Below are 115,343 nucleotides of genomic sequence, written 5' to 3'. Positions count from 1 at the left end.
CGATGGAGCCTTTGCGATGCTCCTCGAAGTGGAGCCGGGCATTGTTGATTGTGTAGAACCGGATCGCCTCGGCACGTGTCAGTTTTTGGTCGGGGTTGAAGACGCCGATTCCCTCAGCCTGGCGGGTGACGGCGATCCAGATTCCGAGCCAAGGGTCCCAGGGGTTGGTGGCTCCTAGGGCATCAAGGCGGATCATATGATCGCTGCCGCCGCCGATTGTCAGGCCGGCGTCGAGCCACTTGCGGTATGGGTGGAACCAGGCCATGCGCTTGGGCCCGAGGACCTCGAGCAGGGTGCGAGTGTCGAGGCCGAGCCAGGCGGGCTGGATGTCGGCACCGACACCGAGGTCGACGCAGCGTTGCAGGTTCTCGGCCGTTGTGAAATTGGCGTGTGTGATCAGCCAGCGGCGGCCGCGGATTCCGACCGTTCGGTCGGCCCGGTCGTAGGCCAGCAGCAGTTCATCCATGGCCGCCTCGCCGGCCGCGTGCGCGGTCATTTGCCAATCCCGCCGCGCCGCTTCCTCGGCGATGATCGCCAGCATTTTCGGTTCGACGAACAACTGGCCGCGGTAGTCGGGTTCGGTAATCTGGTAAGTGGGCCCCACGCCCCATGGTTCGCGCATCGCAGCGGTACCGTTGAGCATTCCACCATCAAGGAATACTTTCATCGGGCCGATCCGGACCCAATCGTCGCCGACACCGCTCGGCCCGTTGGGCTCGTTCTCGGTGGCGTACCCCGCCAGGTCGTTGAGCTTCTTGACGATCTTGTCGCGATCTTCGAAGGGGGGTGTGAGGATCCGGGTGGCATTGACCCGGACGGTCAATTCCCCATCGTCGCGGAGCCGTCGGTAGAGCCGGAGCGCGGGGCCGCTCGCCCCTCGGTCGGCGATACTGGTCAGGCCCCGCGTGTTGTAGCGGCGGAACAGGTCCTTGACGCGTGCGCTGTCCGGCTCACCGTCGTCGGAATAGGCGTCGCGCGGCAGCCCTTTGAGGACCGAGTAGGCATTGCGGAGCATGCCCGTCGGTTCGTTCGTTTCGGGGTCCTTGACGATCGTTCCCGCCGGTGGGTCGGGCGTGTCCTGGGTGATCCCCGAGAGCGTCAGCGCCTTGGAATTCACGACCCCCGCGGGGCCCCCTTGGTGGAGCACCGGATGGTCGGGAGCGATTGCGTCGAGCTCGGCCCGGGTCGGGAACCGGCGCTCGCGGAGCCGCGTCGGGAACGCGTAGCGCACGACGATCCATGTGCCCTTTTTTTGGGTGTTGACTCTTTCGGTAATATAAGTCTTGATATCGTTGAGTGAAGCGAATGAAGGGATCGGGTGATCCTTCTCGCTCGACGCCGCGCCGAGCGGGTGGACGTGGCTGTCGTAGAGACCGGGCAAGAGCGCCTTGCCTCCCGCGTCGATCTTTCGCGTCATCGGCCCCGCCAAGGCGTCGACCTCGGCGTTGGTGCCGACCGCCACGATCCGGTTTCCCTTGAGCGCCACGGCCTCGGCGATTCGGTCATCACGATCGACGGTGATGACCTTGGCATTGCGGATGATCGCGTCCGGCTTGCCGTTGTCTGCCGCTGCCGCCCTCGCCTCCGCTCCCGCGGTGTGAACCAGGGCTGAGCTGAGAAGAAGTCCCTGCGCCACCGCAAGGATCGGTCGGTGTCCGGAAAAGGAAAGGTTCATGAAATCCTCGTGGAACGGGCCTTGTGCCCGACGGTCATCGGATGCGAAGAGGCGCGTGCGACTCCGTCTCAGTCTTCGACCGCCTCCGCCAAGATCGCCTTGTAGGCGCGACGCGCCTTGTCATAAGCCGCGGTGGCCGCCTCGCGTTCGTTGGCCCGGATCGCTCGCTCTTTCCGCGACCAGCACTGATCGACGCTTTTGAGGCACCATTCGGCCGATTTCTTCGATGCGCGGATGGGCTTGCCGCCGACCGGGACGAACACTGGGTTCGTGTGCGAGGTCGGATAAATCCGCAGCGCAATCCAACTCGATCGTTCGATCGCGACGTCGAATGAGACGTCCCGGAACGATCCGTCGGCCACGATTTCCGTCCGGGCGACGGGAAGGCCGTTGACGACGACCTCCACGGGGACGGTTCGCCCCGCCCCGATCCGGGCGCGTTCGACGTCCCAGTACGGTTGCACGTCGAGCGGCTTGCTCCGCAGGGCCTCGAGCGCGGGGGTGAGCGTGGGCTCGAGGTAGGCGGCCACCCGGGCCGACACCTTGACCGTCCCTGGTTTTGTCAGCGGTCGCTCACTTCCCGACTCGCCCACGGCGACGTCATCCACCCGGAAGTCGACCAGGTGGCTCTTGCCGTCCGAGACGTAGGAGCGGCCGAGCTTGATCCCGTCAACCCAGCGGTCGAAGTCGAGTTTGCCGTCGGCGAGCTTGACGTAAGCGCGACCGAGGCCGACACGCGCGTCGTAGATGCAGGGGAAGTCGGTCTCGCCGCTGATCGGGACTCGGTAGCCGCAGTTGAGCGTGTGGTACCAGATATTGAGCTCCCAGGGGGCGGGCGTGTCGACGGCGGAAAGGAAGTCGACTGCGTCGTGGACGACATCCACGATGTATTCGTTCGCCCCGATGCCGTCGAACGGAGGGACGTCGTAGGAGGGAAGTTTGCCGTCGGCCGTCCGCAAGCCCCAGCCCGAGTGGGAGAAGCCGACGACACCCCCTTGAGTCTTTCCCCAGATCAGCACCGGTAGGTCCCAGCTCGGCCACTCTTCGATTCGGGTGGTGTTGGGATAGTCGTCCTCCTTCAGTCGCAACAGACAGAGATGGCCGGCGTGCGACGAAGGGAACCCAGAGACTTCGATATCATAGCGCATCAGGTGGTCGGGGGTCGAGAGCGGGTGGAGTTTGCCATCGAAGTTTGCCTTCTGAGCGTACCAGCACGGCCCCCAGCTCAAGACGCATCCGACGTTGAGGTCTTCACCCAGGATCTGCCGCATCATCGACTCGGGGCCGACCCCCTCGGTTGGGCTCTCGTAGTGGCTGCAACCGGCCGCATGAATGTGGTGGTCTCCCGAGAACCAGTTCAATTTGGCGAGGTGCGCCCACCGCTTGAGTGGAAACGACTCGCGGTGCGACTCCGCGTGAGGGACTGTGATCGACTTTTTGAGCGTCAGGTACTCGGGACCGCGGCTGACTTCGACCGAATAGGTCCCCGGCGCCAGCAGGACGGTTTCGCCCGACTGGCGGTAGACTTGCGGGTGGAAGAAGAAGTCAGGTGCCAGCCGGCGGGTCTGTGACGGATAGACGCGTCCCTGCGCGTCGCGGAACAGGAACGAGGCAGTGACCGGCCGGCCGTCATCGCTGTCGTGATCGTCCTGGACGTCCAGGGTCACCGGCACCGCAGGCGCGCACTGGAAAAGGATGTCGAGGTCGCTACGAAGGCCGAGATCCTGCGACCCCTGCCCGACGTCGAACCGGAGCTTGGCCTCGCGGCGGCCGGAGTCGCGACTCGCGATCTGGAGCACACGATACTCCAGCGCCAAGCCCGAGAGGGGCCGGAGCATTGGCCGATCCTCGAACATGGCGAAATCGAGCCAGCGCTGAACGACGTCGGCCGGAGCGACCGAGGGCTTCGGGTCGGGTTTGCCCGACGATCGCCGGTACACGGGGGCGGCGTTCGGGCTCTGCGCCTTGAGGGGAGCGGTCACGCCCGCCTCGTTCTGGACCTTGACCAGGAAAACGCGCCAGCCGTGCTGGACCAGGTTGGCGGTGGCGGGACCTCGCGTGGCCTTGACTCGGCTCTCCGGGTTGATGGTGACGCCGAGCAGGCAGAGTGGGTCAAGGATCTCCTGGATCTCGCGAATCGCCTGGGCCTGGTCGGAACCATTGAGCACGCGTTCCAACTGGGCTTTAAGCCCGGGAGGGAGCGGCTGCCCCAACAGGTCAAAAGCTTCAACGATCCGGCGGACTTGCGCGGAGAGGGGCTGGAATTCGACCTCGTCCACCCGGGGCAACGGGTCGGCGCGGGTCGGCGCGACCGTTCCGGCGAGGAGGATCAGGAGCGAACCCAGGGGGCGGGAGCGACGCCAAACGGAGAGAAGCGACATCGTCGAACTCCGTTGATCCAAAGAAGAAAAGCGAAAGAACCGCCGCGGATTGGGAGCGAGGGCATCCGCCTGGCCGATTCTCTTGGTCTAACCGGTCGGTCCTCACCATACAATGGCCGACTCGCGCTTCCCCTCGAAGCGGCAAACTGCGATTGCCGGGTTCCCCCACTTGGGTTATGGTCCCTCGCCTGTCGGCCTGAGAATCGGAGTGGTGCGGAGAACCCTGGCCGTTGGGTCGGGAGCGTTCCGGAACTATCATTCCGCCCGGCACGAACACTCCGGGAGATCAAGGGAGGATTGCCCCATGAAGCGCAGTCGCGTCCGCCTGCGGAGGCTGGTCCCGCTGGCCTTTCTCTTGATTCCCCCGCTGTTTTGGGCCACCGTCCTGGCGGTCACGCCCACCGAATGGGCCCGGACGCGAATCCTGGCTCTGATCGAGGAAGAGACCGGTCGGCCGATCCGCCTGGGTGGCCTGAAGCTGGGCGTGTGTGGAGGGGTCTATCTCCGTGACCTGGAGATTGGCACCACCGGATCCACCACGGACCCATGGTTCAAGGCGGCCTCGGCCCGGATCGACGTCAGCGTGCTTCAGCTCCTGGCCGGGCATCTGGAACCGAGCAAGATCGAGGTGAGCGGCCTCGCCTTGCGGGTGCTCCGCCGCGACGACGGCACGTTGGAGCTGGCGGACCTGCTGATGCGGGCACCGACCAAGCCACGGTCCTCGGCGGTCGACTCCACCGAAGCCCCCGCGGCGCTCGACATCCTGCTTTGCGATGGGCAGATCACGATTATCGACGAACCGAGCCGGACCCATCTGAACCTGACCAAGATTCAGGGGCATGTCGCCTGGCAAGGGCGACAGTTGAACATTCAGCACCTCCAAGGCAGTCTCAACGGCGGGATCCTCGAGTTGGCCCTCGCGCTCGACCGCACCACGAAGGAGCCTGTCTTCGAATCGCGGATTCGCGCCCATAACGTCGAGCTCGACCAGGGGTCGAATACCCTGGTTTACTTGCTCCCGATCCTCGCCGGCACGACCGATGTCGGCGCCATGGACGGTCGGCTCGACGCCAACCTCTATGTGAAGGGGCAAGGGGCAACCCATGAATCCCTGCAACGTTCATTGACGGGGCAGGGGAGCATCCTCGTCGATTCGATCGCCCTCGAACGGTCGCGCTTCTTTGTGGAACTCAAAAATTTGATCGACCTGCCGGACACGGTGCAAGTCGGTTCCGTAAAGAGCGACTTCACGATTCAACGGGGCCGCGTCGCGACGGACAACCTGACCCTCGAGATTGCGAATCTGCCGATCGTTATGGCTGGTTGGACCGACTTCGACGGTAAACTCGACTACCAGGTTCGCTCCGATAGTCTCACCGACCGACTTCCCGATCAGGCCCGTGAGCTGCTCGGCGAACTGTCGATCGATACCCGCGACCTCTCCGCACTCCGGGTCCGCGGCACCTTGCAGGCGATGCAACTCTCCGTCGCTCCCGGGTTACTGGGCCAATCGGGAGCCTCCGGCGGTCGAGGGGCCGAACGCGAGCGACTGCGTGACCTTGGCCGCCGCATGCGCGAGCGGATTCTGCGCTGAGCCGCACCTCCTCACCGCTCCGGCTTCGAGCGAGTCGCTCAAGGGGTTGCCTCGGCTCTTTTTTTCGGATGATCGAGCAGGATGGCGAAACTGCGATGAGTACGCCGTTCGGGTGTGCTGCCGCTGGGTCGTCAATCCTCGTAAGCTTGATTCCCCCCGGAGCGTTGATTACAATCCGGAGTGTGGAATAAGGACATTCGCCTGATCGTTTTGGAAGGAGCCAAACGTTGCCCAGGCGTCTTTGGATCGCGGCTCTGAGCGTTTGGCCGGGAATGCCCCAAGTGTGGTCAGGACAAGAAGTTCTGGGGCTGATCCTGGGCATTACGTTTGCGGCGATCTTGAACTTCGCGATGGTGGCCCGGTTCATTTGGACCGAGTCGTTCGCGTCGGGTTGGCCCGATTTCTTCGCGGCCTTGGCGATTTGCCACTGGCTGACGAGTTTAGGATACACGCTTTGGTGGGTCTGGCTGTGCCATCCGGAACGGCATCGTGCCGAGATCGACCATCTGTTTCGCGAAGCGATGGAATACTATCTGCAGGGACATTGGAATGAGGCGCGGAGACGTTACGAGCGGATCTTGTCCATGGATGAGACGGACGCCGACACGTTCATGCAGCTCGGAACGCTCTACGTCCGGGTGGAGCAGCCCGTCTTGGCCCGGCGGGCATTCCGTCAGTGTCTCGAGCTCGAGGGGGGGGCCAAATGGCGTTGGGAAATTCAGCAGTCCTTGACCCGAATCGGCGAGGGATCCTCCTCGTGAGTTCGGGGCCTTGTTGACGGCATGGTCTCGCTCATGGTTCCTTGGTCAACGGTAGGCGGAGAACGGGATTCGTGATCGGAGCCCGAGTCGTCGATCCCGGCTCTTTGTGCCTTTTTTTTCGGAGTCGATGCCCAGGCCATCTATAATGGAGTGAGCCACCGGCGGAGTTCGGAGGTAAAGCGCGGCGCTAACGGGTGGTCAGACCACCCCTCGGAACCGTTGCGAGACGGGCCGGGATGGAATGGCGTCGCGTGGATTGGGCTGACCTGCTTGATGAACGTTTGACACCCTTGGTCCGTATTATTGCTCGGGACGTTTTGAGCAGGCCCTGAACCGGGGTGTCCCGGTAGAACCGTCGGAGTCGACCGCATGTATGAACGCTTCACCGATCGTGCCCGCAAGGTGATGCAGCTTGCGAACCAGGAGGCGCAGCGCTTTAACCACGAGTACGTCGGCACAGAACACGTCCTGCTCGGCCTGATCAAGGAGGGCAGCGGCGTTGCCGCGAATGTCCTGAAAAACCTGGATGTCGACCTCAGAAAGATTCGCAATGAGGTCGAGAAAATCGTTCAGGCTGGACCGGACATGGTCACGATGGGCAAGCTGCCCCAGACGCCTCGGGCCAAGAAGGTCATCGAGTACGCGATCGAAGAAGCTCGCAACCTGAATCATAATTACGTGGGGACCGAACACTTACTGCTTGGCCTGTTGCGCGAGCAGGAGGGTGTGGCCGCTCAAGTTCTGATGAACTTGAACCTGAAGCTGGACGAAGTGCGCGAGGAGGTGCTCAACTTGCTCGGTCACGGGATGGACGCTGGCGGCGGTGAAGGGGAACGCGCCGCAGGCGCAAAAGGCAGTAAATCCAAGACTCCGGCCTTGGATTCGTTTGGCCGCGACCTGACCGATCTAGCCCGGCAAGGGAAGCTGGATCCGGTCATCGGTCGCCAAAATGAAATCGAGCGGGTGGTCCAGATCCTCTCGCGACGCCAGAAGAACAACCCCGTCCTCCTTGGTGAGGCCGGTGTTGGCAAGACGGCGATCGTCGAAGGCCTCGCGCAGATGATCATCGACGGCAACGTCCCCGAGTTGCTGCGTGATCGACGGATCGTGGTCCTCGACCTGGCCATGATGGTGGCCGGTACCAAGTACCGCGGCCAGTTCGAAGAGCGCATCAAGGCGGTCATGAACGAGGTCCGTCGCGCCAAGAATACGATCTTGTTCATCGACGAGTTGCACACCCTGGTCGGTGCCGGCGGCGCCGAGGGGGCCATCGACGCGTCCAACGTCCTGAAACCGGCGCTGGCCCGCGGCGAGGTCCAGTGCATCGGCGCGACGACGCTCGACGAGTACCGCAAGTACATCGAGAAGGACGGTGCGCTGGAGCGCCGCTTCCAGACGATCATCGTCGAGCCGCCGTCCAAGAGCGAGGCGTTGGAGATCCTCCGCGGTCTCCGCGACCGCTACGAGGCGCACCACCGCGTCCAGATCACCGACGAGGCCCTCGAGGCGTCGATCGAGCTCTCCGACCGGTACATCACCGGCCGTTGCCTGCCGGATAAGGCCATCGACGTCGTCGACGAGGCCGGTGCCCGCGTCCGCCTCAAGGCGATGACCCGGCCCCCGGACCTCAAGGAGCTCGACGACCAGATCGAACGGCTCAACCAGGACAAGGAAGAGGCGGTCGCCAACCAAGACTTCGAGCGCGCCGCCGCCCTCCGCGACCAGGCCGACAAGCTCAAGAAGAAGAAAGAGACGATCAATCGCGAGTGGCGCGAGCGCTCCAAGGAAGTGGACGGGACGGTCGACGAAGAAGTCGTCGCCGAGGTCATCAGCAAGATGACCGGGATCCCGCTCACGCGGCTTGAGGCCGAGGAAACCGGCCGGCTCCTCCGCATGGAAGAGGAGATCCAGAAGAAGGTCATCTCCCAGACCGAGGCGATCAAGCGGATCAGCCAGGCGGTGCGCCGCAGCCGGTCCGGCTTGAAGGATCCGAAACGGCCGATCGGCTGCTTCATCTTCGCCGGGCCGACCGGTGTCGGTAAGACCTTGCTCGCCAAGGCGCTTGCCGAGTTCATGTTCGGTGATTCCGACGCCTTGATTCAGATCGACATGTCGGAATACATGGAGAAGCACAACGTTTCGCGGCTGATCGGCGCCCCTCCGGGCTACGTCGGCTACGAAGAGGGGGGCCAGCTCACCGAGAAGATCCGCCGCCGCCCCTACGCGGTGGTCTTGCTCGACGAGATCGAGAAGGCGCACCCCGACGTTTACAACATGCTCCTCCAGATCATGGAAGAGGGCCGGCTGACCGACAGCTTTGGCCGCAACGTCGACTTCAAGAACACGATCATCATCATGACCACCAACGCCGGGGCCGAAGCGACCTCGACGACCAATATCTTCGGGTTCGACCGTGGCCGCGACGACGCCGCCACCTACGAGACCATGAAGGATCGGCTCAAGGTGGCCATCGAGAAGTACTTCCGTCCCGAGTTCCTCAACCGACTCGACGACGTCATCGTGTTCCACTCGCTGAACAAGGACAACCTCAAGCAGATCGTCGACATCGAGCTGGCCAAGGTCCGCAGCCGGCTGGCCGATCGCGGTCTGGCGCTCGTGCTCACCGACGAGGCCAAGGACTACTTGATCGTCAAGGGATACAACCCCGACTACGGGGCGCGTCCGTTGCGGCGGTCGATCGAGAACTACATCGAGGATCCGCTCAGCGAAGAGATCCTTCGCGGTACGTTCAAGGGCAAGGACACGATCACCGTCATCCTCGAGGGTGACGATGAGTCGAAGAAGCTCAAGTTCGATGCCACGACCAAAAACGAGTCGAAGGACCTGGCCGGCGTGGGCGGCGGCTCGCCGCCCGCGACCGAGTCGAAAGGATCCTGACCGGTTCGTCTCCGCTTGAACGGAACGACCAAGCTCACAACGGGGTGGAAACGGTGCAACACCGTTTCCACCCCGTTTTTTTTCAACGATCCGCCAATGGGCTAAAAACCAGTAGGATTTGGGTGTTTCTGCAAAAGGTTTACCCGAAAAGAGTTGCGTCGCTGCGTCGACTGCAAACCATGACAGGATAACGACTTGCTGCGTCCGCTCTTTTCAGTTGGTTTTTAGCCCATTGGCGGATCGTTGTTTTTTTTTCGACCCCTCCCCAGTTGATACGCCGATTGAGCGATCGATCGGCATGGCGTATCGGGCTGGAACTGATCGTTTCGGCAGCCTCCGAACACGACGCCACCATTGCCCGGTCGTTGTCACTCTCGACCTGCGTTCCACCCATCCGAAAGTCGCAACCAGGTCGTGAGTTCGAACCGGAGCAGCGACAACTCGGGCAACTCCCGAGGAAGTCGCACTTCGACCGATCCCGAATTTGTTTTTGCAATCCCGAAGCGGCGATCGTCAAACGCGTAGGCCGGTTCTGACGGTCGCTCTTTCAGCGTTGAATTATTTAGAAGTGTGGAATATTCGCTGTTGACTTGTGTTCATAGTTGTCGGCAGGTCGGGGATCGATGTGTCGGAATGTGAACAAGGACTACATCGTCTGGATGTGGGGGGCATCACGGCCTGCCGCCGTGGCGGAAACTCGGTCATCGACCTGAGCCGCAACGACCTGATCTCCAATGCCCGCGACAGGTTTGAGTCGAGACGATTTTCATCGATGCCGACGTGGGGTCCGAACCGGGTCGGATCACCGTAGCGCTTGCCGCGCCTCGGTGACCATTCGGATCAAGGCCCCGTTTTCGGACCGGTTCGCGAGGCTCTGGGCTTCCTCGAGTAAGGTCGCGCTTCGCTCGACCTGTTTCGCTCGGCGTTCGAGGTCGGCGGCGAGGAGCAGGAGGCGGACCTGGTCGGGCGGTTCGCCGTGCTGGCGAACCAGGGCGAGGGCGCGGGTGAGCGTGGAGGCGGCCGTGGTCCAGTCCTTGGCGAGGCTGTGGCCGCGGGCCAGGACTACCAGGGCATCGATCTCGCCGGTCGGCTCCTCGGCGGTCTGGAATGCGGCCGCGGCGCGGCGGGCCAGATCGCGGGCGGCGGGCAAGTCGCCCAGGTCGGTCCGGATTCCGGCGAGGAACTGGAGATCATCCCCGACGAGGGCGTGCGCTTCGAGTCGCTGGTGGGCTTCGGCCGCCCGCTCCACGCGGGCGATGGCGACGTCAGGCAGGTCGAGGTCCATCAGAGCGTCGCCCAGGAGCCGGTCCAGGGCCGCGGCCTCACGATCGTCGCCCAGGGCCAGGTACAACTCACGGGCCTCACTGAGCCACTCGGCGGCCGGCCCTGGTGTGTCGCGGAGCAGGTCGCCCCGCCCCATCTGGGCGAGAGCGGCGGCCTTGCGCTTGGGGTCGTCCAGGAGTTGCGCCAACTCCAGGGAACGCTCGAGGTGTTTCGAGGCGGGTTCGACTTCCCCCTGTTCGATCAGCGCGTACGCCAGGAGCAATCGCGCGTCGGCCTCATGGTCGCGATCGATCGCCTGGGAGAGCAGGGGGAGGGACCGCGTCAGCGACTCGACCCCGGCCTTCGCCTGGTCGAGATGGAGTTGGGCCTGCCCGATCAGGAGCCAGTCATAGCCCTCGAATCCGCGATCGTCACGCTTGCTGTCGAGGGTGCGGGCGGCGTTCCAGGCGTGGATGGCCGCTTCGAGGTCGCCAAGCCGTTCGTGACAGCAGCCGATCGCCCGCGCGGCGTAGGCCTCGTAGCGGAGGTCGCCAAGCTTGGCCCGCGAGCTGCGCTCCGCCTCGTAGAGGGGGAGCGCGGCCGCGAAGTCCCCCTCCTTGAAGAGCCGGTCGGCCTCGGCGGCCTGACCCCTCGCCTCCGCTTCCACTTGATCCCGGGCCGGCTCGTCGCCTCGCGCGGTGGCCCCGAGGAGCCCGGTCAGAAGCACCACGGTCCACACGGTGAGGGACGTGTTCGATCGCATGGAGCGGAGGCCCTTGGTCTCAACGTTTCGTCTTGATCCCGTAGTCGACCTTGTAGATCGGCGGCGCGGGCTCGCCTTGAGTCACGGATTGACCGAGCGGGGAGGGAGTTCGCCCCTTCCGCTTGAATCGATAGCGATCGAGGATGACGACGAAGGCGGGTACCAAGATCGGACGGACCAAAAACGTGTCGAGCAGAACGCCGAGACCGAGTGCAAACCCGAGTTCTCGAAGTGCGGTCAGGCTCCCCGTGAGCATCGAACCGAAGGTGCCGGCCATGATCAGACCGCAGGAACTGATGATTCCGCCCGTATGGGCGATCGCCAACCGCGTTCCCTCGACGATCCCGTGCCGTTTCTCTTCCTCGATCACCCGTGACATCAGGAAGATGTTGTAATCTTCGCCCACGGCCACCAAAATCACGAAGAGGAAGAAGCCGACCTTCCAGTCGAGCCCGACCCATGGGTCGGGGCCATGGTGCAACGCCTTGAAGACAAGTTCCGTGATACCGAGCGAGGCGAGGTAGCCGAGGATGACGGTCACGATCAGGTAGAGGCAGATTCCAGGACGTCGCAGCAAGAGAACCAAGATGACGTAGACGCCCAAGGTGACCAGCACGTACATCCGGCGCTCGTCGTTGGTCGTCACCTTCTTGAGGTCGTTAACGGCGGCCGAAGCCCCGGCCAATCCCACGGCAGATGCCCCTTCAAGGGTTCCGCCCGTCTTGATTTCCCGATGCACCATCGCGTAGGCCGTCTCGAGAGCTCGCAGGGCATGCTCGGAGAACGGGTCGGTATCGAAGACGACGTCGATCTTGGTGGTCTGGTTGCGGTCAGCCTTTGTCATCGGGTTCATGCTGACGTAGCGCGCATCCACGGCTGGCTTGATCGCGCGTTCCATGTAACGCTCGATCACGCTCTTCTCGGAGTCGGGGACCGGGGGTGTCCCTAACGGCTGAGTGATCGAGCGGACCTCGGCGACGTTGGGAATCCGCACGAGTTTCTGGGTGAGCTCGCCGACCTTGGCACGGCCGGCGTCGGACCGGAAGTCCAGTTTCGGATGGTGGATGAGGAGCGTCGTGGGACTCAACTCGCCGACAGCGAAGTAGCGCTGGACGATCTTGGCGCCGACGACGCTGTCTTGATCGGGGTTGAGGTCGGCCAACTGGCTGTAGTTGGGCTTGGTTCGTGCCCCGACGACGGCCAGGGGGGTCAACGCGATCACGCAGAGGGCGAGGATCCGAACCGGGTACTTCACCACCAGGTCGGCCACGGTCATCCAGAAGCCGGCGAGCGGAACCTGTTCGAGACTCTCTTGCTCGCGGTCGGCCCCCCGGGTGTGGTGCGGCTGCCGGAACGGCCAGAAGACCGCGGCCCGGAGCCAGTGGAGCAGGACCGGCGCAAGCGTGAGTGCGGCGAACAAGGCGATCGCCAGGCTGAGCGCGATCGCCGGGCCGGTGTATTGGATCTTCGCGAACGAGGAGTACCAGAGCATGCCGAGGCCGACGATGACCGTCCCGGCGCTTGCCACCAGGGCGCCGCCGACCTGACTGATCGCCTCGCGTAAGGCGTCGTCACGTGACCGCCCCTTGACCAGTTCTTCACGGTAGCGGGCGATCAGGAAGAGGCAGTAGTCGGTCCCCGCTCCAAAGAGAACGACAATCACGAACACGTTTGTGATGTTGATCACCTGGAAGTTCAAGCCAGGCAGCTTGGTCAGCAGTGCGATCGACATCATCGACGCCCAGACCGACAGCGCAATCGTCAGGAGCGGAATGAACGCAAGCAAGGGAGAGCGATAGACGATCAACAAGATCACGACCACCAAGGCGATCGTGGCGTGGGTTGTGTTTGCGATGCTTTCGTTCGAGGCGTTGTTCATGTCATGACCGACCACGGCCGACCCGGTGAGGGCCAGGGTGAGGCCGGTCGGTGGTGGCGGGAGGGTCTTCAGGTCGTCCTTGATTTTCTCGACGGCCACCCGGGTCGACTTTGCCAGGTAGGTTCCGTTGAGCGACGCGATCGTCAGCGCGGCTTGCCCGGTTCCGTCTTTGCTGGTACCGACGAGTCGCTTGCCGATGACCGGGCTGCGGTAGGTCTCAACCTTTTTGATCCCCGTCGTCGGTTCGTTTTCACGAATCCGGTTCATGGTGGTGATCAACTGGTCGACGAACGCATAGTCTTCCTTATTGAGGTGCCCCTGCCTGCGCTCGGAGATGATGACCACCTGCGAACTCGAAGCGTCGCGGGGGAAACCCCGTTCGAGCAATTCCTGCCCGACCACGCTGGGATAGCCGGGCGGAAAGAAGCGAACATCGTCGTCCTTGCTGACCTGGTCCCACGATGGGGCGACGGTCCGCAGCAGGGCGAGGAACGCCACCCAGCCCAGAACGACGATCCAACCTCGCCGAATGACCAGGTTCGCGATCGATTCAAACATAGAGAAATTTCACATTCATAAAGCGGAAACGGATGGCGATTCCGGCGACGCGTCGAGCCGTTGGCTCATCCCTGCGCCCAGCCGCCGATCGCTCCTAACTTCCAACCACGGAACATAATGAAACGATCCCCCCCTGTCAAAGCCATTTACCGGGGGGAAGTGTGCCGGCTGGCGGGGTGGCCCACCGTTGTGGTAAATGGGGGGGACTTGCCTTGCGCCCTAAGATAAATTATTCCAGGCCGAGCGGAAGTCCGCCGGTGTGTTCGATCGGTTTTGTGAGGATCGCATTTTCCGTGCCCGCATCATCTGTTCGCAACCTGTCTCGCCAGTGGGTTGATCGTCTGGCCATCTACCGTCGCCACCGGAACGACGAACATCTCGAAGCTCTGGTCGAAGAAGCGCTCCGCTTCACTGGTTTCCACTTGGAAAATGATCTTTCCGGTTCCGAGTATTGGTCGAAGGCGCCGCTGGCGCGACGAGTCGCTGTGCTTTTGTTCTTGGTCGATCGCGGCGTGGCGGTTCGGACCATGTCGCAGGGTCGCCGGGTGTTCGAGTTGATCGAGACTGCGGAAGCGTGGGTTGCCTGCCAGGAAGAGTTGGCTCCCTACCGGGTCGCGACCCTCGAGTTGATCGCCGCACTTCGCCGTGAGCAATCGCGCCGCTCACGCCCCTCTTTCTCCTGATCCCGTTCCATTACGCTTGTCGTGCAACAAACTCCTCGGAATCTGCCGAGCACCGTCCGTCGCGTTGAGCTGCCGCTTGAGTTGGCTCGACGCGCGGTTTAGGATGCCGAAGCGGTCCGGGGAGCGTTCCGTTTCCGCGCCCCGAACTTGGCCAATTTCTCGTGCCACGAGCTCGGTGGGGATGAATGACGATGCGCAACGCCCGATGCCTAGCCCTGGCGGTTCCGGTCCTGGCCACCCTCGCGGTCATCTCGGCCGTGGCCCGGGGCGCCTCGGATTCGACGCGCCAAGAGAAAGCGATCACGCTGTTTAATGGAAAAGACCTGGCGGGCTGGCATACGTTCATCAGGCATCCCAAGGCGAAGGGCGAGGTCGACCCGCGCACCGATCCCAACGGCGTCTTCAAGGTCGAGGACGGGGTCATCCACGTCTCGGGCGAGGAGTTCGGCTGCCTGACGACCGACAACGAATACGAAAACTACCGGCTGACGGTCGAATTCAAGTGGGGTGCCAAGAAGTGGCCGCCCCGCGAAAATGTGGTTCGTGACTCGGGAATTTTGGTCCACTGCGTCGGGCCCGATAAGGTCTGGAACAAGTCAATCGAGTGCCAGATCCAGGAACACGACTGCGGCGACTTCTGGATGGTGGACGGCACGACGCTCGTCGTGGATGGCAAGACCGAGACCCGATTCAAGAAGAAGAAACAAGACGGCGAGAAGCCGACCGGTGAATGGAACACCGTCGAGGTGATCTGCGACGGCAACAAGGTGACCAACATCGTCAACGGCCTGGTCGTCAACGAAGGGACCGAAGCCAGCGTCACCAAGGGAAAGATTCTGCTCCAGTCCGAAGGCGCAGAGGTCTATTACCGCAATCTCACGCTCACCCCACTCACGAAGTAGCACGGGCGGCCCGGCTTGGCGAACTTGCCAACGGAACCTGTCTTCATTTCGATGACGTCTTCCCTGGGACCTCTGGCGCCCCGCCCGCATTCTAATTTCATCGGAAAACCAGCAATGTGATCGCATGCAAATGTGGCAGAAATGCTTTGTGTTTGATGTTGTTGGTGAATAAAGTGGAATTGTGTTGTGGAATCATGTTTCGCTAGCTGTACGGGGCCCTCTGGAACAAAAGCCTCGGCCTCGTCGTCGATCCTCGGGCTTTGCCCTTTCGATGCCGGTACCGAATCGAGTTTCGGGGGCTCAACTCTGCCAGGTGGTCGATGACATCGGCGAGTCAGGCACTTCCGTTGGGAGGTCTGGGGAAATGGTTGCTTGGCCGCCGACCCCGAGGGATTAAGGTCGGTCAGGCTGTCGACCGTCTCACGAATTATCGTGATTGTTTGAGTTGAATGTTGTAAGATTTGTGTGCGAATTGATTATTGGATGTCTGTGGGGTTTTCGGCCCTTGGCGCCGTCGGTGCCCCAGCTTCCCTGTTCGGAGCATCAAGCGGAGGCCTCACCGCTGGTCGCATTTGAAACGGTTATCGGACCGCATCACCTGGGCGAGATTTTTCCGGCGGTTTTGGCGAGAATGAATGGAGATAGTAGGATAAGAACAGGGAAGAGTAGCTATGAGATGGTTAGAGTGGTGACCCGGCCAAGCGACCGAATCAGGTCGACCGTCTCCGTGATGCCCTGTCGGACCAACAACGTCGGATCCGAATGTGTGGGGTCGCTCTCCTGAGCTGACCAGGATGGCGAACGTGATCGGCAGCGACCGGGAGTTGGCCCAGCAGCCCGCAGGTCGTTCCCGGTGTTTGAATAAACCGGCCGTGCCCCTCGTTGGATCGTGGCCGCTCCGTTCCTACGCCGCCCACCCAGCTTGACGGTTTTCTCCAGGGTTTGCTAAGGCCCGGGCGTGCCCATTCTCCTAGACGCGATGCGTTCAGAGTGCACGTTGGGCCGATTCCGGTTCAAGGTTGGCGGAGTATGTTGGCGGCGAGCGGCCTCGAGTTTCGATAGATCTGTGACCCGGGGCTTTCGGGTGACCGATCGGGAGCCCTTTGAGTGGGCAATTCCTTATCCGGGCCGGTCTCTCGGTGCCGGGATTTTGAATGGATGGAAACGAAGCCGTGGGCAGAGCAGCGGACGCGGGCCGACTCGATGACGAGTGGGACCTGGAGGCGTCGGCCGTTCCCGGTTGCCTCGAAGTCTTGGAGTTTTGTTGATGGTCATGGACGAAACGAAGGTGTTGCCGACGGCTCCGACGAAGCGGTCGGGGCGGTTCCGGACACTCTTGCGAGCGACCCTGGTCGTGGTCGGTCTGCTGATCGCAGCTGTGGGAGGCGGAGTCTTCTATGCGTTGGCGTTCCCACCTCGGTATCCGGTGCGAGATGTGGAGCTCCGGGTTGAGTCGTCCCCCGAGCGTGTGGCGCGTGGGAAAGCGCTTGCCTCGACGTTGGAATGCGTCATCTGTCACTCCAACCCGGCGACGGGTCGGCTGACCGGTCGCCGGCTCGCGGAGATTCCCAGCGCATTGAGCCCGGCCGCCTATACCGCGAACATCACCCGGGACGTCAAGACGGGGATCGGGGCCTGGAGCGACGGGGAGCTCGTCGCCTTCCTGCGGACCGGCGTCAATCGCCAAGGGCGGCTGGCTCCTCCCTGGATGCCTCGCCTCCCTCGGCTGGCGGATGAGGATTTGTTCGACCTCTTGGCCTACCTCCGGTCCGACGATCCCGCGGTCGAGGCCACCACGGCGAGCCCGCAGACAGGTTCGCTCTCGATCCTTGGGAAAATCTTGATGCGTTACGCTTGGCGGCCGATGGCGTATCCCGCGGCCCCGATCGTGGCGCCTGCGCTCTCGGACCGCGTGGCGTATGGTCGCTATGTGGTCCAGGCCAAGGGGAGTTGCTTTGGCTGCCACTCGGCCAACTTCATGAAACTCGACGAACAGCAGCCGGAGCGCTCGGACGGGTATCTCGGCGGTGGGAACGAAGTTTACGACGCGGCGGGGTCGATCGTGATTTCGGCCAACCTGACCCCCGACCGTGAGACCGGGATCGGCCGCTGGAGCGAGGCGGAATTTGTCCGGGCCGTTCGCGAGGGGCTTCGACCCGACGGCACGCCAGTCCGAGGGCCGATGCAACTCTACAAGGAGCTGTCCGAAGCGGAGGTGGGAGCCGTCTACGCCTATTTGCAGACGGTCCCGCCGCTCCACAGACCGCGGCCCACCACGGACGCTCCGAAGGCGATCACGGCGTCAGCCGAGGCCAGTTCTGATCGCGCCGCCACTCTTAAGGGCCGTGCGCTCTACGAACGCTACGGATGCCGGTCGTGTCACGGTGATACCGGGGTCGATATCGGCGACTTGCGCCAGGCGGACAACAAGTATGCAACCGATGCCGAGATCGAGGCCTGGATCCGCCACCCCGAAGCATTCAAGCCTGGGACGAAGATGCCCGCGTTCGGCAACGTCATCGCCTCCGATGATTTCCCACCCTTGATCGCTTACGTTCGCCAACTCGGCCGGCGTTCGAAGCCGTAAATGATCGACTTGCTGCCGGTCCCCACTCCTTCTCACCTCACCCGACCAGGGAGCCGTCGTTCGCTCCTTGGGACCACATGACGGGGGCCGGCTGTTCTGCTTCATCCGGAAAGCGATGGGGTCTCCGAATGACCTGAGACCAGAAATTCAGAGGCTGTAGGTCGGGGTCGGGCTCGATTCATTGAGGACTCCGGCCAAGGTGCCGCACGCCGCCTGGATGTCGGCTCCGCCGGAGTAGCGTCGTGCGACCGGTTGACCGACGTACTGCGTCAGGCTGTCGCGAAACGCCGCCATCTCGGCCGCGGTGGGGGGAGGAAGCGACCGGTCGGGTCGGTCACGTCGATCAGGTCGAGACGCACGGGCGTGTCGCCGATCAACGCTCCGAGTGCTTTCGCATCGTCTTGCCCGACGTTCTCGCCCGAGATGCAGACATAGGAGAGCATGACCCGGTCTCGTCGCGACTGGGCGTGGCGGCGGGCCGCCGCCATCAGTTCGGCCACAGGTGTCCGCGCCGCGATCGGAACGAGGCGGGCCCGTTTCTCGTCGGTGGCGGCTCCCAGGCTGATCGAGAGCCGGAACTTGTGCCCCTCGGCTGTGAATCGGTCGATCTCGGGAACGAGGCCGACGGTGCTGATCGTGATCGCCTTGGCGGAGACCTGGCCGCCATGAGGACAGCGCAGGAGCTCGGCCGCGGTGATGACCCGGTCATAGTTGAGGAAGGGCTCGCCCATCCCCATGAAAACGACCCCGGTCACCCGCCGCCCTTGGGAACGCGCTCGATCGCGGGCCTGAACCCACTGGTCGAGGATCTCCCAGCTCGCGAGATTGCGTCGTTTCTCCATCTTTGCGGTGGCGCAGAAGACGCAGCCCATGGCGCAGCCGACCTGGGAGGAGAGGCAGAGGCTGACGGCCCCCGGGCGATGGAGCGGAATCAGGACGGTTTCCAGGGCCAGGCCGTCGTGGGTCAGAAAGCGGATCTTCTCGAAGCCATCGTGAGTTGAGGTGACGACTCGATCTTGGATAAGGCGGGGTAACGTACCGATGGCGTCGCTCAGGCGGCGCGGGACCTGGAACGAGCGACCCCAGACGGCCGGGTCGTGGATTCCCTGACCGAGCACGGCCGAGAGCAGGCGGCGTGCGGCCAAATCGTTGGCGCCGAGCCGCTGCGCGTGGTCTCGAAGTGCTTCCGGTCGGAGTTCGCGTGGGTCGAGCACGTTTGTCCTTCAAAATCTCGGAAAAATGTGGTCGACGTCCGTTTGCTTCCTTTTACACTAGCGAGCAGACGGACCTTTCGCCAAGTGAAAGACGGACCCGTGACGTTCTGCTGATGGGAGGCCCCGGGGTTGAAAAAAATGCGGGCCGATCGATTTCTGGAGCCAACCTTCTGGCTTGTTGGTTCGTAACAAGGGAAACCACGAGCTGAGACCTCTTCTTAAGACTTAGGGAACGGCTCGGATTTCGTTTGTTTTATTGCATCCAAAGTGAATCGATTCGAAGGAGATGAATCCAGCATGAAACGCAATGTGATTGCGTGGGCGGCACTTGCCGTTTCGACCGCGGCTTTGGTGAACTCGCAGAATCTCACCCGACAGGTCCCGGCCGCACCGAAGATGCCTGCTGAGAGTCAGAAGACGGCTCGTGCGCTTTCCGAGGCATTCGCTTCGGTCGCGGAGTATACCAAGCCGTCCGTCGTGCAGATCAGTGTGCAACGCAAGGTGGCAAGTTCGCCTCGCGCCTTGGGTAACGGACGTGGACTCCCCCCGGTATGCGAGGCACGACCCCCAAGGATCTGGAGGACCTCCTCCGGGAAATGCAGAAGCGATTCGGTCCTGAAGGGGGCCTTGAACCCCAGCAGTTCGGTGGCATTGCTCAGGGGACCGGATCTGGATTCGTTTATGACGACCAGGGCCACATCTTGACCAACAACCACGTGGTCGCGGACGCCGGTAAGATTGTCGTCAAGTTCCATGACGGCGTCGAGGCACCCGCTCGGGTCATCGGCACCGACCCCAAGTCGGACCTCGCCGTGATCAAGGTGGAAAACACGAGCTACCCCGCGCTGGCCAAGGGCGATAGCTCCAAGGTTCGCGTCGGCGAGATGGTGATGGCGGTCGGTTCTCCGTTCGGCCTGAGCCAGACCGTGACCACAGGGATCGTCTCGGCCACCGAGCGTGATAACCTCGGCATTAACGCCACGAACGACGCTTACGAGTCATTCCTCCAGACCGACGCTTCGATCAATCCGGGGAACTCGGGTGGACCGCTCGTTGACATGGACGGACGGGTGATCGGCATCAACTCGGCGATCATGAGCGGAGGCCGAGGGGGATTCGGAGGCGGTGGAGGCGGCAACGACGGTGTCGGCTTCGCGATTCCGATCGACCTGGCCTCAAACGTGGCCGACAAGCTCATCAAGGACGGCAAGGTGAGCCGGGCCCGAATCGGGGTCGCAATCGGTAACTTGTCGCCCGCCGAAGCCAAGATCTTGGGGATCGATCCCAAGACGAAGGGGGCCTTGGTCCAGCAAGTCGTTCCCGGCGGCCCTGGCGATAAGGCGGGGCTGAAGCAAGGCGACGTGATCGTCGGCTTCAACAATCACCCGGTTGTCAGCGTTCCTAACTTCCGGCTGAACGTGGCGGCCAGCGAGATTGGCAAGCCCTACGCCTTGACCTATTTCCGCGACGGAAAAGAACACTCCGCCAACGTCGTTCTCGGCTCGGCTGACGCCGTTCTCTTCGATGTGGAGAAGGAAACCGCGGCCCCCGAGAAGCCGGCGGTCGAAGAGGCACCGAAGACCGCTATCAAAGACTTTGGCCTTGAGGTTCAGCCCTTGACGGAGGAACTGGCCAAGGGGCTTGGTCTGAAAGAGGCCGACGGCTTGCTCATCACGTCCGTCAAAGAAGACTCCCCGGCCTCGGCCAAGGGCCTGGAAGCAGGGATGGTCATCACCCAGGTGATTCGTGACAAGAAGATCCAGCCGGTGAAGGGGGTCAAGGAGTTCCAGGAACTCTCCGAGAAGTCGGACGACCTGATGATCTTCATCAAGTCGGAGAAGATTCCGGGGGCGTTCGTCACCTTGAGCAAGCTCAAGAAAGACTGACCTGATCCGGAGCGACCGGACTCCAGGGATGGGATCGCTCCCTCCTTGACCGGTAACACCTGGTGAAAAATCGGAGGGGCCGGCGCGGGAGAGTGAATCTCTCACGCCGGCCCCGCGATGTTTATCGATCATCCGGACGGGCCCGTGATCGGGCGGTAAGTCGGGGTGCATGTCACGGGAATCGGCGGGGCGTCCTGGTGGCAAGACTGAGTATCGACCAAAACCCCCTTGAGGTTGCGGAAAAAAAAGACCGAGGTTCGGTCGCCGAGGGATTCGGCGAGCAAATCAAGGTTGCGCCGGGATGCGTCGAAGGCGTCAGTTCGTTATAGTTAAAGTCGGGACAACATACACGTCGAGCGCGGATCACGACCCCGGGTCGGATCCGCAAGGGCCGCCCCTGGACCGCGGCGCGGGCGGCCCTTTACGGACTCGCGAGGAAGCCTGGCGCGATGAGCGATCCTACGACCAATCCTGACTCGGTCGAATTTGAAGATATCGAATTTGCACCGCGTGTCCGCGGCCTGCCGCCCTACCTGTTCGGCAAGATCAACGAACTGAAGTACCGCAAGCGCCGCGATGGCATCGACGTCATCGACCTTGGGATGGGAAATCCAACCGATCCCCCCGAGGAATGGGTCGTCGACAAGCTCTGCGAAGCGGCTCGAGACTCGAGAAACCACCGGTACAGCGTCGCGTCGGGGGTCTACAACCTTCGCCGCGAGGTGGCCGTGAGGTACGAGTCTCGGTTCGGAGTCAGTCTCGACCCGGATCACGAAGTGGTGGCGACGATCGGTTCGAAAGAAGGGTTCAGCCACATGTGCTTGGCCCTGCTCGGGCCAGGCGACACGGCGTTGGTGCCGGCGCCGAGCTTCCCGATTCACGTCCATGCGATTGCCTTGGCGTCGGCGAATGTCATCGCCCTGGACGTCCGTGATTCGCAGGCCTTCCTGGCGAATGTGGCGCGGGTCTGCGAGAGCCTGTTCCCCAGGCCGAAGATCCTCGTCCTCAACTATCCCCACAACCCGACCGCCACGGTTGTGGATCGCGCCTTCTTCGAGGAGATCGTGGCGCTGGCCAAGAAGTATCACTTCTTCGTGATCAGCGACTTCGCCTACGGCGATATCAGCTTTGACGGCTGGCAGGCCCCCAGCTTCCTCTCCGTCCCGGGCGCCAAGGACGTGGGTTGTGAATTCACGACCATGTCCAAGGGCTACAACATGGCGGGTTGGCGGGTTGGGTTTGCTGCGGGCAACCGCCAGATGCTCAATGCCTTGAAGGCGATCAAGGGTTACTACGACTACGGCATTTTTCAGGCGGTGCAGATCGCGGCGATCGTGGCCCTCAGGCACGGCGAACCCGGCCGCCTGGCCCAGGTGGCCGAGTATCAGATGCGCCGGGACGTGTTGGTCGACAGTTTGAACCGGCTCGGTTGGCAGGTCGAACGCCCGAAGGCCAGCATGTTCGTCTGGGCGGCCATCCCCGAGCCCTGGCGGTCGAAAATGGGCTCGATCGACTTCGCGATGAAGCTCTTGGAGGAAGCGGAGGTTGCCGTCAGCCCAGGACGTGGGTTCGGCGAGGCGGGCGAAGGATACCTCCGACTTGCCCTGATCGAAAATGAACAGCGACTTCGGCAAGCCGTCCGACAGATCGGTCGCTGCCTGAAGCCGGAGAAGGCCGTCAGCTAGGCCGGTCCCCGGATCGGTTGCAAGGCCCTGGGGCCGCGGGCGCTTTTGCCCGCTGCTTCTTGCTCTCTCAAAGGCAAGAAGGGTCCCAGGCCTCCGAACTCTGCGCCAGTCCGGTCACCGGTCGCGACGCGAGTGTCGTAACGAACGTTCGCGGAGCCGTCTCCGCCTTGTGCGTCTTGCTCTCAAGCGAAGCCGGCACGAACGCGACGTCTCGGGAGGTGTTTCATGATCGACTGCGCCTATTGCCAACGCCCCTTGATTTGCGACGGTTGTCAAACGCCGTACCTGCCGCCTTCGCAGGAATACTACGAGGCGCTGTCCCGCCCCGAGATCCCGCTCCACTGCCCCAATTGCGAGCAGATTGTGGTCTGCCACTGGTGCAAGACCCCCTACGATGGGCAGGGGGACGAGGTGGACGAGGAGTCGGAAGCGTGAGGACAGCCCAAGTCGCTGGACCTGGGCTTCCTTGAAATTCAATGATGTGCAAGCCTTGGGTGCTACGGGTTGGGTCCAACCCGTGGCACCCAGCGGCCGTTGCATATTGCTGCGGTTGCCCATCAGAAAATCAAAAATCGCCGAGACCAACGGCCTAGGCGTTCGTTCGGTTCTGCGGATCCTGGGACGGGGTCACGTTCAGATTTCGTGAGGGGGGCGCGGGATCGATGCGTCCGAAGATCATCCGCCCCGCGCTGGTCTGGAGGACGCTGGTGACGGTGAGACGGATGGTCTCACCCAGGTGATAACCGCCTTGCTCGGCGACGATCATCGTGCCGTCGTCGAGGTATCCAATTCCCTGCCCGGGCTCTTCACCGCGTTTGAGCAGTTTGACGGTGAGTGCCTCTCCCGGCAGGACGATTGGCTTGAGCGCGTTCGCCAGGTCGTTGAGGTTGATCACTTCAACCCCTTGGAGCTTGGCGATTTTGTTCAGGTTATAGTCGTTGGTGACCACCTTGCCACCAAGATGTTTGGCGAGCACGACGAGTCGTTGATCGACTTCGCGGATTCCGGCGAGTTCGGGGATCTCGGAGTCGTGGATCTTGACCTCGACTCCGGTGGATTTCTGGAGCCGATTGAGAATGTCCAGGCCGCGCCGGCCTCGGTTTCGTCGTAGCTTGTCCGAACTGTCGGCGATGCCCTGCAACTCTTGGAGCACGAACCGAGGGACGATCAAGGGCTGGTCGATCACCTTCGTCTCGGCCACGTCGGCGATCCGTCCATCGATCACCACGGAGGTATCGAGGACGAGGGGACGCGATCCCTTGACTTCCTTCGAGAATTCCACATAAGGAATAATGAACCGGAAATCATCTTTGGTCTGGAGCAAGGTACTGACGCAGATGTAGCAGATGCAGATCATCATGAACCCGGTCACGCTGTTGCGCACCAGGGGCATGAGGTAGAGGTCCAGCGACGGCTGCAACGCGTTCTGAATGAGGTCGCTGAGCAAGACCCCGACGATGATGCCAAAGTAAATGGCGGAAATCGTCTGGATCCGCTTGCGCGGCGTCAGGATGTCGATGACCATGATGACGATCGCCCCGACCAACAGCCCCACGAAGACCAGGTAGGGGTTGGCCATCTGGTTTTCACCGACGGTCCGTGCGATACGGACGGCCATTCCGGCAACGACCAGGACGAACAGGGCACGGATCATATATAAAAGCATGGCCAATTACCTTTCCCAACATGGCCTGAAATACTTGCTTAAGACGAATGAATCACGAGCGAGATCGGAACCTGCCCAGTTGGCTCAAGGCTCGAGGACGTCCGCCAGTTCCGCCGCCAATCGATCGTAGAATTCCAACAGGCTTTCGACGATCACTTTGGCATGACCCAGGACCGGCATGAAATTCGTATCACCGTCCCACCGCGGCACCACATGCCAGTGGAGGTGGCCCGGAAGGCCTGCGCCGGCCGACTTTCCCTGATTCAACCCCACGTTATAACCGTGCGGCCGCAGCATCCGGTCGAGGATGCTGATCATCGTGCGAACCGTTTCGATCGGTTCGGTGAGGTCGGGCCCCGACAACTCGCCCAGCGTCCCGCGATGGACCAAGGGCGCCACGAGCAGATGGCCGTTGTTATAGGGGAACCGATTCAGGACCACGACCGAATGCGCTCCCCGCCAGACCAGCAGGTTCTCGCGATCGTCGCGGCTGGAAATCCCCCGGCAGAGAAAACAACCGGGATCGGTATCGACCTCGGTCGAAGCCGAAGCCTCGCGGATATACTGAGCGCGCCAGGGAGCCCAGAGCCGATCCATAACGCCACCACGTCCCGCCCTTGGCACCAGGAGACCCACAACCGTCCCCACGCCAAACCAGACGGCGCACAACGACCGTCACGCGGCACGGGACACCCCAGAGTGGAATGATGATACCACTCCGGAGATCGTTTGTCGCGACCCCAGTCTCCATTTCCCAGAGCTTTTGTGGACGGATTTCGCCAAAGTAGACCAGTGTCGCCGGTGGGATCGTCCGGTACGGCCGATTTGCGAACCACTCCACTGGTAACAACTTGGGTCGGTCTTCCCCCTCCCTCCTTACCCCCGGTCACGCTCGAACCTACGATCAGCGCCTGGTCGGAACGTCTCTCCGAATTCATTCAGCGAAGGGTTTGCCGCTCCCAAAGTGGGTACATCCGCGCCCAGGCACGGCCGGCAACTTGCTCGTTGGGGACGAGAACCAATCCCCCGGTACCGGGACGCCGATGCGAGCCGGCATTGGGAGTCATCAGAACATGTCCCGACGGCACGACAAAAGCAAGTTCGTCGGGCGTTGATGTGAACCGGAGCGATGCGACATCCCGCACCTGTTTGCCGGCGACTCGCAGCCGATTGCGGGACCATTCCACTTCCTCGCCGGCGCGTGCCACCACACGCCCCACGTGGGTATCGCCCCAGGGAGAGAACCGGAGCCAAACCCAGTCGCCGTCACGCGGCGCTTGTGCCCGAAACGCCCAGTAATTGACCAGATAACCGTCCACCCCCGAGACCCCGTCCATCGCCGGCCAGGCCACCAGGGTCGCCAGCAAAACGGTCGGGGTGTAGACCCCCAACGCCAGCCCCCCCGAGGCTGACAGCAGGGGCATCCAACGCCCGAACCCGGGGAACGCGCTCTGCCGGAGGACATCCACGGCCGAGACCACATGCGTTCCAAACGCAAAGGCCAACAGCGCCAGGCCCATCCGCGTGCCCCACGAAAAAACCCCCACCCCCATCGCCATCGCGAACGAACCGAAGAAAACCGCCGCCCGCTCCCGCTGCCGCCACGTCCACTGAACATATCCCGGAATCAAAATCTTCAGCCCGGCGCGCGACGTCCCCCGCGGCTCGTGAGCCCCAGGCCGTACCTCCCGTACTCCCGTTCGACCCCCCGAGCCCATCACACTTCGCTCCTTGAACTCGAATGATCAGGGATGACAACGCCAAATCGTGCCGATTTGGAATCGTGAGACGCGGCCGCTCGATTTAGTCTGACATCCGTCAGAGAGTTCTGCAAGGGCCTGAAAATCAGGTTCTTGATTTAGGGAACTCCGCACCGCTGTCGTGATATCAGCGATGTCGGAGTTTGATTTGGCCCATCAATGAGTGGTTCGCTTTGGTTTTCGAAAAATTGAGCGGGAAGTGACCCGCTCTTGGGGAAATCTAGAGGATCCCATGGTCGCGAAAGACTTGCGCCAGGGGGATGCCGGCGCGGAGCGCTTCGCGGGTGGTGTTTTCACCGGAGAGCTTGGTCCAAGCTCGCTCCAAAACTTCGTTCTCGACCTGTTTCGGGACGATCACCACGCCGTCCGCGTCTCCGAAGACGAGGTCGCCCGGATGGATCGGGATCCCGTCGATCATCACGGGAACATCATAGTCGACGACGATTCCCCGCCCGCAGGAATCATAGGGACGTCGGCCAGTGCAGAAGACCGGAAATCCCATCGCCTGGATTTGCCGGGAGTCGCGCACCAGGCCGTCGATCAGAGCGCCTCGGCCCCCGCGGGCCAAGCTGGCCGTCGAGAGCAGTTCGCCCCATGGCACGATCGCGTGCGAGCGGTCGACCGCCATAATGAAGACATCGCCGGCCTGGAGCGAGTCGACGGCCGCGATCTCCTTGTCGTAAGGGCGGGGCGGAACATGAAACATCGGCGCCCAGACGGTCGTTTTGGCGCGGCCGACAAGGACCAGCGACTCGTCGAGCGGCCGGATATCGGCCCCGAGTGCCCGATCGCGGAACCCCGCGGCATCGCAGGCATCACTCAGTAAACCGGAGTAGAGAGACCGTGCGACCCAGTCGAGTCGCGCCTTGTCGTCGGCGAAGTGGGGGAGTGTCATGGCAAGCTCGGACCATTGGGGTTGAAACCGGGCGATTGGCGAGATTCGGGGCGAATTCGCCCCCTCCGCGGGAAAAGCGTACGCCAGGCGGCTTGAAAAATCGATGACCGAGTGCGTCCCCGACTCGCCGGGCGGAGCGGCCCTCCCCAATGAACAAGACTTGCCGCGCTACGTATGATCGATGTACAATGGTAGGATGAGTCGTGTGGGATCGGACTTGATTGTTTCTCCGAACCTGATACGATATTCTGCCTTTGACCTTGGGTTCTCCTCGGGCTCTGCTTGTGCTCCACACCGATTCGGATTGAAATCCTCGGCCGGTCCACTTGGTGTGCCTCCCAGTCAGAAATTCCGGCCACCCCTTCGACTCGTCCTGGAACGGCGGGTTGAGCCATCCCCGGCCTCATTTAAGACCGGTTTCTCTCAGGCCAAAGGGCGTTCCACCCTTTGCGACGCGATCGCGACAACAACTACTATGGAAAACCTTCGCAACGTCCGGAACATCGGGATTTCGGCCCACATCGACTCTGGTAAAACAACGCTCACCGAGCGAGTCTTGTACTACGCCGGCCGGATCCACGTCATCAAGGAAGTGCGTGGCGAAGGTGCGGTCATGGACCACATGGAGTTGGAGAAGGAACGAGGGATCACGATCACCTCGGCCGCCACGACCGTGCACTGGGGCGACAAAAAGGTCAATATTATTGACACGCCCGGCCACGTCGATTTCACGGTCGAGGTCGAGCGGTCGCTCCGCGTTCTCGACGGCGCTGTGCTCGTTCTCTGCGCCGTCGCCGGGGTGCAGTCCCAGTCGATCACCGTTGACCGCCAGATGAAGCGGTACGCCGTTCCCCGGCTGGCGTTCATCAACAAGATGGACCGCACCGGCGCCAACGCGCCCAATGTCATCGCGCAGCTCGAGAGCAAGCTTGGTTTGACGGTTGTACCCCTGCAAATCCAGATCGGCTCGGAATCGAACTTCCAAGGGATCGTCGACCTGATCAACCGTCAGGCCGTCTACTTCGACGGCGAGAAGGGGGACACGGTTCGTCGTGAGCCCGTTCCGGCGGAATTGGTCGACGCCACCGAGCGTGCCCGCCAGGTGATGCTCGAAGCCCTCTCGCTCGTCTCCGACGAGCTTATGGAACTGCTGCTCGAAGAGCAGGAAGTTCCCATCGACTTGATCCACAAGACGATCCGCGAAGGGACGATCGCGCAGCGGATTTGCCCCGTGCTCATCGGCACCGCTTATAAGAACAAGGGGGTCCAGCTCCTGCTTGACGCGGTCAGTGAGTACCTCCCGAGCCCGCTCGATCGCGAGATCCACGCCAAGGACAATAACGACGGGATGGCCGAGGTGGCGCTCGCCCCCGACGCCGAACTTCCCCTCGTCGCGATGGCGTTCAAGCTCGTCGAAGAGGCGTTCGGCCAGGTCACCTACATGCGGATCTATCAGGGCACCCTCCGCAAGGGGGAGTTCTACCTCAACGCGCGTCAGCGCAAGAAAGCCCGGATCAGCCGAATCCTTCGCGTCCATGCCGACCAGAAGGAAGACATCGACGCGGCCGGTGCCGGCGATATCGTCGCGGTCATGGGGCTCGAGTGCGCGACTGGCGACACGTACTGCGCCGAGGGGACGAACGTCTCGCTCGAAAGCATCTACGCTGCCGAACCGGTCATCGACCTGTCGATCATCCCGACCAAGCGGGCCGACTACGACAAGCTGTCGAAGGCCTTGAATCGGTTCATGCGTGAAGACCCGACGTTCCGGGTCCACGTCGACCCCGAGACGAGCGAGACGATCATCTCGGGCATGGGTGAGTTGCACCTGGAAATCTATGTCGAGCGGATCCGCCGCGAGTACAAGGTGGACTGCACCGTCGGCGCGCCCAAGGTCAGCTACCGCGAGTCGCCGACCCAGTCGACTCCGTACAACTACAAGCACCGCAAGCAGACCGGTGGTTCGGGTCAGTTCGCCCACATCGTCGGCGTCTTGGAGCCGCTGGGGGCCGAGTCGGCCGAATCGTTCGTCTTCGAGAACAAGGTCACCGGCGGGCGCATTCCGAGCGAGTACATCCCGTCGGTCGAGAAGGGCTTCCGCGACTCGTTGAGCAAGGGGCCGGTCGCCGGCTTCGAGGTCATCGGCGTCAAGATGGTGCTCAACGACGGCTCCTATCACGACGTCGACTCGTCGGACATGGCGTTCCAGATCTGTGCTCGCGACTGCTTCCGCGAGACGTTCCGCAAGTCGGCCCCGGTGTTGCTGGAGCCGATCATGAAGGTTGAGGTGGAGACGCCGACCGAGTTCCAGGGACCGGTCACCGGCCAGGTCTCCTCGAAGCGTGGCGTGATTCTCGGAACCGAGAGCCGCCAAGGGTTCGCGGTGATCTTGGCCGAAGTTCCCCTCTCCGAAATGTTCGGCTACTCCAACGACCTGCGGAGCATGACCCAAGGCAAGGGGAGCTTCAGCATGGAGTTCCTCAAATACCAGAAGGTCCCCGCCCGGCTCCAGGAAGACATCGTCAAGAAGGCCGCGCTCGAGAAGGCATCCGCCTAATCGGCCCGAGCCGAGCCTTCCTCGCGACGCTCCGATCACGTGATCGACGACTCAAGACGCCCGGGTCCCTTTTTTTCTACCAAAGAAAAGGGGCTCGGGCGTTCTGTATGATCCGGGTGAACGCAACGCGAGAGCGGCGCCGGGTCCATCGCGTGAGACATTCGGGCTTGAGCCAAGTCGGTTTCGGTGCAATGATTTGAGGACGCTGGTTCTGGATCATCCAACCGTCGTTGCTTGACCCCTCGGTTCCCCGTTGTTTGGGGATTTGATCGCCACCGCTCGCTCGCCGCATCCCTTCGCTCATGAGTTTTGTCCATCAGGCTGAGTTCGATGGAGCGCGGATGGCGAGGCATGCTTCGATTGGAATCCGTCGTCGAAAGGACACCGAGGGATGCGAGTCTTGATCACGGGGGGGCCGGCTTCATCGGCTCCCATCTCTGCGAGGCCTACCTTGAACGCGGCGACGAGGTCCTCGTTCTCGACGACCTTTCCACCGGCAGCATCGAAAACATTCGCCATCTCCGTAGCCATCCGCACTTCCACTACACGGTCGATAGCGTTCACAACCATCCGATCGTGGCGGAGCTCGTCGACCAGTGCGACGTGATCGTCCACCTGGCCGCGGCGGTCGGGGTCAAGCTGATCGTGGAGAGTCCGGTCCGGACGATCGAGACCAACGTCCACGGCACCGAGGTCGTGCTCGCCCACGCGAACAAGAAGAAGAAGAAGGTGCTGATCGCGTCGACCTCCGAGGTCTACGGGCTGAGCACCCAGGTTCCGTTCCGCGAGGACGGCAACCTCGTGATGGGGGCCACGAACAAAGGACGCTGGAGTTACGCCTGCTCGAAGGCGATCGACGAGTTTCTCGCCCTCGCCTACTGGCGTGAAAAGCAGTTACCCACGGTGGTCGTCCGCCTCTTCAACACGGTTGGGCCCCGTCAGGTCGGGCAATACGGCATGGTGATCCCGTCGTTCGTCAAGCAGGCGCTCGCGGGCCGGCCGATCACCGTCTTCGGCGACGGCACCCAGACTCGCTGTTTTGCTCATGTTGCCGACGTTGTTGCCGCCTTGGTGAAGCTTGTCGACCATCCCTCGGCCGTCGGCCAGGTGTACAACATCGGTTCCAGTGAAGAGATCTCGATCGGAGCGCTGGCGAACCTGGTCAAAACGCTGAGCGGCTCGAACTCGGAGATCGTGCACATCCCGTATGGGGAAGCCTACGAAGCGGGGTTCGAGGACATGCCTCGTCGTGTCCCCGACGTCTCCAAACTCAGCGCACTCATCGACTTCCGCCCGGAGCGGTCGCTCGAGTCGATCCTCGAGGCGGTTATCGCCTTCCACCGTGGCCTGTCCGCGAGCACCATCCCCCCTCAGGTCCGTTCAACCCAGAGCCAGGCCTAAACCGTTCCCTCCCTCTCACTCCCCCCCTCTGGGACGCCTTCGGTCCCAGGGGAGGAAGCCAAGCCAATGGAAGGGCAGGTGGGTGGCCGCGGCCCAGGACGGCCCCATTTCGCCGCTGGGAGCCGGGGCCTCTCGTGACGCTGTCCGCCGGCCACGAGGGCTGGGCTGGTCGCGTCTTGACGCTCAGATCTGGAATCGTTAATCTGTGTCGTTTCATGAGTTTACGAACAATCACGGTGCATCGCGCGGGCCTGGGAACGCACGTGGCGGTCACCGGGGGAATGTCGCAGCGACCGAGGAGCTTGTAAAACCGATGTCCGATTCGCAGAAGTTTGTTTATTCGTTTGGTGGTGGCAAGGCCGACGGCAAGGCAGAAATGAAGACCCTGCTCGGCGGCAAAGGGGCCAACCTGGCCGAGATGAGCGTGCTTGGAATTCCCGTCCCCCCGGGCTTCACGATCACCACCGAGGTCTGCGCTGCCTACTACGAGGGCGACAAGAAGCTGCCCGAAGCGGTGAAGCCGCAGGTTCAGGCCGCGATCGCGGAAATGGAGAAGCTGGTTGGCACCAAACTGGGTGATCCGGCCAACCCGCTGCTGGTCAGCGTTCGCTCGGGTGCCGCGCTGTCGATGCCCGGAATGATGAACACGATTTTGAACCTTGGCTTGTCCGACGCCGTCGTTGAGGGCATGGCCAAGAAGACGGGCAACCCCCGGTTCGCCTACGACGGCTATCGCCGCCTGATCGACATGTTCGGCTCGACCGCCATGGGCGTCGATCATGAGCACTTCGAGCACGAGCTCGAGGCGTTGAAGCAGGCCAAGGGGGTCAAGAACGACACCGACCTCAGCGCCGACGACTTGAAGGTCCTCGTCGAGAAGTACAAGGCCGTCTACAAGGCCCACACCGGCTCCGACTTCCCCCAAGACCCGATCGAGCAGCTCTGGGCGTCCATCATGGCCGTCTTCAATAGCTGGATGGGCAAGAAGGCCGTCGAGTACCGCCGGATCGAGCGGATCAGCGGACTGAAGGGGACCGCCGTCAACGTCCAGGCGATGGTCTTCGGCAACATGGGCAGCAACTCGGGCACCGGCGTCGCCTTCACCCGCGACCCGAACACAGGCGCCGACGAGTTCTACGGCGACTACCTGATCAACGCCCAGGGCGAAGACGTCGTCGCCGGCATCCGGACCCCCGAGCCGATCGCTCAGCTCGACCAGGAGATGCCCAAGGTCTACGAGCAACTGCTCGGGATCCGCAAGACGCTCGAGTCGCACTACAAGGAAATGCAGGACATCGAGTTCACCGTCCAGGACGGTACGCTCTACATGCTCCAGACCCGCTCCGGCAAGCGAACCGGCTCGGCGGCGGTCCGGATCGCGGTCGAAATGGTCAAGGAAGGTCTGATCGACCAGAAGACGGCCCTCCAGCGCGTCAACCCGGAGAGCCTGAACCACCTGCTCTTGCCTCAGCTCGACCCCAAGGCCAAGGATAAGCCGGTCGCGCAAGGCATTGCCGCCAGCCCGGGTGCGGCGTCCGGCAAGGTGGTCCTCTCGGCCGAGGCGGCCGTCGCCCATGCCGAAGCTCACCCCGACGTGAAGATCCTCCTCGTCCGCAAAGAGACGAGCCCCGAAGACGTCGCCGGCATGCACCTGGCGTCCGGGATCCTCACCTCGACCGGCGGCAAGGCGAGCCACGCCGCGGTCGTCGCCCGAGGCTGGGGCAAGCCCTGCGTCGTCGGCTGCGAAGCGGTCCGCATCGACGAGAAGACCGGAACCGTCCGGATCGGCGAGCACACGGTCAAGGCCGGTGACTACCTCACGATCAACGGCACGACCGGCGACGTCATGATCGGCCAGGTCGCCACGGTCGCCCCCTCGATCTCGGGACACTTCGCCGAATTGATGGAGTGGGCCGACAAGATCCGGACCTTGAAGGTCCGCACCAACGCCGATACGCCCATCGACTCGGCCAAGGCCCGCGAGTTCGGCGCTGAGGGGATTGGCCTCTGCCGGACCGAGCACATGTTCTTCGGCGATCAGCGGATCACCGCGATGCGGAAGATGATCGTCGCCGACGACGTCGAAGGGCGCAAGGCCGCCCTGGCCGAGCTCGAGCCGTTCCAGAAGGCGGACTTCGTCGGCATCTTCGAGGCGATGGACGGTCTCCCCGTGACCATCCGCCTCCTGGACCCGCCCTTGCACGAGTTCCTCCCCCACGACGACAAGGGGCAGGCCGAGGTCGCCAAGCAACTCGGCGTGACCGCCCAGAAGGTCAAGGACCGGGTCGAGCAGCTCCACGAGTTCAACCCGATGCTCGGGTTCCGCGGCTGCCGCCTGCCGATCGTCTACCCCGAGATCGGCGACATGCAGGTCCGCGCGATCATCGAGGCCGCCATCGAGGTCAAGAAGAAGGGGAAATCGGTCCTCCCCGAAATCATGATCCCCTTGGTCGGCACGGTCGAAGAGCTCGTCTTTGTCAAGACGCGCGCCATCGCCGAGGCCGAAGCGGTCATGAAGCAGGAGGGGACCAAGGTCGACTATCTGATCGGCACCATGATCGAGGTCCCTCGGGCCGCCCTGACCGCCGACAAGATCGCCGAGGAGGCCGAGTTCTTCTCGTTCGGCACCAACGACCTGACCCAGATGACGTTCGGCTTCAGCCGGGACGACATCAAGGGATTCATGCCGACCTACCTCCGCGAGAAGATCCTCCCGGTCGACCCGTTCCAGACCCTCGACGCCAACGGCGTGGGCCAGCTCATCGAGATCGGCGTCGCCAAGGGCCGCAAGGCGCGCAAGGAAAAGGCCGGCGAGCACCTCAAGGTCGGGATCTGCGGCGAGCACGGCGGCGACCCCGAGAGCGTCGCCTTCTGTCACGTTGTGGGCATGGACTACGTTTCCTGCTCCCCCTACCGCGTCCCCATCGCCCGGCTCGCGGCCGCCCAGGCCGTCCTGGCGGAAGGCAAGACGATTAGCCGCGATCGTTGATCACGTTTGAGCCTTCTCCACTTTTGTAATCCTCAAGGCCGTCCGAGCCCCGCTCGGCCGGCCTTTTTTTTCTCTGCCGCAAGGAAATCGGGCCGTCTGGCTGCCCCGGGGGCCGAAATTCGCGGGAGAAACTCGTTCCCACGGTCCCCCATGGGAATGCAGTCTTGGACGCTCTGCGTCCTCGGCTTGCGAGGGCCAGACGACGCTGAGCGTCGGGGATGGCATTCCCACGGGGGACCGCTATGCCTTACCCACAAGTTGAATCCGTCTAAAGGCTAAGCCAGAAGTAACATCGGGCAGAATTTGCTGATTTTTCCGAATTAAACGATTAATGATTTGACCGATCTGCGGCTGAATTCCTCGGCGTTTTTTGCCGTTCGCTACTGACGACTCCTCCCGGGCGACTCCGAAAGTCTTCGGTTTTAGAGACGCAATGCCTTGTCGGTTAGAAGATTGCGACTTGTGGGTAAGGCATAGCGGGGGACCGTGGGAACGAGGATGATTCCTCGCTCGATGGCGGGTCGTTGATTCACTTTGCCTTACCGGCTTGCCCCGACGTGGTCTAAATGCACGCGCCATGCCAATTGTCGGGATTGACGGGGTTTTACTTATTGGTGGCAGGCGGTCATGGCTCCATGATACGAGGCCTTCTTTTTCTCTCGGGGTTGCTTGTCGTCGTCGCAGGGCTGTGGTAACGTTGAATTTATCGATTTCGTCATCTCTTTCATGCGATCGACTTATGCTGGGTGCCGCCCGTACGTGACCCTCGACTTTTGACTGTTTGCGGATCCGACGTTCCCCCACACACAGACTTTCGCACGAACCCCCAAAGGTCAGGATCGCACGCCCTGGTCGCCCCTCCCAAAAGGGGCTGACTTCGGACATGCTCCCGACACGCTCGCTGGTTTTCCGGAGCCTCACTCCCATGGCGAAGCAAGGCCGAGAATGGACCGACATCCTGGTCAAGCGCGGTGTCATCGGACCCGATCAGATGCGGGAAGCGCAAGCGATGAATCACCTTCCCGTGGAGGAGGCGCTGGTCAAACTCGGCTATGCCGGGGTTGACGAGATCATGAAGGCCAAGGCCGAACAGCACGGCATGGCGTTCATCGAACTCCGCGAAATCGAGATCCCCCCGTCCGTGATCGAGTTGGTGCCCGAGTCGCTCGCCCGCGAAAACATCGTGATGCCCTTGTCGCAAGAAAGTGGCGCGATCAAGGTCATCATGCACGACCCCAACGCCTTCGAGACGATCGACAAGCTCCGCTTCGTCTTGAACCGCGAGATCGAGGTCGCCCTCGCCCCCAAAGAAGCGATCGTCGAGGCCATCAACCGCTACTACGGCGGCTCGTCGACCGAAACCGAGTCGGTCGACTCCATGCTCCAAGAGTTCACCGACACCGCCATCGACTTCTCCGAAGACGTCGGTAGCGGCAAGACGGGCAGCGGCACCATCGGCCTGGAAGAAGGCGACGCCCCGGTCATCCGGCTCGTCCACCTGATCATCCAGGAAGCCGTGAACATGCGCGCTTCGGATATCCACATCGAGCCGTTCGCCGACCGCGTCCGGATCCGCTACCGGATCGACGGCGTCTGCATGGAACGTGACTCTCCGCCCAAGCGACTCCACGGCTCGATCGTCAGCCGTATCAAGATCATGGGCTCGATGGACATCGCCGAGAAGCGCCGGCCCCAGGACGGCCGAATCAAAATGCACGCCGCCGGCAAGGACATCGACTTGCGGGTCAGCGTCCTCCCCACCAGCCACGGCCAGTCCGTCGTCATGCGGATCCTCGACCGCGAAAACATCAAGGTCGGCCTCCGCGACCTCGGGTTCGGCGAAGAGGACTGGAAACGGTTCTCAGGGATGATCAAACGCCCCAACGGGATTTTGCTCGTCACCGGACCCACCGGCTCCGGCAAGACCACCACCCTCTACGCCGCACTCAACGAACTGAACCGACCGGACGTGAAAATCATCACGGCCGAAGACCCGGTCGAATACTACCTGCCAGGCGTCAACCAGTGCGAGGTCCGCGCCAAGATCGGGATGACGTTTGCACGCATCATTCGAGCCATGCTCCGACAGAACCCGAACATCCTCCTGGTCGGCGAAATCCGCGACGAAGAGACCGCCAACACCGCGATTCAGGCCTCGCTGACGGGACACTTGGTTTTTAGTACATTACACACGAACGATGCGCCCAGCGCTGTAACGAGACTGGTCGATATCGGGGTGCAGCCGTTCCTCGTGGCCAGTTCGGTCATGGCGATCATGGCGCAACGTTTGGTCCGCAAAGTCTGTCCCAAATGTCGGGTTCGCTACGAGCCCCCCGCGCACGTTTTGCAGGGGATCGGGCTCAAGCCCGAGATCGCCAAGAAGGCCAACTTCATGAAGGGCAAGGGGTGCACCCACTGCAATAAATCGGGGTACCGCGGCCGCATGGGGATCTACGAGCTGTTGACCATGACCAGCCAGATCCGCGACATGACGTTCAAGGGCGATTCCACCCAGAATCTCCGCAGAATGGCCCGAAAACAGGGGATGCGCACCCTCTTCGAGGACGGTATGGTCAAGGCCCTCAAGGGGCTCACCACCATCGACGAGATCATGCGGATCACCCAGCACGACAGCGCGGCCGCTCCCACGAAATGACCCCGCGCGCCCTCCCTCCGGGGAAGGCGCGAGCGTTGTGGGGACGACCGGAAACGGGGGGGACCGCGGCGGCGTTGGACGTCGCCGCCGACCGCGTTTTCGGTCCCCCAAACGACCCTTTTTCGCGCAACGCGGCGGGTCGGACCGACGCCCTTCCCTTGATTCGGGCGCCGGAATACTGGAATAATGACCGTGGCGGAAGGGTGAGTTGCGATCGCCGTAAAGCCCTGAACCCTGGCTCTTATTTCGGTGGACACCTGGTTGTTGAGACTTAGTCAAGACCCCCTGGATTGCGGACGGGCCACCTGGCCCGAGCCGGGGGCGAGCTCCACCGAGGCGATTCGGGAGGGTTGATACGGCGATGGGTACGCTGCTCATTGATAAGCTGTTGCAGACGGTGGTCCAGCAGAAGGCCAGCGACTTGCACTTGACCGTGGGGAGCCAGCCGATGCTCCGACTCCATGGTCACATGCGCCCGCTGGCGACCAAGGTCCTCGAGTCGGCCGACACCTCCGCGCTCATGAAGAGCATCACCCCTGAACGCTGCCAGCAGGAGCTTCAGGAAGTGGGTGGGTGCGACTTCGGGTTCGCCTTCGGTGAGATGGCCCGGTTCCGCGTCGCCGTCTTCAAACAGCGCGGCAATATCGGGCTGGTGCTCCGGCGGATCCCGAACGAGTTCCTCACGTTCCAGCAGCTCGGTCTGCCGGCGGTGATGGAAGACCTGATCACCCGGCCGCGTGGCCTGATCCTCGTGACCGGGCCGACCGGCTCGGGCAAGACGACCAGCCTCGCGAGCATGATCAACTGGATCAACGATAACCTCGACCGCCACATCATCACGATCGAAGACCCGATCGAGTACTTCCACAAGCACAAGAAGTCGCTGGTCAATCAGCGCGAGATCGGCATCGACGTCCCCGACTTCCCCGAGGCGATCCGACGCGCCTTGCGGATGGACCCCGACTGTATCCTCGTCGGCGAAATGCGTGACCTGGCGACGATCTCGGCCGCCGTCACCGCCGCCGAAACCGGCCACATCGTCTTCGGCACCCTGCACACCAACTCGGCCGAAGGTACGGTGAACCGAATCATCGACGTGTTCCCCAAGGAGCAGCAGGACCAGATCCGCACCCAACTCTCGGTCGCGATCATCGGCGTGCTCGCCCAGGCCCTCGTGCCTCGCAAACCCAAGGGACTGGTCGCCGCCTACGAGATGCTCGTCGTCACGCCGGCAATCTCCAACCTGATCCGCGAAAACAAGACGTACCGCATCGACTCGTCGATCCAGACCGGGCGCAAGCACGGCATGATCTTGCTCGACGACAGCCTCTTCAACCTCTGGCGCCAAGGGCTGGTTGAAGAAGAGGAACTGTACGTCAAGGCTCGCAAGGTCAACGAGCTCCGCGAACGGGTCGAAAACGCCAAGAAGGGAGTCTTCGACGACGAAGAAGACGCCGACGAAGACACCGATCCCAAGAAATAATCAAAAAAATCCGAGGGCGTGTCACGTCGCTCGGACTGATCCGTATGTTGTTGGGTTGTTGTGGGTTGCGGCGGACCGACGTCCTTCCTCCCAGGGGAGCCTCGCTCCCGACCGTGGTCCGTCGCCGTCTCGCTCGCGATTTGCTGGCTCGGCCCGTTCTGGGCCGGGCCTTCGTCCGAACGTTTCTTAACGCATCAAAACAATCCGGTCCGAATTCGTTTTCGGGGCGTGGCCCATCGGGGCTGCTTCGGAGAGGGTGGGATTGATTCATGGCACGCCGACTCGGTCAGATCCTGGTGGACATGGGCTACCTCGACGAGGAGAAGCTCTGGTCGTTGCTTGAAGAGCAGAAACGTTCGAGCAATGAGCTGATCGGCAAGGTGGCGATCCGGCTTGGCTTGGTCAAGGAAGAACATGTCCTCAAAGCGCTCGGTGAACAACTGGGCATGAAGGTCATGAAGCTCGCCGAGGCGACGATCCCGTCGGAGCTCACCGAGCTGGTCAACGAGACCATGGCCACGGCGTTCAAGGTGGTGCCGGTCTCGCAGAACAAGAAGGACAAGAGCGTCACCGTCGCGATGGCGGAACCGCAGAACCCGTCGACGCTCGACAGCATTCGCCAGTTCCTCGGGGTCGAGGTCAAGGGGGCGATCGCCACCGAGGCCGACGTGATGGCCGCCATCGAACGGCTCTACGCCGGCCACCAAGAGTCGATCGAGGACGTCGTCAAGCAGATCGAGTCGGACAAGGGCCTGTCGCAGTATTCCAACCGGAACCAGAACACGATCGACCTCGAGGCGATCGAGGAGATGGCCGACGCCGCGCCGGTGCGGAAACTGTTGAACATGGTTTTGCTCCTGTCGATCAAGGACAAGGCGTCCGACATCCACTTCGAGCCGTTCGAGGAAGAGTACAAGATGCGTTATCGGGTGGACGGCGTGCTCTACGAGCTCGTGCCGCCCCCGCGCCACCTTGCGCCCGCGATCGCGAGCCGCATCAAAGTCATGGCGAACCTCGATATCGCCGAACGGCGCCTCCCCCAGGACGGTCGAATTGAGCTCGCCATCGGCGGCAACTCGGTCGACATCCGGGTCTCCACCTTGCCGACGCTCTTCGGTGAAAGCGTGGTCCTCCGGATCCTCGACCGGACGGTCGTGCAGCTCGACCTGAACAAGATCGGCATGCCGGCCGACACGCTCGTCCAGTGGCGCGAGCTCTGCCACCGTCCCAACGGGATCGTCCTGGTGACCGGGCCGACCTCGTCGGGCAAGACGACCACGCTCTACGCTACGCTCAACGAGCTCAACGAGGTGACCGAGAAGATCATCACCACGGAAGAGCCGGTCGAGTACGACATCGACGGCCTGATCCAGGTGCCGATCAACAGCGAAATCGGCGTGACCTTCGCCGCCTGCCTGCGGGCGATCCTCCGCCAGGACCCGGATAAGATCCTGGTCGGCGAGACCCGCGACCTCGAGACCGCCGAGATCGCGATTCAGGCCTCGCTCACCGGGCACGTCGTGTTCACGACCTTGCACACCAACGACGCCCCGTCGGCGATCACCCGGCTCCGCGACATGGGGCTGCCGACCTTCTTGATCACGGCGACGATTCAAGGCGTGCTGGCGCAACGGCTCGTCCGGAAGATCTGCACCAACTGCCGGACCGAGTTCCAGCCCAGCCAGGAGGTCGCCATGGAGCTGGGGATGACCACCTCGGAGGCGACGACCAAGAAGTTCTTCTACGGCAAAGGGTGCGACCGGTGCAACAACACCGGCTACAAGGGCCGCATGGGGGTCTACGAGCTGCTCATCATGAATGACGTGCTCCGGGAGATGGTCGTGGCCGAGACCTCGCTCGACGACTTCCGAGGCGCCTGTCGCAAGTACGGCATGCGGACGCTCCGCGAGTCGGGCCTGTACGCGATCCATTCCGGCCTGACTTCGGTCGAGGAAATTCTTCGCGAAACCATGCTCGACGAGGTCTGACCGCGGGCGAACCCCTCGCGTCCGGCGAACCGGTCGAAATCCCGCGGGGCGAGGGAACGAAACCGGGCGCGGCGGAGTCGAAGTAGGGCGGCCTTCGGGGCCGCCGGATCCGCGAGCAAGAATAGGTATGTGAACGTGTCCGGCCTTCATCGCCTTCGAGATCTTTCCTCCGCGAGACACGAGAGCCACTCTTCGAGACAGGGGAACGACGATGCCAACCTATTCGTATGAGGCGATGGATCACACGGGGCGCGAGGTCAAGGATACGATCAATGCCTCGACCCAGGAAGAAGCGCAGCAACTGATCCGCCAAAAGGGCTTCTTCGTCACCAAGATCTCGGAGCGCTCGGAAAAGAAGGCGAAGAAGACGGCCGCCAAGAAGAAGGGCGGCAAGAAGGGCAAGAAGAAGTCGTTCACGATCGGCAAGATCAGCACCAAGCAGCTCTGTACGTTCACCCGTCAGCTCTCGACCCTGCAGGACGCCGGTCTGCCGATCTTGCGGAGCTTGCGGATCCTGGAAGGTCAGTGCAAGCCGGGCGTGCTCAAGAACGCGCTCAGCGAGGTGGTCGAGGATATCGAGAGCGGCCAGACCCTCTCCGAAGCGTTCGCCAAGCACCCCAAGGCGTTCGACAAGCTCTACTGCAACATGATCAAGGCCGGTGAGGCGGGCGGTGCCCTCGAGGCGATCCTGCAGCGTCTGGCGGACTTCAAGGAAAAGAGCCAGACGCTCAAACGTCGAATCAAGTCGGCGATGGTCTATCCGATCGTCGTCATCTTCGTCGCGTGCGTGATCGTCGGCTTCATTCTTTACTTCATCATCCCCAAGTTTGAAGCGATCTTCGACGACTTCGGCGTGCCCCTGCCGGCGATGACCGTGTTCCTGATCGAGGCCAGCCACTTCCTCATCAAGTACTTCTATATCGTCTTCCTCACGCCCCTCTTTATCTGGATCTTCTTGAAGCTGCTCTACCGCAACAAGACGGGGGCGTACGTCTGCGACCGGATCTTGCTGATGATTCCGGTCATGGGCCAGATCGTCGAGAAGTCGACCGTGGCGCGGACGATGCGGACCCTGGGCACCCTGGTCCAGTCGGGCGTACCGATCCTCGAGTCGCTGAGCATCGTGAAGGAAACGGCGGGCAACGCCGTGTTCGAGCGGGCGTTCACCCGAATTTATGACAGCATTCGTGAAGGTGAATCGATTTCCCAGCCGCTCCGCGAGTCACGAGTGGTCGACGACATCGTTGTCAATATGATCGACGTCGGTGAAGAGACCGGCGACCTTGACACGATGCTCAACAAGATCGCCGACAACTACGAGGAAGAGGTTGAGGCCCTGGTCGACAGCCTCGTGAGCCTGCTCGAGCCGATCATGATCGTGACCTTGGGCGGCATCGTCGGCTTCATCGTCATCGCCTTGTTCTTGCCCTTGGTGACCCTGATTACCAAACTCTCGGGCTGAGCCGCGACTCTGGCCCGATCGCGAAAACAACGAGAACGCACGCCGGTCGGATCGACCGCACCCACCGGCCCGCGCTCTCGGTGCAGCCCGACCGGCGGAATGATGGCAAGTTATCTAGTGATGTCGAAGTGAGAAACGACGGCACGACCTTGAGATCAACAGCGACCCCGTGACCCGGAGACTGACCCGATGAGAAGACGGACGCGCTCGAACGCCCCCAACCCCCGGCTCGGCTTCACCATGATCGAGCTCCTCGTCGTCATCGTGATTCTCGGCATGCTGGTCGGCCTGCTGGTTCCGGCTGTGATGCGTGCCGTGAGCACCGCCAAGGATGCGGCGGTCGCCGCCGAAATCCGGGCCATGGGGCAGGCCCTTGCTGATTTTAAATCAAAGTATGGCGAGTACCCGCCGAGTCGAATTATCGTGAGTGAGAATGGTGACTATTCCTCGGTCACGTTTCCCGTCACTTCTCCTCCCACTCCCGCGACTCAACTCGTTCCGCGGACGCTGAGCTATTTTCGAAGATTTTGGCCGCGAATGCAATTCAACACATCGGGGGCGGCGGGGGCAGCGTCTGGTCTCACCGCGACCAACTTCTATGATATCAACGGTAATGGAAACATCGATTCTCCCTATGTTTTGACCGGTCCTGAGTGTCTCGTGCTGTTTCTTGGGGGAGTAGCCCAATCGGCCAGTGGTGGCCAAGGATGGTCGGTCATCGGATTCTCTAAGAATCCCACCAACCCGTTCCAAAATTCCGTGATGTCTTCGAATCGAACGGTTCCGCTGTTCGAGTTCACCGGCTCCCGGCTGGTTGGCAATACGCGGAATCCTTCAACGTCGGGTTCGTTCCCCGGTTATGTTGATACGATGGGATCGCCCCGTGAACTCCGGTTGTATTGCTACTTCTCTGCGTATGGCGGGGCTGGCTACGATCCTGATGACGTCAATTTTGATGAGAGTAACTCGTCTGAAAATTTCAGCCCGATCAAAGGCGGATTCAAGGCGTCGAACGCAGCAACGCCATCGACTTACCCCCCCGTCGGGAACCTCATTTCCTCGCCAGCCCCGAATCCGTACACGACCGACCCGCCGGTGCCCACGAATGGGACGGGAAACTCGTCGGGCGCTGCGAAATCTCCCGCCTGGCAAAACGCATTGACGTACCAGATCATCTCTGCGGGAAACGATGGCCTCTTTGGGATCGGCGGTCAGTACTTGGCCAATGGGAATGAACGGCTGCCTTTCGTCGACGGGTCAGGCGCCTACACCGCGAACTCGTTGCAGACCTGGCAGGCCAATGTGGATGTCACTTCCCAGCCGATTGCTAGTATTGGGACAGATGTGCGGGCGCGAGAGAAGGATAACGTGACCAATTTCTCGCCTGGCAAGCTCGACTAATCGGGAGTAGAGGCGTTACCTGTCACGTTGCGAATGGGTTGGGGAAGAGGAGGGCTGCATGCGAATTCAGGAACGGCAACATCCGAGGTCAGGCTTCACACTGGTCGAGATCCTCGTCGTTTTGGCCATCATCCTCCTGGCGTCGCTCGTGGCGATTCCCACGCTCGTGACGACTCTCAATGGTCGCCAGATCACCGATGCGGCCCGGATTTTCACGGGATCGCTCGTTGGGATTCGGGATTCCGCGGCCAGGTATAACTCCCCCCGGGGGATGCGACTGCTGCCCGATCCTACGCTGACGATTCCGGCACCGGGCCAGCCAGGAGCCGGTTCGCTGCAACTCTGCTACAACCGGATGATTCCGATCGAGCCAGCGGGAGACTTCTCCCAAGGCATGGTCTCGATCGGGCCCCAATTGCAAAACGCAATATCTCAGACTGGCTTTCCTCCAGCCTATGCGTTTCCCGATCAGGCGAATATCGCCGGGGGAACGTATCTGTTCCCGAACTCTCCTACTCCGCCCTACGTGCTCATGATCGAGGAGTCGCCGTTTGCTGGAGGTTTCGTCACTCCACTCGGTCAGCCGAATTCCCCAACAAACTGGTACTGGACAATCCGGGTGGGAGACAAGATCAAGATCGGCGGGTCGGGTCGAGCCTACACGATCGTCGGTCCTTGCACGATCAACCCGTGGGCGTCGGCCGCGAGCGGCTTTCAGGGCAATCCCGAATTGTTCGTGAACGTCGGGCCGCCAGGCACAACGACCCCACTTGAGCGGACCTACTACACGCCAACGGTTGGTCCTCCGGCTGGATTCGCAATTGCGACGAAGGCCCGTCCTGAATTCCTGTTCCTCGTCAACGGCGAAGATGACGACAAAGACGGGTACGTTGACGAGGGGTTCGACGGCCAAAACAACAACAAAATTTCGCCGCCGAACAAACCTGTCGGCACAATCGACGGCAGGTTGCCCACGGATAACTTGTTCACGGACGAGCCATTCGAGTGGGAACCGGAAGCGTGGAGTGGCTCCCTTGCGGCGAACATTCTCATTGATGCACCGGCAATCGCGTCAACGAATTCTCCGTCCGTCGATTGGGTAACCAGCAAGTTCCAGCAGGGAACGCATGATGTTCCCTACATCATCCAGCGACGCCCCGTCCCGAGTTCAGGCGCACGAGAGATTGTGCTTCCGGCCGGCATGGTAATTGACGCGACAACCTGGAACACCACGCAGGAGCGGTCTCGGATTCCAATTGAGCCTGGTTCGCTCTATTGCGATGTGATGGTGGATACGAGTGGCCATTACATTCCAACGACTCAGTATTCTGCACCGACGTCGGCCGATCCTCTCCCGTTCCTTCACTTCTGGCTTACGGATCGGAACGATGTTTATCCTCGAGGCTCCATCTGGGGAAGGACCGGGAGCACCCCTAATCAAAACCCCAGCGATCCCACGACGGGAGTTTACACCTACTACGAGCTCCCGATGACTACGGATGCGCTCGCAGCCGATACCACGAACGCGGGTTTTGACGTGGCGGGACCTGGGAATTACCCGCCGTCCGGTACGCCGACAGCCCCGGTGCTCAAGTACGATCGTCGTCTTGTGACAATGTTCACGACAAACGGCCTAGTCGTCACAAACACGATCGAGTCAGTCCCCCGCCTATTCATTACTGGTGCGACTCAACAGCCTCTCGTGTTTGGTGAAGGGTTCAAGACGTCTGACGTTGGCTATCCCTTTCTGAAGGCTCAACAGGGACTGAGGGAGGCTCGATAATGATCCTGCGCAAGCCGCGAGAGCGGACGGGCATCACGTTGACCGAGATCTTGATCTCGATCCTGATCCTGGGCATTGGGATGGTCTCCTTGGCCACCCTTTTCCCACTCGGCATGCTCAGGCTTCGCGACGCCAACCGACTCTCTCGCTCGGGTACTCTGACCGAGTCGGCCACGGGCGACCTGGAAGCGCGTGATCTTCTGAACAAGCAATCGTTCCTGAACTCGAACCACAGCCCTTGGTATACGCTACCGGCCTATACGCCTTGGCCCTACGATCCGTGGGTCCAGGACACGTCGAGTTTCAGGGCCGACCCGATCACTACGGGCGGGGCATACCGTGGGAACGGATCATATGACCCGCTCCTGCAAAACGCGCCACCCCACAACGTGAAGCCACCGAACGGATTCGTGCCCGGCCCCGGACTTCCCGTTGCCTACGATCCGCTCTACCGGCAACAGACTGGCGTCTATCCCGGTGTGGCGGGTGGTCCGGAGGCCCGGTTCGCGTCCGGCATTGGCGTCGTTCGGAATGATCCCAACGGCGTCAACAGTACCAATCCGAGTGCCCACGGGCTCCAACGGCTCACGAACTTCAGCCCGTTCCTACCCGTGTGGAACCCCTACTCGAATGCCGTTCCCGACATTTTCGTGTCGCCTGAAGATATCGTTCTTCAGTCGGAGAAGGGAACGTCGACGAGCGCGGGAGTCTTCAGCCCGATCGTCCCTGACCTCTCGATGGGGACCAATGCCGTCACCGGCATGTTGGCTCCGCAGAACGATTGGAAGTATTCGTGGATGTTCACTGGTCAGCAGGCCGACTGTACGAATGGCTCGGTCTTCGTCGGTGACATCGTCATCTTCGAGAACCGGCCCTTCGGGGTCGACTCCGGGGTTGTAGCGGGCGAGACTGTTGTCGAAGCGATCTTTGGCTACACAAGCAACGTGAAAGGTGCCACGGCCACCGCAACGCGAGGGTATGGGCTGACTGCGAACCGCGCCGTGCTCCTCCGCTGGCCTGTTTCGATGGTGGACCCTGAGATTCGTGTCGGGAACTGGATCGCGGACGTTACATACGAGCGAAGTGCGGCTGAGGACCTCCAGCGAAGGTATACGAGTCCGTCGGGCGGGAGTGCGGGGAACTACTACCCCTACCAACGGTGCTTCTGGTATCAGATCGCCAAACGGACCCAGGCAGCATCGGCCGTGAATTCCTTTGCCGGCGATGCGGCTGCGGGCATGCGAGAGATGACGGTTTGGGTAAGCACTCCGTTGCGGGCATTCACCCTCCTTAACACGTCCGATGGCTCTCCTTATCACGTCAATGCAGCCTTGGTGTCGCCCTACGTTATCAACGTATTTCCAAGGACGATCTACACGCGCTGAGCACCGGCTGGCGCCGCCGCCAGTGAGTCCGCTTCGAGGGAGAGTTCCGTCATGCGTAACCGATTCCCGCGCCCATGTTCGCCGCGTCGAGGCGTGACCCTCATCGAGATGCTCGTCGCCGTGATGTTGCTGGTCCTGATGATGACCGTGATCGTCACGATCTTCACCTCGGCGACAGGTGCGGTCTCGGGGCTGCAAGTATTCCACCAACTCGACGGCGATCTCCGTCAGCTCGACATCACGATCCGCACCGATCTCAATGGGCTTACTGCAAAGGTAACCCCGCCGATCAATCCCAACGACAACCTTGGCTATCTCGAGATCGGCGAGAACGCTTTCGCCGACCTCCAGAACGAGGACACCGACGACTACATTCGGTTCACCGCCAAGGCTCCTGATGGACAGCCATTCAAGGGTCGGATCTGGTTGGGCGCGACCAACACCACGGCAAATCAGCCTGTGTTGATGACGAGCCAGTATGCCGAGATCATCTACTTTCTCCGAAACGGCAACCTCTATCGCCGCGTTTTCCTCGTTGCCCCTGAGAAGCAGGATGCGGTGAATACCGCGTGGAAGAACGCGACGTCCGGCGGGACCTTGCCGCTCGCGTTTTATCCGTCCATTTTCGGCGGCACCCTCAGCACGAGTTGGCTGGGGGTGAACGACCTTTCGGCCCGCCCCTCGGCTACGGGCGTCCCAGGCAGCATGTCGACTCTCTATCCGATCCAGCTTAACACGCTTGGCGATTTGACAAACCGTCAGAACCGCGCCTTCTATCAACGTTATGGGAACGACTTTACCAACAATCTGGGAGTGGCGGGGGGCGACGGCATTGCGGACGATAATAACCCTGACGCGGTCCCGAACATCGTCGGTGACGGGGTCACCGACTATCCTCCGACGCTCTACTACGGCATGCCCGCCTCCTCACTGCTGTTTGAAGCCACGACGGCGGCTCGGGTTGCCTCGACCGAAACTCTGGCGTTCCCTTACTTGTTTCCAGGAGCCTATTCAGTCCCCGACTCCTCGGCTTACTCCGGTTCGCTGACTGGCTCGGGATGGATTCATTCCACTGACCCCAGTCCCAATCCAGCGTTCGCCAACGCGCTAGACCAACTCTCCCGGATCAATCACTCGCCACTCGCGAGCGGTGATAGCCTGAATCCACCTGCATCGACGAGTACTCAGACCTGGTGGGGGTTTCCGACTTGGCGTGAGACGATGCTACCCCGCTGGACTGACCCGAGTGTCCAGGTGAGCTCCGGCAGTCAACCCGATGGTCTTCATCCATTCGTTGCCACTGCTAATCCAGCGGCCGGCGCCAATGCTACGAACATGGGTTTGAATTTTCTACCGCCGATGACCTCTGCCTATCGTGTTACACCTCAGGATTATACCGACGGTCTTGGAACAGCATTGACCGGCACATCAAGTTCTCTCTGGCTCTCATGCTGGGATGACGACTTGATTATGACAGGTGTGCGAAGCTTTGACATCAAGGTCTTCGATAATTCCTTTCCTGGCTATGTCGACCTGGGGTGGGGAGACGACCTGAGGCTCCAACCTATCACGTCACCCACCGGGGCTGCGAAGACCTTCCTTAGCCAGGCGAACGGAGCCCAGTTCACTACTCAGACCTTGCCTGTGACTTACTGGAATACCGGAGCGTTCGATACTCTGACGCAAACCTTCGCTCATGAAGGCCGCATGCCGCCGCTCTACAATGATCTCCGGATTGATGCCCAGTTTCCGAATCCGTTCTATCCAGCGATTACTTATCCGCTTGTCTCAAGTACCTACAACGGAAACGTGGGCGACGCCAACGCGGCCGTGATGCGGTTGAGGCGAGTTTGGGATAGCTGGTCGACCGACTACACCCGGGTTCCTGCCACGGGGTTCGATCCGACGACGAAGTTGCCGGTGGGTCCTCCCTGGTCACCGCCGATTTACCCGTCCTATCCGGCACCCTATCCGGCGCCGATGCGTGGAATCCAGATCCAGATCCGGGTGGTTGACCCCCGGAACGAACGAGTCAAGACGTTGACAATCCGTCAAGATTTCAGCGAAAAGCTGTGATCGAATCGAGAGGGAAAGGGGATCTCCTCCCATGTTTGCTACCTTCCCACGGACTCGCATCCAGCGCCGGGGTGTTGTCCTGATCTTGGTTCTCGGCATGCTTGGCCTACTGGCGCTGATCGGCGTGACGTTCGCGACGTTCAGCGGCCAGGTCAAGGTCAACTCCCGGAACTTCTCGCAGGCCCAGAACTGGCCCGAGTCCTCAGAGATGATGGACTATGCGCTGGCTCAACTGATCGATGATACCGACAACCCTCAGTCGGCAATCCGGGGGCATAGCCTCAAGAATGACATGTACGGCAATGATGCGAGATACAACTCGGCGTTGTCGAGCAATCCGGCGAACGGGGTACCCTTCCAGATCACTGCGGTCACTCCGATACCTACCACGGTTCCTCCATCTACGTTCGTTAATGTTCTTGATGTTGATGGGACATCTCATCAAGTCGCTGTGGATGGGTTGATCCAGATCGCCACGAACATCGCCGCACCTGAACCCGCGCTTTATGGGTATAACTTCACGCGATGGATCATGAAGTTCCCTCCCGTGGTGGACAACGCCGCGACCCCTGTCGCCGCCTACTACGTCGGAGAGACTCATGAGATTTTGGCTGATGTCAATATATCTGGACTTCGAGTTTTCTACGTCGCCCCGCACGACAATTCCTATGGATCGACCACTGACGTGATGCCCACGCCAGTGGTGCCGACGGAAGCACCGGTGGCGCCCACTTATTTCTCTCAAGCACCGACAATTCCGTACCCCCTTCCCGTCTCGTTCCCGGCTGGCTCGTATACGCCGGACGGCACACCTACGAATCCTCCGATCCAGAACTATAATTATTACAACTACAACTATGTAAGTAATGCCGTGACTACGGGGCCTGGGCAAAGCACGCTGATCGGGCTCAACTGGCGATATACGAATAGGAATGCGGCTAGTCTGCCGGCCAATTTCACGCTCGACGGCCGTTTTCTCCATGCGTTCAACGGGCCGGGAGTTTCGGCTCTCAACCCTGTGCTGAGCGATCTCACGCTCAATCTTGCCGCGGCCGATGCCGCGGCCCTGTCCAACCGAGGAATGGCTCAGTTCGGGAATTTTCGGACCAACGGGAACATCCTCGCGGGCAACTTTGCGACGAACCCATTCCAGACGTCGTCGGCTTACGGCTCGCCCACCAACCTTGGTTGCGGGATGGATGAGGACTACGACGCTTGCGATCTCGAGAACTGGTTCCTCGCCATGCAGAGCGGCGACAGCCAGATCATGATCCCGTCGTTCCACCGCCCTGGGATTCTTGTTTACGACTCCATAGTAAAGGATCCGATCACAGGCGTGGCTCCGTACGATGACTGGAAGAGCAAGAACGTCTTCTCGGCGTCGAAGATTCTCCGTCCTCGGGCTGTGGATGGGCACGACGCCAACACCTTCAAACCGCTTTATCCCAACGCGAGTGGGAAAATCACCTATGACGTGGATAACGATGGTGACGGCACGACCGACTCCGTCTGGCTTGACCTCGGTTATCCCCCACGACGGAATACGGATGGGCGATTGTTTAAGCCGTTGTTCGCGTTCATGATCATCGGTTTGAATGGCCGGATTCCGCTTAATACCGCGGGTAACCTTCAGCTCCGTACGCTCCTTGATCCTGTGACGGGAACGTATGGCTTGCCGATGGGAGCGCACGCGTCAAGCAAGGGGTTCTCACCTTCGGAGATCGACCCGACTTATGCGCTTCAAAATGCGTTCATTGAGGGTTCGACGGGGACGACGGCGCTTTATGCTCCGCTCGATAACGCAGGAACGAGTGTTGCGGGTAGGCTGACCGCCCCAGGGGTCTATCTCGCCGGTGACAACTCGGACAACTCCGGTGCTTACACCAATAGCCAGTGGTGGGGGAATGCCGGGGTGCCGGTCAGTCTGACTCAACTGCGCAACCTTCTGGCGGGAACTCGCTCGCCGGCCGTATACAAGAATGCGATGGGAATCGACGTCCCGCTCAGCGATGACCAGAATTTCGTCGTAGTCAACGGCAAGCCGATGTACTTGCCTAACGGTGTCATGGACATCGCGGATGTGATTCATACTGGTCCGCCTCCCTATTCCACAACGACAAGCGATCCGATCGCCGGCCGTTGGGGCGAGCCGGCCGACCAGCCGATCGCATTGACGGGGCCTGCCGTGGCTTCGACGGTGCCACAACTCCCGGGTTGGCCCTTTCTGCCGCCGACCTACTACTATCAAAACCAGGTCCGCGCGGGGGTCTCGGGCCAGTGGGTTGGCACCGCACCTCGGTACGGTGACGCCCGCGACGACAACTACAACGCGTTCGACTGGTATCCGTCCAATTTGACGGGTGCCACGACTCCGACGAATAGCGTTGGAGGGGCCGTGATCACTACGCTCGGCGAAAATGCCGACTTCCTGGATCCGAGCGGTTCGTTGGCGCTTCCGGTGGAGCGTCTGCGTCGGTTCGTGACCCCGATCGACGTCATGGGGGACGGACTTGTCAATAACTTCAAGACGCCTGTTGGCACGACTGTTACGCTTCCCATTGGGGCCGACGACTACGGGCGCGTCGCCTTTCTCAAGCATTTCCGTCCACCCGGACTGTTGCTGGCGACACCGCCTGGACTAGCTCTGCCGACTGCGCCCTTGGTGGCGACCGCGCCGGGGACGCCGACGAGTTTCATCTGGTATCCTTACGGCAGCAACTCCTACTGGGAACAGGGCATCGGAAAACCCGCCCCTCCCCTGAATAAGACCCCCGTGAGTGGTCAGATCGTTCCGGTGGATTTGACCAACAATCTTTACCGTGGTTTTGAATCGTACCGAAGGCCGCTCATCCCCGCCGGGCTTAGCACGGTCCTGATGGGAGGGATGCCGTCCAACAATATTCCGCCGCTGAGCCCGCCGAATGATCCCTGGGTTCCGACTTACGATCAGTTTGTCAACACAAGTAATTCGTCGGCAAATCTCAACGAAGCCGATGAGATGCAGTTGTACAATCCCCACCCGGCGGACCAGCCGTTCGGTGCGGCCGACCTGGAGTGGCTTTATCGTCAGCAAGACACCGACGGGGTGTCATTGGCGAGCCGGTTGAAGGACCTGGCCCCGGTCAGTTTCACGAATCCGAGAGACGGGAGTCGCCGTCGTCGCCTCTTCTCCATCGAGAGTTGGGAACCCACCAACTTCGTCTGGGCGCACGACAATCCGGCGAACGACCTGGAATGGCCGACCGTCACTTCGGTCAACGCCCCATATGGTAACACCTGGTTTTATGCCTCGCCGAAAACGTTGGCTTCATCGTCCATCGTGTACCCGTCGATGGAGAACGCCAACCTCAGCACCGAGAGCTTTCTCAGGAGTCAGAGGGCGACGTTCTACGACGCGAATGCCGCAAGCACGGCCTACACAGTTCCGCGGAAACTTCCGTCGTTGGCGCATCGCGATCGTAAGATCAACCTCAACTTCCCACTGCCGATCTCGAACCGCTACGACGAACCGGTCCGGCAAAAGTGGATTCGCGAGACTTATCAACTGCTCAAGCAAATTCTTCCCCCCAAGGCGGTCGATACGCCTGAAGAGCTTGCCCAACTGAGCCAGTACGTGGTCAACATCATCGACTTCCGCGATCCCGATGGCACGGCGACCCGGTTCGTCAATACCGACGTTTACTACACGAAGGCCGCTGTGGCGACTCCGGGCCCGACGCAAGGCCCGGCGACCTTGGCGTTCACACCGTCGGGAGGAGTCGGTAACGCCTCGCTCGGGCCGCCGTGGCGTACGAATCCGACCAGCACGCCTCCCCCCGACTATTCGCCGCTCTACGACAACGTGAACTCGCCATACCTCGTCCAGTACGGCATGGAGTACAACCCGGTCGCTATTACCGAGGTTCTCGCCCTCAACTACACCTCGAAGACCACGGGGGCATTGGCGCCGCGGATGTGGGTCGAGCTTGCCAACACGCTCACGGTCCCGGCCGCCGGCCCCATGTCCGACCCGACGGCCTGTAACCTGAGTCTCGACGGCTGGGATTTCATTATCCTTCCCGACGACCCCACCGGTCGTCCCGACCCGTTCACGGGACAGCTCCCGCTCACGACATTGCCGCAGACCATCATCCCTCCCGCGTCGATTCAGGGTGTCACGACTTCAGATCAGCAAATCATGAGTGGGATCACGGTCGATCCTGGTGGACTCACCACTCCGATCCCTGCCATTCCTGCCTCGGGCACTCCCACCGGCTACTTGATTCAAGACAGGGCGCCCAACGCCGATGATTCGATTACGAAGGCGGCCGATGCGACCATCGACCTGGTCGGGAAGACGATGTTGACGTCGGCCACCCCTGGTCAGTTTTACTGGCTCTATCTCCGTCGTCCGGCGAACCCGTTCGATACGACCTACGATCCCGCTCGTCCCAATGAGAACCGGGTGGTCGTCGACGCCTTTCGATTTATCTATAACACTTCGAAGGGCGTGGGCTCGCCCCCGGGCGATACAGTGACCGGGTCTCCGGCCGCTGGTGATCTCTTTTCGATGCAGCGGTTGCAACCGTTCCGGGGTGGCCACGCAGTGGCACCGATCCCGGCGTTGGCTCCGGGGGTTGCGCCGAATTATTGTTTGACTGCTTACGGTTACTCCGAGCAGACCTCGCGTGCTACGAGCGCTGCAAACAGTGTCAAAATGAAATACGGTATGGCGGACCTCACGGGAGACATCTATAACACGCTCGGAACGGTGGCTGGGGGTGCGACCAACGACTATGACTGGGAGTATTTCCAGTTCAACGACCGCGACTTCACCAGTGTGGCCGAACTTCTGATGGTTCCCGGGTGTCCTCCCGGACTGTTCACCAAGCAATTCGTGGAAGTCTCCTCTAACCTTGTGGGCGTTCCACCTCTCGTGACCCCTCCCCTGGCTGGCTTCTTGACGGGTATGGAGACATTGCCATCCGTCTACAAGAAGCCGACAACGGCCCCAGCGGCTGGTAGCCCTCTGCCGCCACCCGTGGGTACTGCGATGATGACGGCTCCGACGACGTCTCAGCCGCGTACCTTCCCCTATCTCATGGACGAATTCTTCTACACGGCACAGTCGGAACCCGCTCCCCCCTATCTGCCGACCGCGGCCACTGTGCCGGTGGCTGGGCAGTGGCCCGATCCCGCGTCCGGACCGGCGCCGATCCATCAACCTTCCAATTTCAATCCCAGCTTCCCCATCACCGCCGTGGGCACGCCCGATCCCCTCCTCTCTGCAATTCCGCATTACATCGGGGGGCCGAGTCAAGCCGGTTGGTTCCGGATGTTCGAGTTCCTCGACGTTCCCAGCCCGGCCAATGGCTCGATTGGTACGGTCGCGCAGGGGACGAACTACGACTGGGCCCGACAGGATCTCAAGCCCGGCCTACTCAATATCAACCTGATCGCGGACGAAGAAGTCTTCTTCTCCGTGATGAGCGAGTCGTGGCTGAAAACCCTGGGGTACGTTCGTAACATCGCCGCAGCCCCCTACTCACCGGGCCAGGAAGACCTGGACAACATGGGGGACACTCGCCTTAACGTTCAACAGATCTCGGATGCGAACACGCCCCTCGCGGTGACCCAGGTCAATTTCTATGGTACGCCAACTAGCACCGTTCAGATGGCGAATCAGGGTTTCATGGCGCTCGACCCGCTCCTGAGCTTTACTAACGGGGTACCGTACTTCGGCAACCGGATGAAGGCCGCGTTCAGCGACTTCCTCAAGTTGAGGCATGGCGGCTCGGGCTACCTGTTTGCTCACCAGTCCGGCAACGTGGGCGATCCCAACACGACGTTGAGCACCACGCAGTTGGCGGCGGAGCGCCCGTACCACTCGTTTGCGTATCCAGATATCAATTATACTCTGATGCGGCCAGCCACCCTTCCGCCGACGACTTCGACCCCCTACGCTCCTTGGTTGCCGTCGTGGGCGAAATACGTGGCCAACCGCGACCAGTTCGACGCACTGGCGCCTTTCCCGACCTACATCGGTGATCCGGGCGTGAAGAATCCTTACCTCTTTACGCAAAACAACCCGGTACAGCCCCCACCGATTCCGCCTCGACGTCTGTTCCAACTCCCCGATGTCTGGGGCAACATTGCGATTGGTATGCCCCCGGCCGGCGGGTTGACGATCTATCCGTCGAACGCGTCCCCTTGGATGACCGCCTACCCAGTGGGTGGAACAAAAGTATTCTCGGGTGATCCGTACATCAACTGGCAGAACCCGAATAGTACCTCGATCGTGACCAATAACCTCGTGAATGTCGTGAGCGACATCTCGGCGTACCCAAGCACGGCGCTCCCAAATATCCTGCTGGGCGTCCCAACCCCTGCGGTCGTTCCGAACTTCTACCTGGGAGCGAATACCACGGGGGCCCAGAATGACAACCGCCAGCACCCTGCTTTCCGGTACGACTGGTTGCACAAAGTCACAAATTTGACAACCGTCCGTACCCACCAGTACGCGGTCTGGATTACCGTCGGATTTTTTGAGGTCACCAAGCAAGGGGATCCGGCGTTGGGCAACACCGCTCCTGATCTCGCTCACGATCATCTTGGAGCGGAGCTGAATATCCAGAACGGTACGAACATCCGTTACCGCTCGTTCTTTATCATCGATCGCACCCGCGCGGTGGGCTTCAGCCCGCAGGCGCCGGGGAACTTCCGCGAGTGCATTGTCTATCGCCAGCCAATCGAATGATCGATTGACAACCTGTCGAGGTGGGTGCCGCCTGCGGATGGCGTTCGGCGGCACTTGCCAGGTTGGAAATGGGAAGTCCCTTGTCCTGGGGGACGCGCAGTCGCTAGAATATGAGGTCAACTCCCGTCGTCCTTACCGCGCCAGTCAGAAAGGACCCCTTTATGCTTCACCGCCGACGCCAACGTCTTGGTTTTACGCTGATTGAGTTGCTGGTGGTTATCAGCATCATCGGCGTCCTGGTTGGGCTGCTGCTACCAGCGGTCAACGCCGCACGCGAAGCGGGCCGCCGGACCCAGTGCGTCAACAACATGCGGAACCTCGGTCTGGCCCTGATCAACTTTGCGTCGTCCAAGAATTCGTTCCCGAACGCCGGAACGTTCAATGAGACGGCGACGACCGGCCTCGTCGCGGATTCGACGATTACCAATTCCTTGTCGGCCACGGCGTCCACGCAGGTGACGAACTGGCTGTCGAATTGGGTGGTGGACATCTTGCCCTATCTCGACCAGCAGGATCTTGCCAATGCGTGGGATCATACACTGCCCTACTATTACCCAACGAGTAACATCACGGGGCAACCCGCGAATCTGTCGATTGGCAACAACGCTCTTGGGGTCCTGCGCTGCCCTGACGACACCTCGGCCCAACCTGGCCAAGGGAACCTGAGCTATGTGGTCAACGGTGGCTTTTCGCTTTTCCACGGCTCTTCCACCAGCTTTACGGCCGGCCTACCGAACTCGGCCACCCCGGCTCCTGGCTTTGTGGCGTTGGATTGGGGGCAACCCGTGGCGCAGCGGCTCGGTGTGATGTTCCTCGGCACGTCGGCAGGTAGTTTCCCTTGGGATGCCAAAACCACGCCCAGCGGCATCACCGACGGTGCCAGTAACACGCTCCTAATCAGTGAGAATACCTTGGCCGGTTTCGATACTGGCGGTACGTATTCTGGTGGCAAAGCCACCAATTGGGCCTGCCCCCTTCCGAACTACTGTATGTTCATCGGCTCGCCTAACGTTTGTGGGACGGCCACGGCTGGTGCATCGCTGAAATGCGGGGCGTCTAACACGCTGAACGCGTACGTGACACCGGCGACGCCGAATGACAGTAGCACCTTATGGAAGCAGGCCAATGCCAATAGCGCCACCAACGGCGATTACATCAACGGTGGTCAGAATGCGGTGATCAAGGGGTCATACCCCTTCTCGAACAGCGGTCACCCCTCTGGCTGCAACATGGTCTTCTGCGGCGGTGAGGCCCGGTTCATTAGCTCGACCATCGATGGGACGGTCTATGCCAAGATGATCACACCGGCGGGTAGCAAGCTGCCCCTCGGGATTCGCCAGTTGCCGCTCAGCCAGGACGCCTTCGCGAACTGATCTTTGTTCTGTTCGGGACGACGGGAGTCGTTGGCGTCGCGGAATGGCGCGGGAGATTGCCCACCAGGGGGCGGCCGGAAGGCCGTCTCAAGGTGGGTTTTTTTGTTGCGCGGAGGTTGGGGTGGTCCAGGCTGTACGTCACAGGCAAGCGGGGATTGTGGGTGGGGGATGGACGACTGGACGTTCGCCTCTCAGGCCGAGTGGGGGAGGGGCGCTTCCAGGCTTGGTGACTTTGATATGAGGCGGGCGGAAGACAGGGAGCTGACGCTCCCCGCTCGCCTTTAAGAGGCGAGCGAAAGCAGGAAGGGGGGGGAGTTCGCCGGTTGGGAGGGTGGTACGAGGGGGGAGTGGCCTGGTTTTGGTGTGGTTCTGAAAAATGTTTCAGATGGGCGCGGGAAGATCCGGGGTTGCGGGTTCCCGTTAACTCGGGTACAAGGCCTCGCACATGTCGCCGTCGAACTCAAGCTGGCCCCATGGAAGGGAACGGCTTGGACCCGGAAGGTTTGCGATCCGCACTTCGCATGCACGCGGGGTTGGGTTGGAGATCCACTCAGGGAGCTCCATTCCACACGTCTGTCTTGTCTGTTCCGGGAAGAATCGGCTTCGCCATACGAAATGCCGTCCCGACCACTTGCCTCTCTCTCAGCCAGGTGGTTGCGGCGACTCGACTTCTCTCTTATCGGTTCGGGGACAATTCTCACATGACACGCGGCGTCATGATGGTTCCGCCGGTGCCAAGGAAGGCCCCGGCGGCTCGAGCAGCCAGACTCGGGGCGTTCCTTCGGATTGTCCTCGCACTGGCCTTCGTTGCGCAAGCCTTTGCTCCGGCCCAACTCGCTTGGGCCGCCAAGGAAAACGCGCTCCCCGAAGGGCCCATTGTCGAGGTCCGTGTCGAGGGGAACGTCTCGATCACCTCCGACCAGGTCCGCGCCAAAATCCTCAGTCGGGAAGGGAGTCAGCTCGATCAGGATCGGATCGACGCCGACATCCAGACGTTGCTCGGGACCAAGTGGTTCTCCGACGTCTCCCCCTACTTCGACAAGTCCACCGACGGCAAGGGATTCATCCTCACCTTCGTCGTCAGGGAGCTCCCCGTCCTCTCCCACGTCGAGTTCCGAGGGCTCAAGCACCTCAAGCTCAAAGACGTTGAGGAGAACACGGGGCTCAAGAAGGGGAACCGAGCCGACGCGGCCCGCACCCAGCTCGCGGTCGACCAGATCCGCCGGCTCTATGCCGAAAAGGGGTACGACTCGGCCGAGGTCACGCTGCTCGAAGGGGGAGAACGCGGCCAGACTCGGGTCGTGATGCAGATCTTCGAGGGCGAGAAGCACACGGTCGGCGGGATCGACTTCGTCGGCAACGTCTTCTCCACCGACGCGACGCTACGGACCAAGATCACCAGCAAGGTCGCGATCCTCGGCCTGATCGGTGGCAAGTACCACCGCGATAACCTCGAGGAGGACGTCCGCAAGCTCACGGAATACTATCAAGGGCAGGGGTTTGTGGAGGTGAAGGTCACACCCGTGACCCGGCCTGGCTCCAGCCTCGGTGACTTGCGGATCACCTACGTCATCTCGGAAGGGACCCGGTACAAGGTCCGCAACGTCGAGTTCAAGGGGAACAAGAAGCTCTCGACGGCCAAGCTCAAGGAAGGGTTGCTGCTCCACTCGGGCCAGCCCATCCTCGACACGCTCAAAGAGACTGACCGCAAGAACTTGATGACGAAATACTATGAGATTGGCTGCATCCAGACGATGATCCGGCCCGAGCCCAAGTACACCGAGGTGCCGGGCGTCGTCGACCTCGTCTACGAGATCGAGGAAGGGGAACCCTATCTCCTGGGTGACCTGATCATCCGAGGCAATGATCGGACCAAGGACAAGGTCATCCGCCGCGAGGCACTGATGGCCGGGTTCCTGCCCGGCGAAGTGCTCAACCTCAACCGGATGGACACGTTCAAGCAGCGGTTGGGGAACACGGGATACTTCGTCATGTCGCCCGAGATGGGCGGCAAGCCGATCGACATGAAGATCATCAATCACCGGCCCGCCGAGCGGCCGTACGGGGATGGAATGATCCCCGACCTGACCGACGGCGCGACGACCCGGATGCAGGACCCCGGTCCCGAGCCCCCTGCGCTTCCTCCGCCGGTGCTGGCGGACCCGCCGGCCGACACCGGCCCGGGTGGTCTCGAGCCGTTCGGAGCGGGGGGACGTTCGCTCCGCCGCCCGACGTCCCGCCGATCGACGTTCCGTCGAACCCGCTTGCGCCGGCCCCCATAATCGTGCCGCCCGGCGCGGGCCCTGCGAGCGGTGTGCCGAGCACGGTGTCCCCGACTCCTCCGATCGGAGCGGGTGAGCCGCCCGGGATGGAGCCGAGCATTCCCGGCATGAACATGACCGACGTCGGGCCCGACCGTCAGGACCCGTTCCCAAACCGATCGTTTGCCGACGTCGTGACCTCGGTCAGCGAAGCCCCTACCGGCCGGTTCATGGCCGGCATCGGGGCCAGCGGATTCCAGGGGCTCAACGGTAGCCTGACGATCACCGAGAAGAACTTCGACATTTTTAACGTCCCGCGCAACCTGGATGACATCACCAGCGGCAAGGCGTTTCGGGGCGCTGGGCAGGATTTTCAGGTCTCGCTGATGGCGGGCACCCTGATCAACCGGTTCACGGTCAGCTTGCGTGACCCGTACCTCTTCGACCTGCCGATCGGCGGCGGTGCCTCGGGCTACCTGTTCCAGCGCGTTTATCCCGACTGGACGGAGAGCCGCGGTGGCGGCCGGTTCTCGCTCGGCCGGCAGTTCGGCACCTCAACGTATGCCGACGTGGCGTTCCGGATCGAGGACGTCAACTTCAACGGCTATCGGACCCCGGCCCCGGCCGAGTACCTGGCGGCGACCGGTCATACGACGCTCGCCACCCTGCGCCCGACCTTGCGGTACGATAACCGGAACTCGCCGTTCCTGCCGAATAAAGGGCAGTACCTCGAACTCTCGTTCGAGCAAGGATGGGGTTCGTTCACGTATCCGAAAGCCGAGATCGAGGGTCGAACTTACTTCACGACCGGCTCACGCCCCGATGGTTCCGGCCCGCGGATCCTCTCGTTCCGCGGCCACTTCGGCGTCACCGGCCGAGACACGCCGGTCTACGAGCGGTTCTTCGCCGGTTACCTGGGCAGCCTTCGCGGCTTCCAGTACCGCGGTGTCGGCCCGCACGTCCTCGGCTCGAACATCGGCGGTACGATGATGGCGATCGGCTCGGTTGAGTATATGTTCCCGCTGATCGCGAGCGATGCGCTTCGCCAGGTCGTCTTCACCGACTTCGGTACCGTGGAGAATGGGTACAGCTTCACCAACGTCCGTGCCTCGGTCGGCACCGGCCTCCGCCTGACCCTCCCCCAGTTCGGCCCGCTCCCGATCTCGATCGACCTCGCCTTCCCCGTCGCCAAGGCCCCCGGCGATAAGGTCAACTACTTCAACTTCTCGATCGGTGCCGTCTATTGATGATCGTTGGGATTCGCTCGCCGTACAGCGGATTCCCGACGCGATGCGCACGCTCTCATCGGTGCAACCGGCCTGCCACCGTACAGGTCAGGAAGTGCGGGGAGGACGGTTCACCGAACTTGTAGCGACTTCGACCTATCACGTGTGCCTCGGAATGAGCCGACGACGCGGAGCGTCGAAGACGGCATTCCCACGCGGAGCGTGGGAACGAGGGAATGCGGGAACGAGGGTATAAATCGATTCGGTATTCGCTCGCCTTACAAGGGCGAGCGAAATCAATAGATGATCAAGCTGGAGACTTCGCACGGCTCGAGCATTTCCCGGCCCTTCAGGAAGCTGAGCTCGACGACGAAGGCGCAAGCGACCACCTCTGCGCCGGTTTGCTGGACCAGGTCGTGGCAGGCCCGCATGGTGCCGCCGGTGGCGAGGACGTCGTCCAGCAGCAGGACTCGCTGGCCCGGGCCGACGGCGTCGTCGTGCATCTCGAGCCGATCGGTGCCGTACTCGAGGGCGTACTCGAGGGAGACGGTCTGATACGGGAGCTTGCCCGGCTTGCGGATCGGCACGAACGCGACGCCCAACGCGAGCGCCAGCGGCGCTCCGAAGATGAAGCCACGCGCTTCGGCCGCGGCCACGGCGTCGATCTTGCGTCCCGCGAACTGCTCCGCGAGCTGGTCGATGACCGCGCGGAAGACCTTGGGCGCGCTCAGTAACGGGGTGATGTCCTTGAACAGGATGCCGGGCTTGGGGAAGTCAGGGACGTCGCGGATCCAGTCGCGCGGGTCGATGGAGGCCAGTGCGGACATTGCGAGTCAAGCTCCGGAGGCAGCGAAAGAAGGCGGGCAAGGGGAGAGGAGAGCCCCCTTTCCCCAGGTCCATTACCCTCAATCCTACCTCGAAACCGCTTCCACGGCACGCGTAAGCGGTGGCTCTCCGCGAGAATCTGGGATCCTCGGGCGTGAAGTTATGAGGGCGGGACGATCAAGGCATGAACGAGTCGAGGTCGGAGGCGGACTGCCTGAGGGCGGCGGGATCGGACGGACTGTTTTGCCGACCGGCTCGGCCTGCTTCGTCCCCGCCGGCTTCAGAAGTGAGCGGGAGCTTGATCCCGATGAACTCGGTCCCGCCGCGGATCGTCCCCCCTTGAATCGGGCCGACTCCGCCGACGTACGTGTCCTTGGCGCTTGAGGTGGCCAGGATCGTTCCCGAGCTCCAGACGAACTGGCCGCTGGCGCGGTCATAAGCGAACAGGGCGAGCTTGGCCATCCCTTGCTGGTTGCTCTTCTTGATGAACGGCATCTCGGGGATCGTCCCCGCCGGGATCCCGGGGAGGGTGGGGGGGACGGCGGTCTGAGGGATGCCAATTAAGAGGTTATGCTCGTCGGTGCCGTACACACCGACCCGCGCCTCGACGATCCATTGCGCCTGTTCGGCCTTGGTTCGCAACAGGACGCCCTGGGTGAGCATCGACTGGCGGAGGCTGGAGACGACCCAGCCTTGGTCGACGGCCGTGATATTGGTGGTGTCGAGGAAGACAGGGACACCGGTCAGCGGCCGGAAGTCGATTTTCTGAAGCGCGGAGTCCCAGGCATTGGTGAGCAGAAGCTGCTCGGTGCCGGTTCGGGGCGTGTTGGTCGTTTTGACGGTCCCGCAACCGTGGACCGCGGCGAGTCCGAGAGCCATGAGCGAGCGGACCAGGCGTCCCGCTCCCTTCGCATTCTTCGACATGGTCTCATGCCTCGCACTTCGGAACCTTCAACGGATGAGCCCGCTGTCGACGATCAGGGCCGGAAGGAAGTGACGTATCTTGATGAGACCGTAGCAAGGATACCGGGATCTCGTTCCCACGCTCTGCGCTATGCCTTACCCACAAGTCGCAATCTTCTAACCGACAAGGCATTGCGTCTCTAAAACCGAAGACTTTCGGAGTCGCCCGGGAGGAGTCGCCAGTAGCGAACGGCAAAAAACGCCGAGGAATTCAGCTGTAGATCGGTCAAATCGTTAATCGTTTAATTCGGAAAAATCAGCGAATTCTGCCCGATGTAACTTCTGGCTAAGCCTTTAGACGGATTCAACTTGTGGGTAAGGTATAGCGCTCTGCGTGGGAATGCCGTCTTCGACGCTCCGCGTCGTCTTCCCCGGCGGGTGGCGCCGCAGAGCGGCCAGAACGGCAAAGCCGAGGACGCAGAGCGTCCAAGACTTCATTCCCACGGGGGACCGTGGGAACGAGTCGCGAGAGGCTTCCTAGCCCTGGATCGGGTCGTAGAACAAAAAGCCGCGCCCCTGTCCGTTTCTTTTCCCTCGCGATGAAGGAGTCGGGCAAGGGCGCGTTGGATTGAGGGAGCGATCCAATCAACGCTTGACGGGAGCTCGCTTGAGCGATTCCACCTGATTGACGACGTCGGCCGAGGCGGCGGCGGGAGTCGGCAGCTTGGGCGCGTTGGCCTGAGCGGCCTTCGGCTGGGCCCCCGCCTGATCCTGGGCGCCGCTCGGGTCGCTCATCAATTGGACGTTGGCGTCGAGCTGATTGTCGGGCAGCTTCTCGTTGGCGAGCTTGACGTGTCCGGTCAGCTTGTTGTCGATCGAGGCGGAATCCATCAGGTCGCCGAAGGTCGTGGTCATCGCCTCCTTGAGCTTGACCTCGTAGATCATGTCATAAACGTTCTTGCGGATCCGTTCATCCTTGGGGTTGGCGTTCTTGTTGCCTTCGATGATCCCCTCGCGCTTGAGGATGATCCAGGTCGATTCGGCCACCTGAATCGGCCCGGTGAAATCACCGTCCTTGGGCTTGTGCGAGGGGTCCTTGTCCAGGGTATCGCCGTCGACCAGTTGGCGGAACGCCGCGTCGGAGACGTTTCGGGGATGGGCGTGCCGGGAGATCGGCTCGGCGAGCAGGCCACCGAGCGACCGACTGCCTGCGTCCATCGAACGCTCCTGGGCGAGCTTCTCGAACCCGCCCGGGTTCTTGCGGAGCTCTTCCCAGATTCCCTGGGCCGCGGGGAGCTTGTCGACCATGATCAGGCGGCAGCGAATCTTCTCGCCGTACTGGGCCTCGAACGAATCACGCATGTCTTCGGCGGTAATCTGCACCCGGTTGTTGGCCAGCTTACGGAGCGCCAGGGCCGGATAAATGATATCGCGGGCGTACTGGGTCGGGCTGATGTTCCGCTCCTTGGCGAGCGTCCTCAGCCAGGCTTCGCGGCCGACGTGGGCGACGTTCTGGGCGACGTTCTCGATTTCGTTGTCGATCTCGACGGCCGTCACTTCCAGCTTCTTGGCTCGGAGCGCCTGGTCGATCAGGCTGCGGGCGATCAGGGTGTCGAGGATCTCCTCCCCTTGTCGCGCAACGCATTCGTCGGCCAGTTGCTGCCGGCTGATCTTCTGGCCGTTGACCGTGGCGATCGCATCTTCCGGGTTGACCGGGATCCGCGTCATCTCGAGCTTAGGGACGTCGTCTTGCTTGTAGGCGGCGGGCGGGGCCTGGTCCTTGCTCGGAGCCGCCTCGGCTTTTTTCGCCGGTTTCCCTCGACCGAGGAAACCATCGGCTATTGCCTCGGAATGATCAAAGGCCCCGACAGAGGCCAGGGTGAACAACATCGCTTGGCTCACTCGACCGCGCGTCCATGCGACCATTGCGAAGCATCTCCTTCAGCCGTTGGGGCCGTGCCGGAAAAGATTCATTCAAGTTCCGGAACATATCGGCCGGGACTCTAGACGGTCGTGCCGATTCGGTCAACCTCGCTTTTTCCACGCGGTCGATCGATCGACGGCCGCCACGCTCGCGCCTGGGGAGCCCGTCCGCCTTCGAGACGCGGCTCAGCGCGTCGTGCTAAGATGGTTCCCGCCAGAGGATGACGTTGATAGGAGCGATGGACATGGACACCGGGTGGAGGGGCGTGATGCGAGGGATGGGCCGGGTGAGTGGCGGGCTGGTGTTGGCCTTGATTGCGCTACTTGCGTTGATTAGCGATGCGCGCGGTCAGATCTTCTCCAAACACGTCGTCGTCTCTCAGGAGGGACATGCGTCGGACGTCGGCCGCGACGTGATGCGAAACGGCGGCAACGCGTTCGACGCGGCCGTGGCGACCGCGTTCGCGCTGGCGGTGACGCATCCGTCGGCGGGCAACCTCGGGGGCGGTGGCTTCCTGGTCGCCTATCGCGCCGAGAGTCGCGAAGTGCTCACGTTCGACTTCCGCGAGATGGCGCCGCAAGCCGCGGACTCAAAAATGTACCTCGGCCCCAACGGCCTCCCGGTCCCCCACCATCGCGCCGGGGCGAAAGCGGCCGGCGTCCCGGGGACGGTGCGTGGGCTCGGCCTGATCCATGCCCGGATCGGCAAGTTGCCCTGGCCCGACCTGGTCCGTCCCGCCGCCCGGCTCGCTCGCGAGGGGTTCCCCGTCTCCGAAACCCTCGCCAAGTCGCTCAACCAGCAACTCTTCTCGAAAGGCCGCCTTGAGCCCGGCGGCAAGGACGACCTGGGGCCGGGCTCGGACCGGCTCGCCGGTTTCCCGGAGTCGATCGAAGCGTTCGCCAAGCCGGACCGCACCCCCTGGCAGGCCGGCGAGCGGCTCACTCAGCGCGACCTGGCCGACACGCTCGACCGGATCGCCAACGAGGGCCCGGACGAGTTCTACAAGGGCCGCACCGCGCAAATCCTGGCGAGCTACATGACCGAGCATGGCGGCCTGGTGACGCTCGACGACTTGAAGGCGTATCGGGCCCGGGAACGTGCGCCGATCCACTCGACGTTCCGCGGCTTCGACGTCTACGGCATGGGCCCCCCCGCCTCCGGTGGAATTCTCCTGGCCGAGATGCTCAACATCCTCGAGCGCTTTGACCTCAAGGCCGACGGCCCGCAAGCGCCTCAGACCTTGCAACGCGTGACCGAGGCGATGCGCCGCGGCTTCTTCACCCGGGCGACCGAGATCGCCGACCCCGACTTCGTGAACGTGCCAGTCGCCAAGCTGATCTCGAAGGCCTACGCCGACGAGCTCGCCCGCTCGATCACCGACCGCGCCACGCCGAGCGCCGAGCTCGCCCCGTTCCCGGTGCTCTCGGCGGAGGGGAGTGACACCACCCACCTCTCGACGATCGACGGCGACGGCAACGCCGCCTCACTGACTTATACCTTGGAAGAAGGGTACGGCTCGAAGGCGGTGGTCGCGGGGGCCGGCTTCCTGCTCAACAACGAGATGGGGGATTTCAACCTCGTGCCCGGCCGGACCGACTCCCGGGGCCGGATCGGCACGCCGGCGAATCTGATCGAACCCCGAAAGCGCATGCTGAGCTCGCAGACGCCGACGATCATCTTGAAAGAGGGTCAAGTTCGGCTCGTCACGGGTTCGCCTGGCGGCCGTACCATTCCCAACACCGTGTTGTGGGTCGTGCTCAACAACCTCGAGTTTCAACTCGAGCCGAGAGAGTCGGTCGATGCGGTCCGAACTCATCACGCCTGGTTCCCCGATCTGGTGGCCCTGGAAGGGAACACCTGGCCGGTGGCGACGCGCGCGGCCTTGGAGAAGTTGGGCTATCGTTTGCGCCTTGGAGGAATCCAAGGCGATGCGCACACGATCGCCGTCGACCCCACGACGGGCCGCCGCCACGGTGTTGCCGACCGCCGTCGAGAGACCTCACGCGCCTCGGGGGACTAGCCCTAGCCGAGCCAGGCGGGTTGAGCCTGACAGGTGCGTCGGAGAACGGCCGCCTGAGCCGAGCGATTGGACTCAGGGCGGCGGCCGTGCGCACTTGCGTTCGGTGTTGATGGTCAATGTTCCGAAACCCTCGAAGAACTGGCTCAGTTTTTCCGAGTTGGAGAAAAATCGCGGTGAGGTTGGCCTAAAAACTCGATGAATACGTAGTGAATGAGGAGTGTGGGTTGCGATGGGCCGGAGTGACTTCGGTCATTGACGGCTCACGATGGTGCGAGATCACGAATCGAGCCTTGAGTTCGCATGAAGGTGTCTCGGTGCGGCGAGCGCTGCATCATGGGGAGTCGACTCCAATGTCCCAGGGGTTGAGGTCAGTGAGTCCGACAATCTTGCTTCGCATCAGCGACGGAACGTTTCACATGCATCGTTCCTTCAACGATTTCAATCAGGCCGTCTTCAGCGCCGAGGCGTACGCGGGGGCTGGATTCTCGGTCTCGATGATCTCGGCGACCGGTCGATTCCTGATGGGATTCGACTCGCGTGGCGAGCGAGTCGCGGTGTAAAGCCAGCGCCGGTCCCTTCCCAAGAGTCCGCCCCGCCGAGGGCGGGCGCATCGAGCCTACCGTTTGGTAGGCTCTTTGCTTTTTCGCGGCGACCCGCTAAATTCATTGATTCGAGGGATGGCGCTTGCTCGCCGAGTTCCCTGGCACAACGGCACAATTCCTGAGAGACGGGACTCCTTCGTTGTGGTAAGTTGACAAGGAACGCGTGGAAGGGGAGAGATTCGTCGTCAAGACGATCGCTCGATCCACCACCAACGAGCCGGCGTGGCGGAATGGCAGACGCAGAGGACTTAAAATCCTCAGGGGGGTAACCCCCGTGCCGGTTCAAGTCCGGCCGCCGGTATTGACTTGCGACGATTGCCAGGCGGCGTTACCATAGGTTTGGTAACGATTTGGTAACGGACCGGGCGTCGGGTTGGAGTGGCATTGCCCCCTTGAAGGAGGGCCAATGGCCGCGATCCAGGAACGAAACGGCAGCTACCGCGTGCTCTTCCGCCGCCACGGGAAGCAGCACGCCTTCAAGCTGGGCCGAGTCGGCGAGGCCGAGGCGAAGGCCAAGGCTGATCAGGTTGATTATCTCTTGATGCGACTCGATCAGGGCTTGCTCACCCTCCCCCCGGGTGTGGACATCGTCGAGTTCGTCCGCCACGACGGCACCATCCCCGTTACCAACGGCGAGCCCGTGGTAGCACGAAACGCCCCCACGCTGGCCTCCCTCCGCGACCGCTATCTCGAAACCCACGGCAACGGGTCGCTGGAGCACCACACGCTCCGGGGCATCAACCGCCATTTCAAGCACCTCGTGAGGCTCCTCGGGGACGGCTTCCCGATCCGGGAATTGTCACTGGGCGATCTGCAAGGTTACGTGGACAAGCGGGCGAAGGCGAAGGGCAGGAGGGGGCTGCTCAACCCGGTCACGATCAAGAAGGAAATCGTCACCCTCCGCACCGCCTGGAACTGGGGCGTGCGGATGAAGATCGTCGCGGGAAGGTATCCCTACGATGGCCTGCGGTATCCCAAGAGCGATGAAAAGCCGCCGTTCATGACCAGGACAGAGATCGAGCGTCAACTTCCCGGCCTCACCGAGGAGAAGGCGGGCGAGCTCTACGAATCGCTCTATCTTACGCGGGTGGAAATCGCCAGCCTGCTCGCATACATCCGCGACCACGCGGCCCATCCCTGGATTCATCCGATGGCGGCGACCGCCTGTCACACCGGGGCCAGGAAAGGCGAAATGCTCAGGATGAAGATCGGTGACGTGGACTTCGCCGCCGGGGTCGTCATCGTGAGAGAAAAGAAGCGTGCCCATGACCGCCGGACCACGCGGCGAATCCCACTTTCCACCGAGCTGGCGGAAATCCTCAAGCAATGGCTGGAAGTTCACCCCGGCGGGTCGCTGCTGTTCGCCCATGCCGAGCATGTCGAGCACAGCAAGAAGCGAAGCCTGACAACCGGGCATCAGTCGAAAGGCAGGCTGGGGTCAAAGGCCGCGAGGCAGGCGACGGTTTCCGAACGCGAAAAGCCAGGGCTCCTCCCCCTAACCGAGGATGAATGTCACTGGCATTTCAAGCAGACCCTGAAGGTTTCGGAGTGGGGAGTTATCCGGGGGCTCCACGTCTGCCGTCACAGCTTCATCAGCGCCTGTGCGGCGGAGGGCATCGATCAACGGTTTATCGATGAATGGGCTGGTCATTCGACGGAAGAACAGCGGCGGCGGTATCGGCACCTTGTCCCCAGCCTTCAGAACGATAAGCTGAAGAGCGTGTTCGGCTGATGAGGTTTCCCATGCATCTGCCTGGTGAAGAAAGTAGCCGTTCACAGTCTGGGATTGAAAGTTGCCGATGACGGCACTATACCTTGATCATGACGAGTTCGCTGCCCATCCCCGATGAACTCTGGTCCCAGGTGCCGCCCGAAGCTCAGGCGGCCCTCGCAGCCTTGTTTCTCGGGATGTAGCAGCGGATTCACGACCTCGAAATTCGAGCCACCGACCTCGAGGCCAGACTCAAGCTCAACTCCACCAACTCGCACAAGCCCCCCTCGTTCGACTTCATCGGAGCCAAGCGAAAGCCACCGGCTCCTCCCACCGGCAAGAAACGCGGCGGTCAGCCCAAACATCGCAAGGCCTACCGCGCTTTGGCCCCCCCGAGAACGTTCGCGAGACCTTCATCTGTAAGCCGACCACCTACCGATGATGTGGTCATGGCCTCCTCGGCGAGGATCCCACGCCGCTGTTCCATCAGGTCGCCGAACTGCCCAGGGTCGTACCGATTGTCGATGAGTATCGGCTCCATCGCCTGGCCTGCCCCGACTGCGGGGAGACGATCTGCGGGACTTTACCACCGGGTGTCCCCCGCGGTAGTTTCGGGCCGTATTTGCAGGCGGTACTTGCCGTGTTTTCGGGAGCCTACCGGCTGAGCAAGCGGCAGATCCAGCAACTCTCCGCCGACCTCTTCGGGCTGTCGATCTCCATCGGGATGATCTCCAAGCTGGAGCGTCGCAGTGCCGCAATCCTGGAAACCCCGTATCACGAACTGGCGGTCTCGGTCCCCTCCGCTGAGGCGGCGAACATCGACGAGACCTCGTGGCGGAAAGACCGGATCAAGGTCTGGCTGTGGGTGACCGTGACGCGACTCGCCACTGTCTTCACGATCGCCTGACACCGCTCGCGCGAGGTGGCCGAAGCGTTGTCGGGGGGGCGATCCGGATCAGGTGGTCGGCCGCGATCGGTTCAGTGCCTACGCGTGGATCGCGGCCCGGTGGCGGCAGATTTGTTGGGCTCATCTGCGCCGCGATTTTCAGGCGATGATCGATCGTGAGGGCGATGGGAAACCGATCGGTGAAAGGTTGTTGAAGCAGTCGCATCAGCTGTCCCACCACTGGCATCGGGTGCGTGACGGGACTCTGGATTGGGAAACGTTCGGCGCCGAGATGGTTCGGCTGTGTCGTGAGGTTTATCAAGCCTTATAAGACGGGTCGAAGTGCGGGGGCGCCAAGACCTCGGCGACGTGCGTTGAGATCCTCAATGTGGAAGAGGGGCTGTGGACGTTTGCGCGGGTGCCGGGGATCGAACCGACGAACAACGCGGCGGAGCGCGCTGCGATTTGCGGTGATCTGGCGCCGGATCAGTGGAGGGACGGATAGCGAGCAAGGCAGCCGTTTCGTGGAGCGGACCCGGAGCGTGGTCGCGACTTGCCTTCAGCAAGGACGCAACGTGCTGGATTGCCTGACCTTGTTCTTCGAGGCCGAGCATCGAGGACAACCGATCCCCTCGCTCCTGCCGACCTGCCAGCCAGAAACCAATGCCGTTTGATTGATTTCACCTCTCCCACCCTGTGAACGGCTACGACTTTTGGACCCGCACCGTCGTCATCACCAGCAAAGACGAAAACTTAACCAAGGCGCACGTGAGGTGTCTGGAAAGCCGCCTTCTCCAGATTGCTGCCCAAGCCAATCGCGCAGTGCTCGCCAACGGCACCGCCCCGCCGCTCCCGTCCCTGCCTGAACCAGACGTCGCGGACATGGAATACTTTCTCGGACAGCTCCGGCTCGTTCTGCCCGTGTTAGGATTCAACTTTATCCAGTCGCGGCCAGAGACAGGAATTGAGGCGTCCACCGCTCCCCACGGCGCTTCGTCCCCGGTCATCGTGATGAACCCGGTCGGTACAATCGCTCGCGCCAAGGAGATCGACAGCCAGTTCATCGTGTTGAAGGGCTCGACGGCCCGGAAGAAGGGTACACCCTCCTGGACCAGCTACAAGTTACTCCGTGATCAACTCATTGAGGATGGAAAACTTGCTGACGATGTTAACCCGTCACTCTTCGTGTTCACCGAGGACACCGAGTTCAACAGCCCCAGTGCGGCCGCAGCCGTCGTCGTCGGAACCAACCAGCGTGGTCCACTTGTCTGGCGAACCCAAGATGGCGTCATGACCTACAGAGACTGGCAGTTGGCGAAGCTCAAGCAGGCAGGAGTGAAGCTCCCCGGGGTATGAGACTCGTAAGCCCCGTTACGCAATGCGTGGAGTCCGAACGGAATCCCTACGAAAAGTATCGACAAACCACACGGTCGCGAGTTTAGGCCACGACTCGATGGTTTACCTCCGGTCCAGGGAACGGCGGAAGTCGCGAGCGAGACGATTGAGTCGTCATCCTGCTCATCAAGGAGCCGTCATCGATGATCGTTGGCTGAGGACGCTGTTACGGAACGAGCACCTCCTTCGAAGGATGCTGGGGCGGATTACGAGGAGTCGATCGATTCTGCTTTCAGGATCCGATGGCGGGGTTTTTAAGAACACTGGCATGAGAACATCATGAACGAACCAGCCATCCGTGAGCCGGAAGAAATCCGCAAAGCCTGTTCCCGCAAGCTCCGGCCGGTCCCGGTCAGCCCTCACTTCGAGGCCATCCTCGGCTGCCTGCTCTGTGAAGATTGGACTGTGCCCCGTTTGGTCGAGATGGTCATCACGCCGGACAGTCACTTGCTCGGTCGGTGCGAAGGCGAAGCTTCTTTCAAAACCTTTCTGGGCGCATCGGAAGACCTCCTGCGAAACATCCACGGGGTCGCCTCGGTCGCCGAACTCGACGGGGACGAGATCGGCTACCTGGTGGCGAAGGTGGTCGAGATCAAGCGGCAGAAGTAGCGAGATCGAACCTGAGAGTGCGGTCGAACGTTCGCGCTTCAGGACAGGAAGGATTCCACGACCTAATGTAAGCTATGGTCACGCTTGCCACCGTTTCGGAATCAGCATGACCCGTTCCCGGCCGTTGCAAAGGCGAGGTTGCCTTTCGCCACGACCCCACTCCGCACTCAATTTGGAGACGATCGATGCCGATCGTACTGCTCGCTGCTTGGGCCTCGTTCGCCGGCTACGGACTCTGGATCGCTTCGATCAAACGGAGGTCCCCCCTGGAGGGGATGCTACTCGGGTTGCTCCTCGGCCCCGTAGGCTGTCTCGTCGAGGCGAGCCGGCGTGAACGGTCGGCCGAGGAAGTCGAAGAGGAACAGATTCGCCACCAGGAGGAGGCCGAATCGAGGCTTCAGGAGGCGAAGGCGCGATCGGCCGACCTCGAAGTCGAGAACGCCCGGAGGCGACGGAAGGCCGAGGCCCTTGCCGAGGCTTCGAGGATCAGGCGAGCCGAATCGTTGGCCCGCTTCTCCGACTGGTTCGATCGGGTCATCCTGAAGTTCGGCTGGTATCAAGCACTTCCGGAGACGGCCCAACCCATCGTTGTAGGGCTGTTGATCGCCTCGCCGCTTGTCCTGGTCATCGTCGCTTTATTCAAAGGTTGAAGATGAATAAGAAGCTGATTCCGCCGCTGGTCGGCACGGTGCTCTCCTCCGTGCTCCTGCTCGCAGCGGGGATCGAGGGCACGGGCCGGGTCCGGCTCGATCCTCGAAATATCGATCTCAACAACAAGCTCGCCTCGTGTCCGTCGCACGAAATCGTCGGTGGCGATCTCCGGGTCGGCTACACGCCCACCGGCAACATCGTCTTCGACGTGCGGGCTTGCAAGGGCGATGCTCGCTTGATCGACTCGCTCCATCTCCTGATGCAGTTCGCCGCGAAGATCAAGCACTCGAAGTTCGACCACCTCTTGCTCGCGGGGGGCGGCGAAGAGGTCTACCGGCTTCCCAAGTCCGACCTCGACGAGCTGGCTGAGCAGTATGAGCTGGGAGCACGCATCTGGGCCTTCGACCACTGGCCCGAGCGGTTGCTCAAGCCAACGGGTGAGCGAGCCTTCGAGAGCTGGTCGGGCGGATTCCTGGGCGTGGCGTCTGCCCAGATGAAAGATCTCAGCGAAGCATTGAAGGCCTGGCTCGAGAAGGCGGCGACCACCTGACCCGGGCTGATGTGCGGCTCCGAACCGCACGCGACTCCGGCGAAAACAGGACGAGATCCGTGCATGGCGACGTCGGGCGGGCCACGATCGGGTTGTTCGCCGAGCGGATAGGCCAACGCCGCTCCAACCCATACTGCCGGATCGCGACCAGCGGGTCTCGTTTCGATCCGCCGAAGGCCGGTAACGTCGTTTTCGAGGCTTGGAACGTTGATGTGATCCGTGCCACGACCGGCTCGACGAAGGAACTCTCTTCCCAGATTCGATTCGATCCGATCCGATCCGCATCGAATTGACCGGACGGCATGTGAAATCCGAAGGTACTCCCTTCGTGCTCGGCAAATCGCACCAAGACTCGACCGTGCATGACGCCACGGCGTTCTCATCCATCCCGGTGAATTGCCCTCCTGGCACATCGACGATTAGTCACAATGTCGCGCCTCCCCCTTGAACACCTCCCGACCATGCCATTCGAGGTGATGCGGCTCCGGTTTCCAGTCGGGACGCTGCGGATCCCGGACCGGCCTCCCGTGATGTGCCATCAGGGCTTCCTGAAAGCCGGTCGTGCCGTTCGCCTGGTCGGAGACGAGCAGGATGCCCTCGCGGACGGTGAAGGCCCCGAGGTCGAACGTCTTGTGGTGCAGGACACAGAGGGAAAACCCGTTGTCTTCGGTCTCCGGACCGCCGGCCTGATGCCATCGGATATGGGCCGCATCCAGTGCGATGGACACCGAGCCGAGCCGCACGTCGAAGCCGCAGACGGCGCAGCGATACTCGTAGGCCTTGAGCACCCGCTGGCGGAAGGCCGGGTCGCGCTTGCGGCGGGTGACGGTCGTGGTCGTCTCCAGCGTCAGGCCGACCGCGCGGAGGATGTCCCGGTGCAGAGACTCAGGGAAGTGCCGCTCGAGGATCCGCCTGGCGATGGCGGCAACTAGACGGGGATCGGTGGAAAGAGCCGCCTGGACGTCAGGAGAGAATTCGGCCCGGACGTCGCGTGCCCGAAGCTCGCCGATGCGGGGGATGTCGCCGCCGGTCATGAGAGCCAGCCCAGACGGGGCGTGGACCGTCCATACGCCGTCGCGCTGGAGGTGCCAGAAGGGCCGTTCGGGATGGTCCGACTTCCGCGGCGCTCCGAATTCGCGCATCAGAGCGGTGAGGTCGGGCTCCGTCTGCCGGAATGCGACAACGGACTGGCCGCGCTGCCAGCGGCCGAGGGCATAGAGGATGAGCAGCGGCTTGTGCGTCGCGTTGGCCGCCCTGCTTCCAGATACTGAGGTCATTGAAGCGTTCGAGTATTGCGGCGTCCGACATCGTGCCTCCCGTCCCAGTCAGATTAACCGACATGCTGGGATCTGGCAACTTCAGGTGGATCATACTCTAAGTTAATCATCCATAGAAGCATTCAGCGTATCGGTGAGTTCGACGAAATTGTGATCGTATTTGGCCACGATTGCATTGACGAAAGCCTTGTTCTCCAGACTGCATTCGTTCCTGAGTTGCTCGACAAACTCAGGCCTAGAGATAGCTTCCCTCATGAGGGCAACGTTCGCCACGTACTTGTCCAATCCGGCAATACAGTAGAGCGAGAGGTTGAAGAATTCGACGAAAGGAACATTGTCAATGGTATAAGCAGGACGGCTCATGTCCTTCCACACGGCTTTGTACAGCCCATTCAGCGTAGCGAGATGCTTCCTGCTGATATCCCCGAGTTTCTTCTTGCTGAGATTGTGTGCGAACTCATTGCGTATGTTCCTGACACAATGGCATGTGGATGTTAATGCGATCGGTACGAGATTCAAGGCTTCGAGAAGCCTGATCTTCGATGAGAAGCCGAAAACGGACAGCTCGAGCAACCTGCCGTACTTCGGCAGAAAAATAGAGAGGATTTTGTCAATTCGATTCTCGACTACCAGCGCAGTAGTAATCGCCCTAAGACGTTCATCGGGGAGGCTTTCTGCCCAGGATTGCATCAATTCCGTGGATTCCGTGCTCATCTCTTCCGGAAGGAAAGGCTCATTGAAGAGGCTATCGCCCTTCTTCCCAGAATAAAGCTCATTGATGTCTAATGGACGATCCACAGAACAGGCCCCCTTCAGGTTTCGTCGGCTGTCATCCCTCAGTGCGATGTCGAACCGTCCGTACCCGTAACCGACTTTCCGATGTCAGCCTCTTCGCAAGCGGGGCAAAGTCCCCCGACAAAGGTGTTGCCCCTTCCACGGAAAGCGACACTGTCGCTCACGAGGCCGCTCCCTCCTTCGAAGATGTGGGAAACCTGCTGAAGGAACGTTTCACGATCGATGGCGTACATGCCGCCCCGTGCACCCTCGAATCCGCAATTCCAAGCGGCAAGGGCCTGCCCGTAGCGAATGGAGGACTCGAGCTCGTCCTTCTTCAATTCGATAAATCCTGCGGCTCCGGAGTGACCGCAGCAATCAATAATACCTGCGGTGCACCAATCCCCAGAGCCCGCCGTGTCTCGGACGACGTCCACTCTGAAAGCTTCCATTCTGATCCACTCGCCGCTACGTCCGTTTCTCAGGACTTTGCGATAGCGGAGCCCCGCCTCACCGAGAGTTTCGATCTGCAGGAGTGGGCTACGTGCCACGTTGACCTCCGGCAGCTCGCGGAGCCGTTCGTGAGAGTACTTCACGATGTGCGCGGTTTCCCACGCCTGGCGAAAGTGGAGCGCGTTTCCGACACTGGACGGCTCGAAAACGACAAGGCCGCCTCGATCGGCGCAGGACTTCGCGAGGATGATACTGGCCGGCGTGGCACGATCGAAGAAAAAGACCTGGACTGGCCCACTCTTCTGAGCGATCTCTTCCGCAACCGAGGAGAGAACGGACTTAAAGCCGGGGAATTGAATTCCGCAGTCGGGGCACCGCCATGAAAAGGAATGCCTAGGGATGTCGCCGGAGCCCCGGGTGATCCTCTCGAAGATCACAGGGGTGCTGCCGTCACGGGCGACGCTAACAAACTCGCCAGAGACGCCCCACTCCTTCAGATCCAAGAGAATACGGTCGGCAGCGTTCCCGGTACGGAGACGAGCGACAGGCTTGGCTTCCCAACCGAGGTACGCCAAGGCAATGAGAACATTGCCACATGTTCCGCCCGCCCATTGCTTTTGTGGTTCGCCGCTGACGTCGCTCATCACGATGTCGAGGGCCAGGAGGCCAGCGCCGAGAACGACCCCGCAAGGCTCAATCGGCTCGTGGACTGGCTGGTGAATCGTTGGTTTCATGATTCGGTTCCATCCGAATGAGTGGGCAATCCGTACGCCTCGCCGTGCAGCCAAATGTGTACCAGATCGCCTCGCGGGGCCCTCTGAACGTTGAGGACGGCGGGGGCGGCGCTGTATGCAAGCGACTCGACGAGCACCACGGCGAAGTCACGCTCCAGGGCAGCCATTAGCATCCCGAGAGCGAGCGCCTTACTTCCGACAGGTGAGAGGATGATCTGAGAGCCGCCCATTTCCTTGAATACCCGCTTCCTCGCGTCATCGATCACCAAGATCGTTCGATACAGGTCGACAGGGCTCTTCTCATGCGCGTAGACGAGATCTCGAGCATCGACCTGCCAGGATGACTCGAATAGGTCACCGTAATCTTCGATCAGTCTATCCGGGAAGCGAGGCGGCGTCGCCGGGAAGGGCAGGATCGGGCAGACGGCATGCGGCTCGACGAATTTGTGAACCAACTCCAGGACGGCACGCTTGCCCTGCCCAAGCTGGGGAATCCAGAGCTTAGCCGCGTTCGCGCACTCGTGGAGCCTCCACGTCCCCTGAAAACCATGCGGCGAACTAGACCGACTTTTCGTATTCGATAGCCCAAGGGGTTGACGAACACCCCAAAATTACCTGGATGGACTAACTTACCAGCCACCAGGAGTTCACACGTCATGCCGGGCCAGGCGGCCAAGATCACCATTACCGAGTGCCAGCAGGAAATCCTTCGGACTTTGTCCCGTGCCACCACGGCACCCTCGCGACTCCGGCAACGCGCCTCGATCATCCTGATGGGCTTCGACGGCCTTCGCAATCAAGAGATCGCCGAGGCGGTCGGTCTGGTCCACCGCCAGGTCGGACGCTGGCGACGACGCTGGGCCAACGCTTGGGAGAAACTGATCAACATCGAATGCTGCGAGACTCGCGCCAAACTGCGCCATGCGATTGAAGCCGTCCTCACCGACGAACCACGCCCCGGCGCCCCCAGCAAGTTCACCCCAGAGCAGGTCACCCAGATCTTGGCGATCGCTTGTGAGCCGCCTGAGAAGTCGGGCCGACCGATCACCCACTGGACCGCTCGGGAACTGGCCGATGAGGTCGTCAAACGCGGCATTGTGGTATCGATCTCATCGTCCCAGGTGAGCCGTTACCTGGATGAGGCCGCCTTGCAGCCCCACAAGAGCCGGTATTGGCTCAACACCACGGAGAAGGATCCTCAACGTTTTGAGGAGCAAGTCAAGACGGTCTGTGACACGTACCTCATGGCGTCGGAGCGGGAGCGGAACGATGCGACCCACACCGTTTGCATTGATGAGATGACCGGTCTCCAGGCGCTGGAGCGGATCGCTCCCACCAAGGGGATGATCGCAGAGAAGTGCGAACGGATCGAGTTTGAGTATATCCGACACGGGACGTTATGCCTGATCGGCAACTTCGAAGTAACGACCGGAAAGATGCTCACTCAAACGATTGGCCCGACGCGAACCGAGGCGGACTTCGTCCGTCACATCGAGCAGACGTTGACTCTGGACCCGGAGGGATCGTGGGTATTTATAGCGGACAACTTGAACATTCATTGCACGGAAAGCCTGGTGAATCAGATTGCCGTGGCGTGTGAAATCCCCCTGGAATTGGGCAAAAAAGGTAAACGTGGGGTGCTGAAGTCGGTGGCGAGCCGGCAAGCGTTCTTGTCGGACACAAGTCATCGGATTCGATTTGTATATCTTCCGAAGCACAGCTCGTGGCTGAACCAGATCGAGGTGATCTTCGGAGTGATCATGCGAAAGGTGATTCGTCGCGGTTCGTTCACGTCGGTGAATGATCTGCAATCAAAGCTGTTGAACTTCCTTACCTATTTCAACAAGGTATTCGCGAAGCCGTTTCGCTGGACCTACACGGGTCGTCCGCTGATGAAGTCAGCGGCGTAAAAACAGAGAAGATGGGAGGCCCCGGGATGTTGGCCTCTTCATTAGCCTTCAAAAACGAAAAGTCGGTCTAGGCTGGCCACAGTTCGTCGATTCGATGGCCCCATCGGTCGCGGGGTTGTCCAGGACGACTAGGTGGATGTTCATCGTTGAGCGTCGGCTCAACTCGTAGCAGTATTTCGTAATAGAGAAACAGATCCCGGCGGACAAGGCGCTGCAATCGATCACGAGATCGGTCAAGCCCTGGATCGAGAGTCGATTCCGCAGAAGATTGATGACCCTCCGACTGCCGACCGGAGCGTTGTCTACCGCATCAAAGATATCGAATTTCTCGATAAGCGCGCCGGGAATGAGTTCGCGTAGCCTTCGGTCATTTTCCTCCGCCGACGCGACGAGATTGCCATGAGGCGAGGGGCGCTCCTCTCGCAAAAAGAGCCCCCGAATTCGTCCAGCTGCAACCTGCGAAAGCGATTCGGCGACCTTCGCTGAGCGGGGATCGAAGCCGGCACCGGCGATGAGCCCGATCTGGCGATGAGGGGCCTTGAAGAAGTCGTCGATGAACCCTTCGGCCGCTGATGCCCGATGGCTCACGCAATGGTCCCATCTGAGGTTCCGCTTCATTAGGAAACCTCCTTCGTGAATTTACCGAGCTGTTCGGCCGTGCCCTCGATGAATCCGCCCCGCTTCAGCGTCAACCCATACTTCAGCAGGCCGACCCCGCCAAGCTCCAGTAGGCACCATTCCTTGTTCTTGCAGGAGTGGTTCGGCACTAGGGTGATGGCGTTGTAGGCGACCGCGAATTGCAGGGTCCGCGCGGTCTCCGGCGCGGTCGCGGCGAGAGTGTCGAACTCGGACTGATGGATGCCGAATGCGTTGGCGATCACCGCCCCGTTAGGCTCCATCGACTTCTTGAGGCATAGGTCGGCGATGCTCTTGACCACCCGCCTCACGGAACTTACCTGCGGATAGTCCCACTTGTCCATGATCCAAGCACCTCGTTCTCTGAGGAGCTTGTGCTGCATCGATGGCGTGAGCGAAGGAGCCTTCGAGCGGGCAAGTTGGGTGGCGACCGCCTCGACCAAGTCCGCCGACAGTCGCAGGAATAGCTCCGCATTCTCGGAGCTTGCATCGCAGAGGTTGTCGATCCCGAAGTAGTAAGGGTGGTCAAAGTCCCGGAAGAGTTGGAAGACCGCAGCCTCATAGACGGACGAGTTGGCGGCCACCGTGATCGAAGCCTCGGGCTCTTCGCCCTCGTCCCCGAAAAGGCTGGGACTCGATCGGCGGCGACGTACCCCGAACCGGTGCATCATGACGTGCGTCATTCCGAGAACAACGTCACGAGGCACGGGCGTCTTGTCCCCCCAGAACTCGCCGACCTGCTTCTCGAAATTCTCTCGCTGGGCTGCGGGAATCCGAAGGCGCTTTTGAGTGGCCGACACCCGATCTTCGAGTTCCCTGAGCTTGCCGGGGGTCAAACCAACTTCATCCTCCCGGAGCAGATTTCCGAGCACCGTCAGTCCCTTCTCGTTCAAGAGGGGCATGCGGCGGAGGTAACGCGTTGCCATGTCCTTCGCGAGGGCCCGGAATCGCTCCCGCTGCTTCCTGCGCCGCCCCGAACTCTGTAGGAGAATCGGCTCCGTATCGCGGCCGGAGGTCACTCCTGCGTATTCAGTCGGATCGGAGCGGTCCGCGATAGCCGCAGCGAGTGCCTCCTCGGGCAGGAGAACGTCGAATCTCGCGATGATCCATCTCGCGATCCTCAGCTCGCGTCTGACGAGGAAATGCTCGAAGGCCCGGAATTGCTCGGGGTGGAGGACGTGGGCGTCGTCGAAGATTGCGAGGGGGACGAGATCGCGGTAGATCGTCTCCGAGCCTTGCGTGATAGGCACCCGAATTCGGTCGATGTGATCGAAGGGCTTGTACGCTTCGCCTACCTCATCGAGGAGCGAAGCTTCCGGCGGGGCGACGAGCGCCGTCATCACCTTGTAAATCCGGTTCTCTACCTCTGCGGCGCGACGGAGCACGCTCTCCCCGGCGACTCCCCCGATCGTGTCCAAGACGGCCTGAGACTCCGGCCTAGTCACGAGCTGGACCTGATCGGGCGTGATCCCGGAGGCGCCGCGTAAATGCCGGAACCACCCTAGGACAGTCCTCGCTTGCAGCAGCGAGGCCATCAGGGTCGTCTTCACCTCATTGGAGTAAGGAAACTCCCAGAAATCCCGATAGTCGCTCTCCATCGGGAGGCGGCAACCCAGCACGAAAGGCTGCTCATCCCGGATGGCTCGGCACGCACTCAGAGCCGCAAACAGATCCTTGTGGCCGGTGAAGCTCTGATTCCTGAGTAACGTCTGGAGCGTGGGATATTCGAAGAGGCGGGCGAGCGTGGTCTTGCCGCTACCTGGCGTACCCCGAAGCTGCACAAGCCGGTCGTACAATGCCCCGTTGCTGCCCGGCGTTTGGAGGTAGAAGCTCACGGGCTCCGGGCTCACGATCGCCAGGAACGCCTCGTCGTCGCGCAAAAACTCAGTCGCTCGGCGAAGGAAGGGGTTTTCCACGGGGCCTTCTCCTGTGGCTAGACGTGCCGTTGGCGGCGACGGAACAATGGCCTCATCGCGTGCTTCTCATCCTTCTCTTCGGTCTCCGCCCAGAGGAGTGCGATCGAGTTATTCGGGGTGTTGTGGTCGAGGATCAGGGGCAGGCCACATTGTCCGAAACCGAACCTGGCGTTTCCTCCGCCTTTTTTCATATGCTCATTTTCAATGCTACCGTCATAGTAATCCTGAATCAGCTTCGCGAACTCAGGGTGGGTTTCGGGCGTAACCCGTGTCTCCGGCCCAAGGCTCATGCCCTGGCTGAAATCGATTTTCCCGAACCAACCAGATGCCCCGAAGCTTTGTCGCAGCTCCTCGCAGTGCGTCTGGACCTTCTCTTCAGATTTGTACGTTGAGATGTAATGGTGGACGCAGAGCGACCAGCCCTCTTCAAAGTGGGACTTCAGTACCTCGTCATTAGAAACGTCTTCCCAGAACCTCCAGAGCTTGCCCTTCCACCTCCCTTCCTCGTTCCGGAGGAGGGTCGTGCCGCTCGCCGTGAAATCGTCGACCAGGTAGACGATGGCGAATCTGTCGGCGGGGTCCTTCGTGACCTTGCGGAGGTCATTCAGCAGTTCGTCCCACTTTGCCTTGTTGATCCTGGGTGCGGTAACGATCTGCTCGTTGTTGATCATCCCGGCATTCGCCCTTCGGAAAATGTCGATCCTCCCCCCGTCGCTCAGCTCGATGAACAGGGTTTTTCGCAGCAACTTCTCGTATGTCTTCGTCGCCTCCGCGTTCGACCACACCTCGTACTGGGGGATGGCGTGGATCTCCGCGACCCGATTCAGCAACCGGGGCTGCACGGTCTCCGGGTAGAAAAGCTCGACGAGATGCCGCATTTCTGATGGGCTGATGAAGATGAGATCCTTGCGGATGAAATCGTAGGCGACGGCGCGGTCGGCTGGGGGAAATTGCTGCAACCAATCCGCAAGGGATTCGATGAATCGCATCCCGGCGAGGAAGTCCTGATAGTCGTCGTATTTCATCCGCGACATCAAGCGCAACCAGGCGAACTCTTTGCGGGCCGTGTCATCGTCCCAGGCCATGAGATTGCTGAGGCGTCCCAGGATGAAGTCCTGATTCATCGCCCGCTCCTTTTCAAAGGCATCGGGCCAAGTCGCAACCCCCCACGCGTCGCCTTGAGCCGGCGGATATACCCTAACGTCGCTTGCGCGCCGCGGTGTCCGGCAGGAGCGATGTTCCATCCGCCTCTCGGGTCCGGGGAAACCTCGTCGGCACTCAGCGCGTGGGCATGATCCAGCAGGGCGTAATCATTACCCGGCCATCGACCCCGATCGCCGATTCGCAAGACATGCTCTGATCCGGCGAGTTGCCTGACTTTCTCGACGACGGCAAGCTTGCTCGATTGAGGTGGCACGATATCAACCGAGTGGCCGGATCGGAGGGCGACAGCCTCGTTGCCGGCCAAGCCGAGCAGCACGGAATGAACGTATTCCCAGAGCGGCCCCGGGAAAAAACCCTCGGCCGGTTCGAGCGTAATCTGCTTGGAACGTATCGTCACCTTTGCCAGGCGGGAGATGAGGGGGTCGCGATCAAGCCTATCGACTACGTCTTTCAACTCGGGTCCGGCGACATCTGCGTCATCGGGGCAAGTATCGTCGCCGAGCATACCGATCTCGGCTCCGTTGTAATAGCCGATCACGACCCGATCCCAGAGCTTCTCGGGCAAGGCCTGCTGCAGGGACTTCCGAACAGACTTCCCCCGTCCGGTGGCGATTCCGATTCGGACCTGGCCGCGAAGGAGGCGGGCGAACTCGGCGGCCATCACCTCGGGCAGCGGGTCGAAGCGTTCCGACTCATGGCAGAGCGTCCCGTCGTAGTCCAAGGCAAGGCCGCAGAAGACCGTCTCGTAGAGCGCGGAACATGCGGCCTGATATGCCTGACGCCAATCGTCCAGGCGAGCGGTTCGTGTGAGATCGGCGACCTTCACGCGGGCCTTCCGTTCGATAATCAGTCGCTCTTCCCTCGGCAACGGGTCATCGTCTTGGGGAGCCTTGTAGACGTTCAAGTGGTAAATATCTCGGCCGAATGACGGAACGCCGGGGTCGCCCGGGTCGATGCCGCGTGATCGACCTACGCTCGCTGCGAGGAAAAAACCGCGAGCCATCGCGGACAGCCCCGCCAGCCAACCGGCGTAGGGCACATCGAGGCGTACGATCGGGACGTCTGGCGGGATGAGGGCGAGCATCGACTCGGCGATAGAACGATCGTCGTCGCAGATGATCGCCAAGACAGCCGAGCCGGTCCTTCGCTTTGCGATCCAGTGATGCCTGCCGTGCGCGAAATGGCGGTAGTCGGCCAACTGAACCGATCCAAGGGCGGCCTCTGTGAGCTTCGATTCGATGTCTACGGCTGCGGGTAGCGTCGACGGACCGTGCAGGACGATGAGCGTCTCCCGCTCCCAGAGCCCTCCGCATCGGTTGTCGATCTGGTCGGGGCGACTCCAGGATCTATCGCCGATGAGTTTGTCGAAAGACCGAGGCAGGGAAGATGCCGACGAACCAACTGATGCGGTATAAGCGCGAGCGAGGAGGACCGAGAACGCCAGGAGCGAGTTCACGGCCAGGAACCCATCCTTGCCGCAGGGTAAGACGAATTCGTGGAGGTCGACGAAGCGGTGTTTGGCGGCGAGCGAAGCCAACGGCGACTCCTGCGTCGCGCACCAGATCATCAGGCTCCTCGGCTCCTCCGAGACCAGATGGCGGAATGTGCCGAGGACGTCCGGGTTCTTGCCGCCTGCGGTGGGGATGAAAATCCCGAGGTCGCGGAGATCGGTCGGAGCCGAAACAAGTTGGAGCGGGGTCATGGCCTGGGCCATCCGCCGCGTATGGGCTCCATGCAAGGCGCAGGCGAAGTGGGCGGCAGTGTACGAGCCGCCCGATCCAGCAGCGATCAGGGGTAGATTACTCAACGCCCGGACCGAACGGATGACTCCGTCCAGGGGCAGCTGGGATGCCCACTCAAACGTTCCCGACAGGGAAGCAAGTTCTTCCGCAAAGGGTTTGCCCACAATCGGATTCCATGAGTGAGCGGGTTCACGTGGGGACCGGAAACACCGCGCTTCCATCAAGGAACCGTCTGAGCGTCACCCTCCCCGCCATTCATAGACTCAGCAGGCATCAGCCGCTCAGCCAAGGCGCATAACTATTGTATCGACCGCGAGAGCGTTCGACTTTGGGTGCATCGCCGCCTTTGATGGAATTTTGGACAGCGATCGAATTCGGTTAGTCGCGAGACAATCTCTTACTTCCTGTTTGACGCATTTTCTCCAAATTAACAGTGCCGTGTAGTTGTTCTCCCGACGCAGGTTCAATTCCTCCCGCCTCCAACCTCTCTTCCGGGACTGCCCTACCTCGGGCCAATTCCATGATCGCCGCCCTGACGGAAGGCGTCAGGCGGTGCCAGTTTCCACAAGCTCGCGGAGAGACTCGTCCTCCGGACACCCATCCGACAGGCTAACGCAGCTGTCTACGCAAGCGCAATCTAATAAACGGCTTGCGTCAACGGAGTCTCGAGTGCAATTCCCGCCGTCCCTTCGCTTTGCTCGTTTTCGAATTGCTGCTTGCGTCGATATTCCTGGAGGGATGGCCAAGGAGTGGTCAATCGCCTATTCGGAGGTGAAACCACCGCAGTGGTCGTAGAGAGAATCCAAAGCTCGCCCACGACGGGCAAAACCTGAACCCGCCGTCACGAAGCAGTGGCAGAGCATTCGTATCCATTGCGTTGCCTAGAGAGACGAACGTGACGAGCTGGGGGATGCCATACTCCACCCAACGTGCCGTCGATCGCTCCAAGCATTACGACCGACTCCCGTGTGTTCCTGACGCTTGGAGCGTTGTCGTCGCGAGTGGTTAACGACTCCGAAACCAACGCTGTCAAACTGGGGGATCTGGTCCAAGGTCAGGTAATCGTGATCGTTGACCGGGAAGTCGATGCCCTCAAGGAGGCGTCCAAGTCATGTTTCTTGAGCCACGGAACGGCCACCTTACGTGCGACGTGCTGGAATCCTCTAACGCCAGGACGACGACCTTGTCCGGGATCGGGTTCAGTGCGAGGGCAGGGGGACGGCGAGAGTGAGGTGATCCGCAGATTCCGCAAGAACATGGGACTGGTCCCTAAGATGAGAGGCCAAGTGACTCATGTCAAGGTGCCCACGTGGAGTGGACCAGTTTCCAGGAAGGAAAGTCTGTCACGGCGATGTAGCAACACTTTCGTCCTGGATCCTGTGACTCGACGGCCGACTTCGACCGGGACGACCGATACTTCCCAGCCAGAGCAGCGAGTTCGGCGCGATTAGATCCGCGGTCGATCGAGTCAGACCAAAACCTCTCACACTTCCCATCCCAAGAGGGATCGAGCGGGCGTGATCGCCCGCCGTTGCCTAAATATCTAGCTTAAACGTGTCATTATAAGAGTGGACAGCTAGCCATCAGGGCGGTGCCCAAGCCCTCGTCATCTGGTCGGCAAGGACCGGAAGGACGATCCGGCTTCTCCACACTCCACGTCGTCCCCCGGTTCCACTCTTGAAGGGAGATACGTTCATGAGCCACATCGTCACCATTGCCACGAAGGTCAAGGATCACAGCGCCGTCCTCGCCGCCTGCCAGCGACTGGAGTTGTCCGAACCGGTCCATGGCACCGCCACACTCTTCAGCAGCGAGGCATCTGGCCTGCTCGTCAAGCTGTCCGAATGGGTCTACCCGGTCGTCATTGACACGGTCACCGGTCAGGTCGCCTACGACAACTTTGAGGGATCGTGGGGCGACCCGAAGCAACTCGACCGCTTCTTGCAAATCTACGCTGTCGAGAAGGCCAAGCTGGAAGCGAGAAAGAAGGGCTATTCGGTCAGCGAGCAGTCCCTGAACGACGGCAGCATCAAGCTTCAGATCATCGAGGCCCGTTGAGCCCGTCGTATTCAAAACCGGATTTGAGATTGATCGCCTTTGCTTGGCGGATACGGCTCACGTCTCATTGACCCATCATCGAACCGGAGAGAACGACCATGCCCCGGATCATCGAGGTCACGGTGTCGCCACGCGGCGTGGCGACCGTGCAGACCACAGGGTTCACCGGCGCCGACTGCCTGGCCGCGAGTCGGTTCCTGGAGCAGGCTCTCGGCGTCACGACGACCGAGCGAAAGACCGCCGAGTTCTATCAGGGCCAGCAGGCCGAGCAATCCGTTCCTCAGGCCCAGTGATGAAGCCGACCCGACCCGCTTTTGAGTCGAAGCAACCGACGAAGATCGATTCCCGGTGACAGAAGTTGTAGATCTTTCTCTATTATTTCCCTCTCAGAATTCTGTGAGCCAGAAAGAACAGGAAAAGAAGTGCAACTACTGTCACTCCACCCTCGACTTGCTTGCGAACGGCTCGTCCCCATCCTCTGGGAGTCCGACGATGCCCGATGCCGACGTCCCGTCCCCGGCCCTGGCGCTGATCGAACTCATCGCCACGGCCATCCGCAACGAACTGGGCGCTGAGATCGACGCTTACCCCGGCCAGCGACAGCCCGAGCGGGCCGATCCCTTGAATCGGGCGTTCCGCGCGGTGGTCCGTGCAATTGTGCGCCATATCACCGGTCTCGATGTCTCGCCCGATCTCGTCTCACTGACTTTGCTCCAGGTCACCCAGCGTCGGTTGACGTCGGAGGGCTGGGATGAACGTCAGGTCCGATTCCTTATCGACCAGGAGCCGGGCCATCCCGATGACTGGTTGACGTTCCTGCTCCTGAGCTCCCGGCCCCAGATCGAACCCCTGCTTGATCCCGACGCTTCCAACCAGGTCTGATCGCCCGCCTGTCGTTCACTTCTCGATCACCCGATTCCCCCATCAACCCAGGAGCCCCTCATGACGCTCAGCGAGCGGTTGCAGGAACTGGTGCGCGCCGCGTTCAGCGGCATCTACGTCCAGTCGTTCGAGCACGACGACGCGATCATGGAGATCGCCCGCCTCTGTCGCGGCGAGGGCTGGAACCTCGCCACCTGGGACATCGACCGCGGCCTGTCCCTGGCCGGCCAGAACGAGATCAGCACCGCCGTCCCGGCGACCGATCCCCTGGCGGCGATTCGCGCCCTCGGGACCCTGGCCACGGCCGATGGCACGGTGCTCATCGTGCTCAGGAATTTCCATCGGTTCCTGAATTCGGTCGAGGTCGTCCAGGCCCTCGACTCGCAGATCAACGCCGGCAAGCAGAACCGGACGTTCGTCGTCATCCTCGCCCCGGTTGTGCAGATCCCGATCGAGCTGGAGCGGCAACTCGTCGTCGTGGAGCACGAGCTCCCCGACCGCGACCAGCTGCTCCGGATCGCCCGGGGCATCGCCACCGAGCCAGGTGAGTTGCCCGAGGGAGAACAGCTGGAACGCACTCTCACGGCCGCCGCCGGCATGACCCGGATGGAGGCGGAGAACGCGCTCAGCCTGGCCCTGGTCCGGCACGGCCGGGTCGTCCCCGACGTGATCTGGGACATGAAGGTGCAGGGGCTCAAGAAGTCCGGCCTCCTCGAGATGCACCGGGGGACCGAGACGTTCCACGGCCTAGGGGGCCTGGAGCACATGAAGTCTTTCTGCCTGCGGGCGTTGCGCAGTCGCTCGCGAAAAGCCGAGCCGCGGGGCATCCTGATCCTGGGCGTGCCCGGCACCGGCAAGTCGGAGTTCGCAAAGCGGCTGGGCAATGAGGTGGGATTTCCCACGATCCTCGTCGACCTCGGGCACCTGAAAGGAAGCCTGGTCGGCGAGAGTGAACGACGGACACGTCAGGCGCTGCGTCAGCTCTCGGCCACAGCGCGGAACATCGCATTCTTCGACGAGATCGAGAAGATGGCCTCGGGAGTCCAGTCCAGCGGCCAGTCCGACGGCGGCGTCTCCGCCGGCCAGTTCGGAAGTATTATCACATATATGTCCGATCATTCGGGCGAGTCGTTCTTCATCTTCACGGCGAACGACATCTCGAAGCTTCCCCCCGAGTTCACCAGGGCCGAACGGCTCGATGCGATCTTCTTCGTCGACCTCCCCGGTCCCAGCGAGAAGAGAGCGATCTGGGAGATTTACATCCAAACCTTCGAGCTCGATCCCGCTCAGCGAATGCCGCGCGACGATTCCTGGACCGGCGCCGAGATCAAGGCATGCTGCCGGCTGGCGTCCCTGCTCGATGTCCCGCTGATCGAGGCGGCGACCAACATCGTCCCGGTCGCCGTCACGGCGGGCGAGTCGATCGAGCGATTGCGGCAGTGGGCGTCGGGCCGCTGCCTCTGCGCCGATCGCCCCGGCCTGTTCACCCGCGGCGGCGACGTCACGGGCAAGACGGGCCGCAAAGTCAACCGCAGCGATCCCTCGGTCAACTGATCCGGATCGCAAGCACCTGATCACTAAAAAACAATGACCGAACAACAGGCTAAAAACAAGCGAAACGTCGAGATGCTATCGGAGGCTTGCCTGACAGTGTTTTTTCGAGGTTGAAGGCCGCAAACGCTTGCGGGTAAGCCTCTGGCGGACTCTCAAGAATCATCGAGTTTCTAGCCTGTTGTTCGGTCATTGCTAAAAAAAGGGCCGGTGGGGGAGAGCGATCTCCCTCTTCGGCCTTTTCGCATTTCTCCCCGTTCCTTCCCTCACGGGAGACCATGATGATGAGTACCGCGAGCTTGCTCGACCGGGCTGAGACCCAATCCCTGACCACGGCCACCACCCGGCTCCGGACCATGATGGCGGCCGTCCGCGTCTCATTCACCTGGTTCGGGGTGCAGAAGTCGCTCACACCCCAGCAGAAGGCGCAGGCCGCCGAGAGCTTCGACGCCGAGGGCCAGTTCCTCTCGGCGACCAAGAAGCTGATCGACACCAAGCATCCCGCGTTCCGCGCCGTCACCGCGATCCGCGGCAAGATCGACCAGTTCTGGAAGGGGCAAAGCCTGCCGTTCCCCGAACCGGGTGTGCGGCTGATCAAGCAGGATCAGCTCGAACCGTTCGCCCGCCAGATCGATGATCTCCGGGTCGAGCTGACCGACGCCGTCGCCGAGCTGGATCGCCACTTCGACGAGCTCAAGCGGGCGGCCCGGCAGCGGCTCGGATCGCTCTACAACAGCGACGATTATCCCGCCACCCTGGAGGGCCTGTTCGAGGTCGCCTACGACTTCCCGAGCGTCGAGCCTCCCGGCTATCTCGTGGCGTTGTCGCCCCAGCTCTACGAGCAGGAGCAGGCCCGGGTCTCGTCGCGGTTCGAGGAGGCGGTGCGACTGGCCGAGGAGGTGTTCCTGGGCGAGTTCGGCCGACTCGTGGCCCATCTTAGCGAACGGCTCAGCGGCAGCAACGACGATGGAACGACCAAGGTGTTTCGCGACTCGGCGATCACCAACCTCACCGAGTTTTTTCAGCGGTTCCAGCAGCTCAACGTCCGCTCCAATGCGCAGCTTGACGCGTTGGTGTCCGAAGCCCAGCAGATCGTGCGTGGGGTCGGCCCGCAACAGCTCCGGGACAGTGGCTCGCTCCGCCAGCGGGTCACATCGGATCTGACCCGGGTGCAGTCGGCACTCGACGACCTGCTGGTGGATCGACCGCGACGGCGGATCGTCCGCGGCGCCGTGCCGCGGGAGGAGTCGTGATGCAGCTCGTCGTCACGACGTCTGGTGAAGTTCGCTGCCTCTACACCGAGGTCATCGACCTGATGACCCTGGGTTCCCCGACCATCACCCGGGCCAGCCACGTCGAGCCCGACTCCGAAGGCCGCTGGCACGCCGACCTTCGCCCCGTGAACGGACCGGTGCTCGGTCCGTTCGAGCGGCGGGGCGAGGCGCTCGACGAGGAGCAGGCCTGGATCGAGGCCCACTGGCTCGGTCACGGCTCCTGAGACCGCTCTCGGCTTCTCTCGCCTCGATCGTCTACATCACCGTGATTCGTCGTCACTCGTCTATCCAACCTCAAACCAGGCCCCGCGCGTTGCAACCCGCGGGGCCCGAGGGGCTGCGCGGGCGCGACGCGCCTTCCCCCGGAAGGAACGTTCCATGACCCAGCGTCAGCTGGAGAGCGCCGTGGCCGACGCCACCGGCGAGTCCCTCGATCTGGTCCAGGATTTCGGCTTCAGTCTCGTCTCGCCCGATCGCGACGACCTCGAACCCGAAGACGTCGTCCTGGCGGTCGTATGTCCATCGTGTCGTCGCGCCGTCTCGTATCCCGGTCCGACTCGGGACGGCTCGCTCCCGCTGGCCGAATGTGTGCCCTGCGACCTCTACTTCGCGATCGAGTCCAACGCGATCCGTGTCGGCGTGGCGGAGTGATTGTCGCGGCCAGGGATGACTTCGAATCTGGATATCCCATGCCTCGCCGTCTCCGAGTCCGGGTGCGCTCCGCCGGACACCGTGACCGGCAGCCGATCCCGGCTCGTGCCGGACGGCATCGATCTTCGTTCACTCACTTTTTGAGGAGTTCGTCCCCATGATCACGATCACTCGCCATCAGGTCCGCCGCCTCCGTGGTGTCTTTCGTCGCCACGTTCTGGGAATCACTCACCGCGGCTCGATCCCGCCCATGGTCCTTTGCGCCGACGGGACGCAACTGCGGGCGCAATATCAGTACGCCACGCTTGCCATCGAATCGACGCTATCCCTGGCTTCCGCTTCGCAGGAGACGGTCGCGCTACCCCTGGAGGCGCTGGCCGAATTCGAGGGCCGCGACGACTCGTCCGTGGTGCTCGAGGCCCTTACGTCTGACCGGATCGTGGTCCGCTGGACGGACCATGGCGTCCCCCAGACGCGGGAGTATGCCGTCCCGGCACTCGACACCCTGAAACCGTTCCCCGCACCGCCCGCTGACTGGGCGACGCTTCCGGCCGGGATCCTCACGACCCTGGCCGAGGCGTCCGACACGGCATCGGAGGATGTCACCCGTTACGCCCTGAACTGCATCCAGCTCCGTGGTGGCCCCGGCGCGGTTGCCGCCACCGATGGCCACCAGCTCCTGATCCGCGGCGGCTTCCGTTTCCCCTGGACCGAGGATCTCCTGATTCGCGATTCGCTGCTCTTCTCCTGCCCGGCACTTCCCCAAGATCTGCCGGTTTCGATCTGCCGGACCGAATCTCACGTCGTGCTCGGAGACGGCCCCTGGACGCTGTTCCTGGAGATCCAGACCGGGGTGCGATTCCCGGCCCTGGACCACATCATCCCGGACACCACGGTGGCCGCTACTCGCTTGTGCCTCGATCCCGAGGATGCCCGCTTCCTGGGCCAGGCGCTCGACCGGCTGCCCGGTGCCGCCGAGTCGGACTCGCCGGTCACGCTGGAACTGAACGGCAAGGTCGCGATCCGGGCCCGGGGAGCGGATCAGGCGGCGGCGACCGAGCTGGTCCTGGCTCGCTCCGGTTACACCGGCGCTCCGGTCCGACTCAACACGAACCGGGAGTTCCTGAGCCGGGCGTTGCAGCTCGGATTCACCGAGATCGTGATAGTTGATGCCGGATCGCCGCTGGTCTGTCGCGATCGCGAGTTCGTCTTCTGCTGGCAACCGCTGGCGAAGGATTCGGCGATCGCGGCGAGCGACGACGCCATCCGGATCGAATCCTCCTCCGCGATCATCCCGACGTGCGTCAGCGACGAGAGGACATCCCCTCCCATCGTCAACCCGACGTCCATCAGCGACGAAGCGGGGCTGGCTCCGGGCGTCGAGGTCACCCGGATCGAATCCACCCCCAACATCGCCCCGACGTCCGCCCGCGAGGACATCCTACCTGAAGCGAGGATCGCCATGGGACCGACCAGAGCAACCACAAAGATTCACGAACCAACTCGCAGCAGCGCCGCGACGGAGAACCAGGACCCCGTCGGACTGTCGGCCTTGATCCAGGAGGCCGAATCGTTGTACCAGACGCTGACCGATGCCCGTTCACGGGCCGGCCGGCTGGTCGTCGCCCTGCGCCGGCATCGCCGCCGCGAACGACTCGTGAGTTCGACCCTGGCATCGATCCGGGCGCTGAAACTCCAGGACATCGCCGGATAGGCGATCGGTCGTTTTCGCACCTCCTCAACCGACTCAAGTCACTCCCCAACAACGAAGGAGATCCTCATGCCCCTGCGACTCAACGTCGGGGTCTCGAAGAAGCTCGGCCTGCCTGAATACTCGAGCGTCGGTGCGAGTTGCAACCTGGAGCTCGAGGTCGACTCGATGCTGATTCATACCGACCTCGACGGCCTGCACGAGCAGATTCGCGGTGCCTTCGTCACGGCCCGGCAGGCGGTCAACGACGAACTGGCCCGGTTGCAAACCCAGGCGGCCCTGGCGGTCGCCACTCACGCCGGAGCGACGAACGGGCGAGTCCATGGATCGGGGGCTTCCATCAACGAGGCACCAACGAAACCGAACGGAAGTCGTGTCCGGACCAACGGCACCGGCTCCCGGCCTCACTCCGCCAAGCCCGCGACCGCTAACCAGGTGCGCGCCATCGTCGCGATCGCCCAGCGGCAGCGCGCCGACCTGGAGGGCCTGTTACGCGACGAGTACCACGTGGAGCGGCCCGAAGACCTGTCGCTCGCCCAGGCCAGCGCGTTCATCGACCAGCTCAGGATCACCAGCGAAGTCTGAGCTCGCTCCCGTGATCTCGGCTCCATGCCTTCTAAGTTCAAGTTTCGCATAAACAGGGACGGATCGGGAGCGGCCCGAGGCCTGTTATCGACCCCGGCGACCCCTTGATCAAGTGCGAGTGAGGGCCGAAATCTCCGGCCGATGTCGGCTCAGCCCGCGCGGCTGAGAAACTCGGTGAGCTGCGCAATCCAGGCTTTTAGGTCATACCGGTTGGATAGCGCTCCCTCGGTTTTCTCCTCATAGCTGACCCGCCTCAAGGTCGTCAGCAGGTCGGCAAACGAGGCCTCTTGCTTCTTCGGATACCACGGGCGGACCGGAAAACGAAGAAATCGATGACCGGTCTGGTGGAACCAAACCACCACCAAGCTGTAGAGAAACAACGCCATCGGCGCGGTTCGCTCGATGGCCTTGGGGAGGCGATTGGCGGGATCCTCGAGGCCGAGAAGTTGCTTGGTATTTTCAAAAGTACATTCGATTGCCCAACGGTACGAGTAGGCCGAGAGAATCTGCGGGACGGTCCAATCGAGCTTGGTGCAGTAGAACATCTGATCGGGACGTTTCCCCTGGAGGTCACGCACCAAGACGATCGTCAGGAGTCGGTCCTTGCCGGCCTTGTAGTAGAGGGCCTGGATCGTCTTGACCGCCAAGCTGGCATGGAGCCCGAACTGGTCAAAGTCGTGTGGGGTCCAGGGTTGATTCGCATCCTCGGCCCACTCCTTCATGCCGGGGAGGCGCTGGCCTTTCTTGCGGGGCGCCCCTTTGGATTTCTCCTCCTTGGGAGGCGCTGGCTCATAGAGGGCCCCCTTGGGATGGACATGGCTAATGAGATGGACCGTGGGCGGAAGTTGGCCGAGGATGCTCTGGCCCCCATAGGCGCTGTCGCCGGTGATGACGATCTCGTCGTCGGGGAACCAGTCCGCCGCCAAGTGGATCAATTCCATCGCGAGTTCGGGGCGGGTGCGATGATTGGGATCGGGCTTTGCCTTTTTCTTTTTCTGGTTCTTTTTGCCCTTGGTTAAGCCTTGGCGGTTGACATAGAGCCGCATGGCGATGGGCAAGGCAAAGACTTTGGTCGGTGCCCAGAACGGGTGGACGACGATCAGGCAGAGGACGACCCAGTCGTGTCCCCAACTGACGAGAGCTTTGGCTCGACTGGAGATGAGTGGGTCGTAGTGCATGCCGGCGCCGTAGAGGGTGAGTCCGCGTTTTCGGCAGAGGGTGTCGTCGACGGCCCAGTAAAAAGTGGCGCCCGGTGCGAGGATGGAGACGACAAGCTTGGCCAGGGACATCGAGAAGTGATCGAGGTCCCAAGCGGCATGGCTGAAGAAGCGATGGAAGCGTGACCAATGTCCGATGCCAACCTGGCCGCTGGAGAAGATGAGTTCGGTAATATAGCGGTGGCGATTCGAGAGGATCCAGCCGGAGGCGATCAAGGTGAAGGTGTGGAAGGAGGGATTGGTGAAGACGGGTGTGAATTGCTGTAGCAAGAGGAGGAAGGAGGGTGTAAGTTCCATGGGTCGGCGTCCTGTGTCAGGGGAAATTGTTCGGTGTAAGGCCCAAACAATTTGCCAAAAACTGACAGAGACGCCGACGTTTTTTTTGGAGCCCTATTGAATCTACAAGTCGGAATTTGACATTTGGGAAAAGTGCGAAACTTGAACTAAGCTTCCCTCTCCAAACCATCATCATGAGCGAGGAGCGGTACATGCCACACAACCATCGTCATCAACGCGGACGTCGGCCAGGTCGTCGTCGGGGCGGGCCCGGCAGAAGGCCAACCAACGGCCTGTCGGCTCGTCACACCACTGCCGCGGGAGCGGTCATCCCTCACGGCTATACCGAGGGGGCCTGGGGTTCGTTCCACCGGGTGATCCTTCCGTTGCGGGGCCGGGACAAGCGGCTGTTCTTCAACCGCGTCAGCGACTGGGGCGTTGCCGCCGCAGGCCTGCTCGGCGCCATCATCGGCTTCGCCGCGCTGGGGGTGCTCGGCGCTTTCCTCGGCCTCGGGGGTGCCGTGATGCTCTGCGACCAGGCGATGGTCCGAGGTCGCTATATCCGCCGGTGAGGATTGGATGCCAGGCCGACGGCTGGGAGGACTCTCGTCCCGGTCATGATGTCCACGAGCCTGTGGCCCGAAGCTCGGTCGATCCACCGCACGATCCGGCAGCCTCCCTTCACGGGTGGGCGGCCGGTCGGGTGGGGATCGACCGTCTGGTTTTCGGCAGAAATCGCTACATCCTCGCCGCTTTTCTTTAGCCATCAGGAGGGAACTCAGGGGCGAGGGTGGTCAACGTCAAATTTTCCTAGCGCTCGCCAGTTGGTGCGCCGGGTTAGGCGGCTCGCCAAAATAACCTATCCAAAATATAGCGTGCCTAGTTAGCATGAACAATATGGCTGATTCTGACGCCAACATCATCTCCGAGAAGTACACGACACTCGCGCCGTTACTTGACGAGCGGGCACGGCGATTGTGGGCGGCCACCGAGGCACGGGCGATCGGATGGGGTGGCATATCGAGGGTTTCCGAGGCGACCGGATTGTCTCGCATCACGATTCGGACGGGTCTGGATGAACTGCACTCCACGCCCGATGAGCATCCCGAGAGGGTCCGCAAATTGGGAGGTGGCCGCAATGCCCTCGCTGACCATGACCCGAAGCTCCTCGATGCCCTGGAGACCCTGGTCGATCCGGCCACGCGAGGCGATCCGATGTCGCCCCTGCGATGGACCTCCAAGAGCGCCGACAAGCTGGCCAGGGAACTCGCAGCGAGTGGACATCCCGTCAGTGAGCGGACGGTCAACCGTTTGCTGCACGCCCTCGGGTATAGCCTCCAGTCCAACCGGAAGACCGTTGAGGGGAAGGATCATCCGGACCGGGATGCCCAGTTCCGTCATATCAACCGACGCGTGATGGCGTTCCAGCGGAGGGGCCAGCCCGTCGTCTCGGTGGACACCAAGAAGAAAGAACACGTGGGAAATTACCGGAATTCTGGCCGCGAATGGGAGCCCGAAGGCAGGCCGCGGCAGGTTAAGTCCAAGGATTTCCCCGACAAGAAACTGGGCAAGGTCATTCCGTACGGGGTCTACGACCCGACGGACAACACCGGTTGGGTCGGCGTGGGGATCGATCACGACACCGCCGAGTTTGCCGTCGAGACTCTGAGGCGATGGTGGAGGCGGATGGGAATTCGGGCCTACCCCGGCGCGAGCGAACTGCTGATCATGGCCGACGGCGGGGGCTCCAACGGGACCCGAAGTCGTCTCTGGAAATGGGAACTCCAGGGACTGGCCGACGAGATCGGGTTGAAGATTTCGGTGTGCCATTTCCCACCGGGGACCAGCAAGTGGAACAAGATTGAGCACCGGATGTTCTGCCACATCACCGAGAACTGGCGTGGTAGACCACTTGTGAGTCGCGAGGTCGTCGTGAACTTGATCGGGCACACGACGACGAAACAAGGGCTTTCGATCCATTCGGAGCTGGACACCACCACCTACCCGCTTGGGCAAAAAGTGACGGACGAGCAGATGGATAGTCTGCATATTAGGAAGGATAAGTTCCACGATGAGTGGAACTATACAATCACCCCAATTCCGAAACTATAAATTGTATATGTTATTTTGGCGAGCCTCCTTAGCGATCAAGCGGCCTCGCGAACCGGTTCTGGCATCGGTCGTTCGGGCAACTCACGAACGCGACGCCACTCGTCCAGTTCACCGTTCCGTCTGGCGGCTTCCAACGCGGCCAATGCCAATACACCCGACGGCGACCAGCTCATCCCACGGTGCTTGGGCGTCCGGCAGGAATTACTTTACCTGTATATCTGCTGTTTTTGGCTTGATGATAATGTCGTACTTGGGCAGTGCCGTTGAGCGTTGCAGGCGAGCCTCGTACGCTTTCATTTGTTTGGCGGGAACTCGAATACCGTTTGGATAATGGCCATCAAGGCATTTCACTGTCGGGTGCCGCCCTCTCCAGGTCATCCGCCTGGCGCATTGGAGAACGACCTCCAAGCTGTTCAGCAAGACTCCGTTCCACTTCTTCTCCAGCGCCGACCAACAACGTTCGATCGGATTGTATTTGCTGTGGTAGGGAGGATAGTACACCAAACGCACCTCCAACCCTGACCAGTCGGCGAACTGCACCATCCGTTTCAAGAATTGGGTCCGCCGCCCGGAGTTCTTCGGCCCGTTGTCCAGGTAGATCACCAGGCGTTTGATCGATCGGTGGGCCCGCTTGACCTGACGCCACCACATCTGCAAGGCATCCACCCAGGCATCGCTGGTCTCGTGCCATCCGAAGATGAGCATCAATGCTCCGGTCGCAACGCTCAGGATGCCGACGGGGACCAATTTCTCCTTCGCCGGGGGGTCATGATCCCAGCCCTTGGCCACCACGCCCTGCGCGTCGGTCCGGGTTTTTCCCCCCACGGACGTAATCGCCCAGGCTCACCTTCGCTTTGGTATCCATGGAGATCTCCAGCACTTCGGGATCGCCACGGACCTCGTCACGCACCTCCTGCACGTGGGCGAAGATCGCGTCGGTCTCCTCGGTCTTCTTTAGTGGCTTGCCCTTCTGGATCCGCTTGAGGCGGTAGTTCATGCGATTGAGGATGTCACGCATCGTGCGCTCGCTGGGCAACTCCGCCTTGGGGTAACCCTGATCGATCAAAGCCTGGCGCACCTCGGCGGCCGACAAATTCGTGTACCGACGTGACGACTGGAGTCCTGGGTCGGCGTAGGTGTGGGGTTCCACGACGGCGCGGATCAGGGCCGCCAGGCGCGGATCCTTCTCCTCGCTTCGCCTTCGACCGCGTGCGGCGAAGTTCTCCAGGCAGCGAACGCCCTGCTGGGACTCGTGCAGTCCCTTCTCGATCGTATCGCGTCCCCAGCCGAAACGTCGTTCGGCCAGTCGGGCACTGCCATGGCAAAGTTTGGTAGTCACCTCGGCCTGGAAGAGCCGGCGCTGATGTCCGGTGAGTCGTCGGGCCCCCGAGCGAAGCAGTGCATCAATGTGGTCGGCGGAGCCTTCCATGTTGAAGAACCTCCGTGCTGGAGAGTTGACAGTCCTGGATGTGTTCCCCTACCGTGCTTTTGCAAGCATAACTCCGAACACGGGTAGATTTCCAGATACCGGTCGCCTTGCAACGCTCCGACACCGCCCAGTCGTTGTACTTCTCCACCCGCGTGCTCGCGATCCATAACCCCGCCCGCTGCCGTTGCTCGTAGTCGGGGAGGTACGCTCGTCGTCTCTCCAGGTAGCCGATCAACTCCTCGACCGCGGCACGGTTCCTGACCCACTCCAAGGCATTTCGCAGCAGGCCGATTGCGGTCTCCACCTCTCCTCTCCACAACTGACCTAGCAATTCCTTCTCGAACGCGCGACGACGCTCCTTCGGCCCCCCCGCCAAACTCATCGATTCATAACAACGTTTCCGAAGGTGCCACCAGCAGAGCACCATCGCCCTGGACGAGATCCCCAGGCCCTCGAACCAGGTCCGAATCCAACGGGCCCCGTCGCGTAGGACCAGCAACCGACGCTTGGAATCGAGCACCCCTAACTCCAGCAGCAACGCCGAGACTTGCAACCACAGGCCCTCTGTCGTAGCCGCCGCCAAGCTGTACTGCAATCCGGCGACCAGCACCACCGCCGTGAACGTCCAGACCTCCTTACGGCCCGACGACGGCTGGGCCTTGGTCTTCACCTCATCGGGTTCGACGATCACGAATCCTTCGTCCACGGCGCGGGACTCGTCCTTGGCCACGGGGAACGCCGGCTCGCATCCGGCAAAGCCTGTGGCGATCCACTCGGCCTGGATCTGTTCCCACTCGGACTGGGCTTCCTCCGAGTCGTCCCAAGGCGGGTCGTCATCGATCAATCCGGTCATGGCGTCGGGATCGGCCGACGTCTCTCCGAGTTGGGCCAGTTGGGCCTCGGTGGCATTGGCCAGAGTGGCCCGGGCCCGCTCGTGTTGCGCCGCGATCAATCGTTCCCCCTCCTGATGCACGATGTCGATGATCGTGCTGGCCCCCAATAGAGCCGGATCTCCGGCGTACTGGCAGATGTCGGTCTGGCTCTGCCGCGTCGATTGATCGCTCATCTGGTCGCAGACGGCGTCGCGGAGATGGCCGGTGATCATGAGTTGGTGGGACGTGTTCCAGGCCTGAGTCGAGGGAACTTCGATCGTGCCATCCTTCTTGTGGAGGATTCGCGACCGTTTGACGGTGACCTCGCCGAAGATCGTCTTGAAAGTGAAGGAGCGTTTCCCCCTCTGCTGGATGCCGGCTTCGGCCTTGCCATGCCGCCGCTGGAGGACCAATTCCTGGTCGGCCTTCTCGATGAGGGCGCAGAAGAGTCGGCGTTGGACCTCGAGGCCGGCGGAATGGACAAAGGCTTCGATCTGATCAGGGAGATGCTCGTCCTGGAGCGGCATAGGCAAGGACATCTCGAGTGTGAGTTCCACCGAGAAGGTTTGGTCGATCCGGTTGACGGGACGGCACGTGATGGTAGTCTGAAGTCCGTCGGTGGTGCGCACGGTGTGTCTCCATACTGCTACTATGGGGAACCATCGTGCGTACCTTTTTATCCGTCGCGTTGAGAAAGTCACTCCCTTCGCGCAGAATGATCCCGAAGTCGCCTGCTCCAGCTTACGCATTGCCCCCATTGCCGCGCACCAACTGACGAGCGCCAGGCAAATTTTTGCGCATGACGCAGGAGGATTCCGAGTTGTGGTCCGCAGGATTCGTCAGACGTGGATTGCACAGACGAGTGGTTGGGGCGTGACAGCTGACCCCTCTGTATCTAGCGACCGATCGTCAGAAAATCCAGCTCGACTTGGGGGCAAGCAGATTCGCTCGCCGAGGTCAGAGGCACGCTCCTCCTCGATCCCCTCCCACCAGCGACGGCCACTTCGGTAACGGCAACCAGAACGGGCCGGGCGGTTCTGGCCGTATGCCGGGCAACTCGACCTGAGGCTGTCTCCGGGGATCAGCTGCGATCCTCACCGGGGTCAGATTGGCCTCGCGTTGGTGGGGCATTACGAACGCGTGGTCCGCTTCCTGAACCGCCGGGTTGCGAATTCACTCCTGCCAGAGATGACCGACAACTCGAGAGTGTTTGTGCTGGTGCCAGAGTCCAGAGGCATCGAGGTCAGGACCATGAAGGTCACGGGCGGGTCTCCCGCTTTCACCTTCGCTTCGCCCTCGAATTACCGGGGGGGGAGGGGAGGTTCTTCCTGTCGGGCCGGAGCCGAGCCTGTCCGCTGCTTTTCCACCCACAGATTCTGCGGGGGAGCCAGCATCAAGGGAGGCCACGATTGCGAGCCTCATCGCTCTTCCCCGAAAACAACCTTCATCGAACGGGCTCGAAAAGCAAGATTTATGAAGACGGTGACCACGATCCCTGTGAGTAATCCCCACGAAAAGACTCCCATCGCAGCGTCACTATATCCTCCAGTGAGATTCAATTCGGCCAGCGCCGATCCGAGTTCCCCCGTGAGGACGATACCAAATGCCATGCCCCCGACGAGTCGCTTTCCCCGAGGACGGTGCAGGAGAATTCCAATACCTGCCGGAACTTGCAACAGCGAGCAGTGACTCATGGGCACAATGAGGCCGGGGATCAGGTTGCCGATCGACGGCCCGTTCTCGGGCTGGTACAGGAGCACGGTCATCGAATAATAAATGAATAAGCATGCGGCGCGCCGTGAAAAGGTCTGGCTCTTCAGTGGGTGCAACTCCCACCCGGCTAACTCAGTCGCTCCAGCCGGTAGCTATCGAAGCGGTGGTGGAGGTAACGAAGCCGCCGGAGCCTTCGAGACAACGGGTCGTACAAGCGACTCGGCGAGTTCGCAGGCCGTAATGTGAGTGAACGTCGAGCAGGCCTCGAAAGCTTTAAAGTGGAAGCCGACCCGCCCGCATATCGGGGAAGGCCGCAGCCGCTGGGGAAATGAGGCTCACGCCTCGTGAAGCGACACAAAACCAGGGGTTCCACCGGGGTAATGACGACGGCATGCGAGCACACGGAGAACCGAGGCAACACGGGAAACCCCATCGGTGGGAGCGCGTGACTCCCAACTGGACGCCCGTGAGGGACAAGCCAGGCCGACCGGGGTGGCGGACAGGCTCGTAGTACCGATGAAGCCGGTTAACACCGGTGGAGGGAAGGGGCCTGAGTTCAAGACCGACGTCCGAAAGGGCACGAGAACCAGGAGATTGGCGTGAGCCTTGCACCTCCGGAAAAGGTTCGGAAACTCCAGGCGACGTTGCGCACCAAAGCGAAGGGATCGCCGGACTATCGCTTCTATCTGCTGTACGACAAGGTGTACCGTCGCGACATCTTGGCATTCGCCTTCGCCCGCTGCCGTTCCAACGGCGGCGTGCCGGGGATCGACGGCCAGACGTTCGCGGACATCAAGGCGTCTGGGGTCGAGGCGTGGCTCGACGAACTGGCGGAAGACTTGAGGAGGAAGACGTATCAGCCGGACCCTGTGAAGCGTGTTTACATTCTTAAATCGGATGGTAAGCAACGCCCGCTGGGAATTGGAATGCCAACAGCACACTACCCCCTCATCCCAACCCTCCTTGGGATTCGTCACCATCACCCATCCGCATCACCCGCTCCATGGGCAGAAGGTCGAGGTCGTCCAACTCCGCCGAGGGATCGATCCGGATCTCATCGTCCGACTTCCTGACGGGCACCATGCCGCCATCGCCATGAGCGGCACGGACTACGCCTCTCCTCCTGAGGGCGGGACCCCGCCCAGGCCGGATCATCTTCTCGATCTCGACGGACTCCGCCAGGCCCGCCTGCTTCTCGATCGCGTCGGTTGCCCTGCGACCGGTCACGCCCGCCAAACCCATTCGGCCACGCGCGGCACTCGATAAGATCATCCCCATCGATCTAACGTTGCCTGAATCGCTTGGGGAATTGCTCTTATGAGGCTTCAAGATTCTTTTCCTGTCCCAGTGATCGCGCCCGCCCACGTCTGGGAGGGGCTTACCGCCGATGCGCAGGCCGGCGCCATTCGACTGATGGCGAATCTGGCATCCAATCTCGTCGCCCGACACACGGAAACTACTCACCAGGAGTTCGTCCCATGCCACCACGACTCGCACCCCCAAAAATCCGACCGGAACATCTCGATCGCCAAGCCCTGATCTACGTCAGGCAGTCGACCCCCATGCAGGTGCGCGACAACATCGCCAGCACCGCTCGCCAATATGACCTGGCACGACGCGCCGAGCAATTTGGATGGCCCAAGGAACGCATCCACGTCATCGACCAGGATCAAGGGCACTCCGGGGCCTCGGCCCTCGGACGCGACGGCTTCCAGTACCTGATGGCCGAGGTCGGGCTCGGCCGTGCCGGCGCTGTCCTCAGCCTGGAGGCCTCGCGTCTGGCCCGTTCCTGCAGTGACTGGTATCGCCTCATCGAGATTTGCGGTCTGACCGATACACTCGTCATCGACGAGGATGGCGTTTATGATCCAACTCAGTACAACGACCGCCTGCTCTTGGGGATCAAAGGGACCATGAGCGAAGCCGAGCTGCATTGGATCCGCTCGCGGTTGCTGGGGGGCAAATTGGAGAAGGCCCGAACCGGCCAACTCCGCTCCCGGCCTCCCACCGGGCTGGTCTATGACCCCGCCGGCCAAACCGTCCTCGATCCCGACGAACAAGTGCAGCAGGCGCTCCGATTGGTCTTCGACACTTTCGAGCAGGTGGGTGCCGCGCTCGGGGTCGTCCAGTTTTTCGCCGCGAATCAGTTCAGCTTCCCCACCCGCCATTACGGGGGGAGTCGAGATGGTCAACTGACCTGGCGACCATTGGACCTCGGTCGTGTCCTGGCCATCCTCCACAATCCGACCTATACGGGCACCTACGTCTATGGACGGACCAAAACCCGCAACATCCTCTTGCCCGGCGAGGGGCCTCGGATCAAAGGCCGGACGCGTCGCGTTGTCGTCGAGGATTGGCCGTTCGTCCTCCACGACCACCATCCCGCCTATATCACCTGGGAGCAATTCCAGCGGAATCAACGACGGCTCCTTGAGAATTGCACATCCGATCATCAAGAGCGACGCGGGGCCCTCCGAGAAGGGGCAGCGCTGTTGCAAGGCCTCGTCCTTTGCGGGCGGTGTGGGCGGCGCATGACAATCCGTTACATGGACGACGGCAAGATTCCTTTGTACGAATGCAATCAGCTTCATAAGAATCGCGGAGAGAAGACCTGCCAATCGCTCCGCGGCGACCGAATTGATGCGGCGGTGGCCCGGGTCTTCCTGGAAGCCATGCGCCCGGCGCAACTGGAGGTGTCGATGGCCGCCATCGACCAGATCTCGCAGCAGGCGCGGAGGGCGGACCGCCAGTGGGACTTGATGGTGGAGCGGGCGAACTACGACGCGGAGTTGGCTCGGCGCCGGTTCCAGGCAGTCGATCCCGAAAATCGCTTGGTCGCCCGGACATTAGAGCGGGAATGGGAGGCGAGGCTGGCCGAGGTGGAGCGTCTGGAGAGGGAATCGGCCGCACGGCCCACACGGTTGACCCGCCTGGTCGATCCCGCGGAGCGTACCCGGATTCTGGCATTGGCGCAGGACCTGCCCGCGCTGTGGCAGGCCGAGACGACGACGCAGGTCGAGCGCAAGCAATTGCTCGGATTCTTGATCAAGGATGTCTGCTTGACACGGGCTGAGACGACGATCGAGGTGGCGATCCGCTGGCGCACGGAGGCCTGCACCCTCTTGAACATCCCTCGCCCGAAACGCTCTTGCGATGCTCGCCGGACCGACCCGGCGGTGCTCGCTCGCCTCCGCACCCTGGCGGCAGATCACCCGGACTGTCGGATCGCTCAAATCCTCGATCTGGAAGGATTCCGATCCGGGACAGGCCGCCCGTTCACAACGACCATTGTAAAACAAATCCGATATAGCTATTCAATTTCAAGTGGTTGTCCTGATCGGCCCGCGCCGTGTGCCGACGGCTACCGGGCGGATGGGCGTTGCACCGCAAGTGTCGCGGCAGCGCGGCTCAACGTGACGGTATCGACTATCGCGGATTGGTGTCAGTCGGGACACCTGGACGGTATCCAATCGACGTCCCACGGCGCCTGGTGGATCCAGTTGACGCCAGAGATTATCGCCCGCTTGCGCAAGCCTGCCCGTCGCTCCTGGACCCGGCGTTCAGCCTCGTGAATCAGGGAGAGGCCCATGGAAGGGCCGGACTTTCTTTACTCAATCCCCAACCCGTTTGCGAAGAGGTGCAGTATGAATGACACATCGGAACGATTCGAGACCGCGTGGTACAGATGGCTGTGGTTCTGGTCTTGGAGCCGATCTTCGAGGCAGACCTGGAGCCGGAACAACACGCCTATCGGGCCGAGCACAGTGCGTTGGACGCCGTCAAGGAGGTCCACGGACTGCTCAGCTCGGGGCATACGGAAGTCGTCGATGCGGACTTGTCGGGTTACTTCGATAGCATCCCTCATTCGGAACTGATGAAATCGGTCTCGCGTCGCGTCAGCGATCGGCATCTTTTGAAGCTGATCAAGATGTGGCTCGAAGCACCGGCGGAAGAAGTCGACGACCGAGGGCGGCGCCGTCGAACGACCCGCAACAAGGACGAAGGCCGGGGCAGCCCGCAAGGGTCTCCGATTTCGCCGTTGTTGGCGAATATTTGCATGCGTCGGTTTGTTCTGGGCTGGAAGGTATTGGGGCACGAGCGTCGTTTGGACGCTCACATCGTCAACTACGCCGATGATTTTGTGATCTGTTGCCGCGGCAGCGCCGACGAGGCGATGCGGGTGATGCGATCGATGATGTTGAGGCTGCGGCTGACGGTGAACGAGACCAAGACACGCCTGTGCCGCGTGCCACAGGAAAGCGTGACCTTCCTGAGTTATACGATCGGTTTGTGTCACTCCGCGCGGACGGGTCGCTCGTACATTGGTACAAAACCGTCCGCGAAGGCGATCGACAGCCTTAAGGCCAAGATCCACGTGTTGACCGAACGACGATGGCTGTGGACGACGGTCGAAGACCGGGTGGCGAAACTGAACCGGATGCTTCTGGGATGGTCGAACTACTTCTGTCTCGGGCCTGTCAGCCCGGCCTACCAAGCCATTGACCGCTACACGCGGCATCGGCTTCGCCAGTGGCTTCGCGGGAAGCATAAGTTGCAGAGTCGCGGAACGACACGATTCCCCGACGCGAGGCTTCATGACGAATTTGGCCTCATTCGCTTATGTGATCGCCCTCGAAGCTTTCCGTGGGCAAAGGGGTGAGTGCTTGTCCGAGAGCCGGATGCGGGAAAACCGCCCGTCCGGTTCGATGAGCGGGGAGTGGAAACGGGGCGTTCAGCTACCGCGCCACTCCTCGACTCTACTTGTTCATTCTGGGTGCTATGGCACCGACTTCGAGCTGCACCGGAAGTACGGCGGGTTCTCATTCAGAACAGGTCACTCATTCTTTCCCTCTACTGATGGATTCGCCTCGGATCGTCTTCCAACCAATCCTTCCAGACGATGCGTTTGATGCGACCGAGGTGCTCGTCACGGATTCTGCAGCCGGTCCGTCCTCGATCAAAAACAATCCAGCGAGTCCTGTGGATTGAGCGGAGTCACGGCGATCCCGGGCTCCCAGGTTCTTGCGAGCCCTATGGTGCTACGCCGTGCCGGATCGCGACTTGTTGCAATTCAGCCCAGGTCTCCTGAACTTGAGCCATCGCCCCATTCGCTTCGGAAATGGCTGGAATTATCGAGGAGCCGACGGTGAGAAATGACTTGAGGAACCCGTTAAGCCCTTCATTGCTCGACTTGACACGGGCCACCGCTGCCCAGGCTCCGACATGCTTCTTGTAGGAGGACTGAAAGTCACGCGGGCAACCTTCCAGGTCAATTCTGTCCATCTCGCCAGCGAGTTCTGCGACAATGGCCGAACCATCCCAATACTGATCCATCAGCCCGACTTTCTTCCCGATCCGTTCAGCAAGGATTCTGTCCTGATGGAAAACCCTCCGAATGGATTCTGCCTCTCCCGGACCGCGACGCCAGGCCAGGAAAACGGCTAATAAGCATGCGACGGCGAGCCCGCCCAGAAGGTAAGGTCTCGCGGTGACGAGCCTGCTTACCCTGTGAGCGAGGAGATGTCGAACGTCTGCCGCAATATCACCGACACGGGGAGGTGGTTTGGTCTCGTTCATGCCCAGCTTACCCTTCGCAATCAGATTGCCTGTCAGAATCCTGGGCCGCCAGGCCCACGTGGTGTTTCAAGACGACGTCGTACGGCGCCCTGAATTGGGGGAGTCAGGCAGCTCACAGCCTTCCCGGCGGTATCCTCAGGCCGGATACGACGATCCTTGTTCCTGTACCCTCACGAGAACTGGGATTTCGACTTGAAACTCACCATATGAACAGACAACGAACCGCTTGTGTTTGGGTTCGAAATGGCTCGTTTTGAGGCCGCCGCGGCCTTGCAGGAATCTCAGATCGCTCGTTTCAGCAGATCATAGAGTAACCCCTCGCTGTAAACAAGAGTTTACCGACAGAATGTTGCGGCTCGGCTACGCTTCCGGCCATGTTGGGAGAGGAGCTTCGCAAAGCACGTGAGCAGGCCGGGATGACCCAGGAACAACTGGCGTTCGAGTCAGGCTTGTCTCGGCCCTACATCAGCCAGCTCGAACACGACATGAAGTCGCCCCGGCTGGACACCTTCTTCTTGCTCTGTGACGCCCTGGGCATCTCGGCCGAGGAACTGATCGGAAGAATCGATAAGGACAGGCAGCCCCCACGCCGTTAGCCCAGGTCCTGTTATTTGACCGAAGAATCCTGAAAATCCATCGTCTCGAACAGATCGTTGTGCGGTCGGACGACGCTGGAAAAGTTCGTGATGCGGCTGGGCGCGGGGCCATCGAAAGTGTGCCCAAATTGCCCTGTGGCTCCTCTGCGAAGCGAAGCTACCGTCTCGATCGCGGACGGTTCGGTCAACTCGATGACATGGGGCGTGCCGACCCGGCATGGTCATTCTCTCGCGACGGCGGTGGTGATCCGGCCGATCTTCCGGGCTGGTTCCTCGACCGCTCCAGCAGGACTGTCCATCCCTCCGCGTTGGACGTCGGCGAGTCCGTCGAGGCGATAGCGCCGATTTCCACCACGCGGCCAGAGGGCGGCTAAAGCCGGGGCCTCGGCCGGCGAGAGTGCCGCCCCTCCGTATGTCTGGACTGCACTTCGAGAGCGAGGGGCGATCGCAGGAGCTCACCGACGAGGAGTGGGAAATCGCATGCTCCGTCGACGACGAGGCGTCGGATGCCCTCCCGGCCGCGGTGAAGATCGTCTCCGGGCTCCAGACCTCCTGCCAGAGATCCACGGGATCTAGCGGGCAGGAGAATTCGCGAAAGTCCAAGGTGCGCGGGCACGGCCCAGGGGCTGGCTGACGTCGCGGCCGCGTCGGGATGTCGTGTAACGGGGGCGTGAACGGATACCCTCGTAGCTCGGTGGCGTCCCATCCATGAGGGGTGTTTTACACGCCGGCGGGCCGAGAAGTTAGGGGGGCAGTCAAGGACCCGGTAATCTCATACATCGCAAAAACAACGGGCTTGTCGATCGCTGCAACCGGAGAGGAAACGCTGATCCTTGGCTCGATCACAACCGCAGGCGGAGGGAAGTCTAGCTTTGCTGCCTGGACCGGGATCGGAGCGAGGATCGCTCTGCCGGTGGCGGTCAGCGGCGGCTCAACGACCGGAGGAAATGGCGGGCCGGCTCGAATCAACCGGTGGGGTGGCTGGATCTCTACCGGGGCCTTCGCCACCACCGTCGGCTTTGGAGTCGACTCGCTGGGCGAGTTGACCGGTCCGAGGCACGATCGCACTATCGAAAAGCGGAGGGCAGCGGCGCCGAGTCGAGCGATGTTCCAGGAATAACCGCCGCGATCGGACTTCATCGTCCGACGACTTCCGGACTCGGCATCGCCAGGGACACCCCGTGGCCCCAGTGGGTGTCACGTCATACGCCGTGGCGTCCGCCGTCGTGAAGCTCTACACCAGTGGCCCGGATGTCCCAAATACCAGCTCGTCTCGTCCACGAAGGTTGCGGCGCTGGTGCGGAGCTTTGCAATCAATTGTTCATGCCGCATAGATTCAGTTGCTCCACGAAGAGAAACACCCGCGGGAATGGAACATCGGCCAAGGCCCCGAATCGAGAATCACTCGTGTGCCGGGCGTAGCCTGTGGCTGGCAAAGACAGTCCGCACCGAAAGCGTGCCGTCTGGCGTGGCGAACCGAGTGCCCCATGACCCGCGGCGTTGAGATCGAGCAGCATCCCACTCTCGTGGTTGCCCAGTTCACGAACCGGCGTCGGCAAGGCCGGCGTTCAGACCATCCCCTCGCATCGGTTGCAGTGGCCGCAATCCTCCTCCAACTCCTCGCCGAAGTAGGACAGGAGCGCGCGGGTCAGGCAGCCGCCCTCCTGAGCGAACTCCAGAACCTCGTGCATACGCGCAACGCCACGTTCCTCTCGTTCCTCGTAGCGGTCGACCATCGACTGGCGCAACTGGTCGAGCTTGATCCTGGACTGTAACCTCCGGTACCCTGCCGGGCACCGCGCACATTGAGCGTGAGATGACCGTGCAATTCGAGGTCGGTCAGCACCGAGATAATCCTCCGCCGGGGCACGTTGATCAACTCCGCAGTCTGATCGACGTCGAGAGTCTTCAAGTAACTTCCGCCGCGCGCCTCCGCAACGACCCGCCGGACCAAATCGGCGGACCCGTCCACCAGGTCCTTGAGAATCCTCTCGATCGGCCGCTCCAGGTGGAAGCTGTACTCGGCATACGATGAACCCGTCGCTTGCAGAATGCCGTCCAGCTCAAGGTACGTCAGCAGCGTCTGGACGACGGCCAGGCGCATCCCGTACCTGCGCGACAGCGAATGGACCGACACGTCGAATACCGGTCCGCGCTCGAGAACATCCTTCACGAGGACGGCGATTTCCTCGGCTGTCGGCGTGTCGCCAAAGTTAAAAGTTCTCCAGCGTCACGACGTCATCGGCGCACGCGAACATCTCACACTCGGCGGACCTCCCGTCGCGGCCGGCCCGGCCGATCTCATAGGCGTAGCTCTCCAGGCTCCTGGGCAGATTGAAATGGTACACGTACCGGATGTTGGCCTTCTCGATCCCCCTGCCGATGTCGCTCGTCGCCACCACTACCATGCCGTCGGAAGCCATCAAGGCCTCCTGGATCTCGTGGCGCTGTTCATCCTTCATGCTCGCGTGGTAGGGCGACGCGTCGAAGCCCTCGTCGGTCAGGAACTCGGCCAGCCCCTCGGCCGTCTTTCGTTGCGTGACGAACACGATCGTCGGTCCCGCGGGTCGGTCGCGCAGCCGCTCCTGGAGAAGCTCGCGGCGCTCGTCCGGGCGGCATGGCGTGATGTGCAGCTCCACGTTTTCTCGGTGGAAGCTCGCCTGGATGACATCCTCGTCGGCGATGCCAAAGGCATCGGCGATGTCGCGGGCGACCTGCGGGGTGGCGGTCGCGGTCAGCGCTAGGACGCGGCCCACGTCGAGCGACTCGGCTCGCTGGGCCAGGTTCAGATACACAGGGCGAAAATTGTGACTCCACTGGCTGATGCAGTGCGCATCATCGACCACCAGAAGCGAGACCTCCTGACGGGCCAGCGTGTGCAAGAACCGCTCGCTGGCCAACCGTTCGGGGGCGACGTAAAGCAGCTTGAGGCGGCCGGTGCGCAAGTCATCATAGACCAGTCGCTCCTCAGCGGCGTCCAGGCGGGAATCGAGCCGCGCCGCGGGGATGCCTCGCATTGTCAGGAAGTCGACCTGTTCCTTCATCAGGGCGATGAGCGGGCAGACGACGACGGTAAGCCCGTCGAGTAACAGTGCCGGCAACTGGTAGCAGAGGCTCTTTCCGCCGCCGGTCGGGAGGACAGCCAGGGTGGACCGGCCTTCCAGCACTCGGCGGATGATCGGCTTCTGTCCCTTGCGGAACTTGCCGAGCCCGAACGTCTTTTTGAGAACCTGTCGTGCGTCGTCGATGTCAAGCATGTTACCCGCTCCAGGGTGGTCGGTCGGGCCTGGTGCAGGTCCGACCTGAGGGGCGACCATCCTCTGAAAGGCGACTTGTCCGGTAAAGGCGAATGCGCCCAGCAGGACCTCCGGACCCCGTTGCGTCTCCAGTTTGGTCGACGAACCTGGACAACTCCGCGCCTCCGTGTCGCGTGGATCAACATCGACCATACTATGGAGCCAGGATGGGCGGCCTTTCGGCCGTGGCGTGAATTTCCGGCTCAGTGACCCCGGGGAGGGGAACCGCACGAATCCGCTCGCCCAGCCGCGCACGACTCCAGGCCCGTCGCTTGTCCGCGTGGATCAGGCGGTGCGACGGGCTGTCCGACGGCGAGTCCGACCGGTCCACAAGTTCCTCTTTCGGGCGCCCCCACGCCCACGACTCGGTCATGGTGAACGTCCACCGGCAGATGTGAGAGGCCCCGGCGTTCGTCCGCGAGACCCGCATCTGCCGCCGGCCGGCACCGACGATGCTCTTACAATCTCGGGGCGCAATAATCAGCGAGACGTGGGCGACGACCATCTCCCGGATGTCCGCGACCGAGTCTGACACGTCGGTGCGGAAGGACGCCATCTTGCCGGTCGGCTCGTCCATCAGCACCACCCTGATCGACCCGGCCGTCGGGTCGTCCGGTACGACGCGGGCCCCTGGACTCCGAGATCGAGGCCATCCACCAAGAGGTGGAAGCCCGCCACGGCAGCCCGCGCATCCACACCGAGTTGGTGGCGTGCGGCACGCCCTACTCCATGAACACCCCTGACACCTCGTCCGAGCGAGGCCCTCCGAGGTGGAGAGGGGCTCGGCCAGGCCCGAAGGTGCGATTCGGTCACCGTCCGAGTTCGCGCCTCGATCCCGACGTCACCAAGCGAGTTGCGGAAGTCCGGTTATCGAGACACCTGGGAATCTCGAGCACTTCCCTGCACGTCGCGAAACAGCCCGACGACAAAGCTTCGGACTCCGGGATGCAAGGTGCGGTATCCCGGAGAGGCCAGCAGGCAGTAGGCGACTTTCGTCTCGCTCTCGACACGCTGAATGACGCCCGAAGTTAGGATCGCTCGAGTGGAGACGCCGGCCGCTTCAATTGGGTAGTCCAAGAATCGGGGTCCACCATGACCCTCAAGATAGGAGCCGCACTCGTTGCTCTATGAGATTGCCAGACGTCGAGCGTCCTCGTCGAGCCAACGGTCGAGCTCAGGCCGACTTCGATCGTTACGCACGAACGCGGCGGCGGGGTGGTGATGGCTCGACAGGCAAGTCTTGCAACTGGCCGGTCGTCTTCCGCTCACCGACGAATTCCCGCAATGGGGCAACGATCGTGGGAAAGATCGGACCCTTGCAGTCGGAGTCGCCCGGATCCTTGTGCGGGGAAAAAGGTCCTGATCCGGCGAACGCCCCCCGCATCTCACGCCTCGTGGATCGCGTCGGAGTCGTCTTGGGGCTCCTCCCTATCGATCTCCGAGCCATCGCTCGCTTCATCGACGTTGGAGAATCCCACAAAAAGCAGGGCCGAGGTTCGGTAGGGGATCGTTCGCGGAAACCGACCACGCGCGTCATGGTGCCGGAAGAGCGGACGGGGTACGTCAACGCCCGGCCGGTAAGAATTAGCGAGGAGCCTCGCCATTGACCGCGCAAACCCGGGTAAGACCTTACCCATGTGTCTCTCCTCGGGTTTGCGAATGCCCTCACTCACAACGTAGACGCATTATGCCAGTTGACTGTGGTCATGCAATCAGGGCCCACGCGAGGCCCTGAAGGAGGTCCGGACCATCGAGATCGCCACGAACCGGTTGGTGTCGCCCGACCTCGCCCGGGCTTTCCGGATCCCCGGCCGTCCCGAATGGGCCACGATCCGCGACTGCGGGCGGCCAATGGAGCCGAGCCTCTCTCGAACGCTCTTCTATGACCGACGGCGCCCTGCTCGCCAAGCCCAAGGCTGGCCGGGTCGGATCGATGCGACGCGAAGGCGGACGAGGAACACTTCTCGACCACCCTTTCACGCCCCGTCTCGGGACGAGGCCCGGGCGGCCCCGGACCGCCTTCGGTCGGGACCCGACCGCGCATCGGACCTGGCGGGCGTCCTCTGGGCGACGATCAACACACGCGACTTCGTGCTGATCCACTGAAATGTTGCGGACGACCTTCGGAGGGCCGCCACGACGTCTCGTTCGGACTGGAGGACTAAACACCTGGTTGCGAGCTGGAACGACGGACACCTCGAACTCGTCCTTCGGGGCTCAACTGGGTCGCGAATACGCCCCGGGAGCATCGCGTTCCTCGCACGGCGAAAACGCATGGAGGCCAGCCAGGTGCGGAGAAATAGCCGCGGGAGCCATGCGTCTGAGCCCAGTCGGGGGGGCACCCCAACGATTTCCAACCTCCATCCTTGCTTCTGTTTCCGGACCACCCCGGCAATCGACTCCCGGTCGACCTCCGGACAGGGCCGTATCGGCCTTAATCTCGCCCCTGTAAAGCCCTCCCGATGTCCGTCCTCCGGAATGCCGGACGCCAAGCTCGCCCCGTCCTGCGAATCGTGTTTCCAGATTGCAGAGTCCGATCGGGGATTCGACCTCACGGAGCGGGGCCGCAAAGCGCGCACTCGGCGCGCACCAGTCGCGCACTTTGCGGGCCGTTTCCTGGTGCCAAGTACCTGAAAGTGGCATGGCAGACGGGCCACCCATCACATGGGGTCGGTTTCCGCCATGCAACAAGGCAGAGGTCGACCTGTCGGGTACGGCCGTGGGCGCCGGGAGCCCGTGTTCCGGACTTGTACCCGGGCGTGACGAACCATGTCCGCGGAGAGACCCCGGCATCGCCAAGGTGTCGATGAACATGAGAGAGGAGGCGTTCTCGATACGTCCAGGCTCGATCCCTCGATCGAACGACGGGAATGGGCACGGTCTGTCTGAAGTTGACGACCGGAAGAGGTCCTCGGCCGATGGGGTGAACGGTGGATTTCGCCCCGAAAGATCGGCATCCCCACCGGTCCCGGATTGGGAGATCCCCGGCTGCTGAGCCTTCAGACGCGGGAATACCGGCGTCGTCGCGCTCGCCCGGGTCGTCGGCCATCCGTTCGACGACGACGACGATGGGACCGCGCTCCCTCGCGGCGTGCGGATGCCGGACCCTGAAGCCGACCGCTGATTTCACCACGAGCTTGGCAGTCAACGCTCCGCTCGCCTGATCATGGCTCACGAGCCCGACACGTCCATCGTTCGGTTCCAGGTCGATGTCCCGACCAGGGGTCGATCTCGGATTCAGTTCGCGATCTCAATCTGCCAGCGTTCCCGAGTCGAAGGTGGCATGTCCCGACTTGAAGGTCCCGTCCGCATCCGTGTCCTCTCGGGCACGCGCATACGAGCGGGCTGAGGAGTAGGGCGACGATGGCACCGTTGACGTCACCACGACTCGCGAGTGCCGCACGGGTCGAAGGGAATATAGACGGTGTTGGCTGACCGATTTCTTCGAGGAGTTTGAGCGAGCCGTCAGGATTCGGGTCCCAAGCGGGGCTCGTATGGACGAGAGGTCAATGGGCAAGCCAATGACCGCTGAAAGTCGTTTGGCGTGATGCATGTCCGGATCGAGGCCGTCGTCGTCCCCTATTTTTGGTGCACCACCCGCATGCACCAGGTCCGGCACCGATCACAGACGGGTTCCACGACCAACAGCCGGTTGGGATGGTCTTCGGTGCCCGCAGGACACTTGGCGGTCCTGCTCAGGGGCACGCCACTACGATGAGGCAATGTGGCGGCCCTGAGGGGGTCGGCAAGGTCGACAATGCATTCCGGCGCCCCGACCGGCGATCCTTCGCACCTTCGTCACTCCGGGCAAATGATCGCGGCTGCGGCCTCTCCGGCGTCGGATCTAGGGTCATCGCTTCCAGTCGGGCCGGCGAGTTCGACCGCAGCCGTCTCCCGGCCGGGTAGGACCTCGTGCGTTGAGTGTCCAAAGTTATTCACCATGAGGGGTGAAGGGGAACGATCGTGAGCCAGTCTCGAAGGATGGCCCCCAGGACCGGCTAGGCGTCGAGTGTCGACGGCCCGACGACTCCTGTTCGATCAGGTAGGGGTCCGACTGCGTCGACTGCAGTGAGCATCCGTATGGATTGGACGTCAGTTATCGCTCGATCGGGGAGGGGCGAAAGGTGGCCCTCGATGTGTCGGTCTGAGTCAGGTGCGACGCGGACTCGATAGTCTCCACGACATCGAGCGATTGTGGGCACCGGATCTGGGTAAGGTCTTACTCCCCTTCCTGCTGGCCGATCGAGATGGCTGAGTCGCGCAGATCGCGCCGGTCGACCTCATACCTGGATCGACCATGAGGGCGCAACCACCATTCCGATCGAGGTGGGAGTTCTCGATCGAGCCGGTGAACCGCGAGCAAGTTCGGACGTTCGATGTGGGATGGCCTCCGAGGCGAGCCCGGACCGGGTCCCAGGGGCGAAAGCCGCCGGGCGCGAAGCACCGGGGGACTGGGGCCTTCGCTTCCACCTCGGAGGATCGGCGCACCCCACATTTATTGACCGGGGGCCAGCTCTCGACCGGCCTCATCCTCGAATGCGCCGTCTTCCTGCACTGTCGCGCGATGGCGTCAGGTCCGTCAAAACCACCGGCGAACCTTCTCCACCTCCCCGCGACCTAAGGATGACAGAGTCAACGAAGTCGGGCCGACGTGCCTCACGCCAGGCTTCCCCCAGACCGCGCCGCCATGTACTGGCCGTGATGTGCCGACGCACCAAGACCGAGGTGCGGGGGCATGAGGCTGCTCGTCCCAATGTTGGTTGGCGGATGAACAGGGTGGCATTGTCTCGTTTCGCCAGAAATGGTGGGCGGGCGGGTTGACAGATTGAGTAGATCGGGAGGCCCCGCCGTGGTGAGATGACATCCGACCAAGGGTATCACCATCACGGAAGGGCCTCCCATGTTCAAGTTATCGCCCCGCGTCTGGATCCTCAATGCCGCAGCCGTCCTTTCCGGCCAGCACGGTGCCGTCACTCAACAAGCCGAACAGGCCGGATGCAGCCGCGAAACCCTTTACGAGCATGCCCGCAAGGTCGAGCGGCGGCTTGTCGGTGGGCCCGCCGATGAACTCGTGGCCGAACTTCGCGCCGAGAATCTCCGGTTGCGTGAGGAACTCGACCGGCTCAGAGACGAAGCCCAAGACAGGGTCCTTATCGATAAGGCCAAACAACGACAACTGGCCACCACCGCGTTCGCTCTGGGCGTCAGCCTGCGCCAGATCGAGGAGCTCTTCGCGATCCTCCTGCCCGCCAAGGTAGTCCCCGACCATACGACCCTGGGGCGTTGGGTCCAGGACGCGGCCCGGCAAGCGGGCCGAATGCTGAAGGTCCTCGATCCGGCGTCTGCGTCCCGGGTGCGGACCCTTGCCGTGGACGAGATCTTTTTTGGGGGCGGCCGACCCTGGTTGGCATCGAGCCGGCGAGCATGACGGCCGTCTTCTGCCACAATGCGGCCGACCGCAAAGCCGAGACCTGGGCGAAACAACTGGAGCCCTTCGTGCACCTGGAGTTCGCCATCTCCGACGCCGCCAAGGGGATTGCCGCGGCGGTGGTCGAAGTCGCCCGAGTCCGTCACGACGATCCCTCGGCCGCGGCGTTGGAGCAGGGGTTGGACGTCTTTCATACCACGATGGAAGCCAAGCGGGTCCTGACCCAGCACTGGCGGCGTGCCGAGGCAGCGTGGGAGAAGGCGGAGACCGCCGACCTCGAAGTGGCGCGGTCGAAGCGGCGCGGGATCGACGCGCGGGGCGTGACCCAGACTGCCCGCGCCGCGTGGGGCCGGGCGATCGCGTCGTGGAAGCAGGTCGAGCGGCTCGAAACCGCCTGGAAGCGGGCTCATGCCGCGTTGGACCTGTTCGCCCCTGATGGTCGGCTCAACGACCGCGGCCGCGCCCAGGCCGAGATCGCCGCGGCGATTGGGGAACTGAGCGGCCCCGACTGGTCCAAGGTGCGGAACTTCCTGAATGACCGTCGGAGCCTGTCGTTCCTGGACCGGATGCACGGCCGTTTGGAGGCAGCCGAGCCGCGTCGCCAGTGGCGTGAGGCGATGGCCTGGCGATGGTGGCTCCGTCACCGCCGGACTCGGCCTGCGGACGCAGTGACGGCCTTGGTGCAAGCCGTGGCCCGGGACAGCGAACCGGACGAGGTGGAATCGGCTTCCTACGCTCGTGTCGCGGCGGTGCTTCGCGACACGTTCCGGGCCAGCAGCGCCGTGGAGTGTATGAACAGCGTGCTGCGGATGCAGCAGTCGCGTCATAAGGCGTCCGGCAAGAATTACTTTACCTGCATGTCTGCTGTTTTTGGCTTGATGATAATGTCGTATTTGGGCAGTGCCGTTGAGCGTTGCAGGCGAGCCTCGTACGCTTTCATTTGCTTGGCGGGAACTCGAATACCGTTTGGATAATGGCCATCAAGGCATTTCACTGTCGGGTGCCGCCCTTTCCAGGTCATCCGCCGGGCGCATTGGAGAACGACCTCCAAGCTGTTCAGTAAGACTCCGTTCCACTTCTTCTCCAGCGCCGACCAACACCGTTCGATCGGATTGTATTTGCTGTGGTAGGGAGGATAGTACACCAAGCGCACCTCCAGCCCTGACCAGTCGGCGAACTGCACCATCCGTTTCAAGAACTGGGTCCGCCGCCCGGAGTTCTTCGGCCCGTTGTCCAGGTAGATCACCAGGCGTTTGATCGATCGGTGGGCCCGCTTGACCTGACGCCACCACATCTGCAAGGCATCCACCCAGGCGTCGCTGGTCTCGTGCCATCCGAAGATGAGCATCAATGCCCCGGTCGCAACGCTCAGGATGCCGACGGGGACCAATTTCTCCTTCGCCGGGGGGTCATGATCCCAGCCCTTGGCCACCACGCCCTGCGCGTCGGTCCGGGTTTTTCCCCCCACGGACGTAATCGCCCAGGCTCACCTTCGCTTTGGTATCCATGGAGATCTCCAGCACTTCGGGATCGCCACGGACCTCGTCACGCACCTCCTGCACGTGGGCGAAGATCGCGTCGGTCTCCTCGGTCTTCTTCAGTGGCT

General features: G+C 61.8%; 79 protein-coding genes, 1 tRNA gene and 2 pseudogenes (2 of these 82 cut by a window edge). 50 read left to right on the top strand and 32 right to left on the bottom strand.

Going from position 1 to position 115,343, the window contains the following annotated elements; genetic code table 11:
* Both BUS42_RS12500 and BUS42_RS12495 read right to left on the bottom strand, forming a co-directional pair.
* Nucleotides 1-1,675, bottom strand: the 5' portion of a protein-coding gene (locus BUS42_RS12500; RefSeq protein WP_074307195.1) for an amidohydrolase. It extends 128 nt beyond the left edge of the window; the window shows 1,675 of its 1,803 coding nt (coding positions 1-1,675); it begins with the start codon at nt 1,673-1,675; the stop codon falls past the left edge of the window.
* A 68-nt stretch (nt 1,676-1,743) separates the two neighbouring features.
* A complete protein-coding gene (locus tag BUS42_RS12495; RefSeq protein ID WP_074307194.1) occupies nt 1,744-4,056 on the bottom strand; it encodes a CehA/McbA family metallohydrolase in 2,313 nt (770 codons plus the stop codon).
* Between the two features lie 304 nt (nt 4,057-4,360).
* Between BUS42_RS12495 and BUS42_RS12490 the strand changes: the two genes are divergently transcribed.
* From BUS42_RS12490 to BUS42_RS12480, 3 genes are all read left to right on the top strand, one after another.
* Nucleotides 4,361-5,650 carry a DUF748 domain-containing protein gene (locus BUS42_RS12490; RefSeq protein ID WP_074307193.1) on the top strand — a complete coding sequence of 430 codons (1,290 nt, stop codon included), beginning with the start codon at nt 4,361-4,363 and terminating at the stop codon, nt 5,648-5,650.
* 227 nt (nt 5,651-5,877) lie between these two features.
* Nucleotides 5,878-6,411: a tetratricopeptide repeat protein gene (locus tag BUS42_RS12485; protein WP_074307192.1), complete on the top strand. Its 534-nt coding sequence runs from the start codon at nt 5,878-5,880 to the stop codon at nt 6,409-6,411.
* A gap of 369 nt (nt 6,412-6,780) precedes the next feature.
* Entirely contained in the window at nt 6,781-9,309 is a 2,529-nt protein-coding gene (locus tag BUS42_RS12480) for an ATP-dependent Clp protease ATP-binding subunit (protein ID WP_074307191.1), read from the top strand.
* Between the two features lie 802 nt (nt 9,310-10,111).
* Here the strand turns inward: BUS42_RS12480 and BUS42_RS12470 are convergent.
* Entirely contained in the window at nt 10,112-11,335 is a 1,224-nt protein-coding gene (locus tag BUS42_RS12470) for an ATP-binding protein (RefSeq protein ID WP_074307189.1), read from the bottom strand.
* Between the two features lie 19 nt (nt 11,336-11,354).
* Complete coding sequence (locus BUS42_RS12465) at nt 11,355-13,772, bottom strand: MMPL family transporter (RefSeq protein ID WP_074307188.1); 2,418 nt, start codon at nt 13,770-13,772, stop codon at nt 11,355-11,357.
* 293 nt (nt 13,773-14,065) lie between these two features.
* Here BUS42_RS12465 and BUS42_RS12460 point away from each other — a divergent pair, with 293 nt between their 5' ends.
* The 3 genes from BUS42_RS12460 (at nt 14,066) to BUS42_RS12450 (ending at nt 17,944) form a co-directional block, all read left to right on the top strand.
* Entirely contained in the window at nt 14,066-14,455 is a 390-nt protein-coding gene (locus BUS42_RS12460; RefSeq protein ID WP_254053464.1) for a hypothetical protein, read from the top strand.
* 191 nt (nt 14,456-14,646) lie between these two features.
* Nucleotides 14,647-15,357: a 3-keto-disaccharide hydrolase gene (locus tag BUS42_RS12455; protein WP_074310989.1), complete on the top strand. Its 711-nt coding sequence runs from the start codon at nt 14,647-14,649 to the stop codon at nt 15,355-15,357.
* 1,267 nt (nt 15,358-16,624) lie between these two features.
* Nucleotides 16,625-17,944 carry a cytochrome c gene (locus tag BUS42_RS12450; protein ID WP_074307187.1) on the top strand — a complete coding sequence of 440 codons (1,320 nt, stop codon included), beginning with the start codon at nt 16,625-16,627 and terminating at the stop codon, nt 17,942-17,944.
* Nucleotides 17,945-18,091: 147 nt separating this feature from the next.
* Here BUS42_RS12450 and BUS42_RS45070 read toward each other — a convergent pair whose 3' ends face one another.
* Both BUS42_RS45070 and rlmN read right to left on the bottom strand, forming a co-directional pair.
* Nucleotides 18,092-18,238, bottom strand: coding sequence for a hypothetical protein (locus BUS42_RS45070; RefSeq protein ID WP_254053463.1), 147 nt, complete (start codon nt 18,236-18,238; stop codon nt 18,092-18,094).
* Nucleotides 18,214-19,158: a 23S rRNA (adenine(2503)-C(2))-methyltransferase RlmN gene (gene rlmN / locus BUS42_RS12445; protein WP_254053462.1), complete on the bottom strand. Its 945-nt coding sequence runs from the start codon at nt 19,156-19,158 to the stop codon at nt 18,214-18,216. Before rlmN ends, BUS42_RS45070 begins: the two co-directional genes overlap by 25 nt.
* 551 nt (nt 19,159-19,709) lie before the next feature.
* Between rlmN and BUS42_RS12440 the strand changes: the two genes are divergently transcribed.
* The 3 genes from BUS42_RS12440 (at nt 19,710) to BUS42_RS12430 (ending at nt 23,164) form a co-directional block, all read left to right on the top strand.
* The gene (locus BUS42_RS12440; RefSeq protein WP_315850724.1) at nt 19,710-21,044 is read left to right on the top strand and encodes a trypsin-like peptidase domain-containing protein; all 1,335 of its coding nucleotides are present in this window, start codon (nt 19,710-19,712) and stop codon (nt 21,042-21,044) included.
* 449 nt (nt 21,045-21,493) lie between these two features.
* Nucleotides 21,494-22,729: an aminotransferase class I/II-fold pyridoxal phosphate-dependent enzyme gene (locus tag BUS42_RS12435; RefSeq protein ID WP_074307186.1), complete on the top strand. Its 1,236-nt coding sequence runs from the start codon at nt 21,494-21,496 to the stop codon at nt 22,727-22,729.
* A gap of 225 nt (nt 22,730-22,954) precedes the next feature.
* Complete coding sequence (locus tag BUS42_RS12430; RefSeq protein ID WP_074307185.1) at nt 22,955-23,164, top strand: hypothetical protein; 210 nt, start codon at nt 22,955-22,957, stop codon at nt 23,162-23,164.
* A gap of 154 nt (nt 23,165-23,318) precedes the next feature.
* On the opposite strand, the gene BUS42_RS12425 is transcribed toward BUS42_RS12430, so the two are convergent.
* The 4 genes from BUS42_RS12425 to BUS42_RS12410 all read right to left on the bottom strand — a co-directional run bounded on the left by BUS42_RS12425 (nt 23,319) and on the right by BUS42_RS12410 (nt 27,050).
* Nucleotides 23,319-24,395 carry a PIN/TRAM domain-containing protein gene (locus BUS42_RS12425; protein ID WP_074307184.1) on the bottom strand — a complete coding sequence of 359 codons (1,077 nt, stop codon included), beginning with the start codon at nt 24,393-24,395 and terminating at the stop codon, nt 23,319-23,321.
* An 84-nt stretch (nt 24,396-24,479) separates the two neighbouring features.
* A complete protein-coding gene (locus tag BUS42_RS12420) occupies nt 24,480-24,992 on the bottom strand; it encodes an HIT family protein (protein ID WP_074307183.1) in 513 nt (170 codons plus the stop codon).
* Between the two features lie 341 nt (nt 24,993-25,333).
* Nucleotides 25,334-26,113 carry a S26 family signal peptidase gene (locus BUS42_RS12415; RefSeq protein WP_074307182.1) on the bottom strand — a complete coding sequence of 260 codons (780 nt, stop codon included), beginning with the start codon at nt 26,111-26,113 and terminating at the stop codon, nt 25,334-25,336.
* Between the two features lie 262 nt (nt 26,114-26,375).
* The gene (locus BUS42_RS12410; RefSeq protein ID WP_074310987.1) at nt 26,376-27,050 is read right to left on the bottom strand and encodes an RraA family protein; all 675 of its coding nucleotides are present in this window, start codon (nt 27,048-27,050) and stop codon (nt 26,376-26,378) included.
* Nucleotides 27,051-27,525: 475 nt separating this feature from the next.
* On the opposite strand from BUS42_RS12410, the gene fusA reads away from it, so the two are divergent.
* The 15 genes from fusA (at nt 27,526) to BUS42_RS45060 (ending at nt 59,848) form a co-directional block, all read left to right on the top strand.
* Nucleotides 27,526-29,607 (top strand): elongation factor G, encoded by a 2,082-nt coding sequence (gene fusA / locus BUS42_RS12405; protein ID WP_074307181.1) that lies wholly within the window; start codon nt 27,526-27,528, stop codon nt 29,605-29,607.
* A 351-nt stretch (nt 29,608-29,958) separates the two neighbouring features.
* Entirely contained in the window at nt 29,959-31,008 is a 1,050-nt protein-coding gene (locus BUS42_RS12395; RefSeq protein ID WP_074307179.1) for a GDP-mannose 4,6-dehydratase, read from the top strand.
* Between the two features lie 313 nt (nt 31,009-31,321).
* Nucleotides 31,322-33,997 (top strand): pyruvate, phosphate dikinase, encoded by a 2,676-nt coding sequence (gene ppdK / locus BUS42_RS12390; RefSeq protein WP_074307178.1) that lies wholly within the window; start codon nt 31,322-31,324, stop codon nt 33,995-33,997.
* Between the two features lie 925 nt (nt 33,998-34,922).
* A complete protein-coding gene (locus BUS42_RS12385) occupies nt 34,923-36,653 on the top strand; it encodes a GspE/PulE family protein (protein ID WP_074307177.1) in 1,731 nt (576 codons plus the stop codon).
* Between the two features lie 361 nt (nt 36,654-37,014).
* Complete coding sequence (locus tag BUS42_RS12380; RefSeq protein ID WP_074307176.1) at nt 37,015-38,136, top strand: type IV pilus twitching motility protein PilT; 1,122 nt, start codon at nt 37,015-37,017, stop codon at nt 38,134-38,136.
* 269 nt (nt 38,137-38,405) lie between these two features.
* Nucleotides 38,406-40,124, top strand: a complete 1,719-nt coding sequence (locus BUS42_RS12375) for a GspE/PulE family protein (RefSeq protein ID WP_074307175.1) — start codon at nt 38,406-38,408, stop codon at nt 40,122-40,124.
* 211 nt (nt 40,125-40,335) lie between these two features.
* Nucleotides 40,336-41,586 carry a type II secretion system F family protein gene (locus BUS42_RS12370; RefSeq protein WP_074307174.1) on the top strand — a complete coding sequence of 417 codons (1,251 nt, stop codon included), beginning with the start codon at nt 40,336-40,338 and terminating at the stop codon, nt 41,584-41,586.
* A gap of 189 nt (nt 41,587-41,775) precedes the next feature.
* A complete protein-coding gene (locus tag BUS42_RS12365) occupies nt 41,776-42,987 on the top strand; it encodes a type II secretion system protein (protein WP_074307173.1) in 1,212 nt (403 codons plus the stop codon).
* 58 nt (nt 42,988-43,045) lie between these two features.
* Entirely contained in the window at nt 43,046-44,770 is a 1,725-nt protein-coding gene (locus BUS42_RS12360; RefSeq protein ID WP_074307172.1) for a prepilin-type N-terminal cleavage/methylation domain-containing protein, read from the top strand.
* The gene (locus BUS42_RS12355; RefSeq protein WP_074307171.1) at nt 44,770-46,155 is read left to right on the top strand and encodes a hypothetical protein; all 1,386 of its coding nucleotides are present in this window, start codon (nt 44,770-44,772) and stop codon (nt 46,153-46,155) included. The genes BUS42_RS12360 and BUS42_RS12355 overlap by 1 nt, the downstream gene beginning before the upstream one ends.
* Before the next feature lie 51 nt (nt 46,156-46,206).
* Nucleotides 46,207-48,231 (top strand): type II secretion system protein, encoded by a 2,025-nt coding sequence (locus tag BUS42_RS12350; RefSeq protein ID WP_074307170.1) that lies wholly within the window; start codon nt 46,207-46,209, stop codon nt 48,229-48,231.
* Between the two features lie 31 nt (nt 48,232-48,262).
* Nucleotides 48,263-54,967 (top strand): hypothetical protein, encoded by a 6,705-nt coding sequence (locus tag BUS42_RS12345; protein WP_074307169.1) that lies wholly within the window; start codon nt 48,263-48,265, stop codon nt 54,965-54,967.
* A gap of 161 nt (nt 54,968-55,128) precedes the next feature.
* The gene (locus tag BUS42_RS12340; RefSeq protein ID WP_074307168.1) at nt 55,129-56,340 is read left to right on the top strand and encodes a DUF1559 domain-containing protein; all 1,212 of its coding nucleotides are present in this window, start codon (nt 55,129-55,131) and stop codon (nt 56,338-56,340) included.
* A 701-nt stretch (nt 56,341-57,041) separates the two neighbouring features.
* Nucleotides 57,042-58,622: a BamA/OMP85 family outer membrane protein gene (locus BUS42_RS45065; RefSeq protein ID WP_254053460.1), complete on the top strand. Its 1,581-nt coding sequence runs from the start codon at nt 57,042-57,044 to the stop codon at nt 58,620-58,622.
* A gap of 44 nt (nt 58,623-58,666) precedes the next feature.
* Nucleotides 58,667-59,848, top strand: coding sequence for a BamA/OMP85 family outer membrane protein (locus BUS42_RS45060; RefSeq protein ID WP_254053459.1), 1,182 nt, complete (start codon nt 58,667-58,669; stop codon nt 59,846-59,848).
* A 275-nt stretch (nt 59,849-60,123) separates the two neighbouring features.
* Here the strand turns inward: BUS42_RS45060 and BUS42_RS12330 are convergent, their stop codons facing one another.
* From BUS42_RS12330 to BUS42_RS12320, 3 genes are all read right to left on the bottom strand, one after another.
* Complete coding sequence (locus tag BUS42_RS12330) at nt 60,124-60,654, bottom strand: adenine phosphoribosyltransferase (protein ID WP_074307167.1); 531 nt, start codon at nt 60,652-60,654, stop codon at nt 60,124-60,126.
* A gap of 175 nt (nt 60,655-60,829) precedes the next feature.
* Nucleotides 60,830-61,576 (bottom strand): DUF6655 family protein, encoded by a 747-nt coding sequence (locus tag BUS42_RS12325; protein WP_074307166.1) that lies wholly within the window; start codon nt 61,574-61,576, stop codon nt 60,830-60,832.
* A gap of 624 nt (nt 61,577-62,200) precedes the next feature.
* Nucleotides 62,201-63,481, bottom strand: coding sequence for a peptidylprolyl isomerase (locus BUS42_RS12320; RefSeq protein ID WP_074307165.1), 1,281 nt, complete (start codon nt 63,479-63,481; stop codon nt 62,201-62,203).
* A gap of 242 nt (nt 63,482-63,723) precedes the next feature.
* Here BUS42_RS12320 and ggt point away from each other — a divergent pair, with 242 nt between their 5' ends.
* From ggt to BUS42_RS12275, 9 genes and pseudogenes are all read left to right on the top strand, one after another.
* Entirely contained in the window at nt 63,724-65,499 is a 1,776-nt protein-coding gene (ggt, locus tag BUS42_RS12315; protein WP_254053458.1) for a gamma-glutamyltransferase, read from the top strand.
* Between the two features lie 416 nt (nt 65,500-65,915).
* Nucleotides 65,916-66,059: a hypothetical protein gene (locus BUS42_RS12310; RefSeq protein WP_254053457.1), complete on the top strand. Its 144-nt coding sequence runs from the start codon at nt 65,916-65,918 to the stop codon at nt 66,057-66,059.
* 258 nt (nt 66,060-66,317) lie between these two features.
* Nucleotides 66,318-66,402, top strand: a tRNA-Leu gene (locus BUS42_RS12305).
* 105 nt (nt 66,403-66,507) lie between these two features.
* Entirely contained in the window at nt 66,508-67,833 is a 1,326-nt protein-coding gene (xerC, locus tag BUS42_RS12300) for a site-specific integrase (protein ID WP_074307164.1), read from the top strand.
* A gap of 89 nt (nt 67,834-67,922) precedes the next feature.
* Nucleotides 67,923-69,372 (top strand): annotated as a pseudogene (gene tnpC, locus BUS42_RS41885) (IS66 family transposase).
* Between the two features lie 94 nt (nt 69,373-69,466).
* Nucleotides 69,467-70,054 (top strand): DUF4357 domain-containing protein, encoded by a 588-nt coding sequence (locus BUS42_RS12290; protein ID WP_143206311.1) that lies wholly within the window; start codon nt 69,467-69,469, stop codon nt 70,052-70,054.
* 318 nt (nt 70,055-70,372) lie between these two features.
* A complete protein-coding gene (locus BUS42_RS12285) occupies nt 70,373-70,702 on the top strand; it encodes a hypothetical protein (protein ID WP_074307162.1) in 330 nt (109 codons plus the stop codon).
* Nucleotides 70,703-70,887: 185 nt separating this feature from the next.
* Nucleotides 70,888-71,352: a hypothetical protein gene (locus BUS42_RS12280; RefSeq protein WP_074307161.1), complete on the top strand. Its 465-nt coding sequence runs from the start codon at nt 70,888-70,890 to the stop codon at nt 71,350-71,352.
* Between the two features lie 2 nt (nt 71,353-71,354).
* Nucleotides 71,355-71,903 carry a hypothetical protein gene (locus BUS42_RS12275; RefSeq protein ID WP_074307160.1) on the top strand — a complete coding sequence of 183 codons (549 nt, stop codon included), beginning with the start codon at nt 71,355-71,357 and terminating at the stop codon, nt 71,901-71,903.
* Between the two features lie 419 nt (nt 71,904-72,322).
* Here the strand turns inward: BUS42_RS12275 and BUS42_RS12265 are convergent.
* From BUS42_RS12265 to BUS42_RS42685, 4 genes and pseudogenes are all read right to left on the bottom strand, one after another.
* Nucleotides 72,323-73,211, bottom strand: a pseudogene (locus BUS42_RS12265) (phosphorothioated DNA-binding restriction endonuclease).
* A 71-nt stretch (nt 73,212-73,282) separates the two neighbouring features.
* Nucleotides 73,283-73,978 carry a hypothetical protein gene (locus tag BUS42_RS12260; protein ID WP_074307158.1) on the bottom strand — a complete coding sequence of 232 codons (696 nt, stop codon included), beginning with the start codon at nt 73,976-73,978 and terminating at the stop codon, nt 73,283-73,285.
* A 38-nt stretch (nt 73,979-74,016) separates the two neighbouring features.
* On the bottom strand, nt 74,017-75,051 hold the full coding sequence (locus BUS42_RS12255; RefSeq protein ID WP_159452218.1) for a carbohydrate kinase family protein: 1,035 nt from the start codon (nt 75,049-75,051) through the stop codon (nt 74,017-74,019).
* Between the two features lie 86 nt (nt 75,052-75,137).
* Nucleotides 75,138-75,407, bottom strand: coding sequence for a hypothetical protein (locus tag BUS42_RS42685; protein WP_143206310.1), 270 nt, complete (start codon nt 75,405-75,407; stop codon nt 75,138-75,140).
* Nucleotides 75,408-75,797: 390 nt separating this feature from the next.
* Here BUS42_RS42685 and BUS42_RS12245 point away from each other — a divergent pair, with 390 nt between their 5' ends.
* Nucleotides 75,798-77,051 (top strand): IS630 family transposase, encoded by a 1,254-nt coding sequence (locus BUS42_RS12245; RefSeq protein ID WP_074306086.1) that lies wholly within the window; start codon nt 75,798-75,800, stop codon nt 77,049-77,051.
* Between the two features lie 48 nt (nt 77,052-77,099).
* Here the strand turns inward: BUS42_RS12245 and BUS42_RS12240 are convergent, their stop codons facing one another.
* Genes BUS42_RS12240 through BUS42_RS12225 form a run of 4 tightly spaced genes read right to left on the bottom strand, consistent with a single transcriptional unit; the run spans nt 77,100 to nt 82,574 of the window.
* A complete protein-coding gene (locus BUS42_RS12240) occupies nt 77,100-77,669 on the bottom strand; it encodes a hypothetical protein (RefSeq protein ID WP_074307155.1) in 570 nt (189 codons plus the stop codon).
* Entirely contained in the window at nt 77,669-79,603 is a 1,935-nt protein-coding gene (locus BUS42_RS12235; RefSeq protein ID WP_074307154.1) for a hypothetical protein, read from the bottom strand. The genes BUS42_RS12240 and BUS42_RS12235 overlap by 1 nt, the downstream gene beginning before the upstream one ends.
* Before the next feature lie 17 nt (nt 79,604-79,620).
* Complete coding sequence (locus BUS42_RS12230; protein ID WP_074307153.1) at nt 79,621-80,727, bottom strand: phosphoribosyltransferase-like protein; 1,107 nt, start codon at nt 80,725-80,727, stop codon at nt 79,621-79,623.
* Complete coding sequence (locus BUS42_RS12225; RefSeq protein ID WP_143206309.1) at nt 80,724-82,574, bottom strand: HAD family hydrolase; 1,851 nt, start codon at nt 82,572-82,574, stop codon at nt 80,724-80,726. Before BUS42_RS12225 ends, BUS42_RS12230 begins: the two co-directional genes overlap by 4 nt.
* 1,630 nt (nt 82,575-84,204) lie before the next feature.
* Between BUS42_RS12225 and BUS42_RS12220 the strand changes: the two genes are divergently transcribed.
* The 9 genes from BUS42_RS12220 to BUS42_RS12180 all read left to right on the top strand — a co-directional run bounded on the left by BUS42_RS12220 (nt 84,205) and on the right by BUS42_RS12180 (nt 91,221).
* The gene (locus tag BUS42_RS12220; protein WP_074307151.1) at nt 84,205-84,567 is read left to right on the top strand and encodes a hypothetical protein; all 363 of its coding nucleotides are present in this window, start codon (nt 84,205-84,207) and stop codon (nt 84,565-84,567) included.
* 98 nt (nt 84,568-84,665) lie between these two features.
* Nucleotides 84,666-84,860 carry a DUF2997 domain-containing protein gene (locus BUS42_RS12215; RefSeq protein ID WP_074307150.1) on the top strand — a complete coding sequence of 65 codons (195 nt, stop codon included), beginning with the start codon at nt 84,666-84,668 and terminating at the stop codon, nt 84,858-84,860.
* Between the two features lie 199 nt (nt 84,861-85,059).
* A complete protein-coding gene (locus BUS42_RS12210; RefSeq protein WP_074307149.1) occupies nt 85,060-85,449 on the top strand; it encodes a hypothetical protein in 390 nt (129 codons plus the stop codon).
* A gap of 60 nt (nt 85,450-85,509) precedes the next feature.
* Entirely contained in the window at nt 85,510-87,003 is a 1,494-nt protein-coding gene (locus tag BUS42_RS12205; RefSeq protein ID WP_074307148.1) for an AAA family ATPase, read from the top strand.
* Nucleotides 87,004-87,278: 275 nt separating this feature from the next.
* Nucleotides 87,279-88,253, top strand: coding sequence for a hypothetical protein (locus tag BUS42_RS12200; RefSeq protein WP_254053456.1), 975 nt, complete (start codon nt 87,279-87,281; stop codon nt 88,251-88,253).
* Nucleotides 88,253-88,498: a hypothetical protein gene (locus BUS42_RS12195; RefSeq protein WP_074307147.1), complete on the top strand. Its 246-nt coding sequence runs from the start codon at nt 88,253-88,255 to the stop codon at nt 88,496-88,498. The genes BUS42_RS12200 and BUS42_RS12195 overlap by 1 nt, the downstream gene beginning before the upstream one ends.
* Nucleotides 88,499-88,652: 154 nt before the next feature.
* Entirely contained in the window at nt 88,653-88,925 is a 273-nt protein-coding gene (locus BUS42_RS12190) for a hypothetical protein (RefSeq protein WP_074307146.1), read from the top strand.
* A gap of 157 nt (nt 88,926-89,082) precedes the next feature.
* The gene (locus tag BUS42_RS12185; RefSeq protein WP_074307145.1) at nt 89,083-90,639 is read left to right on the top strand and encodes a hypothetical protein; all 1,557 of its coding nucleotides are present in this window, start codon (nt 89,083-89,085) and stop codon (nt 90,637-90,639) included.
* Nucleotides 90,640-90,705: 66 nt separating this feature from the next.
* On the top strand, nt 90,706-91,221 hold the full coding sequence (locus tag BUS42_RS12180) for a hypothetical protein (protein ID WP_074307144.1): 516 nt from the start codon (nt 90,706-90,708) through the stop codon (nt 91,219-91,221).
* Between the two features lie 149 nt (nt 91,222-91,370).
* Here the strand turns inward: BUS42_RS12180 and BUS42_RS12175 are convergent, their stop codons facing one another.
* Entirely contained in the window at nt 91,371-92,735 is a 1,365-nt protein-coding gene (locus BUS42_RS12175) for an IS701 family transposase (protein ID WP_074304624.1), read from the bottom strand.
* A 191-nt stretch (nt 92,736-92,926) separates the two neighbouring features.
* Here BUS42_RS12175 and BUS42_RS12170 point away from each other — a divergent pair, with 191 nt between their 5' ends.
* Both BUS42_RS12170 and BUS42_RS12165 read left to right on the top strand, forming a co-directional pair.
* On the top strand, nt 92,927-93,286 hold the full coding sequence (locus BUS42_RS12170) for a hypothetical protein (protein WP_074307143.1): 360 nt from the start codon (nt 92,927-92,929) through the stop codon (nt 93,284-93,286).
* 325 nt (nt 93,287-93,611) lie between these two features.
* On the top strand, nt 93,612-94,826 hold the full coding sequence (locus BUS42_RS12165) for an ISAzo13 family transposase (RefSeq protein WP_074307112.1): 1,215 nt from the start codon (nt 93,612-93,614) through the stop codon (nt 94,824-94,826).
* A gap of 201 nt (nt 94,827-95,027) precedes the next feature.
* Here the strand turns inward: BUS42_RS12165 and BUS42_RS12160 are convergent, their stop codons facing one another.
* The 3 genes from BUS42_RS12160 to BUS42_RS12150 are packed head-to-tail and all read right to left on the bottom strand — an operon-like array spanning nt 95,028 to nt 97,756.
* On the bottom strand, nt 95,028-95,651 hold the full coding sequence (locus tag BUS42_RS12160; protein ID WP_159452217.1) for an ISAzo13-like element transposase-related protein: 624 nt from the start codon (nt 95,649-95,651) through the stop codon (nt 95,028-95,030).
* Nucleotides 95,593-96,255 (bottom strand): ISAzo13-like element transposase-related protein, encoded by a 663-nt coding sequence (locus BUS42_RS41880; protein ID WP_083670173.1) that lies wholly within the window; start codon nt 96,253-96,255, stop codon nt 95,593-95,595. The genes BUS42_RS12160 and BUS42_RS41880 overlap by 59 nt, the downstream gene beginning before the upstream one ends.
* Entirely contained in the window at nt 96,230-97,756 is a 1,527-nt protein-coding gene (locus BUS42_RS12150) for a hypothetical protein (protein WP_074307142.1), read from the bottom strand. Before BUS42_RS12150 ends, BUS42_RS41880 begins: the two co-directional genes overlap by 26 nt.
* Nucleotides 97,757-99,737: 1,981 nt before the next feature.
* Between BUS42_RS12150 and BUS42_RS46420 the strand changes: the two genes are divergently transcribed.
* The 3 genes from BUS42_RS46420 (at nt 99,738) to BUS42_RS12125 (ending at nt 103,500) form a co-directional block, all read left to right on the top strand.
* Complete coding sequence (locus BUS42_RS46420; protein WP_410001705.1) at nt 99,738-100,106, top strand: DUF5372 family protein; 369 nt, start codon at nt 99,738-99,740, stop codon at nt 100,104-100,106.
* Nucleotides 100,107-100,318: 212 nt separating this feature from the next.
* Nucleotides 100,319-102,412, top strand: a complete 2,094-nt coding sequence (locus BUS42_RS12130) for a recombinase family protein (RefSeq protein WP_074307139.1) — start codon at nt 100,319-100,321, stop codon at nt 102,410-102,412.
* An 83-nt stretch (nt 102,413-102,495) separates the two neighbouring features.
* Entirely contained in the window at nt 102,496-103,500 is a 1,005-nt protein-coding gene (locus BUS42_RS12125) for a reverse transcriptase domain-containing protein (protein WP_315850739.1), read from the top strand.
* A gap of 371 nt (nt 103,501-103,871) precedes the next feature.
* Here the strand turns inward: BUS42_RS12125 and BUS42_RS12120 are convergent, their stop codons facing one another.
* Nucleotides 103,872-104,417 carry a hypothetical protein gene (locus tag BUS42_RS12120; protein ID WP_074307137.1) on the bottom strand — a complete coding sequence of 182 codons (546 nt, stop codon included), beginning with the start codon at nt 104,415-104,417 and terminating at the stop codon, nt 103,872-103,874.
* Nucleotides 104,418-104,791: 374 nt separating this feature from the next.
* On the opposite strand from BUS42_RS12120, the gene BUS42_RS12115 reads away from it, so the two are divergent.
* Nucleotides 104,792-105,013: a helix-turn-helix domain-containing protein gene (locus tag BUS42_RS12115; protein ID WP_074307136.1), complete on the top strand. Its 222-nt coding sequence runs from the start codon at nt 104,792-104,794 to the stop codon at nt 105,011-105,013.
* A 1,568-nt stretch (nt 105,014-106,581) separates the two neighbouring features.
* Here the strand turns inward: BUS42_RS12115 and BUS42_RS45050 are convergent.
* The 4 genes from BUS42_RS45050 to BUS42_RS12080 all read right to left on the bottom strand — a co-directional run bounded on the left by BUS42_RS45050 (nt 106,582) and on the right by BUS42_RS12080 (nt 109,946).
* On the bottom strand, nt 106,582-106,704 hold the full coding sequence (locus BUS42_RS45050; RefSeq protein WP_254053747.1) for a RecQ family zinc-binding domain-containing protein: 123 nt from the start codon (nt 106,702-106,704) through the stop codon (nt 106,582-106,584).
* 522 nt (nt 106,705-107,226) lie between these two features.
* Nucleotides 107,227-108,270: a RecQ family ATP-dependent DNA helicase gene (locus tag BUS42_RS45045; RefSeq protein ID WP_254053455.1), complete on the bottom strand. Its 1,044-nt coding sequence runs from the start codon at nt 108,268-108,270 to the stop codon at nt 107,227-107,229.
* A gap of 193 nt (nt 108,271-108,463) precedes the next feature.
* Nucleotides 108,464-108,886: a hypothetical protein gene (locus BUS42_RS12090; protein ID WP_143206306.1), complete on the bottom strand. Its 423-nt coding sequence runs from the start codon at nt 108,884-108,886 to the stop codon at nt 108,464-108,466.
* Nucleotides 108,887-109,694: 808 nt separating this feature from the next.
* Entirely contained in the window at nt 109,695-109,946 is a 252-nt protein-coding gene (locus tag BUS42_RS12080; RefSeq protein ID WP_074307130.1) for a hypothetical protein, read from the bottom strand.
* A gap of 3,263 nt (nt 109,947-113,209) precedes the next feature.
* On the opposite strand from BUS42_RS12080, the gene BUS42_RS12065 reads away from it, so the two are divergent.
* Nucleotides 113,210-113,737, top strand: coding sequence for a hypothetical protein (locus tag BUS42_RS12065; RefSeq protein WP_074307127.1), 528 nt, complete (start codon nt 113,210-113,212; stop codon nt 113,735-113,737).
* 844 nt (nt 113,738-114,581) lie between these two features.
* Here the strand turns inward: BUS42_RS12065 and BUS42_RS12055 are convergent.
* Both BUS42_RS12055 and BUS42_RS41875 read right to left on the bottom strand, forming a co-directional pair.
* Nucleotides 114,582-115,205 carry an ISAzo13-like element transposase-related protein gene (locus BUS42_RS12055; RefSeq protein ID WP_159452214.1) on the bottom strand — a complete coding sequence of 208 codons (624 nt, stop codon included), beginning with the start codon at nt 115,203-115,205 and terminating at the stop codon, nt 114,582-114,584.
* Nucleotides 115,147-115,343, bottom strand: partial view of an ISAzo13-like element transposase-related protein gene (locus BUS42_RS41875; RefSeq protein WP_083670171.1) — the end only. 466 nt of this gene lie beyond the right edge of the window; only the last 197 of its 663 coding nucleotides appear in the window; its start codon lies beyond the right edge, outside the window — the gene reads right to left on this strand; its stop codon occupies nt 115,147-115,149. The genes BUS42_RS12055 and BUS42_RS41875 overlap by 59 nt, the downstream gene beginning before the upstream one ends.

It is taken from the genome of Singulisphaera sp. GP187 (assembly GCF_900129635.1).
In the GTDB taxonomy this organism is placed as follows: Bacteria; Planctomycetota; Planctomycetia; order Isosphaerales; family Isosphaeraceae; genus Singulisphaera.
Note: the sequence above shows the minus strand (reverse complement) of the source record. Positions and strands in the feature narration are given on the sequence as shown.

What these genes read in the sequence shown, in the direction of transcription:
- BUS42_RS12195 (WP_074307147.1), top strand. Translation starts at nt 88,253, where the DNA reads ATGCAGCTCGTCGTCACGACGTCTGGTGAAGTTCGCTGCCTCTACACC.
- BUS42_RS12420 (WP_074307183.1), bottom strand. Translation starts at nt 24,992, where the DNA reads ATGGATCGGCTCTGGGCTCCCTGGCGCGCTCAGTATATCCGCGAGGCT.
- fusA (WP_074307181.1), top strand. Translation starts at nt 27,526, where the DNA reads ATGGAAAACCTTCGCAACGTCCGGAACATCGGGATTTCGGCCCACATC.
- BUS42_RS12255 (WP_159452218.1), bottom strand. Translation starts at nt 75,051, where the DNA reads ATGAGCGACGTCAGCGGCGAACCACAAAAGCAATGGGCGGGCGGAACA.
- BUS42_RS12220 (WP_074307151.1), top strand. Translation starts at nt 84,205, where the DNA reads ATGAGCCACATCGTCACCATTGCCACGAAGGTCAAGGATCACAGCGCC.
- BUS42_RS12370 (WP_074307174.1), top strand. Translation starts at nt 40,336, where the DNA reads ATGCCAACCTATTCGTATGAGGCGATGGATCACACGGGGCGCGAGGTC.
- xerC (WP_074307164.1), top strand. Translation starts at nt 66,508, where the DNA reads ATGGCCGCGATCCAGGAACGAAACGGCAGCTACCGCGTGCTCTTCCGC.
- BUS42_RS12490 (WP_074307193.1), top strand. Translation starts at nt 4,361, where the DNA reads ATGAAGCGCAGTCGCGTCCGCCTGCGGAGGCTGGTCCCGCTGGCCTTT.
- BUS42_RS12415 (WP_074307182.1), bottom strand. Translation starts at nt 26,113, where the DNA reads ATGGGCTCGGGGGGTCGAACGGGAGTACGGGAGGTACGGCCTGGGGCT.
- BUS42_RS12495 (WP_074307194.1), bottom strand. Translation starts at nt 4,056, where the DNA reads ATGTCGCTTCTCTCCGTTTGGCGTCGCTCCCGCCCCCTGGGTTCGCTC.
- BUS42_RS12345 (WP_074307169.1), top strand. Translation starts at nt 48,263, where the DNA reads ATGTTTGCTACCTTCCCACGGACTCGCATCCAGCGCCGGGGTGTTGTC.
- BUS42_RS12480 (WP_074307191.1), top strand. Translation starts at nt 6,781, where the DNA reads ATGTATGAACGCTTCACCGATCGTGCCCGCAAGGTGATGCAGCTTGCG.
- BUS42_RS45070 (WP_254053463.1), bottom strand. Translation starts at nt 18,238, where the DNA reads ATGGCGGCGTTTCGCGACAGCCTGACGCAGTACGTCGGTCAACCGGTC.
- BUS42_RS45050 (WP_254053747.1), bottom strand. Translation starts at nt 106,704, where the DNA reads ATGCACGAGGTTCTGGAGTTCGCTCAGGAGGGCGGCTGCCTGACCCGC.
- ppdK (WP_074307178.1), top strand. Translation starts at nt 31,322, where the DNA reads ATGTCCGATTCGCAGAAGTTTGTTTATTCGTTTGGTGGTGGCAAGGCC.
- BUS42_RS12385 (WP_074307177.1), top strand. Translation starts at nt 34,923, where the DNA reads ATGGCGAAGCAAGGCCGAGAATGGACCGACATCCTGGTCAAGCGCGGT.
- ggt (WP_254053458.1), top strand. Translation starts at nt 63,724, where the DNA reads ATGGACACCGGGTGGAGGGGCGTGATGCGAGGGATGGGCCGGGTGAGT.
- BUS42_RS12120 (WP_074307137.1), bottom strand. Translation starts at nt 104,417, where the DNA reads ATGAACGAGACCAAACCACCTCCCCGTGTCGGTGATATTGCGGCAGAC.
- BUS42_RS12180 (WP_074307144.1), top strand. Translation starts at nt 90,706, where the DNA reads ATGCCCCTGCGACTCAACGTCGGGGTCTCGAAGAAGCTCGGCCTGCCT.
- BUS42_RS12375 (WP_074307175.1), top strand. Translation starts at nt 38,406, where the DNA reads ATGGCACGCCGACTCGGTCAGATCCTGGTGGACATGGGCTACCTCGAC.
- BUS42_RS12275 (WP_074307160.1), top strand. Translation starts at nt 71,355, where the DNA reads ATGAATAAGAAGCTGATTCCGCCGCTGGTCGGCACGGTGCTCTCCTCC.
- BUS42_RS12115 (WP_074307136.1), top strand. Translation starts at nt 104,792, where the DNA reads ATGTTGGGAGAGGAGCTTCGCAAAGCACGTGAGCAGGCCGGGATGACC.
- BUS42_RS12440 (WP_315850724.1), top strand. Translation starts at nt 19,710, where the DNA reads ATGCGAGGCACGACCCCCAAGGATCTGGAGGACCTCCTCCGGGAAATG.
- BUS42_RS12165 (WP_074307112.1), top strand. Translation starts at nt 93,612, where the DNA reads ATGGCTGATTCTGACGCCAACATCATCTCCGAGAAGTACACGACACTC.
- BUS42_RS12425 (WP_074307184.1), bottom strand. Translation starts at nt 24,395, where the DNA reads ATGCTTTTATATATGATCCGTGCCCTGTTCGTCCTGGTCGTTGCCGGA.
- BUS42_RS12130 (WP_074307139.1), top strand. Translation starts at nt 100,319, where the DNA reads ATGCCACCACGACTCGCACCCCCAAAAATCCGACCGGAACATCTCGAT.
- BUS42_RS12355 (WP_074307171.1), top strand. Translation starts at nt 44,770, where the DNA reads ATGATCCTGCGCAAGCCGCGAGAGCGGACGGGCATCACGTTGACCGAG.
- BUS42_RS12215 (WP_074307150.1), top strand. Translation starts at nt 84,666, where the DNA reads ATGCCCCGGATCATCGAGGTCACGGTGTCGCCACGCGGCGTGGCGACC.
- BUS42_RS45045 (WP_254053455.1), bottom strand. Translation starts at nt 108,270, where the DNA reads ATGCTTGACATCGACGACGCACGACAGGTTCTCAAAAAGACGTTCGGG.
- BUS42_RS12320 (WP_074307165.1), bottom strand. Translation starts at nt 63,481, where the DNA reads ATGGTCGCATGGACGCGCGGTCGAGTGAGCCAAGCGATGTTGTTCACC.
- BUS42_RS12465 (WP_074307188.1), bottom strand. Translation starts at nt 13,772, where the DNA reads ATGTTTGAATCGATCGCGAACCTGGTCATTCGGCGAGGTTGGATCGTC.
- BUS42_RS12175 (WP_074304624.1), bottom strand. Translation starts at nt 92,735, where the DNA reads ATGGAACTTACACCCTCCTTCCTCCTCTTGCTACAGCAATTCACACCC.
- BUS42_RS12430 (WP_074307185.1), top strand. Translation starts at nt 22,955, where the DNA reads ATGATCGACTGCGCCTATTGCCAACGCCCCTTGATTTGCGACGGTTGT.
- BUS42_RS12280 (WP_074307161.1), top strand. Translation starts at nt 70,888, where the DNA reads ATGCCGATCGTACTGCTCGCTGCTTGGGCCTCGTTCGCCGGCTACGGA.
- BUS42_RS12365 (WP_074307173.1), top strand. Translation starts at nt 41,776, where the DNA reads ATGAGAAGACGGACGCGCTCGAACGCCCCCAACCCCCGGCTCGGCTTC.
- BUS42_RS46420 (WP_410001705.1), top strand. Translation starts at nt 99,738, where the DNA reads ATGGTAAGCAACGCCCGCTGGGAATTGGAATGCCAACAGCACACTACC.
- BUS42_RS12080 (WP_074307130.1), bottom strand. Translation starts at nt 109,946, where the DNA reads ATGGGTAAGGTCTTACCCGGGTTTGCGCGGTCAATGGCGAGGCTCCTC.
- BUS42_RS12065 (WP_074307127.1), top strand. Translation starts at nt 113,210, where the DNA reads ATGTTCAAGTTATCGCCCCGCGTCTGGATCCTCAATGCCGCAGCCGTC.
- BUS42_RS12200 (WP_254053456.1), top strand. Translation starts at nt 87,279, where the DNA reads ATGATGATGAGTACCGCGAGCTTGCTCGACCGGGCTGAGACCCAATCC.
- BUS42_RS12310 (WP_254053457.1), top strand. Translation starts at nt 65,916, where the DNA reads ATGCATCGTTCCTTCAACGATTTCAATCAGGCCGTCTTCAGCGCCGAG.
- BUS42_RS12340 (WP_074307168.1), top strand. Translation starts at nt 55,129, where the DNA reads ATGCTTCACCGCCGACGCCAACGTCTTGGTTTTACGCTGATTGAGTTG.
- BUS42_RS12455 (WP_074310989.1), top strand. Translation starts at nt 14,647, where the DNA reads ATGCGCAACGCCCGATGCCTAGCCCTGGCGGTTCCGGTCCTGGCCACC.
- BUS42_RS12210 (WP_074307149.1), top strand. Translation starts at nt 85,060, where the DNA reads ATGCCCGATGCCGACGTCCCGTCCCCGGCCCTGGCGCTGATCGAACTC.
- BUS42_RS12435 (WP_074307186.1), top strand. Translation starts at nt 21,494, where the DNA reads ATGAGCGATCCTACGACCAATCCTGACTCGGTCGAATTTGAAGATATC.
- BUS42_RS12240 (WP_074307155.1), bottom strand. Translation starts at nt 77,669, where the DNA reads ATGAAGCGGAACCTCAGATGGGACCATTGCGTGAGCCATCGGGCATCA.
- BUS42_RS12350 (WP_074307170.1), top strand. Translation starts at nt 46,207, where the DNA reads ATGCGTAACCGATTCCCGCGCCCATGTTCGCCGCGTCGAGGCGTGACC.
- BUS42_RS12190 (WP_074307146.1), top strand. Translation starts at nt 88,653, where the DNA reads ATGACCCAGCGTCAGCTGGAGAGCGCCGTGGCCGACGCCACCGGCGAG.
- BUS42_RS12230 (WP_074307153.1), bottom strand. Translation starts at nt 80,727, where the DNA reads ATGAATCAGGACTTCATCCTGGGACGCCTCAGCAATCTCATGGCCTGG.
- BUS42_RS45065 (WP_254053460.1), top strand. Translation starts at nt 57,042, where the DNA reads ATGACACGCGGCGTCATGATGGTTCCGCCGGTGCCAAGGAAGGCCCCG.
- BUS42_RS12380 (WP_074307176.1), top strand. Translation starts at nt 37,015, where the DNA reads ATGGGTACGCTGCTCATTGATAAGCTGTTGCAGACGGTGGTCCAGCAG.
- BUS42_RS12245 (WP_074306086.1), top strand. Translation starts at nt 75,798, where the DNA reads ATGCCGGGCCAGGCGGCCAAGATCACCATTACCGAGTGCCAGCAGGAA.
- BUS42_RS12205 (WP_074307148.1), top strand. Translation starts at nt 85,510, where the DNA reads ATGACGCTCAGCGAGCGGTTGCAGGAACTGGTGCGCGCCGCGTTCAGC.
- BUS42_RS12395 (WP_074307179.1), top strand. Translation starts at nt 29,959, where the DNA reads ATGCTTCGATTGGAATCCGTCGTCGAAAGGACACCGAGGGATGCGAGT.
- BUS42_RS12170 (WP_074307143.1), top strand. Translation starts at nt 92,927, where the DNA reads ATGCCACACAACCATCGTCATCAACGCGGACGTCGGCCAGGTCGTCGT.
- BUS42_RS12450 (WP_074307187.1), top strand. Translation starts at nt 16,625, where the DNA reads ATGGTCATGGACGAAACGAAGGTGTTGCCGACGGCTCCGACGAAGCGG.
- BUS42_RS12090 (WP_143206306.1), bottom strand. Translation starts at nt 108,886, where the DNA reads ATGGACGAGCCGACCGGCAAGATGGCGTCCTTCCGCACCGACGTGTCA.
- BUS42_RS12285 (WP_074307162.1), top strand. Translation starts at nt 70,373, where the DNA reads ATGAACGAACCAGCCATCCGTGAGCCGGAAGAAATCCGCAAAGCCTGT.
- BUS42_RS12185 (WP_074307145.1), top strand. Translation starts at nt 89,083, where the DNA reads ATGATCACGATCACTCGCCATCAGGTCCGCCGCCTCCGTGGTGTCTTT.
- BUS42_RS12410 (WP_074310987.1), bottom strand. Translation starts at nt 27,050, where the DNA reads ATGACACTCCCCCACTTCGCCGACGACAAGGCGCGACTCGACTGGGTC.
- BUS42_RS12330 (WP_074307167.1), bottom strand. Translation starts at nt 60,654, where the DNA reads ATGTCCGCACTGGCCTCCATCGACCCGCGCGACTGGATCCGCGACGTC.
- BUS42_RS12325 (WP_074307166.1), bottom strand. Translation starts at nt 61,576, where the DNA reads ATGTCGAAGAATGCGAAGGGAGCGGGACGCCTGGTCCGCTCGCTCATG.
- BUS42_RS41880 (WP_083670173.1), bottom strand. Translation starts at nt 96,255, where the DNA reads ATGGAAGGCTCCGCCGACCACATTGATGCACTGCTTCGCTCGGGGGCC.
- BUS42_RS12360 (WP_074307172.1), top strand. Translation starts at nt 43,046, where the DNA reads ATGCGAATTCAGGAACGGCAACATCCGAGGTCAGGCTTCACACTGGTC.
- BUS42_RS12470 (WP_074307189.1), bottom strand. Translation starts at nt 11,335, where the DNA reads ATGCGATCGAACACGTCCCTCACCGTGTGGACCGTGGTGCTTCTGACC.